This window comes from Bradyrhizobium liaoningense (assembly GCF_018130825.1).
In the GTDB taxonomy this organism is placed as follows: domain Bacteria; phylum Pseudomonadota; class Alphaproteobacteria; order Rhizobiales; family Xanthobacteraceae; genus Bradyrhizobium; species Bradyrhizobium liaoningense_B.
In genome coordinates, this window is the sequence record NZ_JAFCJS010000005.1 from 451,930 (window position 1) to 561,998 (window position 110,069).

Genomic DNA, 110,069 nt, shown 5'->3' on the forward strand with positions numbered 1-110,069 from the left:
CGTGGTCCAGTAGGCGCCCTTGTGCAGCACGGCCTGGGTGAAGACGGTGAGGGCCGGAAGCTCGCCGGCGTGGAGCGTGCTGGCCCGGGTCTGCCGCAGCAGCGCGCGGTCGTAGCCGAGCAGGGCGCAGGCGGCGGGATTGGCGTCGACGATCTGGTCGCTGAAGGGATCGACCAGCAGCGTCGCCTCGACCGAGGATTCGAACGCCGCGATGCGCGGGTCGATGGCGGGAGCCACATCATCGTGGACGGGCATTGGCGTCGTTGCCATTGCGAAATCTCGTAATTGAACTACGAAATCTCGTTTATCACGAGTTTTCGTAGTGGCCAAGCGTGACCGAAAGTGCTGCGTCATCAAGGCACTGGCCGCTCCTGAGGGGGTGGCACACTCCTTGCGTAATTCCTCCTCGCAATGACGCGCAGGAGGGCCGATGTCCACGTTCGACAATCCGTTTGATCCCGATCGCAACCTTCGAGCCGGCTGTGCCTGCGGCCAGCATCGTTCCGCGGCAGAGCACGAGCAGGCGGCGGCTTCAGCGCTCCGCTGCGATCCCGTCGAGAGCGAGGAGAAGCGCTACGAGGGCGTCGTCGCCTCCGCGGTGATGCGCGCGATGTTTCCGCAGGACGTTGCGCGGCGCGCGTTCCTGGAATCGGTCGGTGCGTCCACGGCGCTGGCGGCGCTCTCGCAGTTCTTCCCGCTCAAGACCGCGACCGAGGTTTTTGCGCAGACCGGCGCGCCCGAGAAGAAGGACCTCAAGGTCGGCTTCATCCCGATCACCTGCGCGACGCCGATCATCATGGCGGCGCCGATGGGCTTCTATGCCAAGCACGGCCTCAACGTCGAAGTGGTCAAGACCGCCGGCTGGGCCGTGATCCGCGACAAGACCATCAACAAGGAATACGACGCCGCGCACATGCTGGCGCCGATGCCGATCGCGATCTCGCTGGGCTTAGGCGCCAATGCCATTCCCTTCGCGGTGCCCGCGATCGAGAACATCAACGGGCAGGGCATCGTGCTCGCGACCAAGCACAAGGACAAGCGCGATCCGAAGGACTGGAAGGGCCTGAAATTCGCGATCCCCTTCGACTATTCCATGCACAACTATTTGCTGCGCTATTATCTCGCCGAGCACGGCCTCGACCCCGACACCGACGTGCAACTGCGCTCGGTGCCGCCGCCGGAGATGGTCGCGAATTTGCGCGCCGACAACATCGACGGCTTCCTCGCGCCCGACAACATCTGCCAGCGCGCGATCTATGACGGCGTCGGCTTCATGCATCTGCTCTCCAAGGAGATCTGGGACGGCCATCCCTGCTGCAGCTTCGCCGCCAGCCGCGAGTTCATCACCACGGCGCCGAACAGCTTTGCCGCGCTGACCCGCGCCATCGTCGATGCCACCGCCTATGCCTCGAAGGCGGAGAACCGCAAGCAGATCGCCGAAGCCATCGCGCCGGCCAACTACATCAACGCGCCGGTGACGGTGCTGGAGCAGGTGCTCACCGGCACCTATGCCGACGGCCTCGGCGGGGTGAAGACCGATGCCAAGCGCGTCGATTTCGATCCGTTCCCCTGGCAGTCCTTTGCGGTGTGGATGCTGACGCAGATGAAGCGCTGGGGCCAGATCAAGGGCGACGTCGACTACAAGGCGGTGGCCGAGCAGGTGTATCTGGCGACCGACACGAAGAAGCTGATGACCGAGATGGGCCTGTCGCCGCCGGCGAGCAGCTACAAGTCGTTTGCGGTGATGGGCAAGAATTTCGATCCGGCGAAGCCCGAGGATTATGTCGCGAGCTTCAAGATCAGGAAGGCGTCGTGATGGGCGGCGCTCTTTCCCTGTCGTCCCGGCGAAGGCCGGGACCCATACGGCGTGATCGATCGATCGCGAAAGGTAGCAGTACCGAACGAGTCTTAGCCAAGCTCCTCCCTGTGGTTATGGGTCCCGGCCTTCGCCGGGACGACGGGTAGAGAGGTCTCGCGCGATGAACTCGTCCCTCCGTCTCCGCGCCGGCCTCGTCTCGATCGCTCTGCTCGCCGCGTTCCTCGGCATCTGGCATCTCGCCACGCGCTCGACGGCACCTGTCGCCACGATGAGCCCGGAATACGCCAAGCTGATGGGCCTCACGGCAACGCAGGGCAAATCCGCCATGCCCGGGCCGCTCGATGTCGGTGCTAAGCTGTGGGAGCATCTGAAGCGGCCGTTCTATGACAACGGGCCGAACGACAAGGGCCTCGGCATCCAGCTCGCGTATTCCATTGCGCGTGTCGGGACCGGCTATCTGCTGGCGGTGCTCGTCGCCATTCCGCTCGGGTTCCTGATCGGCATGTCGCCGCTGCTGAGCAAGGCGCTCGATCCGTTCATCCAGGTCTTGAAGCCGATTTCGCCGCTGGCCTGGATGCCGCTGGCGCTCTACACCATCAAGGATTCCTCGGTCTCGGCGATCTTCGTGATCTTCATCTGCTCGATCTGGCCGATGCTGCTCAACACCGTGTTTGGCGTGGCCAGTGTGCGCAAGGAGTGGATCAACGTCGCGCGCACGCTCGAGGTCGGCACCATCAGGCGCGCCTTCACCGTGATACTCCCCGCCGCGGCGCCGACGATTTTGACCGGCATGCGCATCTCGATCGGCATTGCCTGGCTGGTGATCGTCGCCGCCGAGATGCTCGTCGGCGGCACCGGCATCGGCTACTTCGTCTGGAACGAGTGGAACAACCTCTCGATCACCAACGTGATCATCGCGATCCTGCTGATCGGGATCGTCGGCATGCTGCTCGACCAGATCCTCGCGCGCTTCACGCGCATGGTCACCTTTCCGGAGTAGGCGCTGTGACCGACAAGTTCATCTCCATCGAAGGCATCGCCAAGCGCTATCCCGGCGCCGGCGGCGCGACGACGACCGTGTTCGAGAACCTCTGGCTCTCGATGGCGCGCGGCGAGTTTTGTTGCGTGATCGGCCATTCCGGCTGCGGCAAGACCACGGTGCTGAACATCCTCGCCGGCCTCGATGCACCGAGCGAAGGCGCCGTCATCGTCGACGGGCAGGCGATCTCGGGCACCAGCCTCGACCGCGCCGTGATCTTCCAGAGCCACGCGCTCTTGCCCTGGCGCACCGTGCTCGGCAACGTCGCCTATGCCGTGAGCTCGAAATGGCGCAGTTGGGACCGCGCCAAGGTGAAGGCGCACGCGCAGACATTCATCGATCTCGTCGGGCTCACCGGCTCCGAGCACAAGCGACCGTCGGAACTGTCCGGCGGCATGAAGCAGCGTGTCGGCATCGCGCGGGCGCTGTCGATCACGCCGAAGATGATGCTGATGGACGAGCCGTTCTCGGCGCTGGACGCGCTGACGCGCGGCACGCTCCAGGACGAGGTGCGGCGCATTTGCCTGGAGACCGGGCAGACCGCGTTCATGATCACCCACGACGTCGACGAGGCGATCTACCTCGCCGACAAGATTTTCCTGATGACCAACGGTCCCGGCGCCGTGCTGGCCGAGGTCATCGAGAATCCGTTGCCGAGAGATCGCGGCCGCACCGACCTGCACCGCCATCCGCTCTACTACGCGCTGCGCAATCACATCATCGATTTCCTTGTGACGCGCAGCAAGACCTTCACGGCCGAAAAGCCCGATCACGATCCGCGCAACGTGTCCGTCATACATATCGGCAAGCCCGGCCTCTCGATCGCATCAAATGGCGAAGAGCCACGACAGACCTGGATGCCGGGGACCAGTCCCGGATTGAGTGCTTAACAAGGAGACGCCAACATGAAACGCGAAGACCTCACCGAAAAACTGCTCGACATCAAGCGCGAGAAGGGCTGGAGCTGGAAACACATCTGCGAAAAGATCGGCGGCTATTCCGAGGTGCTGATCGTCGGCGCGATCATGGGCCAGATGAAGCTGACGAAGCCGCAGGCGGCGAACGCCGGCGAGCTGTTCGGCCTCTCGAAGGCCGAGACCGCCATGCTCAACGAGGTGCCGATGCGCGGCACCGGCACGCCGATGCCGCCGACCGATCCCCTGATCTACCGCTTCTACGAGATGGTGATGGTGAACGGTCCGGCCTGGAAGGCGCTGATCGAGGAAGAATTCGGCGACGGCATCATGTCGGCGATCGATTTCGACATGGGGATCGAGCGCGTCGCCAACCCGAAGGGCGATCGCGTCAAGATCACCATGAGCGGAAAATTCCTGCCGTACAAATATTACGGCGCCAGCGGCAACGTGCCGGAATACGGCTTTAGGGAGGGCTGACCGACGCGAAGGCGTCGCGCAGTTCCTTGATCGGTGCCATCTCGCGAACAAAGGTGAAGGAGCCGTTCTCCTTCATCTCGCGCGCGCTCTTCAGGAACGCAGCCAGCGCATAGCGCGACATGGCGCCGCCGACGCTGATGCGCTTGACGCCGGCCGCCGACAATTGCGCGAGCGTCAGCGTCGGATCGGCAAAACCCATCACGAGGTTGAACGGCTTTCCGACCGAGCCGACGACCGTCTTGATCGTGGCAAGGTCGTAAACTCCAGGTGCGTAGAGGACATCCGCGCCCGCCGCTTCGAACGCCTGAAGCCGCCGGATGGTGTCGTCGAGATCGTTGCGGCCGTGCAGGAGGTTTTCCGCGCGCGCCGTCAGCGTGAACGGAATCGACAGCGAGCGCGCCGTCTCGACGGCCGCCTGCACGCGCTCGACCGCGAGCGAGAAGTCGTAGATCGGCTGCTCGCGGTCTCCGGTGAAGTCCTCGATCGAGCCGCCGACCGCACCGGCCTCGGCGGTGCGCCGGATCGCTTCCGCCGCGCGCCTCGGATCGTGCGCGCCGCAGTTTTCCAGATCGACGCTGACCGGAAGATCGGTGGCCTGCGCGATCGCGCGGCAATTCTCGAGGATTGCATCGAGACTAACGGTCGAGCTTCCGTGCATGTTGGCAAGGCCGAGGCTCGTGGTAGCAAGCGCCTCGAAGCCGGCGGCGGCGAGCAGTCTTGCGGTGCCGGCATCCCAGGGGTTGGGAAGGATGAACGCGCCGGGCCGCTCGTGCAGGGCGCGAAACGCTTTCGCTTTGTCCAGTTGGCTCGTCATGGTTCGTCTCCGCTTGACCTTGTCTGCGGGGCAAGCATTAGGAGTATTCTCACCATCCGCCAAATTTGTTATTTCTCTAAGTACCATCAGTTTTTTGCATGAGGTGTCCACCATGGACAGCGATGCCCTCAACACCTTCCTGACCGTTCATCGCAGGGGCGGGGTCTCGAATGCCGCGAAATTCCTGCATCGCTCGCAGCCGGCGATTTCGCGCCGTATTGCGCTGCTGGAGCAGGAGCTCGGCGTGCCCCTGTTCGAGAGGATCGCGGGCCGCACGCGGCTCAGCGATGCCGGACGCGTGCTGATCCCCTATGCCGAGCGCGCCGTCGCGGCGGCGCAGGACGCCGAACAGGCGATACGCGCGCTGACCAAGCAGAATTCGGGGCCGGTTTCGCTGGCCGTGACCGGCACGCTCGCCGACGGCCGGCTGTCGGGCATCATGAAGCGATTTGCCGCGGAAAATCCCGCCGTCGCGCTCGCCTTGCGCACCGCGACCAGCGCGGAGGTCAGCGATCTCATCCGGCGCGGCGAGGCTACGATCGGCCTGCGTTACAACCCCGATCGCGCCGCCGATCTCGCCTGCGAGCTGGTGCTGAGCGAGGCGTTGCAGGTGGTCTGCGCATCCGATCATCCGCTTGCCGGCAAGCGCGTGAAGCGGCTTGCCGAGCTTCGTGGGGAACGCTGGATCGCGTTCCCGGAAACGCGCGGCCGCCGCGAGATCGCAGCGGCTCACGTGTTCGCGCTGTTCCTGACGCAAGGTCTCGGGGACGTGGAGTGGACGGCGGTGGACAGCCTCACCGCGCAGAAGCGGCTCGTGGAGGCGGGCTTTGGCCTTGCGCTATTGGCGCAGAGCCACGTAGCGGAGGAGCTGCTCGCGGGAGCGATCTCGACGATCACCGTCGGCGATCTCGCCGCGGAACAGCATATCGTGCTGGTGACTCGTCGCGGCGGCTTCCTGAGCGCTGCCGCTCAGCGCCTGCTGGAAACCATCCGCCGCGATTACGCCAGGCGCGACGTCCCGACCAGCCGGGGCGGCCGAAAAAGATCGCCGGCGCGCAAGGTCATTGCGCGCCCGCGTCGAACCTGAACGTATTATTTCCCTGTCTTTACCTCGGCGGCCGCGACCGCAAGCAGTTCGCTCATCTTGGCGCGAATCGCCTGTTCGGTAACGGCGACGTTCTTGGCGGCGAAATCGGCCATGACCTTGCGCAGGACGTCAGCATCGCCGGCCTCCTCGAAGTCGGCCGCGACGACCTCCTTGGCGTAGGCGGTGGCGGCGTCGCCCGATATGCCGAGCTTTTCGGCCGCCCACAGCCCGAGCAGCCGGTTGCGGCGGGCCTCCGCCTTGAATTTCTGCTCCTCGTCGAGGGCAAATTTCTTCTCGAAGCCTTCCTGGCGCTTGTTGATTTCGCTCATGCGTCTTCCAATTCCCTGCTGACTGGACCCGGCGACCCTCGTTGCGGGGGCCCCGGCGCATGCCTAGATAAGGAGCACGAATCGGCAAAACAACGAGCCGTTAAGCCGCAGGCAAGACGGTATAAGTTGGTGCCGGACGGCCGGATCGATTGTGCTCGGACAGCCAATCGGATAGGTTGCCTAAAGGCTTGGTTCCCGTTCTGTTTCCTTGGTGTTTCCTTGGGTTATGGATGGGTTCCGGGCTGTTCACGGCAGCTCCGCTGTGGGTCGTAATCCTAGTCAACCGGAGCACACCAAATTCATGGATTTCAACAAAACACGGTACATCCCCATGAGCCGTCGGCGTCGCATTTATGAAGGCAAGGCAAAGGTTCTCTACGAAGGTCCGGAGCCCGGTACCCTGATCCAGCACTTCAAGGACGACGCCACCGCGTTCAATGCGAAAAAGCATCAGGTGATCGAGGGCAAGGGTGTCCTCAACAACCGGATCTCGGAGTACCTGTTTCAGCACCTCAACGACATCGGGGTGCCGACCCATTTCATCCGCCGCCTCAACATGCGCGAGCAGTTGATTCGCGAGGTCGAGATCGTGCCGCTGGAGGTGGTGGTGCGGAACGTTGCCGCCGGCTCGCTGTCGCAGCGCCTCGGCATCGAGGAGGGCACGCAGCTGCCGCGCTCGATCATCGAATTCTATTACAAGAACGACCAGCTCAACGACCCCATGGTGTCGGAAGAGCACATCACGGCCTTCGGCTGGGCCACGCCCCAGGAGATCGACGACATCATGGCGCTCGCCATCCGCGTCAACGATTTCCTCACCGGCCTCTTCCTCGGCATCGGCATCCGCCTCGTCGATTTCAAGATGGAGTGCGGCCGCCTGTTCGAGAACGAGATGATGCGGATCATCGTCGCCGACGAGATCTCGCCGGATAGCTGCCGTCTGTGGGACATCAAGTCGAACGAGAAGCTCGACAAGGACCGCTTCCGCCGCGACCTCGGTGGCCTGCTCGAGGCCTATACGGAAGTCGCAAAGCGTCTCGGCATCCTCATGGAGAACGAGCGTCCGCAGGGCACGGGCCCGGTGCTGGTGAAGAGCTGAAGAGGATTTTGACGTGAAGGCACGTGTTACCGTTACCCTGAAGACGGGTATCCTCGATCCGCAGGGCAAGGCCATCGAAGGCGCGCTGAAGTCGCTCGGCGTCGACGGCGTCGCCAGCGTCCGCCAGGGCAAGGTGTTCGACATCGAGCTCGCCGGCGCCGACAAGGCCAAGGCGGAAGCCGCGCTGAAGGAAGCCGCCGACAAGCTGCTGGCGAACACCGTGATCGAGAATTATCGCGTGGAACTGCTCGGGTGATACGAACGGTTGCTTTGGTCGCCGGTTTGGCGACTTTGCTGCCGGTCTTCAGCGTTCAGTTCGCAGCCGCCCAGACCCCCGGCACGACCAGCGTCACGATTCGAAATCCCGATCCGGCCAAATGGGCCGGACGCAGCAATCTCTTCGGCAAGAGCACCGGCGAATTTGTTTGTCGTCCGCTGGCTTGCTCCGACTCCGCCAAGGTCACTGCAACCATTTCGAGCAGTCCGACCCGCAGTCCTGACCCGCAGGCGCTGGCAAAACTGGCGAGCCAGATTCCTGCATCGGTCGAGCGAGCCAATCAGGATGCCGCTGCCGCAGGCAGGAAGCTCGAGCGGGTCTCCAGCGGGACGACGACGCTGCGAGGCTACCCGGCAATCGTGCAGGAGTTGCGCGTGGTCGGCGAGAAAGGCCCGGCCTATCTCAGCAAGGCGACCATGTTCGTCAAATCGGCGTTGGTCAGCATATCCTCGTTTTCGCCCTCGCAAGACCTTGCGCGACGCAACCGCGATCTGTTCATCAAGGCGATGGACGTGACGGACACTCCGATCCCGCGTTAGCTGCAGCATCGGAGTGTTGACGACCCCCTTTATCGAAAACCACAGGTTGTCTACACTCGGGGCGAGGGCGCGTTTCGGGTGGGGTGATGGGGGCTATTTCAGACGTTTTCCGGTATGCGGCCATTGCCGCAGCCGCGTTGTCGCTCATGGGCTGTGTTACGACGGCCGTCGGCCCGGAGCATCCGGGAACCAGGGTTACCTTCAAATCGCCGGATCCGGAAAAATGGACCGGTACGCGGGTGTATGGCGAAAGACGCTCGATCTTCCGCTGCAGGCCGCTTGCGTGTCCGGAAAATTCGATCGTCACCATCCGCACCGCAGCAAGTCCGACCCGTAGCCCCGATCCCGTGGCCCTGCAGAAATTTGCCGAGGCCGATGCGCAGCGTCAGATGGCGCAGACCGAGCAGGCATCAACCGAAGCGGTCGGACGCCTGAGAGACCTGACGCTGACGTCCTCGCGCGTCGCGAAGATGAAGGAATTCCCGGCCGTTCATTGGGAGTATCGGGCGACCGGCCCTAACGACAAGCCGATCTACATCGTCCGCGACATGGTATTCGCAGGCAACACCATGATCGACGTCATTTCCACATCGCTCGGCGTTGAGATCGCTCGCCGCAACAGCAGCGATTTCGTCGGAGTGATGGAGATCGAGGATTTCGCGCCTCCGGCGCGGCAATGAAATGAGCGTCGGCATGCGGTTCTACGTCCGCTCGTTGTTGCTGCTCGCAGCGCTGCTGCTCGCGGGCGGCGCGGCTTTCGCCGAGGCCCCGCAATCCCAGCCGGAGCGAGGTCCGCCATTCTCTGTCGGTGGATTCCGCTACGAGCTGAGGCCCAACGACGTCCACATGTTCCTTTGCGAACAGCCTGCCTGCGGTGCGCAGTCCAGGGTGAGCTATCGGTTCTATCCTCCCGGCAACGCGATGACCCTGGAGCAATTCCGCGACGAGCAGGCTCAAATCGTCAAGATGCTGGAGCAGCGCACGCCGGGCCAGAAGATCTCGATTCTCGGAATTGATGGCGACAGTGGCACCAAGGTGCCGCGCCTGTTCAAGGCGCGGCGGCTGATGGTGAAACCTGATGGGACGAAGGAATATCAGGTCAGCGGCTATCTGTTTGGCGATCGAGGCGCGGCCAGCCTGATCAGTTCGGCGGCCACCGAGAAGGCCAGCTCCGACAATTATGCGCAATTTGCCATCGGGGTGATGCTGGTGCTGGCGCCAGCCAAGCGCTGAATGCCGTGCCAAGCGCTCATAGCCATCCGACGCGGCGGAAGCGCCAATAGAGCGCGCCGCAGGCCGCCAGCATCACGCCGAGCAGCATGTAGTAGCCGTACTCCCACTCCAGCTCCGGCATGTGCTTGAAGTTCATGCCGTAGATGCCGGCGAGCGCGGTCGGGATGGCGATGATCGCGAGCCACGAGGCGAGTTTCTTTGAGACCGCCGTCTCCTGCGCCTGACCGACCAGCAGACTCGCCTCGAAGGCGAAGGCCAGCACCTCGCGCATGGAATCGATGCGCTCCTGGATGTTTCTGACGTGGTCGGTGACGTCGCGGAACAGCGGCTGCATCGTCGCGCGCACCATCGACAGCTCGTCGTGCTCGAGCCGGCGGCAGACCTCCACCAGCGGTCCGATCGCGTTGCGGAGCCGTAACAGGTCACGGCGCAGCATGTAGAGCCGCTCGATCTGCGCCCTGGTGATCGCGTGGGCGAGCACGTCGTCCTCGATGCCCTCGACCTCTTCGTGAATGCTCTCCAGCACGGGCGAGTAATTATCGACGATGAAATCGAGAATGGCGTAGAGGATGTAGTCCTCGCCGCGGGCGAGCGCCCGCGGGCAGCTTTCGCAGCGTTCGCGCACCGGGGTGTAGGACGTCGAGGCGCCGTGGCGCACCGAGACCAGATAGCCGTCGCCGACGAAGATGTGGGTCTCGCCGAAGGCGATCCGGCCCTCGACCAGTTGCGCGGTGCGCGCCACGATGAACAGGGCCTCGCCATATTGCTCGATCTTGGGCCGCTGATGGGCGTGGTTGGCGTCCTCGATCGCGAGCTCGTGCAGGTCGAACTGCTTCTGCACCGCGCCGAGCAGCGCCATGTCGGGCTCGTGCAGGCCGATCCAGACCACGTGGCCGGGCTTGGCCCGCCAGCTCGAAGCCTCGCTGATGGCGATATTGGCGACGCGCCTGCCGTCGACATAGGCGCCGGCGGCGACGACGCCCTCGGTGGACACCGGCTCGGAGGGGGATACAGGCCGCGACGGGACGTTCATGGCTTCAATCCCGGGCAAAATCGTCAGCAAAAGTGCCGTGGCTATGGCCTGTGTACAAGGCCGCCCGGCGAGGCTAGCACTGGTAAAATCCCCGTCAAATGGCTATGTCTCCTGACGAATTGGCCCTTTGGCCAGCCCGATTCCCAGCACCGTCGGAACCTCTGCCATGAAAGCCGCCATCCTCGTCTTTCCCGGAATCAACCGTGAGCGCGACATGGCGCGCGCATTGAGGCTGATCTCCGGCAGCGAGCCGGCGATGGTCTGGCACGCCGAGACCTCGCTGCCGTCAGGCACCGATCTCGTGGTCGTGCCCGGCGGTTTCTCCTATGGCGATTACCTGCGCTGCGGCGCAATCGCCGCGCGTGCGCCGGTGATGGATGCGGTGCGCGACTACGCGGCCAAGGGCGGCCTCGTGCTCGGCGTCTGCAACGGCTTTCAGATCCTCTGCGAATCCGGCCTCCTGCCGGGCGTGTTGATGCGCAATGCGCGGCTGAAATTCATCTGCCGCGACGTGCATCTGCGCGTCGAGCGCTCCGATACCCCGTTCACCCGCGGTTACAATGCCGGCCAGGTGATCCGCGTGCCGGTCGCCCATGGCGAGGGCAATTACGAGGCGGACGAAGAAACCATCAAGCGGCTCGAAGGCGAGGGGCGGGTGCTCTACCGCTACTGCTCCGCCGACGGCGTGGTCGACGAGGCCGCCAACATCAACGGCGCGGCACAGTCGATCGCCGGCATCGTCAACGACAAGGGCAACGTGCTCGGCATGATGCCGCATCCGGAAAACCACGTCGAAGACATCATGGGCTGCACCGACGGCCGCGGCCTGTTCGCCGGCCTCGCCCAGCATCTGGACAGGGCCGCGTGATTCCGTTCGTGATGAAGCGCGCTCTCGCCGCGGTTGCGGCGCTGGCATTCGCAACATTTTCGCTCGCAACTTGCGCATTCGCACAGGACTATCCCAAGCGTCCGATCACCATGATCGTGCCGTTCGCGGCCGGCGGCACCTCGGACGTGATCGCGCGCACCGTCGCCGAGCAGATGGGCATCGCGCTCGGCCAGACCATCGTGATCGAGAACGTTGCGGGCGCCGGCGGCTCGACCGCGCTGGCGCGCGCCTCCCGCGCCGAGCCCGATGGCTACACCATCGCGATCGGCAATGCCGGCACCAATGCGGCGACCTACACGATCTATCCAAAGCTGCCGTTTACGCCGGAGTCCTTCGTGCCGATCGCCATGGTGGCGAAGACGTTCGGCATCATCGCGCTGCGCAAGGACTTTCCGGCCAAGGATCTGAAAGAGTTCATCGCCTACGCCAAGGCCAATCCGGGCAAGATCAATCTCGGCCATGCCGGCGTCGGCTCGTCGAACTATCTGATCTGCAAGAGCTTCGTCACCGCCGCCGGGATCGATGCGACGCTGGTCGGCTATCGCGGCGCCGCCCCTGCGCTCACCGATGCGGTCGGCAGCCAGATCGACGGCGTCTGCGATGCCGCGGCTTCGGTCTCGCAGTCGATCAACGAGAAGCTGGTGAAGGGGCTCGTGGTCGGCTCGACCGTGCGGCTTGCGACGCTGCCGGAGCTGCCGACATCGGCTGAAGCCGGCCTGCCGGAGTTCGAGGCGCAGGGCTGGAACGGCCTGTTCGCACCGAAGGGCACGCCGCCGGCCGTGATTGCCAAGCTGAACGCAGCGGCGCGCACCGCGGTCGAGACCGACGCGGTGAAGAAGCGTTTTGCCGACCTCTCGACCGTCGCCCCTGATGACAACGAGCATACGCCGGAGCTGCTGCAGCAGCTGGTGACGCGCGACGTCGAGAAGTACCGGAAGATGCTGGCGGACGACGCCAAGCAGTAACCGCTTTTGGCTGCGATCCCGTGAACCTGTCCTGGGTTCGAGACGACTGACTCCTCGTCGCCCTCTCGGCGCGCGCGTCCTGTGCTGCGGATTTCTGCGAAGACTGGCAACTCCAGGTTGTTCAACCGCGCCGGTTGCGATATCAGGAAGCGTGCGCTGTCGTTGTGCCCGTGGATGTCACATGCCCGTTGCCCTGGTCGTTCTGCTGCTCGATCTCACGCTGATCTACCACGCCTCGCGGACCGGGCGGCTGCGGCGCTGGGCCTTCATCATCCTGCTGGTGCCGATGATGGGCGCGCTCGCCTATATCGCGGTCGAGCTCATTCCCGAATGGTTTTCCAGCCCCACTGCCCGGCAGGCGCGCCAACGGGTCGCCAACCGCCTCGATCCGGAGAAGCGCTATCGCGAGCTGTCGGACCGGCTGGCTGACGCCGACACCATCGCCAACCGCGCGGCGCTGGCGGAAGAGTGCGCAAGTATCGGCCGGTTCGGCGAAGCGGAAGCGCACTATGATCACATCCTGAAGCTGCCGATGGGCCACGATCCCGCCTATGCGTTTCGCAAGGCGCAGGCCGAGTTTGCCGCCAAGCGTCCGGCCGACGCGCTGGCGACGCTGGACGATCTCCAGAAGCAATGGCCCGACTTCGATTCCGCCGATGCGCATCTGCTCTATGCCCGCGCGCTCGCCGAGGTCGGCCGGCTCGACGAGGCCCTGGAGGAATATCACGCTCTCGCCGGCTATTTCCCCGGCGCCGAAGCGCGGGTGCGCTACGGCATGCTGCTGCAGATGGTCGGCCGTACCGCGGAAGCGCGCATGGTCTTCAACGAGCTCCTGATCCAGATGCGCCGCGCGCCAAAATATCTGCGCAAGGCGCAGGCCGAATGGCTGTCGATCGCGGAGAAGCAGCTTTCGACCTGAAGGGGCCAGGCGGAATGGCTTCAGCCTGGGAAGCTCACAGAAACACCAGCGATATCCAGGGCACGAAGGTGATCAGCAGCAGGCCCAGGAACAGCCAGGCGAGATAGATCCAGATCCTGCGCATGCCGGCATCCGGCGACACGCCGCCGATGCTGCAGGCGGCGTAATAGCAGAGGCCGAAGGGCGGGGCGAACAGGCCGAGCCCCATGGCGAGGATCACCACCATCGCATAGTGCACCTCGTTGATGCCGAACGTTGCGGCCACCGGGAACAGCAGCGGGCCGAACAGCACGATGGCCGGGATGCCCTCCAGCACGCTGCCGAGCACGATGAAGGCGACCACCGAGATCAGCAGGAAGCCGTAAGACCCGCCGGGCACGCCGGCCATGCGCGCTGCCAGATCATGCGAGAAGCCGGATTGCGCCAGCGCCCAGGCCATCGCGCTCGCAGCCCCCACGATGAACAGGATCGAGCCGGACAGCGAGGCGGTCTGCACCAGCATCGGCAGCACGTTCTTCCAGGCGAGGCTGCCGCGATAGATGATCAGGCCGAGCACGAGGCAATAGGCGATGCCGATGGTCGAGACTTCGGTCGCGGTCGCAAAGCCCTCGACCACCGCGCTGCGGATCAGGAACGGCAAGGCCAGGGCCGGAAGCGCGGCCCAGAACGTCCTTGCCACCACCGACATCGGCGCACGCGCGACCTTGAGCGCTGCGTTCTCCTCGGTGCCCGCCCGGTAGCGCGCGACGAAGGCAAGCACGATGGCCAGCACGATCCCCGGCAGGATGCCGGCGGTGAACAGCGCCGCGATCGACACGCCGGTGACGGAGGCGATCGCGATCAGCACGATCGACGGTGGAATGGTCTCGCTCATCGCGCCTGAGGCCGCGAGCAGCGACACCAGCTCGCCATCCTTCATGCCGCGCTTGCGCATCTCGGGAAACAGCACCGGCGCGATCGCTGCCATGTCGGCGGTCTTGGAGCCGGAGATGCCCGAGACCAGCAGCATCGCGCCCAGCATCACATAGGACAGCCCGCCCCTGATATGGCCGAGCATGGAGGCGAGGAACGCGACCATGACGCGCGCCATGCCGGTTTGCTCGACCAGCTGTCCGAGCAGCACGAACAGCGGCACCGCGAGCAGGATCAGCGAGCTCATGCCCTCGTCGATCCGCCCGACCACGACCAGCAGCGGCGTGCGGGTCGTGGTCAGCAGGAAGGCGACGGTCGCCAGACAAAATGAAAATGCGATCGGCACGCCCGCCATCACGGCGCAGCCGAGCAGGCCGACGAAAAAGATCAGCAGGTTCCAGTTGCCGAGCGATTTCAGCGGGGGACCTGCGAGATAGAGCACGCCGGCAACCGCCGCAAACAGCACAGCCACGGCAAGCAGGTCCTTCGCCGACCGCTTGACGAGGGTGAGGCAGATACTGGCGAGCGCGATCATGCAGCCGACCGGGATAGCCGCGGCGCGAACCATGCCGGACCAGCCGAGTGCGGGCGTCTCCACGAAGGCCTGGTCCTCCACATAATCCAGCGCCGGATGCAGGATGATCGCGAGGAACAGCGCGACCCCGCCGGCCGCGAGCGTCGAGGCCAAGGCCTCGGCCCGCGGCGACAGATACGACGTGAAGAAGGTCAGGCGCATATGCGCCGAGCGCTGCACGGCGATCGCGCTGCCGAGCATCGCCAGCCACAGGAACAGGATCGAGGCGAGCTCGTCCGACCAGATGATCGGCCGGTGGAACACGCCGCGTGCAATGATGCCGGCGAACAGGATGATCACCTCGGCGACCACGGCGATTGCTGCCGGAACCTCCACCAGCCAGCGCAGCGCCTTCTCCAGCCAGCGTCCGCGCAACGCCTGCGTTTCGCCGAGCGTCACCGCGTCAGGCATGCCGACGACCGCGCTCATGCGAGTGCTCCGGCCGCGGCCTCCAGAATCTTCCAATTGTCCTCGCCGAACTTGCCGCGCCATTCCTTGTAGAAGCCGGCGGCCGACAGCTCCTTGCGGAAGGCTTCCTTGTCCGAGGCCTCGAAGGTGATGCCCTTGGCGGTCAGCTGGTCCTTCAGCGTCAGATTGAGCTTTGCGGTATCGGCGCGCTGCTCAATGGCGGCCTGGTCGAATTCTTTGCGGACCAGCGCCTGCAAATCGTCGGGCAGCGCCTTCACCGAGCGACGGTTGCCGAGAATGAAGAACGGGTCCCAGATATGGTTGGTCTCGGAGATGTATTTCTGCACCTCGTAGATCTTGCCGGCCTCGATGGTGACGAGGCCGTTCTCCTGGCCGTCGACGAGATGGGTCTGCAGCGCCGTGTACAATTCGTTGAAGTTGATCGAGGTCGGGTTGGCGCCGAGCGACTTGAACAGCGAGGTGAAGATCGGCGACACCGGCACGCGGATGCGGTAGCCGGCGAGATCGGCCGGCGTCTTGATCGGTCTTGTGAATGACGAGATCTGCCGGAACGTGTTGTCGGCGGGCTTGGCCATCACCAGCGCGCCGGTCTTCTCGATCTGCGTCGCGATCAGCTTGCCAAGGTCGCCGTCCATCGCATTCCAGACCTGGCTGTAGTCGGAGAAGGCGAAGCCGACATTGGCGATGCCGGCGACCGGGGCCACCGTCGACAGCACGGAGCCGGCGATGTTGAGGAAATCGACGCCGCCGCTGCGGATCTGGGTCAACAGATCGGTGTCCGAGCCGAGCTGCGAGGCGGGAAAGAACTTGATCTCCAGCCGGCCGCCGCTCGCTTCCTTGATCCGCTTCACGGCCTGATCCAGGCGGGTGTTGATCGGCTGCGTCAGCGACTGGCCGGTGGCGAGCTTGTATTCGAACTCCGCCGCCTGGGCCGGCCGCGCGCGGATCGCGACCAGTGGAACGGCGGCCGCCGCCACCATGAAGTTGCGGCGTGAAATCCTGTGGTTCTTGCCCGACATCGCTCGTCCTCCCCTGATGATCCCGTGCCGCGCCTTTTTCGGCGCACGTGCTCGTTGCCGCGCGCAGGCTTTGCTGCGCCGGTGTCGTCAAAATCGCTTGTCTGGTGAAAGGGCGTAAGCCTTGCGTTCCTTCCCCCGGGCGGACCGGCGCTTTGCGCCGTCTGTTTCCTCGTCGGCACCCGTCTGTCGCGGATGGCCTTGAGCCTGAAGCCTAGATCGCTGGTCATGCACGACAATTGAATTATATTCGCCGTCACTTTAGCTGGCCTAAAAGGTTTCCCGATGCAGATACCGTTCCGCGCCATCATCGTCTTCCACGCGGTGGCGCGCGCAGGCAGCATTTCCCGTGCGGCGGACGAATTGCGGGTGACGCCGTCGGCCGTCAGCCAGCAGATCCAGGCGCTGGAGCTGCATCTCGGCACGTCGCTGACCTCGCGGGTCGGGCGCAACATCACGCTGACCGAGGCCGGCGAGCGTTATTTCGAGATGATCAGCCGCGAGATCGAGCACGTCACCGATGTGACGCGGCATGTCCGCGGTATCCGCTCGGCCACCACATTGACGGTGCGCGCGGCACCGAGCGTATCGAGCAAATGGCTGCTGCCGCGGCTTGCGAGCTTCGTCGATGCCAATCCGGACATCGAATTGCGGCTCGACGGCACCAATGAGCCGACCGATTTCCGCAAAGAGAATGTCGATCTGGAGATCCGCCACGGCGAAGGCGGCTGGCCCGGCCTGTTCGTCGAGAGCCTCGGCAGGGAGCGATTCTTTCCGTTGTGCGCGCCCTCGTCCTTTGCGGCGGGCAGCCTCGCGGCCCAGGATCTGCTCGGGCACCGGCTGATCCATTCGGTGAAATCGCAGATGCAATGGCCGCGCTGGTTCACCGAGGCCGGCATAGAGCCCGCGGAGCGCTGGAAGCGCGTGCTGTTCGACCGCAGCCACATGGCGATCGACGCCGCCGTCGACGGCCTCGGCATCGGGCTGGAAAGCGAGCTGCTGGCCTGGCGCGAACTCCGCGACGGCCGCCTGGTTTGCCCCGTGAAGAACCCGCCGGAGGTCGCGCTGACCACGCAGTGGATCGTCTGCCCGCACGGCCATCTGCGCCACCGCAAGACCCGCACCTTCCTCGACTGGCTGCGCGGGGAACGCGACGCCTGGAGCGCGCAGCAGGCTGTGTCGATTGTTTAGCGCGCCTACATCGTCGCGGCAGATAATCTGAATTGCCCTCGGATTCGCCGCTGCCTAACGTTTCCGTACAAGGCGAGCGCGGCCGGACGTCACGGCTGCAACAACGCCGTCACCCGAGGAAACATTTCAAGGAAATCCAGATGAATCTCCATCGCATGCTGCTGGAGCGCAAGGCGGCCGGCAAGCCTGTCACCATTGGCCTGATCGGAGCCGGTAAATTCGGCCTGATGTTCCTGTCGCAAGTGCGCCAGACCGACGGCATGCATCTGGTCGGCGTTGCCGACCTGAATACCGCCCGCGCCCGCGCGCAGCTCAAGCTCGGTTGCTGGCCGGAAGAGCAATACGCGGCAACCTCCATCGACGACGCGCTCAAGCATGGCCGCACCGTCGTAACCGACAATGCCGACGCGCTGATCACCCATCCCGCCATCGAGGTCATCATCGAGGCGACCGGCGATCCCGGCGCCGGCATCCGCTTCGCGATGAAGGCGATCGAGAACGGCAAGCACATCGTGATGGTCAATGTCGAAGCGGATGCGGTTGCGGGTCCGATCCTGGCGCGCAAGGCGAAGCAGGCCGGGGTCGTTTATTCGCTCGCCTGGGGCGACCAGCCGGCGCTTATTGCCGATCACGTCGACTGGGCGCGCGCGGCCGGCTTCAAGGTCGTCGCCGCCGGCAAGGGCACCCGCTACCACCCGACCTATCACCAGTCGACGCCGGATACGGTCTGGGACATCCTCGACAAATACATGAAGATCAAGGATCGCAACTCGATCAATCCGAAGATGTTCAACTCCTTCGTTGACGGCACCAAATCGGGCATCGAGATGACGGCGGTGTGCAATGCGACCGGCCTGCATGCCCAGAGCGAGGGCCTGTCGTTTCCGCCGGCGACGCGGTTCGAGCACGCCGAGATCTGCAAGCCGAAATCCGACGGCGGCATGCTGGAGAAGTCGGGCGTCACCGAGGTCACGTCCTCGGTCTATCGTGACGGCACCGACGTCCCGCAGAGCCTCGTGATGGGGACCTATGTCGTGTTCGAGACCGACAGCGCCTATTCAGAGGAATGCTTCCGCGAATACAGCATGCTGCCGGACAAGACCGGCAAATACGCCTCGCTGTACCGGCCAATCCATATGATCGGGCTCGAGCTCGGTATTTCCGTCGCCTCCGCGGCGCTGCGCAGGGAGCCGACCGGCGCGCCGATCGTGTTCAACTCCGACGTGGTCGCGACCGCCAAGCGCAAATTGAAGGCCGGGGAGATGCTCGACGGCGAGGGCGGCTTCTGCGTCTGGGGCAAGCAGACCCCTGCCGACGCCTCACTGAAGCAGGGCTACCTGCCGCTCGGCCTCGCCCATCAAGTCAAGCTCAAGACCGATATCGAGCCAGGTCAGCGCCTGAGATGGGAGGACGTGGAGTACGATCCCAACAATCTCGCCGTGCGGGTGCGCCGCGAGATGGAGGCGGCCTTCCGGCAACCCAACATCGCTGCTTGATTGGCGCGATTGGCTCCTGAGAAAGCAGAGGCAACGGGCCCCGTCATGGACAATGGCGGGGCCCGGACTGCGTCCTGCTGGCTGACGACGCCAAGCTCCAGCGTTTCACACTAGCGCAGCTTGAACCTCTCCGCCGGCACCGTCATCGCCGCGACCCCCGCCATGACCAGCAGCAGGCCCAGCGCTAGGTTGGACGGCACGCTCTCGCCGAGCAGCAGCACCGACAGTCCGACGCCGATCGGGATGCGCAGATAGCCTTGCGCGTTCGTGGTCAGCGTGCCGAGCCGGCCGAGGCAGACGTAGAACAGCATCAGGCCCAATGCGCTGGAGACGATGCCCATGACGACGGTGGCGACGATCGCCGTCGGCGTCGGATGCAAGGTCCAGGGCTGGTCGATGAGCAGCGAGGGCGGCAGCAGCACGAGGCCGCCGAACAACAGCGAGCCGGCCGCCACCACCATCGGGTCGTACTCGGAGAGCCGCAAGCCGAAGATGGTCGCGCAGGCGAAGGAGATGGTGGCGAGCAGGATCGCGATCTCCGCCACGATCTCGCTCCCGAAGCCACGCAGCGCATCGAGGCCGACGATGGCGACGGTGCCGGCGAGTCCCAAAATCGCGCCGGCGAGCTTCAGCAGCGTCGCCGGCTCGTGCCGCGTGATCAGCGAGGTGATCAGGAAGGCGAAGATCGGCGTGGTCGAGGCCAGCACCACCGTGTTCGAGGCCGGCACATATTGCTGCGACCAGGTGATGATCAGGAACGGGAAGGTCGAGTTGATCAACTGCTGGGTCGCGAACAGCTTCCAGGCTTTTGCGTCGGTGGGAATTTTGGTGCCGCGCATCCACAGGATCGCGAACAGGAAGGCAGCGGCGATCAGCGAGCGCGCCGAGATGAAGGTGACGGGCGGGATCGTGTCCAGCGCGAGTTTTGCAAGCGGGTAGGTCGAGCTCCAGCAGCAGGCCAGCGCGAACAGCAGCGCGTAGTCGCGCCAGTTGCGGGCGCCGGTGGCGGCCATGGACGGCAACGGCATTGATGCGGAAGCCGCTGCGCGACCCCTCGGCGACGTGCTCTGCGGCACCTTGTTTCTGCTCCCCGGCGCGAACGCGCTCAGCCCAAGTCTGGGCGAGGGGGCGGCAAAAGGGAAGGCGCCGAGCTATGCGTTTGGCTGAGGGACCGACTTCCACTTCGCCCGCTTGATCGTCCCGGAGAAGGTGAACAGAAGGCGCTCGCCGGCGGTCATCTGCCCGCGCAGGAAGATCAGCGACTTGCCGGCGCGGGTGACCTCGCCGGTGCACTCGATCAGCTCGCCCTCATGTCCCGCATCGAGGAATTCGCAGGCGAAATTGACCGTCACGCCTTTGCCGTTCAGCGCGTGGCGGCCGATCGCGAACAGGCTGTAATCGGCAAAGGCCATGAAGCAGCCGCCATGGACGTTCCCGGAGCCGTTCAGGTGCTTCTTTTCGACCCGGAAGGCGCAACGGACGCTGCCGTCCGCCTCCAGGCGGTGCCAGAAGGGGCCGATATGGTTCTCAAAGCTGTCGCGAATCCAGGTCTGCCAGCCCGCAAATTCCCCCTCGGTCGCGACATGCAGCTCGGGGCGGGGCGAAGCGGCCATTTTGGTCAATTCGTGCAAGGAAATGGGCCTTCAATTACGAGTGTTTTGCCCTTAAATCCGATCCGTCCGCGCCGTGCAATTCCCGTTCCCGCCGACCCCGCCTGCAAAACGTGGGACAGCGGGAAAATGGGCCATAAAGGGCTTTTCCAAGGCCCCCGATATTCCTAAGAACGGCCAAACGCCGCCGAAAGCCCCGAATCCATGAAGAATGAACCCAAGATTACCCCCGAACTGGTTGCCGCCCACGGGCTCAAGCCCGACGAATACGAGCGCATCCTGAAGCTGATCGGGCGGGAGCCGACCTTCACCGAGCTCGGCATCTTCTCGGCGATGTGGAACGAGCATTGCTCGTACAAGTCCTCGCGCATCCATCTGCGCGGTCTGCCGACCAAGGCCCCCTGGGTGATCCAGGGGCCCGGCGAGAATGCCGGCGTGATCGACATCGGCGACGGCCAGGCCGTGGTCTTCAAGATGGAGAGCCACAACCACCCGAGCTACATCGAGCCCTACCAGGGCGCGACCACCGGCGTCGGCGGCATCTTGCGCGACGTCTTCACCATGGGCGCACGCCCGATCGCCTGCCTCAATGCGCTGAGCTTCGGTGCGCCCGAGCATGCCAAGACGCGGCATCTCGTCTCCGGCGTCGTCGCCGGCGTCGGCGGCTACGGCAATTCCTTCGGCGTGCCGACGGTCGGCGGCCAGGTGCGCTTCCACACCCGCTATGACGGCAACATCCTCGTCAACGCGATGGCCGTCGGCCTCGCCGATGCCGACAAGATCTTCTATGCGGCCGCCTCCGGCGTGAACATGCCGATCGTCTATTTGGGCTCCAAGACCGGCCGCGACGGCATCCACGGTGCCTCGATGGCCTCGGCCGAGTTCGACGACAAGTCCGAGGAGAAGCGCCCGACCGTGCAGGTCGGCGATCCCTTCGCCGAGAAGCTGCTGCTGGAAGCCTGCCTCGAGATCATGGAGAAGGGCTGCGTCATCGCGATCCAGGACATGGGCGCGGCGGGCCTGACCTGCTCGGCTGTCGAGATGGGCGCCAAGGGCGATCTCGGCGTCGACCTCGATCTCGACGCGGTGCCGACCCGCGAGACCGGCATGAGCGCCTACGAGATGATGCTCTCGGAGAGCCAGGAGCGCATGCTCATGGTGCTCAAGCCCGAGAAGGAAAAGGAAGCGGAGGAGATCTTCACGAAGTGGGGGCTCGATTTCGCGATTGTCGGCTACACCACGCCGAGCAAGCGCTTCGTGGTGAAGCACGGCGGCGACGTCATGGCTGACCTGCCGATCAAGGAGCTCGGCGACGAGGCGCCGGTCTATGACCGCCCGCATGTCCCGTCCGCGGCGCTGCCCGTCGTGCACGCGCGCGACGTGGTCGCGCCGATGGGCCTCGGCGCTGCGCTGGAGAAGCTGATCGGCACGCCCGACATGTGCAGCAAGCGCTGGGTGTGGGAGCAGTACGACCACGTCATCCTCGGCAACACCATGCAGCGCCCCGGCGGCGATGCCGCCGTGGTGCGCGTGCAGGACGGGCCGAAGGGCCTCGCGCTGACCGTCGACGTCACGCCGCGCTATTGCGAGGCCGATCCTTATCAAGGCGGCATGCAGGCGGTGGCGGAAGCCTGGCGCAACATCACCGCGGTCGGCGGCAAGCCGCTCGCGATCACCGACAATCTCAATTTCGGCAACCCCGAGCGTCCCGAGATCATGGGCCAGTTCGTCGGCTGCCTGAAGGGCATCTCGGAAGCCTGCCGCGCGCTCGACTTCCCGGTCGTCTCGGGCAACGTCTCGCTCTACAACGAGACCAACGGCCGCGCGATCCTCCCCACACCGTCAATCGGCGGCGTCGGCCTGCTCGACGATTTCACCAAGTCGGCGTCACTGGCCTTCAAGGCGGAGGGCGAGGCGATCCTCTTGATCGGCGAGACCCATGGCTGGCTCGGCCAGTCCGTCTATCTGCGCGACATCTGTGGTCGCGAGGAGGGCGCACCGCCGCCGGTTGATCTCGCTGCCGAGAAGCGCAACGGCGACTGCGTGCGCGGCATGATCCATGCGGGCACCGCGACCGCCGTGCATGACCTCTCCGACGGGGGCCTGCTGATCGCGCTCGCCGAAATGGCGATGGCCGGCGGCATCGGTGCAAAGCTGCTGGCGGCGCCGACGTCGCTTGTCTCGCAGGCTTATTGGTTCGGTGAGGACCAGGCGCGCTATCTCGTCACCGTGCCGGAAACCGAAGCCGGCCGCGTGCTCGCCAAGATGCGCGGCTGCGAGGTGCCCTGCGTGCGCATCGGCACCACCGGCGGCGATGCCATTGCGATCGCCGGCGAGGCGCCTGTTACGATCGACACGCTGCGCAAGTCGTTCGAGCGCTGGCTGCCGGAGTATATGGGCGGCAAGGCGGCGTAAGGCGCCGCCGCGAACTCAGTGCCGTAGCCCGGATGAGCGAAGCGTCATCCGGGACCACTGTTGCTTGAAGCACGACCCCGGATATCGCTTCGCTCATCCGGGCTACGGACCTCGCCGTGACGAGAGGCCGTGCCTCACAACACGCGTGTCGCGCCCGGGATCTGCCGCAGCGCTCGCGTCAGCGCCCAGCTCGCCGCGACTGTCAGTACAAACCCGATCGTGGCCTTGACGATCGCCGGCAGGTCATAGTCGAACAGCCAGTATTGCAGCCACAGTGCGATCGGATAGTGCACCAGGAACATGCCGTACGCGTCGCTCTGCATTGGATCGAGCAGCTTGGCTGAACCTGATTGCTTGAACCGCTGGAAAAAGGCCAGGATCAGAAACATGATGGCGACGCTGAAGACAGCGAAGCAGATGGCATAGAGCCCCTCATACCAGTTCGGCAACGGCGAGGGATTTCCCAGTATTTCGCGCTTGATGAAGATCAGCACCCACAACAGGCAATACGGGACGATCGCCAGGACCATCCAGTCCCAGCTGACCTTCGCCATCCGGCCGTCTGCCGCGAGCAATCCGCGATCCATATTCGCAAGGCCGATGCCGGCGCCGAAAAAGAAGTAGCTCGCATAGAGCATCACGCGCCCATGCTGCACCGAGAACGGCCCGAACTCGAACCAGTTGCTTGGTCCATAACGCATCAGCCCGGGAACATAGAACGCTGCCGTGACGGCGAGCATGACCGCGAAGAACGCCTCGGGCCGGCGGCGGCCGTACAGCGAGAGGCGATTGATCGGATCGAGCAGATTGGGCGATAGCCGGTGCAGGAGGCAGGCAATCAGGTCGAAGGCGAACAAGACCCAGAGAAACCAGATCGGCCCGCTCGGCCACGGGCCCTTCGTGATCATATTCCAATAGTATTCCGAAAAGCCGATCTCGGGATGGTGTCGCAGTGAGATGGCGTAATAGGCGAGCGGAATGATCGTGAAGGCGCAGATCACGAATGGCAGCGCGAGCCGAAGCAGACGATCCTGCAAATAGTTCAGCGGTCCCTTCCGGGCGATACCAGACCAGGCGAACAGTCCCGACAGGAAAAAGAACATCGCCATGAAGAAACTGTCGGTGGCGAGCACGATCATGTCGAAGCCGAAGAAGTACTTCGGATCGGTATGACCGAAATAAGTATAGGGGATCACCGCGTGATGCAGCAGCACTACCAGGGTGAGGAAGGTGCGGGCGCGATCAATCGCCAAATTGCGCGCCTTGCTCTTCGGCGCGGCATGCACCTCTGCGCCGATCGTCGCTGACTGTGACATCGTCATCATGGCCGCCCCGGTCGCTCCTGTCCGGCCAGACTGTGCCGCCGGGAACTCGATTCAGCAAGGGAAGTTTGGCCACGCCACCCGTGGGCACCGTCAGGAACCAGTTCCGCGGAACGAGGTTAGCATCTGCGAAAGTCGAGGACCGCAACGGGCGGCACCAATTTCGGAGCTGGTGATGACGATCCTGAAATGGGCACTGATCTTCTTGCTGGTCTCGATCGTCGCCGGCGTGTTCGGCTTCACCGGCATCTCGGCCGCCTCAGCCGATATCGCCCGCTTCCTGTTCTACGTCTTCGTCGTGATCTTCCTGGCGCTGCTGATATTGGGGCTGACCATCTTCAGGGCGTAGCGGGGAAGCCGCTCGACCGGGCCGGCTCGTAAGGCGCAGGTCCTCAATTACGAGCGAACGCCCTTACGCGAGCAAGCAACTCCGCCAGAAACTCATCGGGACGGTTGAACGGGAGAAAATGATCGCCGCCGCGAATCCAGACAAATTCCTTATGCGGGGCGATGATCTGACTGAAATATTGCTCGGCAGGACCGCCGGGCGTCACGCCATCCGCATCGCCCTCGATGAAGAACATGGGGATTGAGAATTCGAGCCCCATTGAGGCCGTGTCGTGCTGGACCATCGGACCATCCGGTCCGGTCAGATATTTGGTGGAGAAGGCGACGCCCTTGCGCCAATTGTACCAATCGAGCAGCGAGAAATCCGGCATGAATCGGGGCGGGATCTGGCCGGCAAGCTGGATGCGATCGACGGGAAGGGCCAGCGCGCGGCTCCACTTTTCGGCGATCAGGCGGTTCTCCTCGCTCATGATCGGCCGCGCAGCGATCGGTGCCAACTCCGCCAGCGCCTCGTTGTTGCCGGTCGACGCCGCCAGCGCTTGCAGGCGCGCAATCTTGAGCTCGAAAGCCTTCTCGAAGGTCGTCCTGCCAACGACCTGGCCTGTGCCGACATAGGCCCAGAACAGATCGGGGCGTTGCTTCGCCATGTGAATGCCCAGGAATGAGCCCCAGGAGTGCCCGACCAGGACAATCCTGTCCTTGTGCAAATGCGCGCGCAGATATTCGGCCAGCTCGACGCCGTCCTGCGTCATTCGCTCCAAGGTCATAGTTGGAGCGAGCGTATCTTCCCCAGCCGCACCATAAGTGCGGCCGGTACCGCGCTGGTCCCATTGCACAACAGTGAAATGCTTTTCCCAGGAGCGCCAGCCCGACGAGACGGGCAAGGTAGTGCCTCCGGGCCCGCCATGGACGAACAGAAGAACCGGGTTATCCCGATCCTCGCCGCGGATTTCAATCCATTGCCTGATGCCGCCGATATCGACGAACCGTCCCTCCTGCACCCCGTTGGGAGAGCGGATGGCGAGAGTTTCCGCAGCAAGATGCTGGCGATAGGCGCGAAACCCGAGCCCGGCAGCGGTCACCGCAATGGCGACGCCGGCTGCCCCGAGCAACGAGATTGCAATCAGTCTTCCGGCCTTGCGCGGCATTGATAGCAGCATCGACTGAGAGGGAGTGATCCATGATCTCCCCCGGCGTCAGAGCGCCCTGGACCTAGCCCACTTCCTCGATCTTCACCTTGTCCGGATAAAAGGCGAGATGGCCGGTAATCTCGGTCATGGCGGGGAAGGGCGTCTCGTAGGTCCAGATCGCATTGTCGAGCGTCTTGCCGTCGGCCTTGACGCTGTAATAGCTCGCATCCCCCTTGTAGGGGCAATGGGTGACGCGGTCGGTGCGCTCCAGGAGGGCCATGTTGGCGTCCTCCCGCGGCACATATTGCACCGCCGGATATTTGGCCTCCTTTAGGGTCAGCGCCTTGCTGGTCTCGGCGATCACGATGTCGCCCGCCGTGATACGGACGCGCCGCGGGTTCGGGGTGATGGTGATGGGGTGGTCCGGCCCTGGAAGCTTCATGATTTCACGCCCTTTCGATCAATCTGCCGCGCGCGGCACTTTGTCGTGCCTTTGTCCCGATGCGATCAGGGATATAGTGCCGGAAAGCGTGACGTAGAAGGCCGTTCACGCTAAGTTTGGCCCGCCGGCCCCGGGGACCCCGGCGAGCGATTCGATGACGAGGCTGCCATTGCAGCCGAGATAAGGAGCTAGACCCGAATGCCCATGGACGCCCACGATATCGAGGCGATGATCAAGGCAGCGATCCCCGATGCCGAGGTGACCATCCGCGACCTCGCCGGCGACGGCGATCACTATGCCGCGACCGTGATCTCGGAATCCTTCCGCGGCAAGTCCCGCGTCCAGCAGCACCAGATCGTCTATCAGTCCCTGCGCGGCCAGATGGGCGGCGTCCTGCATGCGCTGGCGCTGCAAACCGGGGTGCCGGGCACCTGAGCTGACCAGCGCGACGGGAGACGATGATGGCTGCTGAGCATTCGCGCGGCGCGATGTTTCGCGTCATCACGCCGAACCAGCCCAGTCGCGTCACCAATGCCGAGCTGTTCTTCGACCTCGTCTTCGTCTTCGCCGTCACGCAGGTGTCGCACACGCTGCTGCACCATTTCACCCCGCTCGGCGCGGTGCACGTCACGGTGCTGTTTCTCGCGGTGTGGTGGGTGTGGGTCTACACCGCCTGGGTCACCAACTGGCTCAATCCGGATCTGACGCCGGTCCGCATCCTGATCTTCCTGATGATGCTTGGCGGCCTCGTGCTGTCGACGACCATCCCGACCGCCTTCGAGGGGCGCGGCCTGTGGTTCGCGATCGCCTATGCGACCATGCAAGTCGGGCGCACCGCGTTTTGGCTGTTCGCGACCCCGCGCCATCGCACGGCGGTGCGGCACAACGCGATCCGCATCCTGACGTGGCTCTCGATCTCGGCGGTGTTGTGGATCGCGGGCGGTCTTTCCGAGGGAGAGACCCGGCTATGGCTGTGGATCGCGGCGGTCACCTGGGAGTATGTCTCGCCCGCGGTCCGGTTCTGGGTCCCGAAGCTGGGATTCTCGTCGGTCGAGGCCTGGGCGGTCGAAGGCAACCACATGGCCGAGCGTTGCGCCGGCTTCATCATCATCGCGCTCGGCGAGGCCATCGTCGTCAATGGCGCGACCTTTGCGGAGCTGGAGTGGACCGCCGACAACATCCTCGCCTTCGTCTCGGCGCTGGTCGGCAGCATCGCGATGTGGTGGGTCTATTTCCACAAGGGCGCCGAGGCCGGCTCCGAGCGGATCTCGAAATCCACCGAATCCGGCCGGCTGGCGCGGCTCGCCTACACCTATCTGCACATGCCGATCGTCGCCGGCATCATCCTCACCGCGGTCTCGGACGAGCTGGTGCTGAAGCATCCGACCGGCCATTCCGATTTCAGGACGATCGTGAGCACGATCGGCGGCCCCCTGGTGTTCCTGGTCGGCACCATCCTGTTCAAGCATTCGATCCGCGGCTTCCTCCAGCTCTCGCACGGCATCGGCATCATCCTGCTGCTGGTGCTGTGGTGGTTTGCAGCCGATCTGTCGCCGCTCTGGCTCTCGGTCGCGACCAGCGTGGTCTTGATCGTGGTGGCGGTGTGGGAGTCGGTGTCGCTGGGATCGAAGGCGGAGGAGGCCGGGGAGCATTGAGCTCCCGGCGCTCTTACTCCGCGACCTCCAGTGCGTGCACCGAGAACATCTTTGCCGCGTCCGTCCAGCTCTCGCGCACGCGCCAGCCGGCGCCCTGCGCCAGCGCAGCAAAACGCTCGAGGCTGTATTTGTAGCTGTTCTCGGTATGAATGCTCTCGCCCGGCTTGAACGAGAAGCTGGTGCCGAGCAGGCGCACGGTCTGGCTCTTCCTGCTGATCAGGTGCATCTCGATGCGGTGCCGCACGCGATTGTAGATCGCGCGATGGGTGAAGGCGGACAGGTCGAAATTGCCGCCCAGCTCGCGGTTGATGCGCACCAGGACATTGAGGTTGAAGCGCGCGGTGACGCCGGCTGCATCGTTGTAGGCATCGTGCAGCACGCGCTCGTCCTTTTCGAGGTCGGCGCCGATGATCATCTGCGCGCCTCGGCCGAGAATTGCGCGCGCGCTCTTCAGGAAGGCCTGCGCTTCATGCGGCTCGAAATTGCCGATGGTCGAGCCCGGGAAGAAGCCGACCTTGGGCATCGATGCCACCGCCTTCGGCAGCTCGAACGGCGTGGTGAAGTCGGCGGCGACCGGATAGATGCCGAGCGAGGGGAAATCCCGCTTCAGGCCGTTTGCCTGCGCGTTGAGGAAATCGCCGGAGATATCGACGGGGACATAGGCCGCGAACTTGCAGTGGCTCAGCAGCAGGCGGACCTTCGTGGTCGCACCGGCGCCGAACTCGACCAGCGCCGCATGCTCCGGGATGATCTTCGCGATCTCGCGGCCACGCTCCCTCAGGATCGAGAGCTCGGTGCGGGTCGGATAATATTCCGGCAGCTTGGTGATCGCCTCGAACAGCTCCGAGCCGGTCGCGTCATAGAAATATTTCGGCGACAGCTTCTTCGGCTGCTGCGAGAGGTCCTCGATGGCCTCGCGGGCGAAAGCGGTGGTCTGCTCGTCGGGGAGATGGGCTTCGGCCAAAGCGCTGGCGTGCACATTCATGATACTCTCCTGAACGCGCTGTCCGGCGCGCATCTGTCGTCGGATTAAAGACTAGACGTATTCGGCGAGCCGCAGTCCCGTGAACTGCCAGCGGTGGTGCGGATAGAAGAAGTTGCGATAAGTGATACGGCTGTGGTCCTCCGGAGTTGCAAGCGAGGAGCCGCGCAGCACGAGCTGGTTGACCATGAACTTCCCGTTGTACTCGCCGAGCGCGCCTTCGACGGCGCGATAGCCGGGGTAAGGCGAGTAGGAGCTGCGGGTCCACTGCCAGACGATGCCGAAGGCGTCGTTGAGCTGCCTGGTGCGGGCTGCGATCTCCCATTCCATCTCGGTTGGGAGATGCTTGCCGGCCCAGCGCGCGAACGCATCCGCCTCGTAATAGCTGACATGGCAGACCGGCGCGTCGGGATCGACCGGCTTGAGGCCCGCGAGCGTCATCACCTGCCATGCGCCATCGACCTCGCGCCAATATCCCGGGGCCTGCCAGTCTTCCTTGCTGGCCGCGGCAAAGCCGTCCATCAGCCAAAGCGTTGCCGTCCGGTAGCCGCCGTCGCGCATGAAGGCGAGCCATTCGGCATTGGTGACGAGATTGCGCGCGACCTTGACAGGGCCGACGAGGGCGCGATGGGCAGGCTTCTCGTTGTCGAAATGGAAGCCGTCATCGAAATGGCCGACGGTGTGGATGCCTTCGTTGAGCGTCAGCCAGTCGTCGCCGGTACGCGTCGCCGCCGGGAAGCGCCAGTCCGGATCGTAGGCCGGATAGACCGGATTCTGCGCGAAGGCGTGCAGGATGTCGGTGTACATCAATTCCTGATGCTGCTGCTCGTGGTTGAGTCCGACCTCGACCAGCGGCGCCAGGGCCGCAAGCGTGTCATTGCTTGCTTCGCGGAAGAATTTGACGACGGCAGCATCGACATATCTGCGGTAAGCGCCGACCTCGTCTGCGCTCGGACGGGTGATGTCGCCGCGATGGTTGCGGGCATGCCGCGGGCCGGCGCTGACGTAATAGGAATTGAACAGGAATGCGAAATCGGGGTGAAAGGGCCGGAAGCCGGGGGCGTGCTCGCCGAGCAAAAATTGCTCCCAGAACCAGGTGGTATGGGCCCTGTGCCATTTCGCAGGGCTCGCATCGGGCATGGACTGGATTTGCTGGTCCTCGGGCGACAGCGGCGCGGCCCGGTGCTCGGTCTCGTTGCGAACCGCGAGAAACGCCTCTTCCAGCCGTTGGGCCAGGCTGCCCTCCTCGGAGGACGGTGACGAAAGCGCGGGGGCGGCCGTGGCGGAGGCTGGTTTCGTCACGTTTTTCTCCAGACAGGACAAGAGAACGTTGTTGGCGTTGCCCGGTTCCAAAACCAAGGTTCGTCCTAGATAGGGGCTCCGTTACGGTATGAAAGTCCTCCCCGGGGATGATATTCGTGTCATCATGCAATGGGCCGGCGCTGCCGGGGCCGGCCGCCCAAGGCCAGGAGAAGCCCGGGACAGCGACCGTACGCCGCCATTTTACTTTGGATGCACAACGGTTTGGGCTACATATATAGGCAGGTATCGGGTTAAATCGGCTGAGCCGGCCCGAAGCAATTGGTGAGGGCTCTGCCCCAGAAGGACACGGATATGAGCATCGCGGAATTCATCGACAATGAAGTGAAGTCGAACGACGTGGTTCTGTTCATGAAGGGTACGCCGCAATTTCCGCAGTGCGGTTTCTCCGGCCAGGTCGTCCAGATTCTCGACCATATCGGTGTCGGCTATAAGGGCCTCAACGTCCTCGAATCCGCCGAGCTGCGCAACGGCATCAAGGAATATTCGAACTGGCCGACGATCCCGCAGCTCTATGTGAAGGGCGAGTTCATCGGCGGCTGCGACATCGTCCGCGAGATGTTCCAGGCCGGCGAATTGCAGCAGCTCTTCTCCGAGAAGGGCGTCGTCGTCGCGGCCTAAGGCCGTGACCGTACTGTCGCGCCGGATTGGCGGCGCGGAGCTCGACGTCGTCGTTGCCGACATCACGACACTGAGCGTTGACGCCATCGTCAACGCAGCGAACACGTCGCTCCTTGGCGGGGGCGGCGTGGATGGCGCGATCCATCGTGCGGCCGGGCCCGAGCTTGTCGCCGAATGCCGGATGCTCCACGGCTGCAAAACGGGCGACGCCAAGATCACCAAAGGCTACCGGCTCAAGGCCACCCATGTGATCCACACCGTCGGGCCGGTCTGGAACGGCGGGACCCTCGGCGAGGACGACCTGCTGGCCTCCTGCTATCGCCGCGCGATGGAGCTGTGCGGGAAGCACGAGCTGACCTCGGTGGTATTCCCCGCGATTTCGACCGGCATTTTCCGCTTTCCCGCCGACCGGGCCGCCGATATCGCGGTGCGCACGACCATCGAAGGGCTCGCCGCCGCGCCATCCGTGGCCCGCGTGGTGTTCTGCTGCTTCGCCGAGCCGAGCGCCAAACTCCATGCCGAGGCGCTGGCGCGATACGGCAGCTCTTGTGCCTGATGACGCGGTCGGTACACTCCGCCGGACCATGTTCCGGGGAGGGGATATGATTTTTCATTTTGGACGGCGCCCATTTGTCTATGGCGCATTGTTGTCGCTCGGCGTGATGTCGCTGGCGCGCGCGGAGGGCACCTACGAGATTCCGGCCGGCGCGCATTTCAACCAGGACAAGCTCGCCAAAGTCAGCGACTTCTTCAAGAACGAGGTCGCGACCGGCAAGATCGCCGGCGCAACCGTGCTGATCCAGCAGCGCGGCAAGCCGGTCTACCACGAAGCCTTCGGCGTGCAGGACGTGGTCAGCAAGGCCCCAATCACGGACAAGACCATCTTCCGCCTGTTCTCGATGACCAAGGCGATCACTTCGGTGGTTGCGATGCAGTTGATCGAGGACGGCAAGATCAAGCTGGATGATCCCGTCTCGAAATACATTCCGTCGTTCGCCAATGTGAAGGTCGGCGTCGAGAAGAAGGCCGAGGACGGCACCAAGTCGCTCGAGCTGGTGCCGCCGAACCGGCCGATGACGGTGCACGATTTGATGACGCACACCTCCGGTGTCACCTATGGCTTCTATGGCGACAGCCTGGTGCGCAAGGCCTATCGCGACGCCAACATCTATGCCGGCGATTTCGACCTCGCCGAGTTCGCCGAGCGCATCGCGAAACTCCCGCTGCACAACCAGCCGGGCGCGCTCTGGCAGTACGGCCATTCCACCGACATCCTGGCGCGCGTGATGGAGATCGCGGCGGGCAAGCCGCTGATCGACATCATGCAGGAGAAGCTGCTCACTCCGCTCGGCATGGTCGATACCGGCTTCTTCGTCACCGACCCCGAGAAGCAGAAGCTCTTGGCGCAGCCGGTGCCGAATGACGCCGATTTCCGCGTCGGCCGCATCAACGATCCGACGGTCGTCAAGAAGATCATGTTCGCCAGCGGCGGCATGGTGACGACCATGGCGGACTACAAGCGCTTCGCCCAGATGCTGCTCAATGGCGGCAGTCTCGACGGCAAGACCATCCTCAAGCCGGAGACGTTCAAGCTGATGGCGACCGATCAGATCGGTCCGAAATCGGGCGTTGATCGCGACTATTTCTACTTCCCCGGCGACGGTTTCGGCTTCGGCCTCGGGCTGGCGGTCCGCACCGATCCCGGCAACGCCAAGCCGCCGCCGCCCGGCGATCTCGGCGAACTGAAGTGGGACGGCGCTTCCGGCTGCTATTTCGTGATCGACCCCAAGCAGGACATGTTCTTCGTCCTTCTGGAGCAGACCCCGACCGAGCGCCAGCGCGTGCAGCGGACGTTGAAGCTGCTGGTTTATGAAGCCATGGAGAATTGACATGTTCGGGCGCCGTGCGCTGTTCGCGGCGCTCGTTCTGCTGTTGAGTGCGGCCGGTGCGCAAGCGGGCTCGGAGACGCGCGCCGCGCGCAGCTTCTCGCCTGAAGGCCTCGCAAAGGTCTCCGACTACATCCAGAAGGAGATCGTCGCCGGAACGTTTCCGGGCGCGATCCTGCTGCTGCAGCAGCACGGCAAGCCGGTCTATTACGAGAATTTCGGCGTCCGCGACGCGGCGACCGAGCTCTCGATGAGCGCAGACACCATCTTCCGCCTCTACTCGATGTCGAAGCCGATCACGACGGTCATGGCGATGATGCTGGTCGAGGAGGGCAAGCTCTCGCTCGACGATCCCGTCTCGAAATACATCCCGGCCTTTGGCGAGATGAAGGTCGGCGTCGAGACAAAGGCCGAGGATGGCAAGGTTTCGCTGACCTTCGAGCCGGTCGATCGTCCGGTCACGGTCAAGGATCTGATGCGCCACACCGCCGGGCTTCCTTACGGCTATTACGGCGGGGGCCTGGTGAACAAGCTCTATGCCGATGCCGGTCTGTTCGACAACAAGGCTTCGACCAATGCCGAGCTCGTCGCGAAGATCGCCACGCTGCCGCTCGCCGAGCAGCCCGGCACGATCTGGGACTATGGCCTCTCCACCGATGTTCTCGGCCGCATCATCGAGGTGATCTCGGGGAAATCGCTGTTTCAGTTCGAGAAGGAGCGGCTGCTCGATCCGCTCGGGATGACTGATACCGCTTATTATGTCGCCGATCCCGCCAAGTGGCCGCGCATCGCCGAGCCGATGCCTGGGGATCGCGCGATCAGCCCGATGACGCAGGTTCGCGATCCCCGCAAACCGCTGAAATGGGAGTCGGGCGGTGGCGGCCTCGTCGGGACGATTGGCGACTACGCGCGCTTTTCGCAGATGCTGCTGAATGGCGGCACGTTTGAAGGCCGGCGCTATCTCAAGTCAGAGACGATTGCGTCGATGGCCAGGGACCATATCGGGCCGGAAACGAAGATCGCACGCGACCAGAACTATTATCCGGGCCGCAGCTCCGGCTTCGGCCTCGGCTTCGCCGTGCGAACCTCGGTGCCGGAGGGCACGTCCTGGCCGCTCGGCGAGTATCGCTGGGATGGCGTCGGCGGCACCTTCTTCTTCATCGATCCCGAGGACGATTTGTTCGGGATCTTCATGGTGCAGACGCCGTCGCAGCGCGGCCGGATTCAATTGGCGCTGAAGACGCTGATCTACCAAGCGATGGGGCGGTGAGCCTTTCGCCGCTTTCGTAGCCCGGATGAGCCAACGGGTCGGCGCGAAGCGCCGCCCCGATGACAGGCTCCGCGACATCCGGGATCTTGCGAGAGAGGTCCCGGGTGTCGCTGCGCTCACCCGGGCTACGAGCCTTACGCCCCGCGCACGATCTCGCGCACGTATCCGATCGTCTCCTCGACCTGGGCCGCATTCACGTCGAGATGGGTGCAAGCACGGATGCGGCCGTCCATCATCGCCAGCGTCACGCCGCGCCGGCGGAGCGCTGCGACCATCTTGTCGCCGGGAATGCCGGCGCCGTCGGGCTTGAAGAACACCAGATTGGTCTCCGGCTCCTGCACCTCGATGCCCGCGATCTGCGACAGGCCGCGGGCGAGCGCGCGCGCATTGGCGTGGTCGTCGGCGAGCCGCTCGACGTGATGGTCGAGCGCATAGATGCAGGCGGCGGCGCAGATGCCGGCCTGCCGCATCGAGCCGCCGAGCCGCTGCTTCCACTGCCACACTGCGTCGATGAAGGCGCGCGAGCCCGCGAGCACGCCACCGATCGGCGCGCCCAGGCCCTTGGAGAAGTCGATCCAGGCCGAATCCCAGCCCGCGGTCATGTCGCGCGGAGAGATGCCGCTGGCGACGGTGGCGTTGAGGAGGCGGGCGCCGTCCATGTGGGTGACGAGGCCGTGCTGCTTGGCGATCGCGACGATCTCGTCGAGGGCTACCTTCTTCCAGATCGTGCCGCCGCCGATATTGGCGGTCTGCTCGACACTGACGACGGTCTGCGGCGGCTGGTACCGCGTGCGCGGATGCAGCGCTTTCCGGAACGTCTCCGGCGTGAACTGGCCGTCAGGCCCCTTGAGCTGCGTAACCTGGAAGCCGCCGATCGCGGCATGCGCGCCGCCTTCGCGGGCGATGATATGCGCGGTCTCATGTGCCAGGATCTCGTCGCCGGGGCGGCAATGCACCAACGTCGCGGTGACGTTGCACATCGTGCCCGAGGGCATATAGACCGCGGCCTCCTTGCCGAGCAGATCGGCAACGCGCTCGCACAGCGCGTTCACGGTCGGATCGTCGCCGACCTGCTCGTCGCCGACCTCGGCCCGCGCCATCGCCTCGCGCATCCCGGCCGTCGGCCTGGTCTGCGTGTCCGACAACAGATTGATGCGCACCGGCGGCGCTTTGGGATCAACGGGAGGAGGGGTGTAGAGCATGAGACGGCTCCTAAAAGCATTGCGGCCACTGAAGTGTGGCTCTTAAGCAAAAAGGCCCCGGCGAACCGGGGCCTTTCGATATTCAGATCTTAGCGCGAATAGAATTCGACGACCAGATGCGGCTCCATCTGCACCGGGAACGGCACGTCAGAGAGGCCGGGGATGCGCGTGTACTTCGCGGTCATCTTGCCGTGGTCGACTTCGAGATAGTCGGGGACCTCGCGCTCGGGAAGCTGGCTGGCTTCGAGCACGTGGGCGAGCTGCTTGGAGGCTTCCTTGACCTCGATCACGTCGCCGACCTTGAGCTGGTAGCTCGAGATGTTGACCTTGCGGCCGTTCACCTTGATGTGGCCGTGGTTGATGAACTGGCGGGCGGCGAAGATCGTGGAGACGAACTTGGCGCGGTACACGACCGCGTCGAGACGACGCTCGAGGAGGCCGATCAGGTTCTCGCCGGTGTCACCCTTGAGGCGGCTCGCCTCGACATAGATGCCGTGGAACTGGCGCTCGCTGATGTTGGCGTAGTAGCCCTTCAGCTTCTGCTTGGCGCGCAGCTGCACGCCGAAGTCGGAGAGCTTGCCCTTGCGGCGCTGGCCGTGCTGGCCGGGGCCGTACTCGCGGCGGTTCACGGGGCTCTTCGGGCGGCCCCAGATGTTCTGGCCCATACGGCGATCGATCTTGTACTTCGCCTCACTGCGCTTAGTCATCGCGTCCTCTTCGGTTGCATGGTTTGAGGAAACGCGCCCTCCTGTGTGACGGGCAAGGCCCGGCACCGACAGGTCCGATCCCCAAAGCTAGAGGGAGAGGACCACGGGTCGCGAAACGCTTCGCGGGCCGAAATCGGCCCGCGAGCAGGCGGCTTTTAGGTGAATGTGGGCCGTTCTGTCAATGCGAATGGGCGTAAAATCAGGTCCCAACCGCCCGAATGGGCTTTGGCCCGGCTGCCCCCAATTCGGCAGCGATTTCAGTGTTCAGGACCTGTTCCAGCCGGGTCAGGACCCGGGCGATGGGGGCCGCGTCCGTGACCCGATGGTCCCAGCGAATCACGACATGGATGGACTGGTCGCCCTCGACCACACCGTAGCTGACAATGAACGGGCCCGGCGTGATGGGATGGAGCTCACCGCCGCCATAGGCGGCCACCGAGCTCACCGCGAAGCTGCCGAACCAGTTGCCGCGCTGGCGGCCGAAATTGAGCCCGACCGCCCAGCAGAGCCGCCGCAACGGCAGCGGCAGGCGGGTGGCCCGCATGACCTTGCGGAACATGGGAACCTCCTCGACCGGAGCCGTCTTGGCGCGCCGGATTTCGGCATCGACCGCAGCCAATGTCATGGTCTCGGGAGCCGCGATCCGCTGCGGCATTACGCATTCCTCGCCGCCCTCCACCCGGGCGATCGCCACCGACGCCACGCTCTTGGGCAGCTCATAGAGCGTCGGCCAGGGCCATTTGGCGTAGACCGTGCGCAGGACCGGCTCATCCTTGGCGACGATGGCAAAGGCTTTGACGAACATCGCAGCCCAGCCGGCCGGCGCCATCGCGCCTGCGCGGGCCTCCAGCAGGGGGCGAACATCGAGTGAACGGGAGAGCGAGACGAACGGCACGTCCATCGAGGCGCGCATGAGGTCGCAAATCAGGCGCCGCGGCAGCGAAATGGTCTTGGGTGTCCCGCGCATCGCTCTTTCGGTTCCCGCGGATTAAAATATGTGCAGCGAGCGGGGTTCCCGCTCGTCGCTTGCTCTAGCACGAACCAACCCGCTTGGGGCCGGTCGGTTCGCCGCATCAGGGCGCCGGCGAGGCCAGCGGCTTGGTCTTGTCGACGACGTAAACTCCAAGCACTTTCATAGCCTTATCGCCATGGGCCTTGGCGTCGTGCACGACGCCTGCCGGGATCTGGTAGGAATCACCGGCTTTCAGGGTCTTTTCCGGCTGCCCGTCGATCAGGAGATTGAGCTCGCCTTCCAGCACGTAGCCCGTTTCGACCCCGGGATGGGTATGGCGTCCGGCCGAACCGCCCGCGGGGACTTCCGCGATCGCCGTGACGGTCGCGTAGCCGTCGGGGAATTCGACCTTCTGGAGCGGGGTGCGCTTGATGCCGGGCTGCTGGGCGAAGGCCGTAAAGGCAAGGCCTGCGAAGGACAGAGCGAGCAAAGTCTTCTTGAGCATGGTTGTTTTTCCTCCCTGGAGCCGCCGACCCTAACAGCGCGGCAGTTCCCGGCAAGGTAGTCGTCGGCTTGTTCAGCGCCTGATCCCGTCGAAAGCCGCCATGATGCCGCGCTGGAACAGCGACCAGTCGAAGCCGAGCGCGATCGCGCGGTAGCCGCGGTCGATCAGGGCGTTGGCCTGCTCGGCGGTGCGCGCCACGCCGCCGATCGGCACGCCGCTTTTGAGGATGCCGGCTTCGGCGCGCGCAACCAGCTCCAACAGCTCCGGATCGTCCATCTGGCCGCGCTTGTTGATGGACGTCGCGAGATCGCCGGGACCGATGACGGCGACGTCGATGCCGGGCGTGGCCATGATCTCGTCGATGCGGTTGACGGCCTCGACATGCTCGATGGTGACCATGCAGATCATCTCGTCGTCGGCGCCAGCCATGTAGTCCGGCATCGACTGGCCCCAGCGGAACGGGGCGTGAAAGGGACCCCAGAGCCGATCGCCGCGCGGCGGATAGCGCACGCTGCGCACCGCCTTCTCGGCCTCGTCGCGATTGCTGATCATCGGAAAATTGATGCCGAAGGCGCCGATATCCATCGGCGCCTTCGCAAGCCACGGCTCGTTCGCGGCGATCCGCACCAGGGGCGTGCACGGCGTGCCCGTCGTCGCGGCGATCATCGCATGTGCTTCGGTGAGGCCGATCGGTCCGTGCTCGAGATCGACGATGATCCAGTCGAGCGAGCGCGCCATGATCTGCACCAGCTGCACGCTCGGGATAGTCGCGATCGCACCGAATGCGGGGCGGCCCTCGCTCCACAATTGGCGGAGGCGATTGAGCGGCTTTGCGGGGACCGACATGTGATGACCTGCGCAGAGATGACGATGGCGGAGCCTAGCAGCGCGCCGTCAATGCGGAAAGTCAGGCCACCGCGCGACCGCCGAAGAACGGCGTCAGCATGGCGCCGAGGCCATGCACGCGGTTCGACGTAAAGATCATCTCGGCGCCGGACTGCGTGAGGCCGCCTGTGCGCGCACCGAGCAGGTCCGCGACGCGGCGGGCGATCGCGGGCGCGGGGTCGATCCAGTCGACCGGCCAGGGTGCAAGCTTCTTCAAGCGGTCGAGCAGCAGGGGATAATGCGTGCAGGCCAGCACCACCGTGTCGGTGCGCGCGCCCGCCTCCTCGCCGACGAAACAGGGGACAAGCTCGGCGCGGATGGCCTCGTCGCTGACGGAAGCGCCACTCAGCTCGGCTTCGGCCAGCGAGGCAAGCTCGGGCGAGCCGACCAGCGTCACCTCGCATCCTTGCGCGAAATCGCGGATCAGCGCCTTGGTGTATTCGCGCTTCACCGTGCCCTTGGTGCCGAGCACCGAGACGCGGCGGGACTTCGACTGCGCGCAGGCCGGCTTGATCGCCGGCACCGTGCCGACGAAGGGCAGGGAATAAGCGGCGCGCAGGTGCGACAGGACCAGGGTGGAGGCCGTGTTGCAGGCAATGACGACGAGGTCGGGATCATGGGTGCCGATCAGTTCACCCATCAGCGGCACGACGCGGGCGATGATCTCGTCCTCGCTGTGGTGGCCGTAGGGGAAGAAGGCGTCGTCGGCGACGTAAACATAGTGCGCGTCCGGGCGCGCGGCCACGACCTCGCGGAGCACCGTGAGCCCGCCAAGGCCGGAATCGAATACCAGGATCGTCGGGAAATTGGTCACGTCGTCACCTTAAGGGCCCATGGTTACCATTCGGTTTTTGGGGCGGTTTTGCGGCGGGGCCGCGTGGCCACCAATTTGGAACGATTCAATTTCGTGATTCCCGCATTGTCCCGCTATCAGGCAGCGATATTGCACTGCGGGTGGGGACATGCCCGCAAAAATCCGGAGACCCGACATGATCAGAAACACCAGTCACGGCTGGGGCAGCATTTCCCGCTGGCTGCACTGGATTTTGGCCTTGGCCATCATCGGCATGATCGGCTTCGGCTGGTGGATGAACCACATTCCGGCGCGCCCCGACCGCTTCTTTTACCGCTCGATCCATGCCGACATCGGCTATGCGATCCTGCTGCTCACGCTGCTGCGCCTGGTCTGGCGCGTTGCCAATCCGACGCCGGCTTTGCCGCCCGACAGCCAGCCCTGGCAGAGGCTTGCCGCCCGCATCAGCCATGGTGCGCTCTACCTCGCCGTCATCGTCGTGATCCTGCTGGGCTGGGCCCATTCCGGCGCGCACACGCCGGATTATTCGGATTTCTTCGGTCTGTTTCACGTGCCGCAATTCACCTCTCCCGACCGCGAAGCCGCGCGCGCCTATGAGGATCGCCACATCCTCTTTGCCTATGTGCTGCTCGCCCTGATCGCGGTTCATGTGGTGGCCGCCGTCTGGCACCACTTCATCCGCCGCGACCGCGTGGTGACGCGGATGGTGACGGACGAGGCTGGGTAGGGTGACGGTCTCGTGTCCCGGACGCGCTGCAACGCCACTTAGCGTTGCTGCGCAGAGCCGGGACCCAGGTTGCGGGGGTTGCTCTCGGCCGCATGGGCCCCGGCTCTGCAGCGCACCGTCGAAGTGACGCTGCGCTGCGTCCGGGGCACGAGAGGAAAGTGTGGGGGCACACTCTCCACGTCGTCATTGCGAGCGCAGCGAAGCAATCCAGTATCTTTCCGCGGTGGCGGTCTGGATTGCTTCGCTGCGCTCGCAATGACGGAGTATGATGCAACGTCACGACCGACACGACGCCTTCGCCCGCGTCGTCTGCGCAGGAGGCGCCATGCTCACCGTCCACCATCTCGGCAAGTCGCAGTCCGAGCGCATCGTCTGGCTGTGCGAAGAGCTCGATATTCCCCATGAGCTGAAGCGGTACACGCGCGATCCCGTCACCATGCTGGCGCCGCCCGACTACAAGGCGCTGCACCCGATCGGGGCGGCGCCCGTCATCACCGATGGCGATCTCGTGCTCGCCGAATCCGGTGCCATCGTCGACTACATCATGGCGAAGTACGGCAGCGGCCGTCTCGTGCTTCGTCCTGACGATCCCGATTTCGCGCAGTTCCTGTACTGGTTTCACTTCGCCAACGGCACACTGCAGGCCGGCATGGGCCGGCTGATGATCCTGAACCGGCTCAAGCTTGCCGAGGACAATCCGATGCTGGTCGCGACCAAAGGGCGTGTCGACCGCGCCTTCGATCTGGTCGATGCGCGCGTTCGCGATGCCGAATATCTGGCGGGCAAGACCTTCACCACCGCCGACATCATGATGGGCTTCTCGCTCACCACGATGCGCTACTTCCAGCCCTATGATCTCCAGCGCTGTCCGAACGTGGTCAAATATCTCGGCCGCATCGGTGCGCGTCCCGCCTACCGGCGGGCGATGGAGAAGGGCGATCCCGGCATGGCGCTGCTGCTGAGCTGAGCGGGGATCACGCGATCCTGTTGGTGGTCGGCGCCCGCGCCGCGTTGAGTTGCTTCTGCAGGCGATCGATGTTCTGCAGGAGGCGCTGGCTGGTCAGCACCAGGAAATAATAGCCGAATTGCGGATCCTGGAAGTAGATCTCGAGCAGCCGGTCATAGGTGATCGTCAGCACCTGTCCGTCCTCGATGCATTCGATCGTTCCGGTGCGCCGGTTGTCCGGCGTGAGGAAGCCGAGCTCGCCCATCAGCGCGCCCGGCAGGATCTCGACGTTGATCTCCTTGACCAGGAACTTGCCGGTTACCGTGAGGAGCATCTCCTTGGCCGGATCGCCCAGCTTGAACAGCGTGTCGCCGCGGCGATATTTGCGCTCGGTCATGAACGGCTTGAGCCACTCGATCGACATGTCGCCTTCGGCCGCATGGCGGGCCTTCTTGACCAGCTTGAGCATCTGCCGCAGGCGAAGAGCGTTGATCGGAAGCAGCAGGAGATAGAGCAGGAACGTCGCCACGTTGGCCGAGAGCGCGCCGAACATAGCGAAGAACGCACAGCCGACCATGTTGGCGACGCGCAGCGGCACCATGGTCCGCATCAGGAGCGTGGCGACGAAGAAGCCGGCGCCGACCGCGGCGAACAGGTTCGCCAGCGTGATGTTGTGGACGAAGATCTCCAGCATCCGGTTGAAGATCGCGTCCCAGGTGACGTTATTGGGATCGAGGCCCATCTGGACCAGGATCTTTGCGATCCTGAGATTGTCCGTTGCCGCATCGAGAATGCGGTCGAGGATCGACGAAATGTCTGCGCTGCCGGACGGCATGGTACTAACCCCGCGTAAGGCCTTCAGTCCTTGGGTACTCGTATAGCGGAAATCGAATGACGACCGCTTGAAATGAAGCCTTCGGCCGTCATGCCGCAAGAGGCAAATTTTAGCCTGATCGGGCGTTTCGGCAATTGCCCGTTGGTTATGCGTATGGCCGCGGCGTCCCCGTGATTCGTGATCAGGGGACGGCTTTGCCGGCAGCTCCGAGGCCCCGGACGAGGAGGGACATGCGGGTGGTGTTCCGCCTCAGGGCTTGGCGGCGGGCTGCACGACCTGTTGGTCGACGAGGGTCAGGTGTCCCGGCAGCGCGCCGGCGCGCAACATCATGGCAACGCTATTGGCCTCTTCCAGGGTGAAATTCCCGGAGATCTGGCCCGAGCCGCCGGTGATGGGCTCGCGGATCACCGGGGCGGAGAGCACCTTGCCGTCGAGCACGATGGCAAAGGGCTTTCCGATATTCTCTTCCGTGATGTGGGCGAAGCGCCGCGTGCCGCGGCCATTGAAGCGGAACGAGGCGATCGGCTCGTTCGTGCCGCTCGCCAATCCCGGGCCGGCATAGCTGATGTCGTCGCCCTCGATCGCGCTGTCCTTTGCAACGAGATAGGCGCGCTTCTCCTTGAAGCCGAACAGGACTTCGGAGCCCGCTGGAGGCGTGCCGAGTTCGGCCTGTTCCGCCGGCATCGAGATGTCGATCATGCGGAAGCTGACCTTGACCTTCGTGGCAAAGATCGCGCTGACGCGCTCGGGCTCCATCATCCCCGGGACGAAGATGCGGATGCGGTCGGTGCCATCAGGCTGGGCGCTGGCGAGCTTGATGCCGGCATCCTTGAGGCGCTGCTCGATCATGGCGATGGAATCCTCGACGAGGTCGTGCAGCCCTGCGGCGGATGCGGCGTCAGTCGGCTTGAGCCTGACCAGCCCGTCGCCGCCGTCGGTCACGGTGAGCGCATGTGATGGCAATCCTTCAGCGGCCGATGCGAGCTTGCGCGCGAGTTGTTCGCGGCCCTTGGCGTCGGCAATCTTCACCTCGACCGCACCGTCGCGGATCGCAAGACCCGAGAAAGCGATCTTGCCCTCGCGCAGGGTCTTGTAGACGTCGTCACGCAAATCCGTGAGGGCGCTCTCGCGCAAGCCGTCGGTATCGACCTTGTAGACGATCCGCGAGCCGCCGAGTTTCTCCATCTTGTCGCCGATGAAGGCCGCGATCTTGGCGCGCATCTTCTCGAGCTGGCTGTCCGCGGCGAGCGCGGCGCGGGGCAGGGGGACCGCCGAGGCCATCGCAAGCGCGAGGATGAGCGGTGCAATGCAATTCCGCAGGGGCGTGGTCATGATCACCTTAAGTCTTGCGGCAGGACGCTGGCAGGCGAATCTGATGCCAGTTCTTGGTCCCCGGATCGGGTGCGGAGGTTCAAATTCCGTTCGACCCGGCCCGTGTCGCCGCAGCCGCCAGGCAATGGACGAACGCCAAATCATCCCTCATTGTGTTCCCGCTCGGCCGGCCATCGGCCGGGTCCCGCCAAACCAAAATGTCAAAAGACAGGGGGCGGGGACATCTGAGGGAGGACGAAATTCCATGGCGGGCATCCATGCGCTCGATCGGCTGATCGGCAATGACTATCCGGACCTTTTGACCGACGATGAGGTCCGTGCCTTCGAGCGGGTCCCTTACGCGGACCGCGTCGCGGCCGAGAGCACTTATGACGCCATCAAGCTCGGGGCTGCACGCAACCCCGACGGCGCGGCGATCCAGTTCCTGCAAAATGCCGATCCGTCCGACACGCCGGTCGTGGTCACTTATCGCGACTTCATTGCGCGCGTGACGCAGGCCGCCAACATGTTTCACGCGCTCGGCGCGGAGAAGGGCGACGTCATCAGTTTCATGCTGCCGCTGGTGCCCGATGCCTTCGTGACGCTGTTCGCTGCGGAAGCCGCCGGTATCGCCAATCCTGTCAATCCGCTGCTGGAGCCGCACCAGATCGCGGAGATCCTGGAAGCTGCGAATACGAAGATCCTGGTGGCGCTCGGGCCGATGCCCGGCACCGATATCTGGCAGAAGGTCGAGCAGATCCGCCCGCAGTTGAAGCACCTCAAGGCGGTTGTGCAGGTGTTCGGCGGCGGCGATCCGGATAAGGGCGTCTTTGCGTTCAACGACCTGATCAAGCAGCAGCCGGCGGACCGGCTTATCAGCGGGCGCAAGATTTCGGGTGCCGATATCGCCGCCTATTTCCACACCGGCGGCACCACCGGCACGCCAAAGCTGGTGCGGCACACCCATGCCAACCAGGTCTATCAGGCCTGGGCGCTCAGCCTGCTGCTGAAGTCGAAGCCGGGCTCCAATTTGCTGTTCGGCATGCCGCTGTTTCATGTCGGGGGATCGCTGACGCAAGTGCTGCTGACCCTGTCGTGCGGCGGCTCGCTGGTCGTGCTGTCGCCGAGCGGCTGGCGCAATCCGAACTCGGTGAAGAACATCTGGGGACTGGTCGAGCGCTTCAAACCCGAGGCGTTGTCGAGCGTGCCGACGGTGTTGGCTGCGACGCTTGCCGTGCCGCCCGGCAATGCCGACATCTCCAGCCTGAAATATGCCGCCGGCGGCGGTTCGGCGATTCCCGTCGCCGTGGGCTCTGCGATCCAGGACAAGCTGAAGCTGCCGGTGGTCGAGGTCTACGGCATGACCGAGACCTCGAGCGTGCACACGCTGGCCTATCCGGGGCGGCCGATCCGGCTCGGTTCGGTCGGCCTTCCCATGCCTTACGCGCGCGTGCGCATCGTGCAACTCGACGCCGACGGCCGCCTGATCCGCGACTGCAAGCCGGATGAGATCGGCGTCGTCATCATGGCCGGGCCCGGCGTGTTCGGCGGCTATCTCAACGACGAGCACAACAGGGGCGCCTTCGTCGACGAGGTCTGGGTCAATTCCGGCGATCTCGGCCGCCTCGACGCCGACGGCTATCTCTGGATCACCGGCCGTGCCAAGGATCTCGTGATCCGCGGCGGCCACAACATCGATCCGGCGCCGATCGAGGAGATCATGTTCCGCCATCCCGCGGTCGGCTTCGCCGCGGTGGTCGGCCAGCCCGACGCTTACGCGGGTGAGCTGCCCGTGGGCTACGTGCAACTGAAGCCGGGCGCCAGCGTTGAGCCGGGCGAATTGGAGACGTGGGTGCGCGAGCGCACGCCGGAGCGCGCCGCCGTACCGGTGCAGGTCATCCCGATCGATCCAATGCCGGTGACGGGTGTCGGCAAGGTGTTCAAGCCGCAGCTGCGCTGGGACGCCGCGCAGCGCGTGTTCACCAAGGTGCTGGCACCGCTCGCCGAGCGTGGCATCGACTGCAGGGTGAAGGTCGGTGCGCATGGCAGCCACGGCTCGATCGCCACCGTGACGCTCACCGGCCTGCCGCCGGATCAGCGTGAGGTTGTCGCCGGCGAGGTGCATACGCTGCTGGCGCCGTTCGTGATGCGGCACGAGGTGGTGCAGGTCTAAAGCGCGACGAGATTTGGATGAATCGTCATCGCGCTTTAGGTTGTTGTCTGAGCATGATCTTTTCGGAAAACCGCTGCGCACTTTTCCGGATCATGCTTTAGGTGAGAGCGCGAGAGGCTTGCATGCCTCGCTGCAAGCGAGCATCATCCCTCCAAAAAAATGGGGGGAAATCGATGCCTCAAGTCTCTCGCCGCCGCCACCTTCAACAATTGTCGGGTGTGTTCGGAGCCGCCGCGCTGTCGGCGTGGTCGAGGTCGGCCTCGGCTTCGGAGGCGGACATTCCGCCGGAGGGCATCGGCAAGGGCATCCAGCACATCTCCTACAGCGACATCGGCGGCCGCCCCGACAGCGTGCAGGTGATGTTCAACCGGCAGCACGTCTATGTCGGACACATGTTCAGCGATGGCGTGACGATCCTGGACGCCTCCGATCCGCGCGCACTGAAGCCGGTCAATTTCTTCACCGCGGGGCAGAACACCCGCACCCACCATTTGCAGGCGGCGGAGGACCTGCTGCTGGTGGCGAACGGCGCCAACATCGTCGCGATGCAGTCCTACGACAACATGCGCGGCTATTTCGAGAACACGCTGGTCGACAGCATCACCAAGACCAAGAAATTCCGCTCCGGCCTGTCGATCCACGACATCTCGAAACCGGGCGAGATGCGCGAGATCGCGTTCCTCGAAATGCCCGGATTCGGCATCAATCGGCTGTGGTGGCCGGGCGGCCGCTACGCCTACGTGTCGGCGCATTTCGACGGCTTCACCGACCACATCCTGTGCGTGGTCGATCTCAAGACCATCACCAAGCCGGAGATCGTCTCAAAGTGGTGGCTGCCGGGCATGAACCGCGCGGCCGGCGAGCCGGCGACGCCCAAGGGCAAGCGCTTTGCGCTCCATCACATGATCACGGCGGGCGATCGCGGCTATGCGGCCTGGCGCGATGGCGGCTTCACCATCCACGACATCAGCGATCCCGCAAATCCAAAGCTGCTGTCCCACATCAACTGGTCGCCGCCCTTCGCCGGCGGCACGCATACGCCGCTGCCATTGCCGAAGCGACAGCTCGCGATCGTCGCGGACGAAGCCAACGCGGAGAAATGCGCCAAGGGCTTGTTCCACACCTTCGTGCTCGACGTGCGTGCGCCTGAGAACCCGGTGCCGATCGCAACGCTGCCGACCCCGCGCGAGCGTGATTTCTGCACGAACGGCACCTTCGGCCCGCATAATCTGCACGAGAACCGGCCGGGCTCGTTCCAGAGCGAGGAGACGATCTTCGCGACCTACAACAATGCCGGCGTGAGAGTGTTCGACGTCAGGGATGCCTTCGCACCGAAGGAGATCGCCTACTGGGTGCCGCCGGTGCCGAAAAAGCTGGTCGATCCCCGTCCGAATATCGGGCTCGCAGCCAAGACCTGCGACGCCTATGTCCGGCCCGACGGGCTGATGTTCGTCTCCGACTGGAACGCCGGCATGCACGTGCTGCAATATCAGGGGTGAGCGACGCACAAGGCTGAGTTGGCGACTTGTCCGCCGACCACCTCTTCCGATTGGGTGACGCTTCGCCGCTACCCGCGGATCGCCGCATTGGCCTGCGCGGCTGCACCAGTCATGGCATCCTTTGCCGGTTTCTGGCCGTTGACCACTTCATTGACGCCGATCATGAACGCATCCAGGATCGGCCTCGATTGCGGATGGAAGAGTATAGCCTTGGCGCGGTCGACATCGGCATTTTGCAAATTGGTCAGCGCGGCCTCGGCGGCTTGCGAGCCGAATGCCTTCTTGAAGCCCTCGCTGGACCACGCCGACACGCGTGTCGTCGCCAGCCCTGCTGCGGCAGTCTGCAGCGATGTCGGCTTGCTTGTCGCCCAGAGCAGGAACAGGAAAGCTGCCCGCTTGTTTCGTGATTTTGAATTGATGCAGGCCTGCCAGTGCGACATGAAGGGCACGGGGGCGCGACCAGGGACATGCGGAAAGACCGCAAACTCGGCCTGCTTCGCGACGCGACTCCTGGCCGGATTGGAGATGTCGGTCGCGAAATTGCTGCTGTCGATCGCGACTGCAGTGCGTCCCTGCAGGAAGTCGTCCAGCACGTGGTACCATTCATAGCTGCCGACGCCGCCAGGCCCGGCCTGGCTGAGCAGGCGTCCGTACATCTCGACGGCCGCGATGGCTTCGGGGCTTGCGAAAACGGCCTTGTTGTCCTTGACCATGGCGCCGCCGTAAGAGAACACGAAGCCCATCGCCGGCGGGGAGGAATTGCCGCCGGCCTGGGCCCGCATCGCGATCCCCGACATCTCGCCGGACTTGAGCGCCTTGGCGGTCACGAGCAGCTCTTCGAACGTCTGCGGAACCGGTAGGTTCTTGGCTGCCAGCGCGTCCCCGTTGATGAACATGGTCATCGCTTCGGAGGTGATCGGTATGGCGTACCGTTCGCCGTCGGACCACAGCGGGAAGGCCCGAGCCGTCTTGAGCAGGTCGCTCTCGTCATACCAGCCGAGATCGGTCAGCGACCTGTTGGAATAATAGCCGTTCAGCGGCTCGAGCCATCCTCCCGAGATGCCCTGACCATAGGTCGTGAACATGAAGACGTCGGGCGTCGTGCTGCCGCGGGCGAGCCTGATCGGCAAGGCGCCGAGATATGTGGTTTCGAGCTGGAAATCGATGGTGACGTTGATGCCGGTGAGCCGGGTGAACTCCGGCAGCAGCGGCGTGATCGCATTCGACCAGGGATGGATCGCGCCCGAAAGAGAGATCGTCTGTCCCGCAAACTGCTTCCAATCGATGTTCGCGCTGGCGTATGTCGCAGCGCGATCCTCGGCGAAGCTCCAGCGTGGCAGCGCGGCCAGCGCCGGCAAGACTGCGCCCGCCGCCCCCAGTCCGCTGACGAAGCTGCGACGGCTGGTCGGACTTCGACCGCTCTGTGCATGCGTCATGTTGGCTCTCCCTGCGACGGCAATCATTCGCAACACGAGCCATACCGGTGATGTGCGGCCCTCGCGCGACGACTGACGGCCAAACCGGTCTAACCTTCCGGGCGAGAATGTCGGGTTCTCGCCCTAACCATGCTATTATTCTATCATGCTCTGGCGTCGACACCAGAAGACGCGCTGTCACACGAGCATCGAAGATCCAAGGCCGATGTCAGTCCCTGCTCTGGTCCCGTCTTTGCGATGGCTGGCTCGTCCGCTGGTCGTGGCGGTCGTGGCGCTTCTGACGCTTTTCGCTGCGACCGGGTTTCTCGGCCTGCAATATCGGCAGGAGCGGCAGGCGGCCCATGACCTGCTTGGGCATAGCCGCCAGGTGCTCGAAACGCTCGATCGGTTGCGTGCGATCACCGCCGAGTTGGAGACCGAGCGGCGCGGGTATCTAATGACCCTCGACCCCACCTATCTCAAAGCCTACGGCGTCTCCGACGAAGGTGTGCGGCGCGAGGCGCAGGCGCTGCTGGTGCTGGTCGCGGACGATCCGTTGCAGAGTCTGCGCGCGCAACATCTGGCGCTGACCGTTTCGGCAAAGCTGCGCGAGATCGACGAGATGGTGAAGTCCGCCGGCACGTCCGGGCAGGCGGCGCTGGCGATGATCCGCAGCATGGATGAGATCCGCTCGCAAATCGATCAGATGGTGGATCACGAGCGCTTTCGGCTCGCCGACCGGGAGACCCATGCCGAAGCATTCGAGCAGCGCTGGACCTGGCTGATTGCCGGCGCCGTTGTCCTCATCGTCGCGCTGGCGGGAGCGGCGCTGGCGCTCGCGCGGCTCGAAGCGAAACGGCGGAGACAGGCGACCGAGGAGAACATTCAACTGCAGAGCGATCTTGCGGCGCGAGATATCAAGATCCGGCGCCTGTTCGACGCCAACATCATCGGTATCATCATCTGGGAAGTCGAGGGGCGCATTCTCGAGGCCAATGACGCGTTCCTGCGCATCGTCGGATACGACCGGGACGATCTCGCCTCAGGGCGCCTGCATCGATACGACCTCACGCCGCCGGAATGGCGCGACCGCGACGTGAAGACCGTGGCGGAGTTGAAGCGGATCGGGACGGCCCAGCCGTTCGAGAAGGAATATGTGCGGAAGGATGGAAGCCGTGTCTCCGTGCTGATTGGCGGGACGATGTTTGCATCAGGTGGAGATCAAGGGGTCGGCTTTGTCCTCGATCTGACGCCTCTCAAGCGGGCAGAGGCCGAAGCTCGCGAGCATGAGCGGCTCTACCGCGAAGCCCTCATGGAGCTCGCGCACGCAAATCGCGTCACCACGATGGGGCAGCTCACGGCTTCGATCGCCCACGAGGTCAACCAGCCGATCGCCGCGATCGTGGCGAACGCCGAGGCCGGGTTGAATTGGCTGGAGGCTCAACCGCCAAATCTGGAGCGGGTTCGACAGACATTCGACTGGATCACCAGCGACGGCATGCGAGCCGGCGACATCATCGGCCGGATCCGGGCGCTGATAAGGAAGGCGGCGCCGCAAAAGGAGGATATGGAGATCAACCAGGCGGTGCTCGATGTCATCGCGCTGACCCGCAGCGAAGCGTTCAAGAACGGCGTCTCGGTACGAACGCAACTTGCCGACGGCCTGCCGACCATTCCGGCAGATCGGGTTCAACTTCAGCAAGTGCTGCTCAACCTGATCGTCAACGCGATCGAGGCGATGGCCGCGGTTGGCGAGCACGAACGCGAGCTGCTGATCAGCACCGATCGGGACGTCTCGAACGGTGTGCACGTCACCTTGCGGGATTCCGGTCCGGGACTGGACCCGAAGAATGTCGACTGCCTGTTCGAGGCCTTCTACACCACCAAGCCGACAGGCATGGGGATGGGCCTCGCCATCTGCCACTCGATCATCGAGGCGCATGGCGGACGGATGTGGGCCGGCGCAAACGAGCCTCGGGGCGCCGTCTTTCAGTTCACCCTGCCTCTCGCCTCAGACGAGGCCACATCGCGCCTGTTGGAGGCGGACGAGCCAACGGGCCTGCGCTCTGTGGCCCGCTGACGGGGGCTGCGCAGCACGCGCCTTTCGTCATCCGGGCCGTCGTGCAACCGCAGGAGGTGCGGCGGCATCAGGGCTCGGCCTGGCCGGACTGGACAGCGGCGCTTCGCCGCACGATCAATAAGTTGTCCGGACAGTTTGTGTGATCATGATCACATAGGGAGGAATTGGCATTCTGCCATGCTCCGAATAGTCTCATGGAATTGCATCCGGGGGGACGCAAGTGATTCCGCTTCGGCTATTTGCTTTGGTGATATTTGCGATGAGTCTTACCTGCGGTCCGGCGCATGCCGACCGGCGGGTGGCGCTTGTCATCGGCAATTCCGCCTACAAGAGCGCGCCCAAGCTCGGCAATCCCGTGAACGATGCCACGCTGGTCGGCGGCATGTTCAAGAAAGCCGGCTTTGATTCCGTCGATGTCAGGCTGGATCTCAGCGCCAGCGAGATGCGGCGCATGTTGCGTGAGTTTGCCGGCAGGACGCGCGATGCGGAGATGGCGGTGATCTATTACGCCGGTCACGGCATCGAGCTCGACGGCAACAACTATCTCATTCCGATCGACGCCTCGCTGGAGACGGACGGCGACGTGCTCGACGAGACCATTCCGGTCGAGCGTGCGCTGTTCGCGGTCGAGCCGGCCAAGCAGCTGCGCCTGATCATCCTGGACGCCTGCCGCGACAACCCGTTCGCGAAGACGATGAAGCGCACGCTGGCTTCGCGCGCGATCGGACGCGGCCTTGCCAAGGTCGAACCGACCAGCCCCAACACCATGATTGCGTTCGCAGCCAAGGCGGGATCGACCGCATCGGACGGCGATGCCAGAAACAGTCCGTTCGCCGCCGCGCTGGTCGAGCACCTGCCGAAGCCCGGCCTCGATCTGCGCAAGGCCTTCGGCTTCGTGCGCGACGACGTGCTCAAGGCGACCGGCTACAAGCAGGAGCCCTATGTCTACGGCTCGCTCGGCGGCGACGATGTGCCCCTCGTCGTGAAACCAGCGGCAACCGGTCCCCAGGCAAATCCGCAGGAGGCCATTCGCAGGGATTATGAGCTCGCGCTCCAGCTTGCGACGCGCGACGGCTGGGAAGCGTTTCTGGCGCAATATCCCGACGGCTTCTATGCCAATCTCGCCAAGGGCCAGCTGAACAAGATCGGTGCCGAAGAGACGCGTGCTACGGCCGAACAGAAGGCTCGGGCGGCCGAGCAGGAAAAGGCAAGGCTCATTGCCGAGCGCGCCCAGAAGGCCGAGCAGGAGAAGGCCGCCGCGGCAGCCAAGGCCGCCGAAGAGGCGCGGATCGCGGCGGAGAAGAAGAAGGAGATCGAGCAGGCGAAGGCTGAGGCCGCCGAACGCGAGCGCAAGGCGGCAGAAGCGGCGGCTGCAAAGGCGCTGGCCGAGAAGCAGGCGGCGGAGAAGGCCAAGGCCGAGCTCGCCGCAAAGCAGGCGGCGGAAAGGGCCGAGCAGGCTGCAAAGCCGGCGGCCGACCGGCAGTTGCCCGAAGTCGAGCAAAAGGTCGCGGCGCTCTCGCCCGGACCGACATCACCATTGTCCGCGGCTGACCTCGCGAAATCCGTGCAGAGCGAGTTGCGCCGCGTCGGCTGCCTCACGTCGGCTGCAGAAGGCGAGTGGACGTCGGCCGCGCAGCGTTCGCTGACGCTCTTCAACAAATATGCCGGCACCCAGTTCGACGTGAAGCTTGCCAGCGTCGACGCGCTCGATGCGGTCAAGGCGAAGCCGGGACGGGTCTGCCCGCTGGTCTGCAATTTCGGCTTCAAGGCCGACGGCGATCAATGCGTGAAGATCACCTGCCGTGCCGGCTACCGCGTCGGTGACGACAACGAGTGCGAGAAGATCCAGGAGAAGAAGCCGGTCGCCACGCGCGAGGATTCGAGAAAGCGGGACGCAGACCGGAAAGCGACCGAAGCTGCGCCGTCCAAGCCGGAAGCGAGCGGGCAGATCTTTTGTAACTCGGCGGGATGCCGCCCAGTGCAGAAAGGCTGCAGGCTCGTGTCCGGGGCTACGCCCGGAAGGTATAACGCCGCCATAGGAAGCGGCAATTACGAGGTCTGCAACTGAATCGTGTCGTCGATCAAAGCCGCGGATGAATGGCGTGACCATAGCTCGATATTTCTACGCATTGATGTTTGCAGCTCTCGTGACTTGCGCGCCGGCGCAGGCCGAGAAGCGTGTCGCGCTCGTGATCGGCAATTCCGCCTACAAGAGCGTGCCGAAGCTTGGCAATCCGGCGAACGATGCCGGCTTGATCGGCGGCATGTTGAAGAAGGCCGGTTTTGACACGGTCGATGTCCGACAGGACCTGAGCGCCCCCGAAATGCGCAAGGCACTGCGCGAATTCGGCACCAGGACGCGGGATGCCGATGTCGCGGTCATCTACTACGCTGGCCACGGCATGGAAGTTGATGGCACCAACTATCTCATCCCGACAGACGCCGCTCTGGAGACCGACGCCGACGTCTACGACGAGGCGTTGCCGATCGATCGCGTGCTGGTGAGCATCGAGCCCGCCAAGCAGCTGCGCCTCGTTATCCTCGATGCGTGTCGTGACAATCCCTTTGCCAAGACGATGAAGCGCACCGTGGCTTCGCGCGCGATCGGTCGCGGCCTTGCGAAGGTCGAGCCGACCAGCCCGAACACCATGATCGCGTTCGCGGCCAAGGCGGGCTCGACCGCGTCCGATGGCGATTCCCGCAACAGCCCGTTCGCAGTGGCGTTGAGCGACCATCTGCCGAAACCCGGGCTCGACCTGCGCAAGGCCTTCGGGTTCGTCCGCGACGATGTGCTGAGGAGCACCGCGAACAAGCAGGAACCCTTCGTCTATGGTTCGCTGGGTGGCGATGACGTCCCGCTGGTTCCTGCCAGGCCGGCCGCGACGGGTCCGCAGGCAAATCCGCAGTCGGAACTCAGGCGAGACTACGAGCTCGCGCTCCAGCTTGCGACGCGCGACGGCTGGGAAGCGTTTCTGGCGCAGTATCCCGACGGCTTCTATGCCAACCTCGCCAAGGGGCAGCTGAACAAGATCGCTGCCGAAGAGACGCGCTCGGCGGCCGAACAAAAAGCCAAGGCGGCCGAGCAGGAAAAGGCGAGGCTGATTGCCGAGCGCGCCCAGAAGGCCGAGCAGGAGAAGGCGGCCGCTGCCGCAAAGGCGGCCGAAGAGGCGCGCATCGCGGCGGAGAAACAGAAGCAGATCGAGCAGGCGAAGGCTGAAGCGGCCGAACGCGAGCGCAAGGTGGCAGAAGCGGCGGCTGCGAAGGCGCTGGCCGAGAAGCAGGCGGCGGAGAAGGCCAAGGCCGAGCTTGCCGCAAAGCAGGCGGCGGAGAGGGCCGAGCAGGCTGCAAAGCCGGCGGCCGACCGGCAGTTGCCCGAAGTCGAAAACCAGAAAGTCGCCGCACTCTCGCCTGCGCCCACATCGACGTTGTCCGCAACTGATTTGACAAAATCCGTTCAGAGCGAATTGCGCCGCGTCGGCTGCCTCACGTCGGCTGCGGAGGGCGAGTGGACGTCGGCGGCGCAGCGCTCGCTGGCGCTCTTCAACAAATATGCCGGTACCCAGTTCGATGTGAAGTTCGCGAGCTACGACGCACTCAACGGGCTGAAAGCGAAGCCCGGACGGGTCTGCCCGCTCGTGTGCAATTTCGGCTTTAGGGCCGACGGCGATCAATGCACGAAGATCACGTGCCGCGCCGGGTATCAGGTCAGCGAAGACAACGAATGCGAAAAGATTCCAGAGAGGAAGCCGTCTCCTGCCGCTCGTAGCGAGCCCCGAAAAAGAGACCAGGATCGCAGAGAGGCCGAATCCGCAGCGCCGAAGTCGCAAGCGTCAGGACAGATGGTCTGTGGCGGCGCGGGATGCCGGCCCGTCGCAAAGGGGTGCCGTCTCGGAACGACGAAGCTCAATAACGGGGTCACGGCCACCACCGAGATATGCAATTAGCATCGTAGCCCGGATGAGCGCAGCGACATCCGGGGCCGCACTGCAATTTGTCGAGAGTTGTCCCGGGTGTCGCTTCGCTCACCCGGGCTCCAGATTTGCGAATGCTGCGTCAGCTACGCCGGCATCCGCGTCTCGATCATGCGCACCCAGAACGAGGCGCCGTGGCCGAGGATGTTGTCGTTGAAGACATAGGCCGGGTGGTGGCACTCGTTGCCGTCGCCCATGCCCACCAGCACCATCGCGCCGGGACGCGCTTCCAACATGAAGGAGAAGTCCTCGGCGCCCATCATCGGGATGAACTTGTCGTTGACGCGCTCGGTGCCGACGATGTCGCGGGCGACGTCGGCGGCAAGACCGGCCTCGCGCGCATGGTTCATCGTCACCGGATACATCCGCGTGTACTTCGTCTCGGCCGAGCCGCCATAGGCGCGGGCGACGCTCTCGGCGACCTCGCCGATGCGGCGCTCGACGAGATCGCGCACCTCGGGATCGAGCGTGCGCACGGTGCCGGCGAGCTCGGCGACTTCAGGGATGATGTTGAAGGCGGTGCCGGAGTGGAATTGGGTGATCGAGATGACCGCGGACTTCAGCGGATCGACGTTGCGCGCAACGATCGATTGCAGCGCATTGACGATCTGCGAGCCGATCAGCACGCTGTCGACCGATTTGTGCGGACCCGCGCCGGCGTGGCCGCCCTTGCCGTGGACCGTGATCTGGATGTTGTCGGAGGAGGCCAGCATCGCGCCGGGCGTGGTGGCGAAATGGCCTTCGGGCAGGCCCGGCATGTTGTGCATGCCGTAGACCTCCTGGATGTTCCAGCGCGTCATCAGGCCGTCCTCGACCATGGCCTTGCCGCCGCCGCCGCCTTCCTCGGCGGGCTGGAAGATCATGATCGCGGTGCCGTCGAAATTGCGCGTCTCGGCGAGATATTTGGCGGCGCCGAGCAGCATGGCGGTGTGGCCGTCATGGCCGCAGGCGTGCATCTTGCCAGGCACTTTTGATGCGTAGGGCACGCCCGAGGTTTCCATGATCGGCAGCGCGTCCATGTCGGCGCGGAGGCCAATGGTCTTGCCGGAGGCCGACTTGCGGCCGCGGATCACGCCGACGACGCCGGTGCGGCCGATGCCCGTCACCACCTCGTCGCAACCGAACTCCTTGAGCTTGTCGGCGACGATGCCGGCGGTGCGTTGGACTTCGTAGAGCAGCTCCGGGTTCTCGTGGAAGTCATGGCGCCAGGCGGCCATTTCGTCGGAGAGGGCGGCGATGCGGTTGACGATGGGCATGGGGGGATCCGTTTTTTGTGGGCTTTGTCGTCATTCCGGGGCGATGCGGAGCATCGAACCCGGGATCTCGAGATTGTAGCGCGAGATTCCGGGTTCACGCTTCGCGTGTCCCGGAATGACGGGAAGTTCAGCTCTCCCCGAACACGCGCCTGAAGATCGTATCGACGTGCTTGAGGTGGTAGCCGAGGTCGAACTGCTCCTCGATCTCGGCGTCGGTGAGATACTTCTTCACCTCCGCGTCCTTCTTCAGGAGCTGGAGGAAGTCGCCTTCGCCGCGCCAGACCGGCATGGCGTTGCGCTGCACCAGCTTGTAGGCGTCCTCGCGGCTCGCGCCCTTTTGCGTCAACGCCAGCAGCACGCGCTGCGAATGCACGAGGCCGCCGAGGCGGTCGAGGTTCTTCTGCATGTTGGCGGGATAGACCAGCAGCTTGTCGATCAGGCCGGCGAGGCGCGCCAGCGCGAAGTCGAGCGTGACGGTCGCGTCCGGGCCCATCATGCGCTCGGCCGAGGAGTGCGAGATGTCACGCTCGTGCCAGAGCACGACGTTCTCCAGCGCCGGCGTCACATAAGCGCGCACCATGCGGGAGAGGCCGGTGAGGTTCTCCGACAGAACCGGGTTGCGCTTGTGCGGCATCGCGGAGGAACCCTTCTGCCCTTCGGAGAAGAACTCTTCGGCCTCCAGCACCTCGGTGCGCTGCATGTGGCGGATCTCCACCGCGATGCGCTCGATCGAGGAGGCGATCACGCCGAGCGTCGAGAAATACATGGCGTGGCGGTCGCGCGGGATCACCTGGGTCGAGATCGGCTCCGGCACGAGGCCCATCGCCTTGGCGACGTGCTCTTCGACGCGCGGATCGATCTGCGCGAAGGTGCCGACGGCGCCGGAGATGGCGCAGGTCGCGACTTCCTTGCGCGCCGCGATCAGGCGCTCCTTGGCGCGCGAAAACTCCGCATAGGCGTAGGCGAGCTTGAGGCCGAAGGTGACGGGCTCGGCATGGATGCCGTGGCTGCGGCCGATGGTCGGCGTCATCTTGTGCTCGAAGGCGCGCTTCTTCAGCGCAGCCAGCACCTTGTCGAGGTCGGCGAGCAACAGGTCGGCGGCGCGGGTGAGCTGGACGTTGAGGCAGGTGTCGAGCACGTCGGAGGAGGTCATGCCCTGGTGCACGAAGCGCGCCTCGGGGCCGACGATCTCGGCGAGGTGGGTGAGAAAGGCGATGACGTCGTGCTTGGTCTCGCGCTCGATCTCGTCGATGCGGGCGACGTCGAAGGTGGCGTCCTTGGCCTTGGCCCAGACTGTTTTGGCGGCCTCCTTGGGGATGGTCCCGAGCTCGGCCAGGGCGTCCGCCGCATGCGCCTCGATCTCGAACCAGATCTTGAACCGGGTCTGGGGCTCCCAGATCGAGGCCATTTCGGGACGGGTATAGCGGGGGATCATCTGACGGCTCCAGGAAGGTGGGCGGGCGACCACAAGGGGCGGCGCCGGCCAAAATGCTTTTTACGCCGTGATTTAACAGAGCGGGCAGGGCGAAACAAACGCTCTGGGCCCCGGGAGAGGGGGATCGCCGAGCTATCCACCGGACCGGCCAGCAGGGGCTGGCGGCGCCGGGCCGCAAATATTAACTGTCAATCACGGATCATTGACTAACAGATATTGAAATCTGTCAGCGAGACGTGTATATCCGTTCTCGGACGCTCCGATTGGGCGTCCCGTGGTCATCCTTCCGGGGAGCCCGAGGTCCGAAATACCAGCGGATCGAGGGACGTAATGAAGGGATGGGGACCGCGGACGAATGGAGACTTAAGACAATGACGACCGAAATCATCAACTTCACCGGCACGATTGGGCATTGGCTCAATTTGCTGGTGGCGCGCCAGATCGCGGCGCAGGCTGCAAAACTGCCTCATTAAGGCGAGAGCTTTCCGAACGACCGGCAAGGGGCGCTTCGGAATCAGCGCCGTCGCCGGGTGAACCCTGAACGGGAACAAGGTGCTGGCATGAATGAAGCCGTTATCCTGACGCCGGAGCGGATCCTCGAAGTCACCGAGGACGTCCTTCGGCGCTACGGACTTGCCAAGGCCACCGTGGTTGACGTTGCCCGTGCGCTCGATGTGAGCCACGGCAGCGTCTATCGCCATTTCCCGAGCAAGGCCTCGCTGCGCGAGGCCGTTGCCAAACGCTGGCTCGACCGCATCGACGCGCCGCTCTTGGCGATCACCAGGGAGCAGGGCCCGGCGCCCGACAGGCTCGACCGCTGGCTGCGCACGCTGTTTGCAGCCAAACGTTCGCGCGTGCTCGACGATCCCGAGATGTTCGAAACCTATCTGACGCTGGCGCGCGAGGCTTGTGCGGCCGTCAAGTGCCACAAGGACACCATGATCGACCAGATCGCGGCGATCCTGACCGATGGCGTCAGCCAGGGCGTGTTCGCCGTGGACGACGTCAAGGCGACTGCGCGCGCGATCTTCGATGCGACCTGCCGCTTCCATCATCCGGCCCATGCCGACGAGTGGAAGGATGCCGATCTGCCGGCGCGTGTCGATGCGACGCTCGCGCTGGTGCTGCGCGGCTTGAAGGCGGCCTAGACGCCTGACTTACCCTCTTGCCTTGTGAAGAAGCGCGCTCTCCCCAAGGGAGGGCGAGGCGGTCGCGTGTCTGCGCGGGTGCAATCCGCCGTTGGCCGACGGGACGACCGGCGGACTCTCCGGATATGTGTTGACCGCGATTTCGACGACATCCTTTGACCGCTTTCGAAGGCGGTAGAATGTCAGCTCCTGCTCGAGCATGGGGCAGCGGAAGTGGACGACGGCCGTATCGGGCAGGCGGCAAAGTTCGTCGATGAGCTCGCCTACGGTAATGATCGGGGGATGGTCGATTGCCTTGTGATGAGCCTTACTCATGGCGATTCCTCCTCCACTCCACTCCTAACCGGGGCTGGATGGCCTCTGTTCCATCCCCTCAGTAGATTCACGAGCGCTACCTCGCTCGAGGAATCCGGCAGTCCCGCTGCTAGATCTTCGTCAGCCCGCACGTCGCGGCGAGCCGCACCAGCTGCGCGTCCGTACGCGCGCCGGTCTTGGTCTTGATCAGATAGTGATAGTTCTGCACCGTCTTCACACTGAGATTGAGATGTGTCGCGATCTCTTCGGTGGTAGCTCCGCCGGCGAACTGGCGCAGGATCTCGATCTCGCGCTCGCCGAGCTGGTCCAGCACCGAACCGGTCGGCGACAGGCTGTCTTCGGCGAGGATGTGCGCGATGTCGTCGCTCATGGCGCGCTCGCCGCGGGCGACGCTGCGGATTGCGTTCACGACCGCGGACGGCTCGCTGCTCTTGGTGACGAAGCCGGAGGCGCCGGCGCCGAAGGCCGCTTTCACCAGCACGGCCTCGTTGTGCATGGTGAAGACGAGAATGCGCGCCCGCGGGCTGCGGGCGCGGATGTTGCGGATGGCCTCCAGCCCGCTCGCGCCGGGCATCGAGATATCCAATACGACGACGTCGGGATCGTGCGCCTTGAAGGCGCTGTAGGCATCCGCGGCGTTGTCGGCCTCCGCCACGACGTGGAGATCGCCCTGGCTTTCCAGCACGCGCCGGTAGCCTTGGCGGACGATCGGGTGGTCGTCGACCAGCAGCACGGAGATGCCTGTTGCCGCGACATCGCTCATGTCGGCCTCACGCGGCGAGCGGGATGGTGGCGGCGACGCTGAGGCCTCGGGTTGCAGGCAGGATCGACAGCGATCCTCCGGCCGCCGCGACGCGCTCGCGGATGCCGGTGAGGCCGAAGCCGGCCGACTGCGCGACCCGCTCCGCATCGCCGCCGCCGTCGTCCTCGACACGGATCAAGAGCGCATCGTCCTCCCCCGCGCGGCGCTCGACCCGCAACGAGATCTCGCGCGCCGCGCTGTGACGTAGCGCATTGGTCAGGCATTCCTGCGCGACTCGATAGGCGGTGGTGGCGGCGGGGCCGCTGATGTCGGTGAGGTCGCCCCTGAGGTCGAGCTGGATCGTCGGCCGCGCCGTGCTGTGCGAGCGCCAGCTGTCGACCAGATTGACGAGGCTTGCCTCGAGCCCGAGCTCCTCCGGCAGCGGATTGCGCAGCCGCTTCAAGGCATCGCGCAGCGAGGCCATCAGATGATGCGTGGCCTGCGAGATCATGCGCGCGTCCTGCGCGATACCGCTGTCCTTGCTTTCCTTGGCGCTCGCTGTTTCGATCGTGTTGGCGAAGGCGAGGATGGCGGAGAGGTTCTGCCCGAACTCGTCGTGCAGCTCGCGGGCGAGCGCGCGGCGCTCGTCGTCGCGGATCTCGATCAGCCGCCGCGTCAGCGCCGCGCGCTGTTCCGTCGCTTCCTCCAGCCGGCCGCCGAGCTCGCCGACGGCGCCCCCGATCATCGCCAGCTCCATCGAGCGGAACCGCGGCAGTTTCGTGCGATACTGTCCGCGCGCCATGCGCTGGAGCGCGGTGACGATCGCGCGCGCCGGCGCCAGTGCGTGCGCGATGGCGAGCGAGGCGAGCAGGGCGATCGCCGCCGCCATCAGCAGCGCGACGTCGATGACGTTGAGGATGTATTCCCAGGCGAGCGAGATCGCGGCGGTCGCATCCGGCGTCGCGACCACCGTACCGGCGGCAGCGGCGCGGGGACTGACCGGCCGCACCACCTCGGCATGGCTGCCGAGGAAGGTCGGCACGATGGATGCGAACCAGCGCGGCGGGGTCTTGCCCAGACCCTCGCTCTGGCCGCAGAGCGGCTTCTCGAATGCGGTCGCCGGCTGGAACTCGACGCAGACGCCGGGCGAGATCAGCTTCATCGTCTCCAGCGTGCGCCACTCCGGAACCGGCAGCAGGTGCTCGCGCGCTCTGCTGCTGCGCAGCAACAATTCATGCCAGTACAGCCCCTGAAGCGCCTGCGCGACCCGCTGCGCCGAGGCCGCGGTCGCCCGGTCAATGCTGCGATAGGCGTCGAACGTGGCCCATACGGCCGCGGCTCCGAGGCACAGCGCCACGATGAGCAGAAGGCGGGCAACAAGCTGAAGCACGAGGCGCATGCGATCACCCCCGACGTTTGGTAGGATCAGCCTAACAACGCCGCCGCGCCTTGCCAATGCGGGGTGTGGCAGGATTGCAGCTCGGGCAAATTTCCCAAGCCGGATTGGGCATGGGTCTTTGGACCGGGCGCGGCGGCTTTGATCTAATCGGGCAGGAATCCTTATAGGCCCCATCGTTGCGGGCGAGGAGCGGTGCAGCATGAGTTCGATGACGATTGGACCGATCATGGGCCAGGCTGCCGATCCATCCGAGCGCAGCGCGCTGCTGTTCTGGATGATCTTCACCGGGCTGTCGATCTTCGCCGTCGTGCTGCTGTGGCGCTTCGGCCTGATCCACCTGATGCTGACCTCGGACCGCACCTACATTTCCAGCGTCATCGCGGTGCTCTACATCATCACTTGCGGCCATTGTTTCCTGCGCACGCGGGCGATCGCGCGGGAGGGGGCGGCGGCGCGGCGTTGCCGGGCGGCGCTCGCGGCGCCTGACGGCGGCAAGGTGCTCGATGCGCGCGGGACGTCGCTGCCGCGCGGGCTGGTGCGCGATCACATCGAGAGCCTGGTGACGAAGGCGGCGGCACAGGATTACCGCCCCGTCGACCAGACGCTGCTGCTGCGAACGCTGGCCGACCGACTGCGCGGCTCCAACGGGTTCGGCGCCTTCGTCTCGGACACGCTGATGAAGCTCGGCCTGCTCGGCACCATCATCGGCTTCATCATCATGCTGGCGCCGATCGCGGGGCTGGATGCCGCCGACAAAGTCGCGATGCGATCCTCGATGGGATTGATGAGCGACGGCATGGCGGTCGCGATGTACACGACGCTGGCCGGTCTCGTCGGCTCGATCCTGGTCCGCATCCAGTACTACATGCTGGATGCCGCGACCCAGCGGGTGTTTTCGGATGCAGTGGTGCTGACCGAGACCTATGTGACGCCGGTGCTGGAGCGCCAAGGCGCTGGAATTAAAGGCGCCGGAACGCCGTCATGATGGATGATTTCGGCCTCTATCCGCGCGAGGAGCCGTTCGATCCCCTGGGCGTGATGCTGTTCAAGGCGCTCCAGGTGATCGCCTTCCTGTTCTTCCTCGCGCTGCTCGCGGTGTCCCCGGATGCCAAGGACGGCAAGATCGACTCCAAGGCCGAGTTCATGATCACGCTGGACTGGCCGGACAACCACCCCGACGATCTCGACCTGTTCGTGCAGGATCCCGCCGGCAACATCGCCTGGTATCGCCACCGCGAGGCCGGCTTCCTCACGCTCGACCGTGACGACCGCGGCGGGGCCAACGACTTCATCATCGTCGCCGGCAAGAAGATCGCTTCCCCCATCCGTGAGGAGATTGTCACGGTGCGCGGCATTCTCGCCGGCGAATACACGGTGAATGTCTCGCATTTCGTCGCCACGACCGGCGAGCCTGTGACGGCCAATGTGAAGGTGCAGAAGCTCAATCCGACCGCGCAGGTGATCTTCGACAACAAGTTCACGCTCGACCACACCGGCGACGAGAAGACCGCGGTGCGCTTCCGCATCGATGCGGAAGGCAAGGTCGTCAATGTCGATCAGCGGCCGAAATCGCTGCTGGAGACCTTCCGCAGCAGCTGGCGCAACGGCGCCGATGTCGATCCGAAGACCGGTGTGAGCAAGAACGCCGTGAGGGTGCGCCGTGAGTAACCAGCAGACGGTTATCCTCACACTGTCGGTCGCCTATGCCGTCATCGGCGCGCTGCTGCTGGTGGTGCTGGTCTACGCGCGGCTGCACTGGTCGCTGAAGGCGGCCGCGGTGGTCGTGACCAGCGCCTTCTATGTCGTCAGCTTCACGGAGATGCGCGGTCTGCTCGGCTGGGCCAGCAGCGACCGGCTGCCTGCTACCTTCAAGCTGCTGAAGGCCCGCATCGTCGAGCCGCATTCGCTGGAAGGCGATCCCGGCTCGATCTATCTCTGGGTCGAGGCGCTGGACGAGGACAATCGGCCGAGCGGAATCCCGCGCGCCTTTCGTGTGCCCTACAATGACCGGCTGGCCGACAAGACCCATGCGGCGGAGAACGAGATCGCGCTGGGACATCCGCAAGGGGGACGCGCGGCCGATTTCGGCGGCGGCGACGGCAGTCTGATCGACATGGTCCGGGAATATGTGACGCCGAAGACGATCCTGGAGACGAGCGGCGGCGACTCCTCGACCGGCGAATTCAATGCCCCGCCCGCTGGTGCCCAAGGCGCGGTGTTCACCCCAATTCCGCCGCCCCGGATGCCGCCGAAGGACGAGCAATAGGCCTTTCACCATCACCGCAGCGTTGCACTGGTAAACGGCGCAGCGCTGGCGCATCCTCTTGACCTCCCTCAATTTGGCCTTATCGGCCTCCAATAAGAATTTGAGGGTGGAGGGTGCGTGCTTCTCGCTGTCTTCTCGGATATCCACGGTAACCGGCAGGCGTTCGAGGCCTGCCTGAAGGTTGCCCGTGCCAAGGGGGCGGAGCGGTTCATCCTGCTCGGCGACTTCGTCGGCTATGGCGCCGATCCGGAATGGGTCGTGGATACCGCGATGGAGCTGGTGGCGCAGGGGGCCGTCGCCGTGCGCGGCAATCACGACCAGGCGGTCAATTCCTCGGCCGAGACCATGAACGCCGAGGCGCAGATCGCGATCGAATGGACTCGCGGCCGGCTCGACGCCGCGCAGCGGCGATTCCTGGCCGAACTGCCGATGGTGGTGGAGGATAGCGACCGCCTGTTCGTGCATTCGGAGGCCTCCAGCCCGCAGCGCTGGCATTACGTCCGCTCGACGGCGGACGCGGCCAAGAGCCTGATATCGACACCCGCCCATGTCACCTTCTGCGGCCACATCCATCGTCCGGCGCTTTATTCGATGTCGGTGACGGCGAAGATGACGAGCCTCGTGCCCAAGACCGACGTCCCGGTGCCGCTGCTGCGCGGACGGCAATGGCTTGCGGTGCTCGGCTCGGTTGGCCAGCCCCGCGACGGCGATCCCTCCGCGGCCTTCGTACTGTTCGACACGGTGTCGTGCCTGATCACCTATTGCCGGGCGCCCTATGACATCGAGACGGCCGCGAGCCGGATCCGCGCGAACGGCCTGCCGCACTGGCTCGCCGACCGCCTGTCGCAGGGGCGCTAGAGGCCGATGCCGAAACCCCTGGTCAGATCAGGCGCGGTGATCGACGGCTACACCATCGGCGAATGCGTTCATGCCGGCGGTATGGCGACGCTGTGGACGGTCACCCATCCCGGCATCGACGTGCCGCTGCTGATGAAGATCCCGCGGGTGTCGGAGGGCGAGGACCCCGCCGCGATCGTCTCCTTCGAGATGGAGATGATGATCCTGCCGCGGCTTGCGGGGCCGCACGTGCCCACGTGCTTCGGCACCGGCGATTTCGCGCACCAGGCCTATGCCGTGATCGAGCGCATCTCCGGGACCACGCTCTACAAGCGGCTGCCCGACCTGCCGCTGCCGTATGACGAGGCACGGCAGTTCGTCGCCAAGGTCGCGACCGCGCTCGCGGACCTGCACCGGCAGAGCGTGATCCATCACGACATCAAGCCGAGCAGCATCATGTTCCGCGAGAGCGGCGAGGCGGTGTTGATCGATTATGGCCTGTCGCACCATGACCATCTGCCCGATCTCTTGCAGGAGGAGTTCCGCCTGCCTTACGGCACCGCGCCCTACATGGCGCCGGAACGGCTGCTGGGCGTGCGCGACGATCCGCGCAGCGATCTGTTTTCGCTCGGCGTGCTGCTCTACTTCTTCACCACCGGCGAGCGTCCGTTCGGCGAGGGCGAGACGCTGCGCGCGATGCGGCGGAGACTCTGGCGCGATCCGTATCCGCCGCGCGCGCTTCGCGCCGACTATCCGCCCTGGCTGCAGGAGGTGGTGCTGCGCTGCCTCGAGATCGAGCCGGTGTGGCGCTATCCGACCGCGTCCCAGCTTGCCTTCGATCTCGCTCATCCCGACCAGGTCAAGCTCACGACCCGCTCGGAGCGGCTGAAGCGCGATCCGCTCAGCGTCGCCTGGCGCCGCCGCTTCAACCAGGGCGTCATGGCCCCGCGCGCGAAATCGGATGTCGCAGTTCAGATCGCGTCGAGCCCGATCGTTGCGGTCGCGCTCGATACCGCCGAAGGCGCGCCGGAGCTGAACGAGGCGCTGCGCATCACCACCGAGCGCATTCTGGCGACGTTACCTTCGGCGCGGCTTGCCTGCGTCAATGTGCTCAAGCTCAACCGCATCGCCATCGACAAGACGCTGGACGAGCAGGGCTCCAACAAGCACATCGACCGCCTGGTGGCGCTCCGGCATTGGGCCACCCCGCTGAAGCTCGACGAGAGCCGGCTGTCGGTTCATGTGCTGGAGGCGGTCGATCCCGCCACGGCGCTGCTGGAATTCGCCGAGATGAACTCGGTCGACCATCTCATCATCGGGGCGCGGCAAAATTCGTTCAGGCGTACTTGGCTCGGCAGCGTCTCGGCCAAGGTGGCTGCGGAGGCGACCTGCACCGTCACCGTGGTGCGGCCGCCGCGGATGGCTGCGGCGAAGCCAGACGCCGGCGTGGTGTGGGGCTAGGAAAGATCACGCCGCGTGGGCGGTGTGGCCGGAGCGCTTGCGGCGGATCGGCCAGGAGAATTGCGGCCCCGGCTCGCCGTGATCCGCGCTGCCGCCAAAGTACTGGATGATCTCGCGGCAGGGCTCGCAATTGAAGAGGTTAGGCGACGCGGATGCCTTGGTCATTTCCTTCAGGCAGTTCGGGCAGTGCGGTTTCATGGGGTCGTTCCGAAAAGGAGATCGTCAGTGGTGGCGCTGAGACGGATGGTCCAGGTCCGAATCGAGCCGGGCATCGTCGTCCGGCGCGCCGTCAGTGCGTTCGAACCGACCGAAGAAATAATCGAGGTTCGGATGCGGACGCCGCGGAATCCGACACCTGCGTTTCGGCTGGCGCTTCACGAGGGCGATCTGCATGGGCGTCAGGCCCGATAGCGGTCGCGGCGGATGTTGCGGGCCGAACGTGCCGGGGCCTCGACCGGTCCGGCCGAGGGGCCGAACACGACAAACGCACTGAAACCGATCCACAACGCCACGCCAGTCCAAACCAGGGTCGTCGTCATGATGTGCTCCCGTCAAAAGCCGGCGGGAATCACTTGCAGTGATTTGCGCGAATCAGTGAAGCCCGGATGAGTACGGGTCGAAGTTGCAATTTTAGGCATTGCGCGCCGCGGCGACGCTCGTATGGGCCGCAGCCTTTTGTGGGTGCGACCGCCGTAGCCCGCCTGCGCGCGCAGCCTCGAGAATGTCACGCAGGCGCGGAGCGTCGCGAACACAGCGAAACCCATAACGGCCGGTGTAGTCGGTATCGGGCGAACGGGTCGATCGCCCTGATGCGAAGTTGAGGTGGCCGGCACTGCGGCCGATGTCGAGGACTTCGAAGACGGCGTCCATGGCCCCGAACGGCGTCTGGCTGACCGTCCGTCGGCCCCAGGCCGTGCGCAGGATCAGCGCGCGGCGATCGGTGATCAGATAGAGCGTCTGAAGGTCTTGCAGCAGCATCACCAGCGGGGCCGCAACCATGGCAATCCCGAGCATCACGAGAGGTCGGGCCGCCTGGTCGATCCAATCGGCCCTGATGGCGACGATGGTCAGCAGCAACCAGGGGAAGCCGATCCACCAGAGGAATCGCCACATCATCATGCGGGCGACGCCGTCGGGCTGGCCCTGCCAGATCACCTGCTCGCCGTCCTGCAGGGTCTCGGCGCGCAGGCGCCACAGGCCTGCGGAAAACGGAGTGGCGCGGATTTCGTCCATTCCCGTTGGTCGCGGCGGCCGCACGGCCGGTTCGGACCGCGAATGGCCGTCAGATCGCCTCGCCGCGTGCGCCGAGCGCCGCGTTGCGGATCGCGGCGATGTTGGTCTTGTAGGCGTCCTGCGTGCCGCCCTTGAACACGGAGGTGCCGGCGACGAAGGCGTTGGCGCCGGCGGCTGCCAGTGGGCCCGCGACGTCGGGGCCGACGCCGCCGTCGACCTCGATGTCGATCGGACGGCCTGCCGTCATCGCGCGGATGTCGCGGATCTTGCCGATCGCGGAAGGGATGAAGGCCTGGCCGCCGAAGCCGGGATTGACCGACATCACCAGCACGAGGTCGACGAGGTCGAGGACGTATTCGAGCGCGCTGATCGGCGTGCCCGGGTTGAGCGAGACGCCGGCCTTCTTGCCGAGCGCGCGGATCGCCTGGAGCGAGCGGTGCAGGTGGGGACCGGCCTCCGCATGCACCGTGATGTGGTCGCAGCCGGCCTTCGCGAAGGCCTCGAGATAGGGATCGCAGGGCGAGATCATCAGATGCGCGTCGAAGATCTTCCTGGTGTGCGGGCGCATCGCCTTGATGACGTCGGGGCCGTACGAGATGTTGGGAACGAAATGCCCGTCCATCACGTCGAGATGGATCCAGTCGGCGCCGGCGGCGTCCACCGCGCGCACCTCCTCGCCGAGCCTGGAGAAATCCGAGGCCAGGATCGAGGGCGCGATGGCCAGGGGGCGGGGGGCGAAGGCTTGGGTCATGGCGCTGTTTCCCGTGGCGGCCGGACGAGGAATGGGCCTCGCCTAACATGGGCCTCCGTGGCGGGCAATGCAGGAGGGGCGCGCTTCCTGTGGGCGGAAATTTCTGCCGTCGGCGGCATGAATTGCCGGTGTTCCCGCGACCTGCGCAGCGCGGCAAATGCGGATTTCATTGAGCTTTTCGCGCTGGCACGACGCTTGCTGACTTCACCTGCAGAACATTGGCCGCGGCATGCCGCGCATCGGTTGGAGTTGTGCAATGTTGTTCGCCCTTGGCGCCGTCTCGAGTGCGCTCGACGCGATCCAGTCGCTGACGAACTCGAAATCGTCGTCATCGACGCAGAAGACGGGATCCGCGCAGAGCGCGCCGACCAATCCGTTCGCGATCGACAGCGGCAGCAGCACGACCAGTGGGGCGACCTCGTCGGTCAATTCAGGCAATTGCGCGCAGATTTCGCCGGAGACCATGAGTGCCCTGATCGCCGCGCAGAGCCAGTCGAGCGACGGCGCGAGCAGCGCGTCCAGTTCGACTTCGTCGAGCTCGACCTCCTCGACACCGACGAGCCGGGACGCGGCGCTGAAGGACCTGTTCTCGCAGATCGATGCCGACGGCGACGGCAACATCACCCAGTCCGAGTTCGAGAATGCGCTCGGGGCCGGCGGCACTAATCTGGCGCAGGCCGATGACGTGTTCTCCAAGCTGGATTCGAATTCCGACGGCAGCGTCAGCCTGGATGAGATGTCGAAGGCGCTGACGAGCGGTCACCGCGGTCACCATGCCCATGGAGCGAGCGGCGCGGGCGATGCCTCCGGCAGCGGCTCGGATTCCTCGTCGTCGTCGAGCGGCGGATCGACCTCGACCACGACGACCAATGCCGACGGCTCGACCACCACCACCGTCACCTATGCCGACGGCTTCAAGATGTCGACCACGGTGCCGGGCGCCTCCAGCTCCTCCGCCAATTCGGCCTACGATCTGTTCGCGCAGTTGATGCAGCGGCAAGGCGGACAGGGCCAAGGCGCCTCAGCGACTGCCGGCTCGTCCATGTCGATGAGCGTGTGAGCTAAGAGCGCTCTCTCGGCAAATTACGCTGTCATGCCCCGCGAGAGCGGGGCATCCAGTACGCCGCGGCGTCTCGGTTAAATCACTCCTGTCTCTGGAATACTGGATCGCCCGGTCTCCGCCGGGCGATGACACCTGATGTGTGACGGGCGCTTAACTACCCGCCGAACCGATCCCTCCACGCCGGCTGCGCGCCGGGGAAGGGCAATGCCGTCGCGCTGTAGACGCCGCGGGCGATCGCGCGCGCGACCACATTGGCTGCGATCGTGCCGAGCTCGGTGAGGCCGGCCAGCGGCTCGATCGGCTTCTCGCCGGTTGCCGCCGCAAACAGCACGTCGCCGTCGGTCGGTGCATGCACCGGATAGATCGCACGGGCAAAGCCGGTGTGCGCGATCATCGCCAGCCGCTTGGCCTGGGGTTTGGTCAGCACCGCGTCGGTGACGACGGCGCCGATGGTGGTGTTTTCGCGCGCGGTTGCCGCGGGACCGCCCTTGATGCGCATGCGTAGCATGTCTTCGGTGAACTTCTCGGGCAGGCCGCGTCCGCCGAACTCGCCGCCCAGTTCGAACGGCGCCGCCCAGAACCACGGCCCGTCGCCGACGGTGACACTGCCGACCGCGTTGACGGCGACGATCGCCGCGACCTTCACGCCGTCAGGCGTCACCGCCGAGGCCGAGCCGAGCCCGCCCTTGAACGTTGCCGTGGTGGCCCCGAAGCCCGCGCCGACGCTGCCGAGCGCGAAGTCCGTGCCGGCCGCGACGGCCGCGGCGTAGCCGAGGTCGCGATAGGGCGAGAAGCGTCCCCAGGCCTTGTCACCGCCATTGAGGAGGTCGAACAGGATCGCGCCCGGCACGATCGGGATCAGCGCTTCGCGAACCCGGTGGCCGCGGCCCTGCTCGGCGAGCCAGGCCTGCACGCCGCCGCCGGTATCGAGGCCAAAGGCGGAACCGCCCGACAGCGCGATCGCGTCGACGCGCTCGACGGTGTTGGCGAGATCGAGCAGTGCGTCCTCGCGCGTTCCGGGGCCGCCGCCGCGCACGTCGATCGCCGCGACCGCGGGCTGGTCGAAGATGATCGCGGTCGCGCCGGTGGCGATTTTGGCATCCACGGCATGGCCGACGCGGACGCCGGCGATATCGGTGAGAAGGTTTTTCAAGGTCGGCACTCCGTGCGCTGCGGACATTAGCGATAGCGCACCGCTACCTTCGGCTCAACTCGCCAGCGCGGTCCTGAGCATCTTGGCAAGCTCGGACTTGCGGTAGGGCTTGGCCAGCAGCAGCACGCCGGAATCGAGCCTGCCGTGATGGACGATGGCATTCTCGGTGTAGCCCGAGGTGAACAGCGTCTTCAGGTCGGGGCGGCGGCGGGCGGCCTCGTCGGCGAGCTGGCGGCCGTTCATGGCGCCCGGCATGATGATGTCGGTGAAGAGCAGGTCGATGTTCTTGTCGGCATCGATGATGGTGAGGGCTTCGGCCGCGTTGGCGGCCTCCAGCGCCGCATAGCCGAGGCTCTTGACCTGGGTCACCACATATTGCCGCACCAGTGCGTCGTCCTCGACGATCAGGATCTTCTCGTCGCCGCCGGCGATGGGGGCGTTCTGGAGCGCCTCGAACTCGGTCTCCTGCACGCCGGTCGAGCGCGGCAGGTAGATCTTCACGCTCGTGCCGTGGCCTTCCTCGCTGTAGATCTTGATGTGTCCGCCGGACTGCTTGACGAAGCCGAACACCATGCTGAGCCCGAGGCCGGTGCCCTTGCCGACCTCCTTGGTCGTGAAGAACGGGTCGAACACCCGATCGATCAGATCGGCCGGAATGCCGCTACCGGTGTCGCTGACCGCGATCATCACGTAATTGCCGGCGGTGACGTCGGGGTTCATGCTGGCATAGCCGTCGTCGAGGAAGACGTTGCGTGTCTCCAGCACCAGGGTGCCGCCGTCGGGCATGGCATCGCGCGCGTTCAGCGCCAGATTGAGGATCGCGGTGGAGAGCTGGCCGGGATCGACCAGCGTCGGCCAGGCATCCTCGGTGAGCTGCGGCATGATGGTGATCTGCTCGCCCAGCGTCGGATGCAGGAGCTTGGCGGCCTCGAGCGCCAGCGCATTGACGTCGATCTCGCGCGGCTGGAGCGGCTGCTTGCGGGCGAAGGCAAGCAGATGCTTGGTCAGTTGCGCGCCGCGCTCGGCGGCATCGTCGATCAGCTTGGTGATGGCGGCAAGCTCCGGCCGGTCGGCGACGGCATCCGCCAGGATGCCGATCGTGCCGGTGATGACGGTCAGCACGTTGTTGAAGTCGTGGGCGACGCCGCCGGTGAGCTGGCCGATGGAGTCCATCTTCTGGACCTGCCTGAGTTGAGCCTCGGCAGCCTGTTTCTCGGTGAGGTCACGGCCGATGAAGAAATGGCGTTTCACGGGCGCGGACCAGGTGCCCATCCAGTTCAGCGTGACCTCGTGACCGTCGTGATGGTAGTAGCGCGCCTCGAAGCTGCGCTTGACCGCCCCGCGCCGCGCCGCGCGCATCTCACCGCGCGTCTTCTCGAGGTCGTCGGGGTGGATGAACTCGATTGCACTGTGCCCGACCATGTCCTCCGGGCTGAAGCCGAGGATGGTCTTCACGCTGGGGCTGACCTGGATGAAATTGCCAAAACCATCGGTGACCAGGATCAGGTCCTGCGAGGTCTCGAAGATGCGCTGGCGCTCCTCGATCTCCCGATTGAGAGCCATCTCGGCTCGCTTCCGCTCCGTCACGTCGCGGGCCACCTTGGAGGCGCCGATGATCTTGCCGTCGGTTGATCGCAGCGGCACCTGGCTCAGCACCACGTCGATCGGTTGACCGTTCTTGTGCAGCCGCACCGCCTCCTGCTGGTCGATGACCTCGCCATTGCGCGTGCGCGCCAGGTTCTCGGCGATGTCTTCAAGCTGGTCGTCCGGCATGATGATGTCGATGGAGCGGCCGACCGCCTCGCTGGCGGAGTAGCCGAAGACGCGCTCGGCCGCGTGGTTCCAGGTCGTGATCGTGCCGTCGAGCGACTTGGTGATGATGGCGTCGTTGGAGGATTCGACGACCGCGGTGAAAAGCCGCTCGCGCTCGGCGTGATAGTCGCGCTCGGCGTCCGATCGGCGTTTCAATGCGCCGACCATGCCCGCGGTCTGGGCCTGGAGGCGGACGTTCTCGACCAGGAGCACCGCGAGCACGAAGGTCGCCGAGCAGAGGCCATAGAGGCGGCCGGCGTAGAAGCCGAGATCGAAGCGCGCGACGTTCACGATCGCCGAGAGCGCGATGTCGAACAGCCAGGCGCACATCACGACCATGAGCCAGATGTCGATCACCGAATGCGGCTTGCGAAACCACAGCGAGACGAGCGCGGCAAAGCTCAGCGACCACACGAAGGACACGACGCCGATCATGGTCGGCGTGTAGCGGCCGTCGCGCAGCAGGACCGGGAGCAACTCGTGCTGGGCCGTGACGATCCAGGCGAAGACGGCCATGGCGGCGATGACGCCGAACACGATGCCGCAGATCGCGCCGGTCGTCGTGCCGCGAATCCTGGCGCCGCCATCGGCCTCCTTCAACCAGGCATAGCCCAGCACGCAGATCGGAAAGCCGGCGTGCCAGATCATGTAGAGCCAGACCGTGGTCTGCCGGCCGGCGCCGAGAAGCCCGGTCGGCGTGAACAGGCCGGGGAAGGTGAGGGCATGGACCACGGCGGCGGCGGCGGTGAACAGATAGCCGGTCGCGAGCCACAGCAACGCGCGGGTCCGCAAAACCGAAAACTGCGACAGCAGCAGCACCGCGGTGACGGTGTCGCTGACGGCAAGGGCGGACTGATAACTCGCGACAAAGGCGGGAACGGGCAGGAGCGGGATACCTGCGAAGGGAACGGCCAGCGCGAACAGGATCGCGGACACGCCGACGATCGCCAATGCGGCGGTGCGGTCGGTCGAGGCGGCCGGCAGGGTCGAAAGGAATGTGCTTCGGTCGATCGTTGCGGGCACGTCCACCTCTCGCAGACCGGTCTTCGCCATCATCGTCGACGTCATTCGGGTTGCCGTGGGCCGGCTCTATGGTAGCGGGTTATAGGCTCGTATCCTGTACCGTTGCGGCGGCGACTCAACCGAAGGTTACAGTTTACTTAATTTTGGTGGGGACGCGGTATAGGGGACGGGTAAGATGCGCTTTACTGGACGGTGCCATAATGCCCTTCCGTCGTGGTGGGTTCCAGGTTTGAATCATTCGATTTGATCTCAATATCCGGGAGTTGTTCCCTATGCCCCGCGTTCTCATCATCGACGACCAGAAGGACGTCCGCGCGATGGTCGCGATCGTTCTCCGGGTCAATCGCTTCGAGGTCGTGGAGGCCGAAAGCGGTGCGGCCGGGCTGAAAGCCTTCGCGGAAAGCCCGTGTGACGCGGTAATCGTCGATATCTTCCTTGGTGACACCAGTGGCGTCGACGTCATCGCGAGCCTGCGCGAGCGTGCGCCGGGACTCCCCATCATTGCGGTGTCCGGGATGACGACGCTGGATTTCCTGGACCAAGCGCCTCACCTCGCCAATGTGGTCTGCCTGCAAAAGCCGTTTCGGCCGAACGACCTCCTGCAGGCACTGCGGAAGGCCCAGGCCGCGGCGGGCGGAGAGCTGCCCGCAGCCGTCTGACTTTGGCGCAAGAAGAAACGCCCCGGGCAAGCCGGGGCGTTGTGAGGGTTGGATGGCAGCCTGAGGCCCGGCAAGCGCGTTAGGTGCCGCTGCCCTTGATCTCGGTGTAGCCGCCCTTGGCGTCCCATTTGTAGACGACGTAATCGATCTGCTTGATGTCGCCCTTGGCGTCATACTCGATCGGGCCGATCACGGTGTCCCACTTGCCGGCCTTCATCGCTTCCATGACCTTCTTGGCGTCGGTGGTGCCCGCCTTCTTGGCCGCCTGCGACCACACCTGCATCGCCGCGTAGGTGTAGAGCGTATAGCCTTCGGGGTCGATGTTCTTGGCCTTGAAGGCGTCGACGATCTTCTTGGCCGTCGGCTTGTTGCGCGGATCGGGGCCGAAGGTGAACAGGGTGCCTTCGCCGGCGGGGCCGGTGATGGAGGCGTACTCCTTGTCGGCGAGCGCGTCGCCGGCCATCAGCACCGTCTTGAGGCCCTGGTCACGCATCTGGCGCAGGATCAGGCCGCTCTCCTGATGGTAGCCGCCGACATAGACGAGGTCGATGTTGTCGCGCTTCAGGCGCGAGACGATCGCGTTGAAGTCCTTGTCGCCCTTGTTATAGGACTCGTACATCTTCTCGGTGATGCCGGCCTTGTTGAGCGCCTTCTTGGTCTCGTCCGCAAGACCCTTGCCGTAGGTGGTCTTGTCGTTGAGGATCGCGATGTTCTTGCCCTTGAAGTTCTTGGCGATGTACTGCGCCGCGATCAGGCCCTGCTGATCGTCGCGGCCGCAGACGCGCGCCACGTTCCAGAGCTTGCGCTCGGTGAAGAGCGGGTTGGTCGAGGCCGGGGTGATCTGAAGGACGTTGCCGTCCGCATAGGCCTCGGAGGCGGGAATCGACGACGACGAGCAATAGTGCCCGGCGACGAAGGGGATCTTGGCGCCGGCGATCTTCTCGGCGATCGAGCGTGCCTGCTTCGGGTCGCAGGCATCGTCCTCGACCGAGAGCGCAAGCTTCTTGCCGTTGACGCCGCCGGCGGCGTTGATATCCGCCACCGCCATTTCGGCGCCGTTCTTCATCTGGCGGCCGAAGGCCGACTCGCCGCCGGTCATCGGGCCTGCGACTGCGATGGTGACATCCTGCGCGAATGCCGCGCTCGACAGCGCGATCGACGCGCCGAATGCCAGACCGATGAGCTTCAGTGATTTCATGAGATACCTCGCGGGTGGTCGCCTGTGGAAGTCGCCGGGCATGCCCGGTCCAAACCGGCGCCATTCTTGAATGAATTCGAGGAGAAGTCACCGGCAAAATACGGGCATTGGCGGAGATATCTCGCCACATTGCGCTGCAGATGGCCGCACTCAGCCGTGCCGGCCGCCTTCCAGATAGGCGGCGCGAATCTCAGGGCGCTGCAGCAACTCGGCGCCGGTCCCGGCCAGCGTGATCAGGCCGTTGACCATGACATAGCCACGGTGGGCGAGCTTGAGCGCATGGTTGGCGTTCTGCTCGACGATCAGGACGGTCAGGCCGTCCTGCCGGTTCAGGGTGCGGATCGCGTCGAAAATCTGGCGGGCGATCAGTGGCGCGAGCCCGAGCGAGGGCTCGTCGAGCAGGAGCAGGCGGGGACGGCTCATCAAGGCGCGGCCGATCGCCAGCATCTGCTGCTCGCCGCCGGACAGGGTTCCGCCGCGCTGGGCGTAGCGTTCCTTCAGCCGGGGAAACAGCGTGAAGACGCGCTGGAGCGTCGCCTCGCGCTCCGCATCGGTGCACCCGGTGGCATCGGCCCCCATCTGGAGGTTTTCCGCCACGCTCATGCGCGGGAAGATGCGGCGACCCTCCGGCGATTGCGCGATGCGCAAATGCGCGATCTCATGGGTCGGCACGTCGGTGATGTCGCGGCCTTCGTACAGGATCTGGCCGGCGCGGGCCCGCGGCTTGCCGAAGATCGTCATCATCAGCGTCGACTTGCCGGCGCCGTTGGCGCCGATCAGCGCTACGATCTCGCCGGCATTGATCTCGACGTCGACGCCCTTCAGCGCCTCGATCTTGCCGTAGGCGGCGCGCAGGGACCGGATCGCGAGCAGGGGAGTGGGGGCCGCCGTCACGTCCCGCCCTCCATCACGGCCGCCGCCTCTTCCTCGTCGGTGCCGAGATAGGCGGCGATCACCTTGGGATCGTCGCGGACCTCGCGCGGCGTGCCTTGCGCGATCTTCACCCCGTGGTCCATCACCACGATGTGGTCGGAGATCTCCATCACCACCGACATGTCGTGCTCGATCAGCAGGATCGAGGTGCCATCGTTGCGGATCGAGAGCAAAAGCTCGCTGAGAGCGGCGCTCTCGCGCGCATTGAGGCCGGCGGCGGGCTCGTCCAGGCACAAAAGCGCGGGCTCGGTGCACATCGCGCGCGCGATCTCGAGCCGGCGCTGGTCGCCATAGGCGAGGTTGCCCGCGGCGTCGTCGGCGCGGTCGAGCAGGTTGACACGCCTCAGCCAGTCGGTGGCGAGATCGATCGCGTGCTTCTCGGCGTCCCGGTACACGGGGGCGCCGACGAGGCCGAGCAGGGTGAAGCCGGAGGCGCGCATCAAGGCATTGTGCTGCGCCACCATCAGGTTTTCCAGCGCGGTCATGCCGGGAAACAGGCGGATGTTCTGGAAGGTGCGCGCGACCTTGGCCTGCTTGGCGATGCGGAAATCGTTCAGCCGTTCCAGCGCGATGACCCGGTCGTCGTCATGGGCGAGGCGGATGGTGCCGCCGGTCGGCTTGTAGAAGCCGGTGATACAGTTGAAGACAGTGGTCTTGCCGGCGCCGTTCGGCCCGATCAGCGCGGTGATCTTCTTCCGCTCGGCGGCGAAGGAGAGGTCTTGCACCGCGACGATGCCGCCGAAGCGCATGGTCAGCCGGTCGACGCCAAGAATCTTGTCGCCAATCTTGTCACTCATCTCGTCGCCGCTCATCCGTGCCCTTCCTTGACGAGGTCGGAGGAGATCGCCTGCGCCTTGGTCAGATACACGGTCGGGGCACGATGGCCGATCAGGCCGCGCGGCCGCCAGATCATGATCAGCACCATGGCCATGCCGAACACCAGCATGCGGTAGGTCTCGAGGCCGCGGAACAGCTCGAAGCCGCCGATCATGGCGAGCGCGGCGAGCGCGACGCCGAGCTGCGAGCCCATGCCGCCGAGCACGACGATGGCCAGCACCAGCGCCGATTCCTGGAAGGTGAAGGATTCCGGGCTGATAAAGCCCTGCCGGGTGGCGAAGAACGCGCCGGCGAAGCCGCCGAACATGGCGCCAGTCGCAAATGCCGTGAGCTTCGTCGTCGTGGTGTTGATGCCGAGCGCGCGGCAGGCGACCTCGTCCTCGCGCAAGGCCTCCCAGGCACGGCCGATCGGCAGGCGGCGCAGGCGGATCGTCACCCAGTTGGTGAGCAGCGCCAGCGCCAGGATCAGGTAGAACAGGAAGACGATGCGGTGGGTCGAGGAGTACTCGATGCCGAGTTTTGCTGCTAACCCGTCATCGCTGTTGTCGAGCGGAATGCCGAAGAAGGTGGGACGGGGAATGCCGGAGACGCCGTTGGGACCACCGGTCAAACTCTGCCAGTTGATGATGACGAGGCGGATGATCTCGCCGAAGGCCAGCGTCACGATGGCGAGGTAGTCGCCGCGCAGGCGCAGCACTGGGAAGCCGAGCAGCACGCCCCAGAACGCGGCGAGGATGCCGGCGAGCGGCAGGCAGACCCAGAACGACCAGCCGAAATTGGTGGCGAGCAGCGCGTAGGAATAGGCGCCCACCGCATAGAATGCGACATAGCCGAGATCGAGCAGGCCGGCGAGCCCGACCACCACGTTCAATCCCCAGCCCAGCATCACATAGGTGAGTACGAGGATCGCGAGATCGAGGATGTAGCGCTGGTTATAGAAAATGACAGGTACCAGCAGCGTGAAGATCAGAAGCGCCGGCGCGAGGTAGCGGCCGACGAACGACATTCCGCTTTGTATCGCCGGCGGCACCAGCTTCTCGGTGCCGGTCGGGCCGATCCATTGCCGCAATAGCTCGATCACGATCGAGCCGCCGAACACGATGCCGACGAGAGAGGCGAGCTCGCCGAAACGCGTCATATAGGTGAGCTGGCCGTCGGAGCCTGCCTCGGTACGGATGCCGACCATCAGCGAGAACAACACCAGCGCGACGAGGGCGTTGATGAAGGCGGTCTTGAGGAGAGCAAGGATGCCCGTTGCAGGTTTGGCGGTATTGAGCGAGGGAGCCGTCACGCGCGCGCCCGTCAGACTTTTTCGACTTCGGGACGGCCGAGCAGGCCGGTCGGCATGAAGATCAGCACGACGATCAGGATCGAGAACGCCGCGACGTCCTTGTATTCGACCGAGAAATAGGCCGACCAGAACGTCTCGATCAGGCCGATCGCAAGACCCCCGAGCATGGCACCCGGCAGCGAGCCGATGCCGCCGAGCACGGCCGCGGTGAACGCCTTGATGCCGGCGACGAAGCCCATGAAGAAGTCGACCAGGCCGTAATAGAGCAGGTACATCAGGCCGGCGACCGCGGCGAGCGCCGCGCCGATCACGAACGTCATGGAGATGGTGCGGTCGACATCGACGCCGAGCAGCGCCGCCATGGTCTGGTCCTGCTCGCAGGCGCGCATGTCGCGTCCGAGCCGGGTGCGCGACACCAGCCAGGTGAAGATCGCCAGCAGCACGATGGTGGTGACGACCACCATGATCTGGATGTTGGAGAGCTGGATGACGAAGCCGTCCGTGCTCTCATGCAAGGTGTAGCCGCCGGTGATGAAGGGCGGGATCGGCTTGACCCGGGCGCCTTGCGCCACCTGCGAATAATTGGTCAGCACGAAGGACATGCCGATCGCCGACAGCATCGGGGCGAGGCGGAAGGAATGGCGCAGCGGGCGGTAGGCGATGCGCTCGATGGTCCAGCCGTAGAGCGCGGTGATCGCCATCGACACCAGCAGCACCACGAGCAGGATCACGGGGATCGCAGTGAGGCCGAGCGAAACCAGGATCAGGAAGGTGATCAGGGCGATGAAGCCGCCGATCATGAAGACGTCGCCATGGGCGAAATTGATCATGCCGACGATGCCGTAGACCATCGTGTAGCCGATCGCGATCAGGCCGTAGATGGAGCCCAGGACGAGGCCGTTGATGAGCTGCTGGGCGAAATAATCCATGGACTGCCGTTACCCAAGACTGCCGTTACCAAACCTGACGCGGCTCAAAGGGAGCTCTTCGAGAAGAGTTCTTGGGCCCCGGCAGCCCTTGAGCGTTCTGCCGGTTTTGTAACAGGAGGGAACTGGCGGCCGCAACAGCTCACGCCTCGGCAGAAGGTCTTGTACAGAGGTCATTTCGGTTACGGATGTCATCCCGGCGGTTCCGAGGTGCGAGGAACCGGGTTCCGCAGGGCAACCAAAATGGAGGCCGGCCGTTATGACCCCTCTGACGTCCAACAAGGGAGTTTCCCCGAATGACGAAGCAGCAGAACCAGAATCCGGGCCAGCAGAGTCAGACCCCCGGCCAGCAGCGCCCAGGTCAGCCAGGGCAGCAGCAGGGCGGCGGTCAGAAACCCGGACAGCAGCAGCAGAACGACCCGATGCGCCAGGGCGATCGGCCCGGCCAGCAGGGTGGCCAGCGCAATCAGGACGAATAGTTTGGAAGCCCGGGAGTAGGAGGGCCCCGCCGAAAGGCGGGGCCTTTTTCTTTGCGTCTTCCTCCGTCATTCCGGGATGGTCCGAAGGACCAGACCCGGAATCTCGAGATTCTCAGGTGCGCAATTGCGCACCATAGTTCAATGCTGCGCATTGCCCCGGAATGACGAAGGCGCGGGGGCCAGTTAAGGTAAACGAAGGGTTTAAATTGCCGCCGCAGTCTGATGCGAGTTAGCTCCCCGCAAAGCCTTCCCCTCGGAGGCGGATGGCAGGCGAAGCGGGTAGCGGCATGTTCAGGAATTGGCGGATCGGCTCGGTCAACGGCGCGCTGCTGGCGGCCTATTTCATTCCGGCTTGGGCGCTGGTCACCTTCAACATCTTTGTTGCACCGGTGCACGGCCTCTACGAGCGGCCGAGCGTCGCGGTGGCGCTGTTCCTCAGCGATCATCTCCAGATGGCGGGGATGGATACGGTGCGCGCGGCCTGGCTGCTGGCGCTGGGACGGCTGACGGTCGTGGCGTTCTTTGCGATCTACCTCGCGCTGCTCTGCATTCCCCGGACCCGCAAGAACGGCGGCAGTGACGAGGCGCTCGCCATTGCGCTCGTGATCGGCAGCCTGATCTCGTTTGCGAGCATGGTCATGGCCTCGAAGGTCGGCGAGATGGCCGCCCTCCGCCTGCATGCCACCGAGCTTCTGCTGCTCTTGGGGGCTGCGATCGTGCTGGTGATCGAGCGGCCGGAGGCGGCGCCCAAGGCCGTCGAGGCTGCCGCGCCGCCAAGTCTCGAGCCGCTACGACTTGAGCAGGCCGAGCTCCTGCACAATCGCTGAGGCTTCCTTGACGGCGTGGTTCGCCGCCGGCACGCCGCAATAGATCGCCTGCTGGAGCAGGATTTCCTTGATGTCATCGGGCGTGAAGCCGCCCTCGGCGAGCGCCGCGCGCACGTGCAGGCGGAATTCGTCCCATTGCCCGAGCGCGACCATGGTGCCGATGACGAGCACCCGCCGCGTGCGCTCGTCGAAATGCGGCCGCGTCCAGATCTCGCCCCAGGCATAGCGCGTGATCAGGTCCTGGAAATCGGTGTTGAAGGCGTTGCGGTTCGTGATCGACTTGTCGACCCAGGCATTGCCCAGCACTTTTCGCCGGACGTTCATGCCGGCATCGCGGCGCTTCTGGTCGTCCATGGTGTTTCTCCAGATCAGTCATTCCGGGGCGATGCGAAGCATCGAACTATGGTGCGCAATTGCGCACCTGAGAATCTCGAGATTCCGGGTTCGCCTCTTCGAGGCGTCCCGGAATGACGGTGATAACAACTAGCGTTGCGTCAAAAATCCCACCACCGCATCCGTGAACGCGTGCGGCTGCTCGACGTTGGAAATGTGCGCGGCGTCGATGATGGTCATGCTGGCGCCTGGAATGCTGGAGCGGATCAGCTCGGCGGCCGAGATCGGGGTTGCCATGTCGTGACGGCCGGCGATCACCAATGTCGGGCTCTTGATCTTCGGCAGCAGTGCGCGCTGGTCGAGCGTCGACAGCGCCTCGCAGCAGGCCAGATAGCCTTCGACGGGGGAGGCGACCAGCATCGATTTCATCCGCGCGGTGATCTCGGGCTCGCGCTCACGGAAATCCTGGGTGAGCCATCCCGCGAGCACGGCATCGGCGACCGCTGCGATGCCGCCCTTCTTCACCGCGTCGATGCGCTCCAGCCATTTGGTCGGCTCGGCGTAATAGCAGGAGGTGTTGGCGAGGATGAGCTTGCCGAATCTTTCAGGCGCATTCGCGCCCAGCCATTGCCCGACCATGCCGCCCATCGACAGGCCGCACCAATGCACCTTCTCGATGTTGAGATCGTCGAGGATCGCGAGCACGTCGCGGCCGAACCGCTCCATCGTGTAGGGGCCGGGCGGAACGTTGGACTTGCCGTGGCCGCGGCGGTCGTAGCGGATGACGCGGAACACCTGCGTCAGCGCCTTCATCTGCGGCTCCCACATCTGCAGCGTGCAGCCGAGCGAGTTGGAGAGCATCAGGGTCGGCCCGCCGTCGCGGCCCTCGACGGAGACGTTGAGCAGGCAACCGTCGGCATCGATCATGGGCATGCGGGCGTCTCCGTTTTTATTCGCGATCGAGGCTGTCGAGCAGCCGGTCGATCAGAGCTTGCGACGCCCCTTGATAGGCCATCGGCTCGAACAATGCCGCAATTTTTTCCGGAGCGAGATGCGCGGTGACCTGCGAATCGGCTGACAGCACCTCGCGCAGATGCTTCTTCTCGGCGACCGCGCGCTTGCTCGCGGCCTCGATCAGGTGGTGCGCGTCGCTCTTGCCGATCTTGTCTGCCAACGCGAAGGTGACGGCCTCAGCCATGATCAGCCCGTGCGTCGCATCGAGATTGCTGCGCATCCGCGCGGCATCGACGTCGAGGCCCTCGGCGATGTCGACGATCGCCACGAGCGCGCCGGAGGCGACCAGCATCAATTGCGGCAGCGTCGGCCATTCCGCATGCCACGGGCCGGCGCTGCGCTCATGGTCCTGCACCTGCGCGGCCAAAATCGTGGCAGTGAGCTGCGGCGCCATGGTGGCTGCACCGAGCGCGCTTGCGGCGGCGACCGGGTTGCGCTTGTGCGGCATGGTCGAGGAGCCGCCGCGACCTTCGCCGGCGGGCTCGAAGGCTTCGCCGACATCGGTCTGCATCAGCAGCGAGACGTCGCGCGCGATCTTGCCGCAGCTGCCAGCGAGAATCGCAAAAGCCGATGCGGCTTCCGCGATGCGGTCGCGATGGGTGTGCCAGGGCGCTTCCGGCAGCGGCAGGTTCAGCTCCTGCGCCAATCTTTCTGCAACGACGAGCCCGTTGTCACCGAGGGCGGCGAGCGTGCCGGCGGCGCCGCCGAATTGCAGTGCCAGGCCCTCGCGACGGAGACGCCTGAGGCGACAGCGGGCGCGGGCGAGGCTTGACGCGTACTCCGCCGCCTTGAGCCCGAACGGCATCGGCAGCGCGTGCTGGAGCCAGGTCCGCGCCACCATGGCGGTGTTGCGATGGGCGCGGGCGAGCGCCGCAAAACCCTTGATGGCGCGGCTGAGGTCGGCATCGAGTGCATCGATGCCGGCGCGAAGGGTGAGCATGGTCGCGGTGTCGATGACGTCCTGGCTGGTCGCGCCCCAATGCACGTAGCGCGCGGCCTCCGCATCGGCTTTCGCGACATTGGCGGTCAGCGCCTTGACCAGGGGAATCGCGAGATTGCCGGATCGCGTTGCGGCGTCGGCGAGGGCCGAGATGTCGAAGGAGGAGGCCTTGCAGGCAGCTTCGATCGGGCCGACCGCGGCCTGTGGAATCACACCCGTGGCGGCCTCGGCCCGCGCCAGCGCTGCCTCGAAATCGAGCATGTTCTGCAGGGTCGACTGGTCGTCGCAGACGGCGCGCATGGCTGCGCTCGACAGCATCGGCGCGAGCAGGGGGGAGAGGGATGTGCTCATATCGTGCGGGACCTAACCATCATGGCGCGGCTCTGCCAATCCAAAACAGCTCGCGCAAGCTTTTTGCAGTTGCGAATATGCATTGCACGTGACCGGGGGCGCCCTTTCCTTTGCGGCCTTCGTGCGTTACTTGAGCAATATTATTCTGACGCGATCCCGGGAGGCACCCCATGGCCATGACGATGAACGGCGAAGTCCAGCTCGCAGCGCCGCGCGAGGCCGTGTGGGCCAAGCTCAACGATCCCGAGGTGCTGAAGGCCTGCATCCCCGGCTGCGAGGAGCTGGAGAAGACCGAGGACGGCGGCTTCCGTGCAACGGCAAAAATGAAGGTCGGCCCGGTGTCGGCGCGCTTCAAGGGCAAGGTGATGCTCTCGGATCTCGACCCGCCGAACGGCTACAAGATCTCAGGCGAAGGCGAGGGCGGGGTGGCCGGCTTCGCCAAGGGCGGGGCCGCGGTCAAGCTCGCGGAGAAGGACGGCGGCACGCTGCTCTCCTACGATGTCGAGGCGCAGATCGGCGGCAAGTTGGCGCAGCTCGGACAGCGCCTGATCAACGGCACCGCGAAGAAGCTGGCCGACGAGTTTTTCGCGAACTTCGCCAAAGCTGTACAGGGCTAGCGGTACAGGGCTGAAACCTATCGCCTTTCGGCATGGCGCCTTGCGTCCGGGGTGATGTTGCCCCAGGGGACAATGGCCCATATGATGGGTTGGAATAATTATAAGAACCGCTTCGACGGGACCCGTCGGGGCGCTGATAGAGAGTGCTTATGGCAAAAATCTCCCTCATCGTGAACGGCAATCCTGTCACGGCCAACGTCGATCCCCGCACGCTTCTGGTGCAGTTCCTGCGCGAGAATCTGCGCCTGACCGGCACCCATGTCGGCTGCGACACCTCGCAGTGCGGCGCCTGCGTCGTGCATCTCGACGGCAAGGCCGTGAAGTCCTGCACCACGCTTGCCGTGATGGCCGACGGTCACGAGGTCAAGACGATCGAGGGACTGGCCGCCGACGGCGCACCGCTGCATCCGATGCAGGAAGCCTTCCGCGAGCACCATGGCCTGCAGTGCGGCTTCTGCACGCCGGGCATGATCATGACCGCGATCGACATCGTGCACCGCAAGGGCAACGAGCTCGACGATCACACCATCCGCGAGGAGCTGGAAGGCAATCTCTGCCGCTGCACCGGCTACCAGAACATCGTCGCCTCGATCTCCGCCGGCGCCAAGGCGATGGCGAAATCCGATCTCGCGTAACGCGCATCCCGCGATCAGGACATTCAGATGTACGAATTCAAATATCATCGCCCGGGCACCGTGCGCCAGGCGGCCAACCTCCTGGTGAAGAACGAGGACGCCAAGGTGATCGCCGGCGGCCACACGCTGATTCCCGTCATGAAGCAGCGCCTCGCAAGCCCGCCGCATCTGGTCGACCTCTCCCACATCGAGGGGCTCAACACGATCGAGATGAAGGGCCGCTCGCTCGTGATCGGCGCGACCGCCAAGCACGCGGAGGTCGCGACCTCCGCGGTCGTCGGTGAGGCGATCCCGGCGCTGGCAAGCCTTGCCGGCGGGATCGGCGATCCCGCCGTGCGCCACAGGGGCACGATCGGCGGCTCGCTCGCCAACAACGATCCGACCGCGGACTATCCGGCCGCGGTGCTCGCGCTCGGCGCCACCATCGTCACCAACAAGCGCCGCCTCAAGGCCGAGGAGTATTTCCAGGGCCTGTTCACGACCGCGCTGGAAGCCGACGAGATCATCACCAAGGTGATGTTCCCGCTGCCGAAGAAGGCCGCTTACGTCAAATTCCGCAACCAGGCCTCGCGCTACGCGCTGGTCGGCGTGTTCGTGGCGCGCCGTCCGTCGGACGTGCGGGTCGCCGTCACCGGCGCCGGGTCCGAAGGCGTGTTCCGTGTCACCGCGTTCGAGGAGGCACTGAAGAAGCGCTTCGCGTCGAAGGCGATCGAAGGCATCGAGGTGCCGGCGGAAGGCCTCAACAGCGACATCCACGGCAGCGCCGAATACCGCGCCCATCTGATCGGGGTGCTGACGCGCCGCGCCCTCGATGCCGCCAACGCCAAGGAGTGAGGTGACCTCACTCCCCGGCACAAGACTTGCCCCGTGAGGGCGTAAACGAGACTGGCCTTTCATGACTTCAGCGGCCAATACTTCCGGTGCCAATACTTCAGCTGTATTGCCGGCATCGGTCGATGCGATGCTCGAACTCTTGACCTCGCGCGGCTATCTGGCCGAGCGGTCGCTGGCGACGGTGACCTATCTGTCGCTGCGGATGGGCCGGCCGCTGTTCCTGGAAGGGGAGGCCGGCGTCGGCAAGACCGAGATCGCGAAGGTGCTGTCGGCAGCGCTGGGGCGGAAGCTGATCCGCCTGCAGTGCTACGAGGGCCTCGACGTCTCCTCCGCGGTCTACGAGTGGAACAGCGCGGCGCAGATGATCGCGATCCGGATGGCGGAAGCCGCCGGCGACACCGATCGCGATCAACTCTCGAGCGACATCTTCGCCGACCGCTACATGATCAAGCGGCCGCTGCTGCAGGCGCTGGAGCCCGACGTTGCCGGGCCGCCGGTGCTCCTGATCGACGAGCTCGACCGCGCCGACGAGGCGTTCGAAGCCTACCTGCTCGAAATCCTCAGTGACTTCCAGGTGACCATCCCCGAATTCGGCACCGTGAAGGCGCCGCATCCGCCGATCGTCATCATCACCTCCAACCGCACCCGCGAGATCCACGACGCGCTGAAGCGGCGCTGCCTCTATCACTGGGTCGATTATCCCGCCGCCGAGCGTGAGCTCGCGATCGTCAAGACGCGCGTGCCCGGCATCTCCGCGAAGCTGTCGCAGCAGGTCGTGCGTTTCGTGCAGGCGCTGCGCAACCAGGACTTCTACAAGTCGCCTGGTGTCGCCGAGACCATCGACTGGGCCACCGCGCTGTCGGAGTTAGATGCCCGCTCGCTGACGCCGCAAGTGGTCGGCGACACGCTGGGCGCGCTGCTCAAGTACCAGGACGACATCACCCGCATGCAGGGCGATGCCTTGCAGAAGGTGCTGAAGGAAGCGACGAGCGAGAATTGACGCGCGTCAGTTGAGCTTGTCATTCCGGGGCGCGCGTCAGCGCGAACTCTGGTGCGCAATTGCGCACCTGAGAATCTCGCGCCACAATCTCTGGATTCCGGGTTCGTCGCTTCGCGACGCCCCGGAATGACGGAGCGAGGATAGACCATGGCCATCAACCACCTTGCCCCCGAGCAGACCGAGCAGTTCGCCGACAACATCGTCGGCTTCGCCCGCGCGCTGCGCTCCGCCGGCATGCCGGTTGGGCCGGGCGCCGTCATCGATGCCATGAGCGCGCTCCAGGTGATCGACATCGGCAACCGCTCCGACGTCTTCACCACGCTGGAGGCGATCTTCGTCAAGCGCCACGAGCATGCGCTGATCTTCAAGCAGGCTTTCAACCTGTTCTTCCGCGCCTCGGAGGAATGGAAGCACATGCTGGATTCGGTGCCGCTGCCGGAGCAGGCCAAGAAGAAGCCGCAGGCCGGCGCCCGCCGCGTCCAGGAGGCGATGTCGCAGCCGCGCATGACCGAGACGCCGCAGCATCAGGAGCAGGATCTGCGCCTGTCGGTGTCCGACAAGGAAATCCTTCAGAAGAAGGATTTCGCGCAGATGAGCGCGGCGGAGATCACGGAAGCTCTCCGCGCCATCGAGCGGATGCACCTGCCGCAGGCCGAGCTGCTGACGCGCCGGCACCGGCCCGATCCGCGGGGCCTGCGCCTCGACCTGCGCCGCACGCTGCGCGCATCCTTGCGCACCGGCGGCGACATCATCGACATCCATCGCCTCGGGCGGATCGAGAAGCCGGCGCCGATCGTCGCGCTGCTCGACATCTCGGGCTCGATGAGCGAGTACACCCGCCTGTTCCTGCATTTTCTGCATGCGATCACGGATGCGCGAAAGCGCGTCTCGGTATTCCTGTTTGGCACGCGCCTGACCAACGTCACCCGCGCGCTGCGCCAGCGCGATCCCGACGAGGCGCTGGCGAGCTGCTCGGCCTCGGTCGAGGACTGGGCCGGCGGCACCCGGATCTCGGCCTCGCTGCACAACTTCAACAAATTGTGGGCGCGGCGGGTGCTGAGCCAGGGCGCCATCGTGCTCCTGATCTCCGACGGGCTGGAGCGGGAGGCCGATTCCAGGCTCGCCTTCGAGATGGACCGGCTGCATCGCTCCTGCCGGCGGCTGATCTGGCTCAACCCGCTGCTGCGGTTCGGCGGCTTCGAGGCCAAGGCGCAGGGCATCAAAATGATGCTCCCGCACGTTGACGAATTCCGCCCGGTACATAATTTGAGTTCGATCCAGGAGCTGATCACGACGCTCTCCCAGCCGCTGCCGCCGCATCACCGCAGCCTGATCCGCTCCGCAGCTTGAGAGGCCAGCCATGCTCGATCGCGACGAGGACATCCTGAAGGCGGCGGAGGACTGGCAGAAGGCCGGCCGTGGCGTCGCGCTGGCGACGGTCGTCGAGACCTGGGGTTCGGCCCCGCGCCCGGCGGGCTCGAGCCTCGTCATCAATGACGAGGGGACGTTCCTGGGCTCCGTCTCCGGCGGCTGCGTCGAGGGCGCCGTGGTCACCGAGGCCATGGACGTGATCGAGAGCGGCAAGCCAAAAATGCTGGAGTTCGGCGTCGCCGACGAGACCGCCTGGAATGTCGGGCTGTCTTGCGGCGGCACCATCCGCGTCTTCGTCGAGAAGGTCGGCTAGCCGTGAAGCTCGCGATCCTGCACGAACTCAACGCCGAGCGCGCCGCGCGCCGGCCCGTGATCCTGGTGACCGACACCGAGACCGGCGAGCAGCGCCTGGTGAAGGCGGCGGACTTCGCCAAGGACTCGCTGCGGGCCGAGCTGGAAAAGCAGCTTCGCATGGGCAAGAGCGCCAATGTCGAGGCCGGCGGCAAGAAGCTGTTCCTCAACGTCTACGCACCGACGGCAAAGCTCGTCATCATCGGCGCGGTCCATATCAGCCAGGCCCTGGCACCGCTGGCGCGCTCGCTCGGCTATGACGTCACCGTCGTTGATCCCCGCACGGCGTTTGCGAGCCCCGAGCGCTTCCCCGACATTCCGCTTGTTGCCGAATGGCCCGACACCGCGCTGCCGCCGCTCAATGTCGACGCCTATACGGCGTTCGTCGCGGTGACGCACGATCCCAAGATCGACGATCCCGCGCTGCTGCACGCCTTCGAGCGCAACTGCTTCTATATCGGTGCGCTCGGCTCGCGGAAGACGCACGCCAAGCGCGGTGACCGGCTGCGGGCGCAGGGCGCCAAGGAAAGCGACATCGCGCGCATCCACGCGCCGATCGGCCTTGCAATCGGCGCGGTCTCGCCGTCCGAGATCGCGGTGTCGATCATGGCCGAGATCACGGCGGTGCTCCGCCTGCCTCCTAAAGAAAAAGAAGAAGCGGCATGAAGTTCGGCCCGGCGAGCCCCAAGGATGCGATCGGCGGGGTGACCGTCCACACCCTGCGCCAGGGACCGCTGGTGCTGAAGAAGGGCACGACGATCGGACCTGCCGAGGTCGAGGCGCTCGAGCGCGCCGGCATCAAGGATATCGTCGTGGTCCGCATGGAGGCGGGCGACGTCTCCGAGGACGTCGCGGCCGCCAGCATTGCACTTGCCGTCGGCGGCGAGGGCATCCATGTCGAGCGCGCCTTCACCGGCCGCGCCAATCTGTTCGCCGCACAGCCCGGCGTGCTGGTGATCGATCGCGCCGCGGTCGACCGCATCAACAACATCGGCGAGGCCATTACCTTTGCGACGCTCACCGCCTACAAGCCGGTGGTCGAGGGCGAGATGGTCGGCACCGTCAAGATCATCCCGTTCGGTGTCGAGGGGAGCTTGCGCGATGCCGCGGTGAAGGCCGCGGGCAAGGACGTCCTCAAGATCGCGCCTTACGTGATCAAACGCGTCGGCGTGGTCTCGACGCTGCTGCCGGGCCTGTCGTCCAAGGTGGTCGACAAGACCCTGCGCGTCACCGCCGAGCGCCTTGCGCCAGCCGGCGCAAGCATCATCGCCGAGCGGCGGGTCCAGCACGATGAGCGCGCACTGTCGACCGCGATCAAGGAATTGCTCGCGCTCGGCGCCGAGCTCGTCATCGTGTTCGGGGCGTCCGCGATCGCCGACCGCCGCGACGTGATCCCGGCGGCCGTCACCGGGATCGGCGGCGAGATCGAGCATTTCGGCATGCCGGTCGATCCCGGCAATCTCTTGCTGATCGCCCGGGCCGGCAATGTGCCGGTGCTGGGCGCACCGGGCTGCGCGCGCTCGCCGGTCGAGAACGGGTTCGACTGGGTCCTGATGCGGCTCCTCGCCGGCATCAAGGTGACGCGGTCCGAGCTGATGGGCATGGGCGTCGGTGGCCTCTTGATGGAGATCGTGACGCGTCCGCAGCCGCGCGCCCAGCCGGAGACCGAGGGCAACAGCCAGGTCGCAGCCATCGTGCTCGCGGCCGGCCGTTCCACGCGCATGGGCGGGCCGAACAAGCTGCTCGCCGAACTCGACGGCAAGAAGCTGGTGCGGATCGCGGCCGAGCAGGCGCTCGCCTCGAAAGCATCCGAGGTGATCGTCGTCACCGGCCATCAGACCGAGCTGGTCGAGCAGGCGCTGCAAGGCCTGAAGGTGAAGTTCGTCAGGAATCCGGATTTCGCCGGCGGCATTGCCAGCTCGGTCAAGGCCGGGATCGCGGCCGTACCGGAGACCTGCGACGGCGCCCTGGTTTGCCTCGGCGACATGCCGCTGATCGACGCCGGCCTGATCGACCGCCTGATCGACAGTTTTGCGCCGGACCGCGGCAATCTCATCGTCGTGCCCGTCAGCGAAGGCCGCCGCGGCAACCCCGTGCTGTGGTCGCGCCGCTTCTTCAAGGAGTTGATGACGCTCGACGGCGACGTCGGCGCGCGGCATCTGATCGCCAAGCACACCGAGGCCGTCGCCGAAGTGCCGGTCGACGGCGAGAGCGCCTTCCTCGACATCGACACGCCGCAGGCGCTGGAAGCGGCACGAGGGGGATGAAGGTGCCGCAAACGACGGTGCCGTAGGGTGGGCAAAGGCGCGTAGCGCCGTGCCCACCATCTCTTCGTTGCGATTGACAATTGGTGGGCAGGCTGCGCTTTGCCCACCCTACGGCACCTTCCAAACCCGCCGATTTCAACCACCCGTTCACCATCTGGAAACGACCGCCGCTTAGAGTTGCCGCCACCTGCCTTGGGGGTGAGGGGTTTTTCCATGGCTTCGAACGTCGTCGCGCGCCGTTGCGCGATGTTTTTCTTTGCGCTCTCGGTCTGTGTTGCCGGCGCCCGCCACATCACGCATGCGCATGCCGCCGGCGCCATTGCAGTCGGCAAATGCGGTGCCTATGGCCAGGCCTTTGACTACGGCGCCGAGCACGAAGCCCGCGCCGCTGCGCAGAAGCAGTGCAAGGGCGATTGCACCACCGTGACGATGAAGCGCGCCTGTGCCGCGATGTCGGTCGATATGACAAACCCCTGCGGCGCCTATGGCTATGCCGTCAAGCCGAAGATCTCCGCCTCGCTCAACGCCGCCACGCGCGAATGCTACAAATATGGCGGCAAGGAATGCGTGATCCGCGCCTGGGCCTGCGACGCCAAGGGCTGATTCTTGTATTGTCCGGGGCGCGCGGAAGCGCGAACCCGGAATCTCGAGATTCTCAGGTGCGCAATTGCGCACCTTAGTTCGATGCTGCGCCTCGCCCCGGAATGACAATCGAGGAAACACATGCAGTTCGACACCAAGATCGCCGTCGTGATCCGCACCGATCTTCAGGCATGGCAGAAGCTCAACGTTGCGGCCTTTCTCACCAGCGGCATTGCGGCTGCGTTTCCCGAATGCATCGGCGAGCCCTATGAGGACGCCTCGGGCACGGCATATCACGCGCTGATCGGTCAGCCGATCCTGATCTACGGCGCCGATGGCCCGGCCTTGTCGCGCGCACTCGACCGCGCGCTGACGCGCAACGTGAAGCCTGCCGTCTACACCGAGGACATGTTCAGGACCACGCATGATGCCGCCAACCGCGAGGCGGTGAGGGCGGTTGCGCGTGCCGATCTCAATCTCGTCGGCATCGCGATGCGCGCCGAGCGCAAGGTGATCGACAAGATCGTCGATGGCTTGAAGTTCCATAGCTGACGCGGCGTCCAGCTATCCGTCACGACACTGTCATCATGATATCCGTGGCGCATAAATTTGCGCCGTTTGACTCCAATCAAGGGCGCGCCGCGCGGTATCGCTAGTCTGCTCCAAACGTTGCAACGGAGCAGACCCATGCCGACCATGAAAGCCGCAGTCGTCAGACAATTCGGCAAGCCGCTGGTGATCGAGGACGTACCGGTGCCGCAGCCCGGACCCGGCGAGGTCCTGGTCAAGGTGAAGGCTTGTGGTGTCTGCCACACCGATCTGCACGCGGCGTCCGGCGACTGGCCGGTGAAGCCGGTTCCGCCCTTCATCCCCGGCCACGAAGCGGCCGGCGTCGTCGCGGCGCTCGGACCCGGTGTGAAGAATCTGAAGGTCGGCGATGCCGTCGGCGTCGCCTGGCTGCACGATGCCTGCATGTCGTGCGAATATTGCGAGACCGGCTGGGAGACTCTGTGCGAGCACCAGCACAACACCGGCTACAGCGTGAACGGCGGCTTCGCCGAATATGTCATCGCCTCCGCCGCCTTTGCCGCCAAGCTGCCGGCGACGATCGATTTCGCCGGCGTCGCGCCGATCCTCTGCGCGGGCGTCACCACCTACAAGGGCTTGAAGGAGACCGAAGCGAAGCCCGGCGAGTGGGTCGTGATCTCGGGCGTCGGCGGGCTTGGCCATGTCGCGGTGCAGTACGCCAGGGCGATGGGACTCAAAGTCGCCGCGGTCGACATCGCCGAGGACAAACTCGCGCTCGCCCGCGAGACCGGCGCCGATCTCGCGGTCAACGCGCTTGCAGCCGATGCGGTGGACAAGGTGCTGGCAGCGACCGGAGGAGGGGCGCATGGCGTGCTGGTGACGGCGGTCTCGACCGCAGCTTTTGCGCAGGCGCTGAAGATGGTCCGGCGGAAGGGCACCGTCAGCCTCGTCGGCCTGCCGCCGGGCGAATTCCCGACGCCGATCTTCGACGTCGTGCTCAAGCGCATCACCGTGCGCGGCTCCATCGTCGGCACCCGCCGCGACCTCGACGAAGCCATTGGCTTCGCCGCCGACGGCAAGGTCAAGGCCGAGGTGACCAAGGTGCCGCTCGCTGAGATCAACAACGTCTTCGACCGCATGAAGGCCGGCAAGATCGACGGCCGCATGGTGCTGGATTTTGGCTAGCGCCGGTAACTTACGCCGGCGGCATGCCTTCGAACTTCGGCAGGTCCGGATCGAGCTGATCCCAGCCATGCCCGCGCGCGGCGTAGGTCACCGCCTGCGGCTTGTAGCGGGTGGGCTCGTCGAGGCTCGCGGCGCGGATGGTGAAGACATCGGGCATGGCGGCAAAGGTCATGTAGACCGGCAGGCCGCACTGCGGACAAAAGCCGCGCGTCTTCACATTGCCGCTGTCGCCGACCATGTCCCAATGCTTCGCCTCGCCGCTCAGCGTGACGCCGGCGCGCGCGAAGGTCGCGTAAGAGCCGTGGCCGCTGCCGCTTTCCCGCTGGCAGTCCCGGCACTGGCAGTGATTGCTGAACAGCGGCTCACCGAGAATCGAATAGCGGATCGCGCCGCAGCCGCAGCCGCCGGTATAGGGCTTGTCCATCGCAGTATCTCCTTACTCGCCGCTGATCTCGTCGAGCTGACGCACGACCTTCTTCCAGCCGCCGCTCATCACCGTGTAGGCCGACTCGTTCCTGGGCAGGACGAAACCCGCATGAACCAGGCGGATCCGCGTGCCGGCTTCGACCGGGGTGAGGGACCAGGTCACCACGGTGTCGAGCGGCGCGCCGTAGCCGGTGTTGCGCGCATCGCCGCCCTTCCAGGCGTAGACGAGGCGCCTGAAAGCCACGACCTCGAGAACCCGGCAATGAATGACGCCGTCCCAGTTGCCGCCCGGTTTGGTCTGGAACGTGAAGGCGTTGCCTTCGACGGCTTCAAAGCCGGTCGGCTGCATCAGCCAGCGCGCGATCAGCTGCGCGCTGGTCAGCGCCTTCCAGATCGTCTCGGCCGTGTGAGGGAAGACCTCGTCGATGACGATGTCTTTTGTTTCGGCTTGCAACGCGGCTGCACTCACGGGTCGATCTCCTTCAAGAGGTCACGCAGGTTCTGGAAGCGCTCGCGCCAGAAGACGCCGTAATGATCCATCCAGGTCACCAGAGGTTCGAGTCCCTGCGGTGCGGCGCGGTAGTAGACGTTGCGGCCCTCGGCACGCTCGGCGACGAGGCCGGCCTGCTTCAGCGACTTCAGGTGCTGCGAGACGGCTCCTTGCGTGACACCGCTGCCGCGCGTCAGCTCGGCGACGCTGATCTCCTTGCTCTCGAACACACGCTCGAACACGGCACGCCGGGTCGGATCGGCGAGGGCGCGCATGACGGTGGTGACGGGGTTTGGGGCAGCTTCAATCATGTAGTTCAATTAGCACCGGCTAATTCATTAGTCAATGCTAATTCATTGGCTTGAATAGGACTGCTTCACTGTCTTGACTATGACTGACTAGTCAGTCATATATTACAAATGACCAAGAAGCCGACCCAAGCTGCCTTGCCGACCGCAACCCGCGCCAGCGCGAAGGGCCCTGCTGGCAGCGTGGAGGCGCCCGCCTCGAACCGCGCCACGCGCGCGGCGGAGCGGCGTGCGGCGATCGTGGAGGCGGCGATGGAGGAATTCATCGCGCGCGGCTTTGCCGCGACCAGGCTCGATGACATCGCCAAGCGTGCGGGCGTGGCGAAAGGCACGATCTACCTGCACTTCAAGGACAAGGAATCGATGTTCGAGGAGCTGGTGCGCATCGTCATCGTGCCTGTCGTGGCGCGGCTGACCACACTGCCGCCTCCGGCGGGCTCGGTGCGCGACCTGATCGAGGCCTTCGCCGGCAACTTCCTGAAGGAGGTGATCGGCACGAAGCGCGGCGATCTCGTGCGCCTGATCGTGGCGGAGGGGCCGCGTTTTCCCTCGGTCGCCGACTTCTACTACCGCGAGGTGGTCTCGCGCGGGATCGCCGCCATGCGCGCGCTGATCGAGCTCGGCATTGCCCGCGGCGAGATCCGCGAAAAGGATCTCGCGCGCTATCCGCAGATCCTGGTCGCGCCCGCGATGATCGCGGTGATCTGGCAGAGCCTGTTTGCGCGGCATGCGCCGCTCGATGCGCAGGACATGCTGCGCGTTCATCTTGATTTGATTTTTGGCGAACGGAGGACGACATGATGTCGTCGCGGGTATTTTCTGCATTTGCATTGGCGCTCGTGCTCGCAACCGGCCTTGCCGGATGCAAGGAGAAGCGCGATCCCGGTTTCCAGGGCTGGGTCGAGGCCGACATGATCTATGTCAGCCCCGATGAAGCGGGCCGGGTGACGAAGCTTGGCGTGCGCGAGGGCGACGAGGTCAAGGTCGGCGATCAGCTCTATTCCGTCGACGATGATCTCCAGCTCGCCGATCTCAACCAGAACAAGGCCACGCTGGCGAATGCGCAGCAGACCTATGATCGTGCGGCCTCGCTGAACAAGACCGGCTCCGGCACCCAGGCCAATCTCGACTCGGCCGTCTCCGCCCTGCGCGTGGCCGAGGCGCGAGTGGCGACCTCGGAGACGCGGATGGCGCGGCGCAAGGGCTTTGCCCCGGTGGCCGGCACCATCCAGCAGATCTATTTCCGCGAGGGCGAGATGGTGGCGGCGCAGCGGCCGGTGCTCTCGATCATGCCGCCCGGCAACATGAAGCTGCGCTTCTTCGTGCCGGAGACCGAGCTGCCGAAGCTTGCCATCGGCGACACGGTGCGGATCGCCTGCGACAATTGCGCGGCCGATCTCACCGCGAAGATCTACTTCATCGCGACCTCGGCAGAATACACCCCGCCTGTCATCTACAGCCTCGAGGAGCGCAACAAGCTCGTCTATCTCATCCAGGCGCGGCCCTCGCGTCCCGACGCTCTTCGCGTCGGGCAGCCGATCGACGTCTACCTCAATCCCAAGACACCCATGGCGGACAAGCGATGAACGGCGGCAACGGCATCGCGATCGACGTCAAGGGCCTGTCCAAGTCGTTCGGCGGCCGCGAGGTCGTGCACGATCTGTCGATGCAGGTGAAGCGCGGCTCGATCTACGGCTTCCTCGGGCCGAACGGTTCGGGCAAGACCACCACCATCCGTATCCTCTGCGGCCTGCTCACGCCCGACAGCGGCGAGGGCACCTGCCTCGGCTACGACATCCGGCGCGATGCCGAGAAGATCAAGCGCCAGGTCGGCTACATGACCCAGCGCTTCAGCCTGTACCAGGACCTGTCGGTGCGCGAGAATCTCGAATTCGTCGCACGGCTCTACGGCCTCACCGACGCCCGCGGCGCCGCACGCGACATGATCAAGCGGCTCGGGCTGTCGGGGCGCGAGGAGCAGCTTGCCGGTGAGCTCTCCGGCGGTTGGAAGCAGCGGCTGGCGCTCGGGGCCTGCACGCTGCCGAGCCCAAAGCTGCTGCTGCTGGACGAGCCGACGGCGGGCGTCGATCCCAAGGCGCGGCGCGATTTCTGGAACGAGATCCATGCGCTCGCGGCCGACGGCCTCACCGTGCTGGTCTCGACCCACTACATGGACGAAGCCGAGCGCTGTCACGAGATCGCGTATATCGCCTACGGCCATCTGCTGGCGCACGGCACGGTGGAGGAGGTGATCGCGAAGTCGGCGCTCACGACCTACACCGTCACGGGCGAGGACTTGAACGGGCTCACGGCCGCGCTCACCGGCAAGCCGGGCGTGGACATGGTGGCCCCGTTCGGGACCTCGCTGCACGTCTCCGGGCGCGACGTTGCCGCGTTAGAGGCCAGCATCGCGCCGTGGCGCGACAAGAGCGGCCTGCACTGGCATAAATCGTCGCCGTCGCTCGAGGACGTCTTCATCGAGCTGATGAGCCGCTCCAGGGACAATTTCCAATGAGCGCAGCCGATCAAACCGCCCCAACGCACGAGATCCGCGAACGCTTCGGCTTCTGGAAGCGCTCCTACGCGATGCTGATCAAGGAGTTCATCCAGCTGAGGCGCGACCGCGTCTCGTTTGCGATGATCGTGATGCTGCCGGTGATGCAGCTCCTGCTGTTCGGCTACGCCATCAACACCACGCCGCACCGTCTGCCGAGCGCGGTGCTGCTGCAGGAGGATTCCGACCTCGCCCGCTCGATCCTGAAGGCGTTGGAGAATACCGCCTATTTCCGTTTCCTCTACGAGGTGCACGACGTCGACGATTTCGACAATCTCTTGAAATCCGGCAAGGTGCTGTTCGGCGTCGAGATCCCGCGCGGCTTCGAGCGGGCGGTCCGGCGCGGCGACAAGCCGGCGCTGCTGGTCGCGGCCGACGCCACCGATCCGGTTGCGGCGAGCTCGGCGATCGGCTCGCTCGGCATGGTCGTGCAGACCGCACTCAAGCACGATCTCTATATCGGCGATCCCCCGGAGATGCCGTTCGAGATCCGCGCGCATGCCCGCTACAATCCGGCCGCGGCTTCGAGCCTCAACATCGTGCCGGGCCTCGTCGGCACCATCCTCACCATGACCATGCTGATCTTCACCGCGCTCTCGGTCACGCGCGAGGTCGAGCGCGGCACCATGGAGAGCCTGTTGTCGATGCCGATCAAGCCGGTCGAGGTGATGTTCGGCAAGATCATCCCTTACGTGCTGGTCGGCTTCGTGCAGGCCTTCCTGATCATCGGCATCGGCGTCGGCCTGTTCGGCGTGCCCGTGCTCGGCAATCTGTTCCTGCTGGCGCTGCTCTCGACGCTGTTCATCACCACCAATCTGTCGATCGGCTACACCATCTCGACATTGGTGCAGAACCAGCTCCAGGCCATGCAGATGTCGATGATGTTCTTCCTGCCGAGCATCCTGCTCTCCGGCTTCATGTTCCCGTTCGCGGGGATGCCGGCCTGGGCGCAATATGTCGGCGAGGCCTTGCCGCTGACGCATTACCTGCGCATCGTCCGTGCCATCATGCTGAAGGGCGCGACCATGCAGAACCTGCGCTTCGACGCGCTGGCGCTGGCGGCCCTGATGCTGATCGCCATGACCATCGCCGTGACGCGCTTCCGCCGCACGCTGGATTGAGGCAAACTGGCCCTTGAACGTCATTCTGGGACACGCGAAGCGTGGGCCCGGAATCTCGAGATTCCGGGTTCGATGCTGTCGCATCGCCCCGGAATGACCAGGGGGAATGATGGCCAGGTTTGCGAGCAGGAAGACGCGGCAGCATGCCGTTCTGTCGGAGGACGTCGAGCGCGAGCTGACGCGGGAGGTGTTGCGCACCGAGCTGTTGCGGGTGCGGGCGCTGATCATCACCGGCTGCGTCATGATCCTGTTCCTCACCTCGACCTTCCTGATCGACCCTGCTCTCGTCAACCGGGTCTGGCGCGGGACGGAAGGCCTCGTCCGCGAATACATCCTGTTGGGGGGCTTCATCCTGTTCGAGGCCTGGGTCCACAGCCAGATCAGGCGAAACCTCAAGCTCGATCGCGACCTGCCGGTGATCAGGCGCTATATCGGCGCCTTTATCGAAACGTCGCTGCCGACGATCATCCTGATCCTGCAGATCCGCAGCATGGGCGCTGGGCCCGCGCTTGGTTTCGTGCTGCCGCTGGTCTATTTCATTTTCGTCATTCTTTCGACGCTGCGGCTCGATTTCTGGCTGTCCACCTTCACGGGATTCGTGGCTGCGGCCCAACTCCTCGCCGTCGCGCTGTATTACAATTCGGTGAACGACGCAGGCGAGCCCCTGGCCTACTTCCACGCCGTGCGTAGCACTGTCATCCTGATCTGCGGCGTGCTTGCGGGCGCCGTCGGTGCGCAGCTCCGCCGCCAGTTTGCCGCGAGCATCGCAGCCGCCACCGCGCGCGACCGCGTGACGAACCTGTTCGGCCAGCATGTGTCCCCGCAAGTGGTGGAGCGGCTGATGGCGACAGGAACCAGCGCAAGCGGCGACGTCCGCCGCGTCGCGGTGATGTTCGTCGATTTCCGCGGCTTCACCGCCGGGGCGCAGACGCGCACCCCGCAGGAGGTGGTCGACCGGCTCGACGGCGCCTTCGCGGTGCTGGTCGACATCCTCGACCGCCAGGGCGGCATCGTGAACAAGTTTCTGGGCGACGGCTTTCTCGCGCTGTTCGGTGCGCCGCTAGAGGCATCCGACGCCGCGCACCGTGCGGTCGCCGCGGGTCGCGAGATGCTGAGCGCGATGGACCATATCAACGCGGAGACGAGCTGGCCGCTGCGGATCGGCATCGGCATCCATTTCGGCGAGGTCGTCGCCGGCAATATCGGCTCGCCCCGGCGCAAGGAGTACACGGTGATCGGCGACACCGTGAACTTCGCCTCGCGCCTGGAGGCGCTGAACAAGGAGTTCGGCTCGCAGCTCCTGATCTCCGAGTCCGTTCGCGAAGCGCTCGGCGAAGACGCCAGCGATGCCGTCCCGCTCGGCGAGGTCGAGGTGCGCGGCTACGAGCAGAAGGTAGCGGTGTTTCAGCTCGGTTAGCGCGCCTTCACATGTGAGTCGCGCGTCGTTGAAGCGCGGTCGCGCTGGGTTGAAACCGCGTGATGAAATTTCCCTGCTAGCTTTCGGGTCCTGCACTTTGGAAGCCGAAACGTCTCGGCTTTCACTTGTTACCCGGAGAAAGCCAATGACCCGATTGACCCTTGTTGCTGCCGTCCTGATCGCCGCCGCCGCCACCCAGGCTCAGGCCGCATCGGTGCGCCACGCTGCCCCGCCGCACGCCGCTGTGACTCAGGCGGCGACCGACTCCTGCGTCAGGGCTCCGGCAGAGGGTTCGTATGCCTCTGCGCCCTACACGCAGCCCCCCTGCCTGCCGAACACGGGCTACTCGTACGCCTACTAACGATCACGACCGACGATGTCGGGCTGGCGAAATGCGCTAGCCCGGCTTCGCGAATTGCTGCGGCCCGTTAGCTTCCAACACGTCAATGCGATTGCTCCGATTGCACTCAATTTTGGGGCATGACGGGCGATGTTTTCGGCTTGTAGAGTGCTGCGCGATGCGGCCGCTCGTGGCCGCGACTTGCATGGGGAAGTGCAGATGCAGCGCCGCTACATCACCGTCGACGTGTTCACCGACCGCGCCTTCGGCGGCAACCAGCTCGCCGTGGTGCTCGACGCCGGCGGGCTCACGACGCAGCAGATGCAGGCGATCGCCACCGAGTTCAACTATTCCGAGACCACCTTCGTGCTGCCGCCGCGCGACAAGGCCAATGACGCCGAGGTGCGCATCTTCACGCCGGTGAGAGAGATGCCGTTCGCCGGTCACCCCAATGTCGGCACCTCCTTCGTGCTGGCGAGTCTTGCGAAGGAGCCGAAGCCGCGCCTTCTGTTCGAGGAGAAGGCGGGTCTCGTGCCGGTCGACATTTTTCGCGAGCAGGGAAGGGTCATCAGCACCGAGCTGACCGCGCCGCAGCCGCTGTCGCGACTGGCGGAAGTTTCCGCCGCTGACGTTGCGGCCTGCATCTCCCTGACGGCTGATGACATAAGGACCGATCACCATGCGCCACAGGTCGTCGGCGTCGGGACGCCGTTCGTGGTGGCGGAGCTGCATTCGCGCGATGCGCTAAAGCGGGCGAGGCCCGATGCCGCCGCCTTCGGCAGGGTGCTTCCGCGCGACGGTGCCTTCTCGGTGTGGTTCTATACGCGCGACGTGGCCGCGGCGGAGGCGCCTTGCGATATCCAGGCGCGGATGTTCATGCGCGGCGCCGGTGGCTTCGCCGAGGACCCAGCCACCGGCAGCGCCACAGTTGCCGCCGCCGCGCTGTTCGCCGATCTCGATCCCGTGCGCGACGGCGAGCTGAAGCTCACGGTCGGCCAAGGCTTTGACATGGGGCGGCCGAGCCTGCTGCTGACGCGCGTGCGCAAGCAGGACGGCAAGATCGTCTCCGCCCATGTCGGCGGCAGCTGCGTGCGGATGATGGAGGGGACGTTCCGGCTCGCGGGGGAGGGGTAAGCCGTCATTCCGGGGCGCGCGTAGCGCGAGCCCGGAATCCATCTCGCCACGCGTACTGCCGCCTGATGGATTCCGGGCTCGCGCTACGCGCGCCCCGGAATGACGAGACCTACACCTGCCGCCCCGCCAGATTCTTCACCGTCACCCCATCGCGTTCCTCGATGATCTCCGCGATCATCTGGCGGTGGCAATGGGTGTGGTCGCGCTCGTAGCAGAGCAGGCACACCGGGCCGGCCTTCTTCACCAGCGCCGAGAGCTCGTCCATCTCTTCCTTCGCCTGCGGCGTCTTCAGGTGCTTTGAATAGATCTTCTCCAGCACGTCATATTGCCCGCTGCGGGCGGCGAGGCGCCCCTCCTTGGGCGTGCCGAGCGCGGCGAGATGGACATAGGCGATGCCGCGCTCGTCGAGGCCTGCGGACAGCTGCTTCTTGGAAAAACCGGGCCGCCGCGACGACGTCACTGCGCGCACGTCGACCACGAGCTTGACGCCGGCTTCTTCCAGCTCGTCGAGCACCGCCTTGGGCGGTGTCTGCTCATAGCCGATGGTGAAGAGCTTCTTCGCCTTTGCCATGAACCATCCTCAGCTCACCCGCGCGATCAGTTCCATGGCGCCATGCGGTGCGCGCACCTTGCCCTCGTGGATGACATAGGCGAACACGTCGCGCGGCTCCTTCTTCGGCTTTGCCTCGTCAACCTTCGGCAGGTCGTCCGGTTCACCGCCCGAAGCCCAATCCTTGAAGCGCTCGGCCCAGGCATCGAGCTGCTTCGGCGGATAGCAGGTCTTGATCTCGTCATTGCCCTTCTGCAGCCGCGCGTAGACGAAATCGCCGGCGACGTCGGCGATGGCGGGATACTTGCCATGCTCGGCGAACACCACCGGCGTCTCGAATTCGCGGATCAGCGCGACGAAGTCGGGCGTGCAGAAGCTGTCGTGGCGGACCTCGACCACATGGCGCAGCGCGCGCCCGTCGAGCTTGCGGGGGAGCAGCTCCAGAAACTTGCCGAAATCGGCGCCGTCGAACTTCTTGGTCGGCGCGAACTGCCACAGCACCGGACCGAGATGGTCGCCGAGTTCCAGCACGCCGGAATCATAGAACCGTTTGATGGAATCGCCGGCCTCGGCCAGCACGCGGCGGTTGGTGGCAAAGCGCGGTCCCTTGACCGAGAACACGAAGCCTTCGGGCACCTCGCTCGCCCATTTGCGAAAGCTCTCCGGCTTCTGCGAGCCGTAATAGGTGCCGTTGATCTCGATCGAGGTCAGCTTCGAGGCCGCATAGGACAGCTCCTTCGCCTGCGTCAGCTTCTCAGGATAGAAAACGCCGCGCCAGGGCTCGAAGGTCCAGCCGCCGATGCCGATGAAGATGTTGCCGGATTTTTTGGACACGGTTTTTGCTTTGGCCACGGAAGGATCTCGCATCGACGTGGAGGGGAGGCCGGCATCCTAATCAAACCAGTTGTGATTGGCCAGTTGCCGCGTCCCGTCTAAGCTCGCGAAGATCATCTGCGAAAAGGAGAACAAGATGCGGATGCTGATGCTGGGAGCGGCGCTCATCATGATGACATCTGCTGCCATGATGTCTGCTGTTAGGGCGGACGATGACGACGACAAGAACGCGCAGAAGCTCGCGATGCAGGGCCGCGACGATTACTGGCATTGCCTGGCGCGGGAATATTCGCGCGATTCCAATCAGGGCCTGTCGGAGCAGGATTTCGGCCGCTCGGTCGCGGGCGCCTGTCCGTCCGAGCGGCAATATTACCGGGTGGCCTTGCTGGACTATCTCACCACGCAATATCCGAACATCGATGCCGGCGCCCATCTCGCGACCGCGAACAGGGCGGTCGAGTCGGCGCAGAAGGACATCGTCACGGCCTTCGTCAAGCACAGGCCGCCGCAGAAATAGCTCCATTGATTGTCTGGTCCTTGGGGCCCTTCCGGCTGCGCGTTCATCCGTGGTATCACTCGCCGCATCTGGAACAGGGATGGGTTTCCATGTCGTCTGAGTCGGTGGGGGGCATTCTGGGCGCGATCGTTGCGGCGGTCGTGCTTGCGGTCGCCGTCGTCTTCGGGCCGATCGGCCAGTACGGCAAGCCGCCAAAGCCGGCCAAGGTCGAGCCGGGCCCTGCGGCGGCACCGGCAGCCCCTGCCGCGCCCGTGCCGCGAGGCCCGGTGATCAAGGAAGTCCCGAACTAATCCCGGAAAGGGGCTTTTGTCCCCTTGAAAAGCGGTTTTGCCGTCCCCATCTAGCTTCTAACGGCGACGTTGAGCAAAAAACTCCGGCGCTGGGACGACCTTGGAATAGCTTGGGCCTGCGCCGGATGTACGCGCGGTCCGCCGTTCCGGGGTCGTTGGCATTTTAGGGCCCCTTTTGGCCCGTCCCCCCTTAAAACCCCGGCTTGGCAGCGCAGGACGCGGCGGATATACGCTGCCGTCATGAATGAAGCGATCAGACCGGGCTCCGACCATCCGCCGCAGGCTCAAGAGGGGCCGGAACTGTCGGTCATCGTCCCGACCTTCAACGAGCGCGACAATGTCACGGTGCTGTACCGGCGCCTGGAGGCGACGCTCGTCAACGTCGCCTGGGAAGTCGTGTTCGTCGACGACAATTCGCCCGACGGCACCTGGGACGTCGTGCGCGCGCTGGCGCAGCGCGACAGCCGCGTGCGCTGCGTCCGCCGCATCGGCCGCCGCGGCCTGTCGGGCGCCTGCATCGAGGGCATCCTGGCCTCCAGCGCGCCCTATGTGGCCGTGATCGACGCCGACCTCCAGCACGACGAGACGCAACTGCCGAAGATGCTGCTGCTGCTCGCGAGCGACCAGGCCGAGCTCGTGGTCGGCAGCCGCTATATCGAGGGCTACAAGAGCGAAGGCTTCAACAAGCAGCGCGCCGGCGCCAGCGCGCTGGCGACCGAGGTCGCCAGGAAGATGCTGCGGGTCGAGATCGCCGATCCCATGAGCGGCTTCTTCATGATCCGCCGCGACCGTTTCGAGCAGCTCGCGCCAAAGCTGTCGGTGCACGGCTTCAAGATCCTGCTCGACGTCGTCGCAACCGCCCATGGCGGCTTGCGCGCCGTCGAGATTCCCTACACCTTCGGCGCCCGCCAGCACGGCGAGAGCAAGCTCGATTCCATGGTCGCGCTCGACTTCCTCGGCCTGGTGCTGGCCAAGCTGACCAACGACATCGTCTCGCTGCGCTTCATCCTGTTCGCGATGGTCGGTGGCATCGGCCTCGTGGTGCATCTCACCACGCTGTTCATCGCCCTCCAGCTGTTCAAGGCGCCGTTCGCGGAGGCGCAGGCTGCCGGCGCCATCGTCGCCATGACCAGCAATTTCATCCTCAACAACTTCCTCACCTATCGCGACCAGCGGCTGAAGGGCTTTGCGCTGCTGCGCGGCTTGATCGCCTTCTACATCGTGTGCAGCGTCGGCCTGCTCGCCAATGTCGGCGTCGCTTTCTCGGTCTACGACCAGGAGCCGATCTGGTGGCTGGCCGGCATGGCCGGCGCGCTGATGGGCGTGGTGTGGAACTACGCGATGTCCGGACTGTTCGTCTGGCGCAAGAAATAGCTCGCAATGGGCGGAGCTGACGCGCGGATCGTCCGCAACACCGCGCTGGTGATTCTCGCGCTGGTGGCCCTGCGGCTGGTCGCGGCCGCATTCACGCCGATCACCTTCGACGAAGCCTATTACTGGATGTGGTCGAAGAACCTGGCCGGTGGCTACTATGACCACCCGCCGATGGTCGCCTACGTCATCCGCGCCGGCACCATGATCGCCGGCGACACCGAGCTCGGCGTCCGCCTGGTCTCGATCCTGCTCGCGCTGCCGATGAGCTATGCGATCTACCGCTCGGCCGCGATCCTGTTCGGCGGCGCCCGTGTCGCTGCGACCAGCGCCATCCTGCTCAACGTGACGCTGCTGGCCTCGGTCGGCACGCTGATCGTGACGCCCGATGCGCCGCTGCTGGTCGCCTCCAGCTTCGTGCTGTTCTTCCTCGCCAAGGTGCTGGAGACCGGCCGCGGCATCTGGTGGCTCGCGGTCGGCGCCGCGGTCGGCGCGGCGCTGCTGTCGAAATACACCGCGATGTTCTTTGGCGCGGCCATCCTGATCTGGCTCGTTTCCGTGCCGAAGCTCAGGCGGTGGTTTCTCTCGCCCTGGCCCTATCTCGGCGGCCTCGTTGCGCTGGCGCTGTTCTCGCCGGTGATCCTCTGGAACGCCGATCATCAATGGGTCTCGTTCGCAAAGCAGCTCGGGCGCGCCAAGATCGAGGACTTCCGTCCGGTCTTCATCGCTGAGCTGATCCCGACCCAGATCGCGTTCGCGACCCCGCTGGTCTTCATCCTCGGCGCGATGGGCCTGCACGCGCTGACCTGGTATCGGGCCGGCGCGCAGGCCTCGCGCGTGCTGATCGAGACGATGTTCTGGACCATCGTCGCCTATTTCGTCTGGCATTCGCTGCATGCCCGCGTCGAGGCCAACTGGTTTGCGCCGGTCTATCCGCCCTTCGTGATCGCGGCCGCGGCCGCCGCCAACCTCGTGCAGTGGAAGCCGCGCGCGCGCCGCCTGGCGGACTTCTGCCTGCGCTGGGCCGCGCCCGTGGGCATCGTGATGTTCGCAGCGCTGATCGTGCAGGCCAACACCGGCTGGCTGTCGGGCTATCGCCGCGACGCGACCGTGCGCAGCGTCGGTGTCGGCTGGCGCGAGCTCGCCGCGCAAATCGAAGCCGAGCGCGCGCGCGTTGGTGCGACCTGCGTGCTTGCGCCGGACTACGGCACCACGGGCTGGCTCGCCTTCTACCTGCCGCGCGGCACCTGCGTGGTGCAGCAGAACCAGCGCATCCGCTGGGTCAACATGCCCGAGCCCGATCCCAAGCTGCTCGCCGGCAAGCTGCTCTATGTCGACGAGCTGCGCGCAGGCGGCCATCCTGCTGTCCACGACCTCTTTGCGCAGTTGACGCAAATCGCGCAATTGCAGCGCAAGCGCGGCCCGCTCGTGGTCGAGACCTACGGCATCGATCTCCTGGAAGGCGCCAAGGGCGACGTGCTCGACCGCTCGCCGCCGCCGGAAGCAAGGTAGACCCTCATCGTCGTCCCGGCGCAGGCCGGGACCCATACCGCGTGATCTATCGATTAGCGCAGGTGTCCGTACCGCGTGAAGATCTGTTCACGACCAGCCTTCGCCAAATCGCTCCCTGTGGTTATGGGTCCCGGCCCCTCGTGCGCAATTGCGCACGAGGCCGGGACGACAAGGGAGTGTTCAGTCGATCATCTCTGCCCCGGTCGCCGCCGCGCCCGGCTTGCTCTCGTCGCGCCAGAACCAGACCGCAACCGTGCCGGAGCGGCCGCGGACCTGCGTGCGCAGCGGGCCTCTCAACGAGCTGTCGGGGTCGCCGAGGAAGTCGGCCGCATCCAGCAGCGTATCGCTGAGCGCGAGCTGCGCGCCGTTCTGGGCCGCGACCTCCATCAGCCGGTTCGCGACATTGACGGTGTCGCCCGTCGCGGTGATGTGCTGGTGGCTGCCGCCAAGGCGCGAGGCGACGATCGGGCCGCAATGCGCGCCGATCTTGAAGCCGAGCTGATCCCCGATTGCGGGCGGCAGTGAAGCGATCCAGCGATCGACGCTGCGATGCAGCTCGATGGCGCATTTGAGCGCGCGCGCCGCATCGTCGGGCATCGCGCCGGGCAGGCCGAACAGGATCATGGCGCCATCGCCGAGGAAGCCGGTGACGATGCCGCCGCACGCTGTCGCCGCCGTGTCGATCCGCGCGTGAAACGCATTCAGGATATCCCGCAACGCATCGGGATCGGTCCGTTCGCTGAGCGCGGTGAAGCCCGAGAGATCGATGAAGACGACGGCCGCATTCTGCCGGACCGGCTTCGCCAGGAAATCGGGATCGCGCGCCAGCCATTCCTGCACCGCCGGCGCCTGGAACTGCGCCAGCGACCTGCTCTTGGCGGTGAGATATTGGGCCTTGCGGCTTCCCGCCCACAGCTGCACGCCGGCAAAGACCGCAACCGGCGGGACCGTCGCTGCGAGCGTGGTCGCGGCGTTCAGCCAGACGCCGTGCGTGAAGGCGAACAGGTTGAGCCCGGCCCAGGCGATCATCACCACGGCGGCGGCGACAAGCCCGAGCGCGCTGCGCCGCCAGGCGAGCAGGCCGACCAGCAGCACCGGCAACAGGATCGCGATGAGCGCATCGGCGATATGAACCTTGCGGTCGCGCATGATGCCGTCGCCGGCGACGAGATGGGTGATCGCGGTGGAGATCACTTCGACGCCGGGCATGAGGGAGTCGAACGGCGTCGGATAGAAGTCGCCGCCGCCGGCGACCGAGGCCCCGATCACCACGATCCGGTTCTCGATTGCCGCGCGATTGAGCGTGCCGTCGAAGATGCTCTGCGCGCTGACGGTGCGGATGGTGCGGCGTGGGCCGTAATAAGTGATCGGCAGCGCGAAGTCGCTGTCGGTCGGCACGGCGCGATCGCCCAGCATGAGATGGTCCGGCGCGATCGTCAGCGGCTTGTCGAGCGCGCGGGTCGCGACGCGCAAGGGGAATGAGAGCTCGACCTTGTCATGGGTCCGGAACAGCATCGGCACCGAAAGCGGCGAGCCGGATTGTCCCGTGGCGACGTTGACGACGCCGACCTCGGCATGGTCGGCAAATGCCGGCAGCGGCAGCAGGAAGCGCTCAGCTTGCGGCAGGACGGCGAGGGGCCCCTGGCTGCCGAGCGCCACGGTCTCGCTCGCGGACGGGAAGATCGCCGCGGCCGCGAGCACCATCGGACCGGTGGCGAGCGTACTGGCGAGCGTGGCATCTCCGATCGCGGCGCTGCGGTCGACCAGCAGCAGGTCGATGGCGACGACCTTGGGCTTGAACTGCACGATGGTGTCGACGACGCGGGCGAGATCGGCGCGCGGCAGCGGATAGCTGCCGCCGCGTTTCACCACGGTGTCGTCGATCGCGACGATGGTGACGAGATCGGGCGGTGCCTGCACGCCGCGGACCTGCGTCCGCCAATCCGTCAGCGTCGCCTCGAGGCGATCGAGAAAGCGAAGATGACCGTTGGCGTGAGCTGCATAGATGCCGGCACCCCACAGCGCGGTGAGGACGAGGGCCACCAGAATCTGAACGCGTCTCGTCATTACGTCATGCAATCTCTTTGTAGCCCGGGCCTTGCTGCGCGGGCCTCAATTCTCGGAGCCTTATTGACCCAGTCTTATTGGCCTAGTCTTGCCATCAGCGCGTCGACGCGCGGCTGGCCCCATGTCTTGACGGTCAATGGACCGGTCGCCTCGACATCGACGCCTTCGCCCGGTCCGAGCACGACGCCGCGTCCGCCGCTCCTGCGGGAGACGCCGACGCGGCCGTTGGCGACGAAGACCGCGGTCTTGGCCTCTGCGACATCGACGGCCCATTTGGTGCCGCGCACGGCGGCGATGGCCCGTGGCGTCAGCACCTTGAAGGGATTGCCGCCGGGCTTTTTGGGCACATCGACCAGCAGCGCTTTGCTGCTCAACTCCACGGAGTCAATATGTCCGTCGCGGTTGGCGTCCTTTAGTTCAAATCTGGCGCCATTCTCCGCGACAATCGTGATCCCGTTGTCGCAGCGCCAGAGTTGCGTTCCGGCCGCGGATGGCGAGGGCGTGCAACCCGCGTGGGCCGGCTGCGCGGCCGCGTATTCCATCAACAACAACGACCACGCCAGAGCAATGACTCCGGCGCGTGCGATCCCTTTCATGCCAGCCTCCGTTTGCGTGCTCGGCACAGTTCAAGGCGATGTTGATACGGTACCGTATCACACGCAGAGGCTGCTGAATAGTGCCGCTTCTCGCAGCTATTTTCTCGCTGCGGCATTTTCCAGTTCTGGCGCGATCAACTTTCAGTCAGGGCGCCGTGCCGCGTGAGCGCCAAGCCTCGCCCTCTCATCGCAAGCGGGGGAGAGGCGCGAATGGGAGATGGCGCGCACCAGCCTCGCGCAATCCTTCCCCGCTATCGTCCGGATATTGAGGACCACGAAAATGACTTGGTTGGTGCGTTTAGAGAGGCAGCCGTAAGACGTTCGCTGATCGCCCGATCCAGTCGAGAATTATGGTTAACAAACGCGACTAAGTCCGTAGTTCTGCGGGCTTTTTTCTCAGAATGAGACAGCGTTAACGAGCTGCCCCACATCTGCCCGAACTTAATCCGCATTTAACTAAAAGTCGCCTTAATGACGCTCCGACCCTCTGCGAGATGCTGTTCCCGGATCGTGACCAGCGGCGCTTCGAAGGGGGACTGAGTGACACCGTCCTGGACGCAAGGCGAATGAGTACGAGTATCGCTGCGCAGAGTAACGCGGCACGGAAGTCCAAAAATCCTGGCAAGAATTCTCTTCGGAAGCCTTCCCGGAAAATGACCACGACCAATTGGCTTGGCGCCGCGGCGATCGGCTGCGTCGTGATGGGCGCCGGCTGGACCATCTACAGCAACGTCTTCGGCGCGAGCGTCTACCCGACCGTCGGCAGCATTGGCTACGACGAGCCCGTGATCAAGCGTGCGCCCAGGGTGGCGCTGCGCGAGGCCAGCGAGGCCATCAACGAGGCCTTTGCCCTGCTGCCCGACCGGCTGCAGGTTGCAACCCCGATCTCGCGCGAGTTGTTCAACGAGCGCTTTGCCGCCGCCGCGACGCAGGGCGTGCCGTCGAATGCGGCGAGCGCCGTGCCCGCGCCCCAGGTTGCGGCAGCCAAAGAGGCCCCGAAGCAGAGCGTGATCGCGAAGGTCGCGGAAGCGCTGAAGCCGGCAGCCAAGAACACTGACAAGACTACCGACAAGACTGCGGACAAGGCCAAGCGTGTTGCGCCCGATGGCCAGATGCAGCTCGCCTCGGCGGACCCGGCCGAGATCGTGCCGGCGCCCGAGGCAAAGCCGAAGTCGTTCGCCGACCGTGCCAAGGCCGCGGTGATGTCGATCACCGGGCCGCGCCAGTCGATGGTGGACAAGCTCTGGGGCAAGCGTGAGCCCTCCGGCGGACTGCTCGCCTACGCCTCGGCCGATGCCAGCGTGACGGCGTCCATCGCGCCGAAGGAGATGAACCCGATGCTCGGCGGCGCGCCGCCCTATGAGCGCGACACCGCGGTCTACGACATCACCGCCAAGATGGTGTATCTGCCCGACGGCACCAGGCTCGAGGCGCATTCCGGCCTCGGCTCCAATCTCGACGATCCGCGCTCCTCGAAGATCCGCATGCGCGGCGTGACGCCGCCGCACATCTACACGCTGAAGCCGCGCGAGGCGCTGTTCCACGGCGTGCCAGCGCTGCGCCTGACCCCGATTGGCGGCGAGAGCGCGATCTACGGCCGCGACGGCCTGCTCGCGCACACCTTCATGCTCGGACCGAACGGCGACTCCAACGGCTGCGTGTCGTTCAAGGATTACTACGCGTTCCTCGACGCCTACCGCAACAAGGGCATCCGCAAGCTTGCGGTGCTGGCGCGGGTGGACTGATCTTCGCTGATACCGGTTGAACCAAAGGGCCGCTCGCAGCGGCCCTTTCTTTTTGCGCGACGTGTCAGCCCGGCCAGCACTGTCCGCCGCCGTCGATCCGCAGCACCTGGCCGGAGACGAACGCGCCCATGGGGCCGGCGAAGAATTCGACGACCCGGGCGACCTCGTCGACGGTCGCGATGCGGTCGAGCGTGCCGGTCTCGACCATCCTGCCAGGGTCCACCGCGCGCGTGCCGAGGAAACGCCCGGTGCGGGTATCGCCAGGCGCGATGCAATTGACGGCGATGTCGTAGGGGCGGAGCTGATCGGCCAGACATCGCGTGTAGTGGGTGACGCCGGCCTTCGACACCGCATAGATCGAGCCCTGGGTGCGCCCCTTGAAAGCGGCGACCGAGCCGAGCGTGACGATGCGCCCGCGCCGCCGCGGCATCATTCCGCGCGCGACGGCCTGGCAGGTCAGGATGGTCGAGAGCAGATTGCGCTCCAGTACCGCGCGTACGTCGGCCTCCTTGATGTTCACCGCGTCGTTCGGATCGGGCTTGCCTCCGGCGGCTGCGATGTCGCCGCCCGCATTGTGCACGAGGATGTCGATCGGGCCGAGCGCGCCTTCCGTCTCCGCAATCACGCGCGCGATGTCCTCGCCCTTGGTGAGGTCGCCCAGCACGCGCTGGCTGCGGACGCCGAATTGCCGGCCGATGTCTGCGGCCACCGCCGTGAGGGTGGTGCCCTCACCATATTCCGCCGGCCCGTTCTCGCGCATGCCATGGACGGCAACATCAGCGCCGAGCCCGGCAAGTTTCTCCGCGAAGGCGCGGCCGAGCCCGCGCCCTGCGCCGGTCACCAGCGCGACCTTGCCGGCCAATATCCTCGTCGTGTCGTGCGATGTCATGATCTTGTTCCCGTGCAATGCCAGTCGGTCGCAAGATCTAGCCCAGTCGCTATCGCCTGTGCCAGCGACCTGTCACGCCGGGCTCGCCTCCATCGTCTTGCGCAGGGCCAGCTCGGTCGCGATCGCCTCTCGCACCGCTGGCCGCGCCTGCATGCGTTCGAGATAGGCCAACAACGACGGCCACTGCCTAATATCGATTCCTGCGGGGCGGAGCAGCAGCAGGGCCCAGGTGAGATGGGCATCCGCGACGGTGAAGCTGTTGCCAACGAGGAATTCGCGGTCGGCAAGATGCGCCGACGGCACCGACAAGGTCTGCGGGATTCGCGCGCGCGGCTTGGCGAGCGAGCCGTCGTCCTGGTACCAGAAGGTCGGAAACAGGAACGCCTTGTGGATCTCGGCGCTGACGAAGCTCAGCCATTCCTGCAGGCGATAGCGATCGGGATCGCCGAACCGCGGCGCAAGGCCGGACTCGGGCTTCACGTCGGCGATGTATTGCAGCACCGCCGCGCATTCGGTCAGCCGTTCGCCGTTCTCCAGCACGAGGACCGGCACCGCTCCCTTCGGCGATACGCCGCGAAAGTCGCTGTCGTCGTCCACGACCTGCTTGGTCCTGAGATGCACCAGATGATAGCGCGCGTCGAGGCCTGCTTCCATCAGCGCGATGCGGCTCGCGAGCGAGCAGGCCATCGGCGAGAAATAAAGTTGCAGCATCGCGTTGCTCCATTATTTCAGTGCATCGCCGCGCGCGATGATGGCGAAGCGATCGGATAGCTCGGCGA

Annotated in this window: 115 protein-coding genes (2 of these 115 only partly in view); 63 read left to right on the top strand and 52 right to left on the bottom strand. The window is 65.1% G+C overall.

The annotated features are described in order from the left end of the window. Window positions 1–270, bottom strand: the 5' end (the start) of a protein-coding gene (locus tag JQ603_RS23940) for a sigma 54-interacting transcriptional regulator (protein ID WP_212343096.1). 1,656 nt of this gene lie to the left of the window's left edge; the window shows 270 of its 1,926 coding nt (coding positions 1–270); the start codon lies at window positions 268–270; the stop codon falls past the left edge of the window. Between the two features lie 160 nt (window positions 271–430). Between JQ603_RS23940 and JQ603_RS23945 the strand changes: the two genes are divergently transcribed. The 4 genes from JQ603_RS23945 to cynS all read left to right on the top strand — a co-directional run bounded on the left by JQ603_RS23945 (window position 431) and on the right by cynS (window position 4,252). Next, on the top strand, window positions 431–1,816 hold the full coding sequence (locus JQ603_RS23945; protein WP_212343097.1) for a CmpA/NrtA family ABC transporter substrate-binding protein: 1,386 nt from the start codon (window positions 431–433) through the stop codon (window positions 1,814–1,816). 163 nt (window positions 1,817–1,979) lie between these two features. Beyond that, window positions 1,980–2,819, top strand: coding sequence for a nitrate ABC transporter permease (gene ntrB, locus JQ603_RS23950; protein ID WP_212343098.1), 840 nt, complete (start codon window positions 1,980–1,982; stop codon window positions 2,817–2,819). Between the two features lie 5 nt (window positions 2,820–2,824). Then, window positions 2,825–3,748, top strand: a complete 924-nt coding sequence (locus JQ603_RS23955; protein ID WP_212343099.1) for an ABC transporter ATP-binding protein — start codon at window positions 2,825–2,827, stop codon at window positions 3,746–3,748. Between the two features lie 15 nt (window positions 3,749–3,763). Next, a complete protein-coding gene (cynS, locus tag JQ603_RS23960) occupies window positions 3,764–4,252 on the top strand; it encodes a cyanase (RefSeq protein WP_157333768.1) in 489 nt (162 codons plus the stop codon). Here cynS and JQ603_RS23965 read toward each other — a convergent pair. Beyond that, on the bottom strand, window positions 4,239–5,066 hold the full coding sequence (locus tag JQ603_RS23965; RefSeq protein WP_212343100.1) for an isocitrate lyase/PEP mutase family protein: 828 nt from the start codon (window positions 5,064–5,066) through the stop codon (window positions 4,239–4,241). The two genes, cynS and JQ603_RS23965, sit on opposite strands and share 14 nt — an antisense overlap. A 112-nt stretch (window positions 5,067–5,178) precedes the next feature. Here JQ603_RS23965 and JQ603_RS23970 point away from each other — a divergent pair, with 112 nt between their 5' ends. Next, the gene (locus tag JQ603_RS23970) at window positions 5,179–6,153 is read left to right on the top strand and encodes a LysR family transcriptional regulator (protein ID WP_212343101.1); all 975 of its coding nucleotides are present in this window, start codon (window positions 5,179–5,181) and stop codon (window positions 6,151–6,153) included. Between the two features lie 5 nt (window positions 6,154–6,158). Here JQ603_RS23970 and JQ603_RS23975 read toward each other — a convergent pair whose 3' ends face one another. Further along, the gene (locus JQ603_RS23975) at window positions 6,159–6,482 is read right to left on the bottom strand and encodes a DUF1476 domain-containing protein (protein ID WP_212343102.1); all 324 of its coding nucleotides are present in this window, start codon (window positions 6,480–6,482) and stop codon (window positions 6,159–6,161) included. Window positions 6,483–6,813: 331 nt separating this feature from the next. Between JQ603_RS23975 and purC the strand changes: the two genes are divergently transcribed. From purC to JQ603_RS24000, 5 genes are all read left to right on the top strand, one after another. Next, a complete protein-coding gene (purC, locus tag JQ603_RS23980) occupies window positions 6,814–7,581 on the top strand; it encodes a phosphoribosylaminoimidazolesuccinocarboxamide synthase (RefSeq protein ID WP_172782948.1) in 768 nt (255 codons plus the stop codon). A 13-nt stretch (window positions 7,582–7,594) separates the two neighbouring features. Further along, a complete protein-coding gene (gene purS / locus JQ603_RS23985) occupies window positions 7,595–7,837 on the top strand; it encodes a phosphoribosylformylglycinamidine synthase subunit PurS (RefSeq protein ID WP_025037302.1) in 243 nt (80 codons plus the stop codon). A 26-nt stretch (window positions 7,838–7,863) separates the two neighbouring features. Further along, a complete protein-coding gene (locus JQ603_RS23990; protein ID WP_212343103.1) occupies window positions 7,864–8,397 on the top strand; it encodes a hypothetical protein in 534 nt (177 codons plus the stop codon). 86 nt (window positions 8,398–8,483) lie between these two features. Further along, complete coding sequence (locus JQ603_RS23995) at window positions 8,484–9,077, top strand: hypothetical protein (RefSeq protein WP_212343104.1); 594 nt, start codon at window positions 8,484–8,486, stop codon at window positions 9,075–9,077. A gap of 13 nt (window positions 9,078–9,090) precedes the next feature. Continuing rightward, complete coding sequence (locus JQ603_RS24000; protein ID WP_245003800.1) at window positions 9,091–9,630, top strand: hypothetical protein; 540 nt, start codon at window positions 9,091–9,093, stop codon at window positions 9,628–9,630. A gap of 16 nt (window positions 9,631–9,646) precedes the next feature. On the opposite strand, the gene JQ603_RS24005 is transcribed toward JQ603_RS24000, so the two are convergent. Further along, window positions 9,647–10,663 (bottom strand): magnesium and cobalt transport protein CorA, encoded by a 1,017-nt coding sequence (locus JQ603_RS24005; RefSeq protein WP_212343105.1) that lies wholly within the window; start codon window positions 10,661–10,663, stop codon window positions 9,647–9,649. 166 nt (window positions 10,664–10,829) lie between these two features. Here JQ603_RS24005 and purQ point away from each other — a divergent pair, with 166 nt between their 5' ends. From purQ to JQ603_RS24020, 3 genes are all read left to right on the top strand, one after another. Beyond that, window positions 10,830–11,531, top strand: a complete 702-nt coding sequence (gene purQ, locus JQ603_RS24010) for a phosphoribosylformylglycinamidine synthase subunit PurQ (protein WP_212343106.1) — start codon at window positions 10,830–10,832, stop codon at window positions 11,529–11,531. Further along, window positions 11,528–12,517, top strand: coding sequence for a tripartite tricarboxylate transporter substrate binding protein BugD (locus tag JQ603_RS24015; protein WP_212343107.1), 990 nt, complete (start codon window positions 11,528–11,530; stop codon window positions 12,515–12,517). Before purQ ends, JQ603_RS24015 begins: the two co-directional genes overlap by 4 nt. Before the next feature lie 181 nt (window positions 12,518–12,698). Next, window positions 12,699–13,436 carry a tetratricopeptide repeat protein gene (locus JQ603_RS24020; protein ID WP_212343108.1) on the top strand — a complete coding sequence of 246 codons (738 nt, stop codon included), beginning with the start codon at window positions 12,699–12,701 and terminating at the stop codon, window positions 13,434–13,436. 34 nt (window positions 13,437–13,470) lie between these two features. Here the strand turns inward: JQ603_RS24020 and JQ603_RS24025 are convergent, their stop codons facing one another. Then, entirely contained in the window at window positions 13,471–15,351 is a 1,881-nt protein-coding gene (locus tag JQ603_RS24025) for a TRAP transporter large permease subunit (protein ID WP_433996653.1), read from the bottom strand. Next, a complete protein-coding gene (locus JQ603_RS24030) occupies window positions 15,348–16,370 on the bottom strand; it encodes a TRAP transporter substrate-binding protein (RefSeq protein WP_212343109.1) in 1,023 nt (340 codons plus the stop codon). Before JQ603_RS24030 ends, JQ603_RS24025 begins: the two co-directional genes overlap by 4 nt. 282 nt (window positions 16,371–16,652) lie before the next feature. Between JQ603_RS24030 and JQ603_RS24035 the strand changes: the two genes are divergently transcribed. Together JQ603_RS24035 and JQ603_RS24040 are read left to right on the top strand one after the other, a co-directional pair. After that, a complete protein-coding gene (locus tag JQ603_RS24035) occupies window positions 16,653–17,558 on the top strand; it encodes a LysR substrate-binding domain-containing protein (protein ID WP_212343110.1) in 906 nt (301 codons plus the stop codon). 140 nt (window positions 17,559–17,698) lie between these two features. Next, the gene (locus JQ603_RS24040; RefSeq protein ID WP_212343111.1) at window positions 17,699–19,054 is read left to right on the top strand and encodes an NAD(P)H-dependent oxidoreductase; all 1,356 of its coding nucleotides are present in this window, start codon (window positions 17,699–17,701) and stop codon (window positions 19,052–19,054) included. A 110-nt stretch (window positions 19,055–19,164) separates the two neighbouring features. Here the strand turns inward: JQ603_RS24040 and JQ603_RS24045 are convergent, their stop codons facing one another. Continuing rightward, entirely contained in the window at window positions 19,165–20,130 is a 966-nt protein-coding gene (locus JQ603_RS24045; protein ID WP_212343113.1) for a DMT family transporter, read from the bottom strand. Between JQ603_RS24045 and JQ603_RS24050 the strand changes: the two genes are divergently transcribed. Then, window positions 20,066–20,221, top strand: coding sequence for a hypothetical protein (locus tag JQ603_RS24050; protein WP_212343311.1), 156 nt, complete (start codon window positions 20,066–20,068; stop codon window positions 20,219–20,221). The two genes, JQ603_RS24045 and JQ603_RS24050, sit on opposite strands and share 65 nt — an antisense overlap. On the opposite strand, the gene JQ603_RS24055 is transcribed toward JQ603_RS24050, so the two are convergent. Next, window positions 20,206–20,685: a PaaI family thioesterase gene (locus JQ603_RS24055; protein ID WP_212343115.1), complete on the bottom strand. Its 480-nt coding sequence runs from the start codon at window positions 20,683–20,685 to the stop codon at window positions 20,206–20,208. The two genes, JQ603_RS24050 and JQ603_RS24055, sit on opposite strands and share 16 nt — an antisense overlap. A 183-nt stretch (window positions 20,686–20,868) precedes the next feature. Here JQ603_RS24055 and purL point away from each other — a divergent pair, with 183 nt between their 5' ends. Beyond that, window positions 20,869–23,079 carry a phosphoribosylformylglycinamidine synthase subunit PurL gene (purL, locus tag JQ603_RS24060; protein ID WP_212343120.1) on the top strand — a complete coding sequence of 737 codons (2,211 nt, stop codon included), beginning with the start codon at window positions 20,869–20,871 and terminating at the stop codon, window positions 23,077–23,079. Window positions 23,080–23,213: 134 nt separating this feature from the next. On the opposite strand, the gene JQ603_RS24065 is transcribed toward purL, so the two are convergent. Further along, window positions 23,214–24,404 carry an acyltransferase family protein gene (locus JQ603_RS24065; RefSeq protein ID WP_212343123.1) on the bottom strand — a complete coding sequence of 397 codons (1,191 nt, stop codon included), beginning with the start codon at window positions 24,402–24,404 and terminating at the stop codon, window positions 23,214–23,216. A 172-nt stretch (window positions 24,405–24,576) separates the two neighbouring features. Here JQ603_RS24065 and JQ603_RS24070 point away from each other — a divergent pair, with 172 nt between their 5' ends. Next, window positions 24,577–24,750 carry a DUF1328 domain-containing protein gene (locus JQ603_RS24070; RefSeq protein WP_183240340.1) on the top strand — a complete coding sequence of 58 codons (174 nt, stop codon included), beginning with the start codon at window positions 24,577–24,579 and terminating at the stop codon, window positions 24,748–24,750. Window positions 24,751–24,793: 43 nt separating this feature from the next. On the opposite strand, the gene JQ603_RS24075 is transcribed toward JQ603_RS24070, so the two are convergent. Together JQ603_RS24075 and JQ603_RS24080 are read right to left on the bottom strand one after the other, a co-directional pair. Continuing rightward, the gene (locus JQ603_RS24075; protein ID WP_245003802.1) at window positions 24,794–25,897 is read right to left on the bottom strand and encodes an alpha/beta fold hydrolase; all 1,104 of its coding nucleotides are present in this window, start codon (window positions 25,895–25,897) and stop codon (window positions 24,794–24,796) included. A 64-nt stretch (window positions 25,898–25,961) separates the two neighbouring features. After that, window positions 25,962–26,321 carry a DUF427 domain-containing protein gene (locus tag JQ603_RS24080; protein WP_212343125.1) on the bottom strand — a complete coding sequence of 120 codons (360 nt, stop codon included), beginning with the start codon at window positions 26,319–26,321 and terminating at the stop codon, window positions 25,962–25,964. A 198-nt stretch (window positions 26,322–26,519) separates the two neighbouring features. Between JQ603_RS24080 and JQ603_RS24085 the strand changes: the two genes are divergently transcribed. Then, complete coding sequence (locus JQ603_RS24085) at window positions 26,520–26,756, top strand: BolA family protein (RefSeq protein WP_011088461.1); 237 nt, start codon at window positions 26,520–26,522, stop codon at window positions 26,754–26,756. A gap of 26 nt (window positions 26,757–26,782) precedes the next feature. Continuing rightward, the gene (locus JQ603_RS24090; protein WP_212343127.1) at window positions 26,783–27,976 is read left to right on the top strand and encodes a low temperature requirement protein A; all 1,194 of its coding nucleotides are present in this window, start codon (window positions 26,783–26,785) and stop codon (window positions 27,974–27,976) included. A gap of 13 nt (window positions 27,977–27,989) precedes the next feature. Here JQ603_RS24090 and egtD read toward each other — a convergent pair whose 3' ends face one another. Together egtD and egtB are read right to left on the bottom strand one after the other, a co-directional pair. Next, window positions 27,990–28,961, bottom strand: a complete 972-nt coding sequence (gene egtD, locus JQ603_RS24095; RefSeq protein WP_212343129.1) for an L-histidine N(alpha)-methyltransferase — start codon at window positions 28,959–28,961, stop codon at window positions 27,990–27,992. A 51-nt stretch (window positions 28,962–29,012) separates the two neighbouring features. After that, the gene (gene egtB, locus JQ603_RS24100) at window positions 29,013–30,311 is read right to left on the bottom strand and encodes an ergothioneine biosynthesis protein EgtB (protein WP_212343304.1); all 1,299 of its coding nucleotides are present in this window, start codon (window positions 30,309–30,311) and stop codon (window positions 29,013–29,015) included. 261 nt (window positions 30,312–30,572) lie between these two features. Between egtB and grxD the strand changes: the two genes are divergently transcribed. The 4 genes from grxD to JQ603_RS24120 are packed head-to-tail and all read left to right on the top strand — an operon-like array spanning window position 30,573 to window position 34,055. Further along, a complete protein-coding gene (gene grxD, locus JQ603_RS24105) occupies window positions 30,573–30,899 on the top strand; it encodes a Grx4 family monothiol glutaredoxin (protein ID WP_018647423.1) in 327 nt (108 codons plus the stop codon). Between the two features lie 4 nt (window positions 30,900–30,903). Continuing rightward, on the top strand, window positions 30,904–31,455 hold the full coding sequence (locus JQ603_RS24110) for an O-acetyl-ADP-ribose deacetylase (protein ID WP_212343130.1): 552 nt from the start codon (window positions 30,904–30,906) through the stop codon (window positions 31,453–31,455). A 46-nt stretch (window positions 31,456–31,501) separates the two neighbouring features. After that, window positions 31,502–32,788: a serine hydrolase domain-containing protein gene (locus JQ603_RS24115; protein ID WP_212343132.1), complete on the top strand. Its 1,287-nt coding sequence runs from the start codon at window positions 31,502–31,504 to the stop codon at window positions 32,786–32,788. Between the two features lies 1 nt (window position 32,789). Continuing rightward, entirely contained in the window at window positions 32,790–34,055 is a 1,266-nt protein-coding gene (locus JQ603_RS24120; protein ID WP_212343134.1) for a serine hydrolase domain-containing protein, read from the top strand. Window positions 34,056–34,189: 134 nt separating this feature from the next. On the opposite strand, the gene JQ603_RS24125 is transcribed toward JQ603_RS24120, so the two are convergent. The 6 genes from JQ603_RS24125 to murI form a co-directional block, all read right to left on the bottom strand. Then, on the bottom strand, window positions 34,190–35,257 hold the full coding sequence (locus tag JQ603_RS24125) for a threonine aldolase family protein (protein WP_212343135.1): 1,068 nt from the start codon (window positions 35,255–35,257) through the stop codon (window positions 34,190–34,192). 89 nt (window positions 35,258–35,346) lie between these two features. Continuing rightward, window positions 35,347–35,964 carry a 30S ribosomal protein S4 gene (gene rpsD / locus JQ603_RS24130; RefSeq protein WP_212343136.1) on the bottom strand — a complete coding sequence of 206 codons (618 nt, stop codon included), beginning with the start codon at window positions 35,962–35,964 and terminating at the stop codon, window positions 35,347–35,349. A 199-nt stretch (window positions 35,965–36,163) separates the two neighbouring features. Next, complete coding sequence (locus tag JQ603_RS24135) at window positions 36,164–36,931, bottom strand: acyltransferase (RefSeq protein ID WP_212343137.1); 768 nt, start codon at window positions 36,929–36,931, stop codon at window positions 36,164–36,166. Window positions 36,932–37,037: 106 nt separating this feature from the next. Continuing rightward, window positions 37,038–37,421 (bottom strand): cupin domain-containing protein, encoded by a 384-nt coding sequence (locus tag JQ603_RS24140; RefSeq protein ID WP_212343138.1) that lies wholly within the window; start codon window positions 37,419–37,421, stop codon window positions 37,038–37,040. A 72-nt stretch (window positions 37,422–37,493) separates the two neighbouring features. After that, window positions 37,494–38,267 (bottom strand): HpcH/HpaI aldolase family protein, encoded by a 774-nt coding sequence (locus JQ603_RS24145; RefSeq protein WP_212343139.1) that lies wholly within the window; start codon window positions 38,265–38,267, stop codon window positions 37,494–37,496. A gap of 61 nt (window positions 38,268–38,328) precedes the next feature. Beyond that, the gene (murI, locus tag JQ603_RS24150; RefSeq protein WP_212343140.1) at window positions 38,329–39,120 is read right to left on the bottom strand and encodes a glutamate racemase; all 792 of its coding nucleotides are present in this window, start codon (window positions 39,118–39,120) and stop codon (window positions 38,329–38,331) included. Between the two features lie 175 nt (window positions 39,121–39,295). Here murI and JQ603_RS24155 point away from each other — a divergent pair, with 175 nt between their 5' ends. Beyond that, window positions 39,296–39,847, top strand: a complete 552-nt coding sequence (locus tag JQ603_RS24155) for a cytochrome b (protein ID WP_212343143.1) — start codon at window positions 39,296–39,298, stop codon at window positions 39,845–39,847. A gap of 325 nt (window positions 39,848–40,172) precedes the next feature. Next, window positions 40,173–40,814 (top strand): glutathione S-transferase family protein, encoded by a 642-nt coding sequence (locus JQ603_RS24160; RefSeq protein ID WP_212343144.1) that lies wholly within the window; start codon window positions 40,173–40,175, stop codon window positions 40,812–40,814. A gap of 7 nt (window positions 40,815–40,821) precedes the next feature. Here the strand turns inward: JQ603_RS24160 and JQ603_RS24165 are convergent, their stop codons facing one another. Together JQ603_RS24165 and JQ603_RS24170 are read right to left on the bottom strand one after the other, a co-directional pair. After that, window positions 40,822–41,628 (bottom strand): Crp/Fnr family transcriptional regulator, encoded by an 807-nt coding sequence (locus JQ603_RS24165; RefSeq protein ID WP_212343152.1) that lies wholly within the window; start codon window positions 41,626–41,628, stop codon window positions 40,822–40,824. 249 nt (window positions 41,629–41,877) lie between these two features. Then, window positions 41,878–42,960 (bottom strand): SecDF P1 head subdomain-containing protein, encoded by a 1,083-nt coding sequence (locus JQ603_RS24170; RefSeq protein WP_212343153.1) that lies wholly within the window; start codon window positions 42,958–42,960, stop codon window positions 41,878–41,880. A 244-nt stretch (window positions 42,961–43,204) separates the two neighbouring features. Here JQ603_RS24170 and JQ603_RS24175 point away from each other — a divergent pair, with 244 nt between their 5' ends. Then, complete coding sequence (locus JQ603_RS24175) at window positions 43,205–45,112, top strand: acyl-CoA synthetase (RefSeq protein WP_212343154.1); 1,908 nt, start codon at window positions 43,205–43,207, stop codon at window positions 45,110–45,112. Window positions 45,113–45,285: 173 nt separating this feature from the next. Further along, window positions 45,286–46,611, top strand: coding sequence for an LVIVD repeat-containing protein (locus JQ603_RS24180; RefSeq protein ID WP_212343155.1), 1,326 nt, complete (start codon window positions 45,286–45,288; stop codon window positions 46,609–46,611). 68 nt (window positions 46,612–46,679) lie between these two features. Here JQ603_RS24180 and JQ603_RS24185 read toward each other — a convergent pair whose 3' ends face one another. Next, window positions 46,680–48,047, bottom strand: a complete 1,368-nt coding sequence (locus JQ603_RS24185; RefSeq protein ID WP_212343156.1) for an ABC transporter substrate-binding protein — start codon at window positions 48,045–48,047, stop codon at window positions 46,680–46,682. Window positions 48,048–48,252: 205 nt separating this feature from the next. Here JQ603_RS24185 and JQ603_RS24190 point away from each other — a divergent pair, with 205 nt between their 5' ends. From JQ603_RS24190 to JQ603_RS24200, 3 genes are all read left to right on the top strand, one after another. After that, entirely contained in the window at window positions 48,253–50,106 is a 1,854-nt protein-coding gene (locus tag JQ603_RS24190; RefSeq protein ID WP_212343157.1) for an ATP-binding protein, read from the top strand. Window positions 50,107–50,365: 259 nt separating this feature from the next. Next, complete coding sequence (locus JQ603_RS24195; RefSeq protein WP_212343158.1) at window positions 50,366–52,174, top strand: caspase family protein; 1,809 nt, start codon at window positions 50,366–50,368, stop codon at window positions 52,172–52,174. Between the two features lie 64 nt (window positions 52,175–52,238). After that, window positions 52,239–54,050 carry a caspase family protein gene (locus JQ603_RS24200; RefSeq protein ID WP_212343305.1) on the top strand — a complete coding sequence of 604 codons (1,812 nt, stop codon included), beginning with the start codon at window positions 52,239–52,241 and terminating at the stop codon, window positions 54,048–54,050. Between the two features lie 113 nt (window positions 54,051–54,163). Here JQ603_RS24200 and JQ603_RS24205 read toward each other — a convergent pair whose 3' ends face one another. Both JQ603_RS24205 and purB read right to left on the bottom strand, forming a co-directional pair. Further along, the gene (locus tag JQ603_RS24205) at window positions 54,164–55,333 is read right to left on the bottom strand and encodes a M20 aminoacylase family protein (protein WP_212343160.1); all 1,170 of its coding nucleotides are present in this window, start codon (window positions 55,331–55,333) and stop codon (window positions 54,164–54,166) included. Window positions 55,334–55,460: 127 nt separating this feature from the next. Then, the gene (purB, locus tag JQ603_RS24210; RefSeq protein WP_212343162.1) at window positions 55,461–56,768 is read right to left on the bottom strand and encodes an adenylosuccinate lyase; all 1,308 of its coding nucleotides are present in this window, start codon (window positions 56,766–56,768) and stop codon (window positions 55,461–55,463) included. 560 nt (window positions 56,769–57,328) lie between these two features. Between purB and JQ603_RS24215 the strand changes: the two genes are divergently transcribed. Continuing rightward, window positions 57,329–57,916, top strand: a complete 588-nt coding sequence (locus tag JQ603_RS24215; RefSeq protein ID WP_212343164.1) for a TetR family transcriptional regulator — start codon at window positions 57,329–57,331, stop codon at window positions 57,914–57,916. A 9-nt stretch (window positions 57,917–57,925) separates the two neighbouring features. Here the strand turns inward: JQ603_RS24215 and JQ603_RS24220 are convergent, their stop codons facing one another. The 3 genes from JQ603_RS24220 to JQ603_RS24230 all read right to left on the bottom strand — a co-directional run bounded on the left by JQ603_RS24220 (window position 57,926) and on the right by JQ603_RS24230 (window position 60,372). After that, entirely contained in the window at window positions 57,926–58,231 is a 306-nt protein-coding gene (locus JQ603_RS24220; protein WP_212343166.1) for a hypothetical protein, read from the bottom strand. A gap of 109 nt (window positions 58,232–58,340) precedes the next feature. Further along, complete coding sequence (locus tag JQ603_RS24225; RefSeq protein WP_212343167.1) at window positions 58,341–58,994, bottom strand: response regulator; 654 nt, start codon at window positions 58,992–58,994, stop codon at window positions 58,341–58,343. Between the two features lie 7 nt (window positions 58,995–59,001). Then, entirely contained in the window at window positions 59,002–60,372 is a 1,371-nt protein-coding gene (locus tag JQ603_RS24230) for a sensor histidine kinase (protein ID WP_212343168.1), read from the bottom strand. Window positions 60,373–60,571: 199 nt separating this feature from the next. On the opposite strand from JQ603_RS24230, the gene JQ603_RS24235 reads away from it, so the two are divergent. The 5 genes from JQ603_RS24235 (at window position 60,572) to JQ603_RS24255 (ending at window position 64,936) form a co-directional block, all read left to right on the top strand. Further along, window positions 60,572–61,357, top strand: a complete 786-nt coding sequence (locus JQ603_RS24235; RefSeq protein WP_212343169.1) for a MotA/TolQ/ExbB proton channel family protein — start codon at window positions 60,572–60,574, stop codon at window positions 61,355–61,357. Then, complete coding sequence (locus tag JQ603_RS24240) at window positions 61,354–62,040, top strand: hypothetical protein (RefSeq protein WP_212343171.1); 687 nt, start codon at window positions 61,354–61,356, stop codon at window positions 62,038–62,040. Before JQ603_RS24235 ends, JQ603_RS24240 begins: the two co-directional genes overlap by 4 nt. Then, entirely contained in the window at window positions 62,033–62,638 is a 606-nt protein-coding gene (locus tag JQ603_RS24245; protein WP_212343172.1) for a hypothetical protein, read from the top strand. Before JQ603_RS24240 ends, JQ603_RS24245 begins: the two co-directional genes overlap by 8 nt. 117 nt (window positions 62,639–62,755) lie before the next feature. After that, on the top strand, window positions 62,756–63,496 hold the full coding sequence (locus JQ603_RS24250; RefSeq protein ID WP_212343174.1) for a metallophosphoesterase family protein: 741 nt from the start codon (window positions 62,756–62,758) through the stop codon (window positions 63,494–63,496). Between the two features lie 6 nt (window positions 63,497–63,502). Next, the gene (locus JQ603_RS24255) at window positions 63,503–64,936 is read left to right on the top strand and encodes a bifunctional serine/threonine-protein kinase/universal stress protein (protein ID WP_212343178.1); all 1,434 of its coding nucleotides are present in this window, start codon (window positions 63,503–63,505) and stop codon (window positions 64,934–64,936) included. Between the two features lie 6 nt (window positions 64,937–64,942). Here the strand turns inward: JQ603_RS24255 and JQ603_RS24260 are convergent, their stop codons facing one another. The 5 genes from JQ603_RS24260 to rpe all read right to left on the bottom strand — a co-directional run bounded on the left by JQ603_RS24260 (window position 64,943) and on the right by rpe (window position 66,920). Then, the gene (locus JQ603_RS24260; protein WP_212343180.1) at window positions 64,943–65,134 is read right to left on the bottom strand and encodes a hypothetical protein; all 192 of its coding nucleotides are present in this window, start codon (window positions 65,132–65,134) and stop codon (window positions 64,943–64,945) included. A 24-nt stretch (window positions 65,135–65,158) separates the two neighbouring features. Then, on the bottom strand, window positions 65,159–65,329 hold the full coding sequence (locus JQ603_RS24265) for a hypothetical protein (RefSeq protein ID WP_212343182.1): 171 nt from the start codon (window positions 65,327–65,329) through the stop codon (window positions 65,159–65,161). A gap of 5 nt (window positions 65,330–65,334) precedes the next feature. Then, a complete protein-coding gene (locus JQ603_RS24270; RefSeq protein WP_212343183.1) occupies window positions 65,335–65,475 on the bottom strand; it encodes a hypothetical protein in 141 nt (46 codons plus the stop codon). A gap of 91 nt (window positions 65,476–65,566) precedes the next feature. After that, window positions 65,567–66,169: a hypothetical protein gene (locus JQ603_RS24275; protein ID WP_212343184.1), complete on the bottom strand. Its 603-nt coding sequence runs from the start codon at window positions 66,167–66,169 to the stop codon at window positions 65,567–65,569. A gap of 49 nt (window positions 66,170–66,218) precedes the next feature. Beyond that, window positions 66,219–66,920 (bottom strand): ribulose-phosphate 3-epimerase, encoded by a 702-nt coding sequence (gene rpe / locus JQ603_RS24280; RefSeq protein WP_212343185.1) that lies wholly within the window; start codon window positions 66,918–66,920, stop codon window positions 66,219–66,221. 256 nt (window positions 66,921–67,176) lie between these two features. On the opposite strand from rpe, the gene JQ603_RS24285 reads away from it, so the two are divergent. Then, a complete protein-coding gene (locus tag JQ603_RS24285) occupies window positions 67,177–67,980 on the top strand; it encodes an EF-hand domain-containing protein (RefSeq protein ID WP_212343191.1) in 804 nt (267 codons plus the stop codon). Window positions 67,981–68,137: 157 nt separating this feature from the next. On the opposite strand, the gene JQ603_RS24290 is transcribed toward JQ603_RS24285, so the two are convergent. Together JQ603_RS24290 and JQ603_RS24295 are read right to left on the bottom strand one after the other, a co-directional pair. After that, window positions 68,138–69,136, bottom strand: coding sequence for a P1 family peptidase (locus tag JQ603_RS24290; protein WP_212343193.1), 999 nt, complete (start codon window positions 69,134–69,136; stop codon window positions 68,138–68,140). A gap of 54 nt (window positions 69,137–69,190) precedes the next feature. Next, window positions 69,191–72,016 carry a PAS domain S-box protein gene (locus tag JQ603_RS24295; protein ID WP_212343195.1) on the bottom strand — a complete coding sequence of 942 codons (2,826 nt, stop codon included), beginning with the start codon at window positions 72,014–72,016 and terminating at the stop codon, window positions 69,191–69,193. 227 nt (window positions 72,017–72,243) lie between these two features. On the opposite strand from JQ603_RS24295, the gene JQ603_RS24300 reads away from it, so the two are divergent. Then, window positions 72,244–72,630 carry a response regulator gene (locus JQ603_RS24300; RefSeq protein ID WP_212343197.1) on the top strand — a complete coding sequence of 129 codons (387 nt, stop codon included), beginning with the start codon at window positions 72,244–72,246 and terminating at the stop codon, window positions 72,628–72,630. A gap of 79 nt (window positions 72,631–72,709) precedes the next feature. On the opposite strand, the gene JQ603_RS24305 is transcribed toward JQ603_RS24300, so the two are convergent. From JQ603_RS24305 to JQ603_RS24325, 5 genes are all read right to left on the bottom strand, one after another. Then, a complete protein-coding gene (locus JQ603_RS24305; protein WP_212343199.1) occupies window positions 72,710–73,828 on the bottom strand; it encodes a branched-chain amino acid ABC transporter substrate-binding protein in 1,119 nt (372 codons plus the stop codon). A gap of 150 nt (window positions 73,829–73,978) precedes the next feature. Beyond that, a complete protein-coding gene (locus tag JQ603_RS24310; RefSeq protein ID WP_212343200.1) occupies window positions 73,979–74,722 on the bottom strand; it encodes an ABC transporter ATP-binding protein in 744 nt (247 codons plus the stop codon). Then, window positions 74,719–75,558, bottom strand: a complete 840-nt coding sequence (locus JQ603_RS24315) for an ABC transporter ATP-binding protein (RefSeq protein WP_245003803.1) — start codon at window positions 75,556–75,558, stop codon at window positions 74,719–74,721. Before JQ603_RS24315 ends, JQ603_RS24310 begins: the two co-directional genes overlap by 4 nt. Before the next feature lie 11 nt (window positions 75,559–75,569). Next, window positions 75,570–76,889, bottom strand: coding sequence for a high-affinity branched-chain amino acid ABC transporter permease LivM (gene livM, locus JQ603_RS24320; protein WP_212343206.1), 1,320 nt, complete (start codon window positions 76,887–76,889; stop codon window positions 75,570–75,572). A gap of 11 nt (window positions 76,890–76,900) precedes the next feature. Further along, complete coding sequence (locus tag JQ603_RS24325; protein WP_211403805.1) at window positions 76,901–77,818, bottom strand: ABC transporter permease subunit; 918 nt, start codon at window positions 77,816–77,818, stop codon at window positions 76,901–76,903. Between the two features lie 293 nt (window positions 77,819–78,111). Here JQ603_RS24325 and JQ603_RS24330 point away from each other — a divergent pair, with 293 nt between their 5' ends. Together JQ603_RS24330 and JQ603_RS24335 are read left to right on the top strand one after the other, a co-directional pair. After that, window positions 78,112–78,294, top strand: coding sequence for a hypothetical protein (locus tag JQ603_RS24330; protein ID WP_212343207.1), 183 nt, complete (start codon window positions 78,112–78,114; stop codon window positions 78,292–78,294). 287 nt (window positions 78,295–78,581) lie between these two features. Further along, window positions 78,582–79,121 carry a hypothetical protein gene (locus tag JQ603_RS24335; RefSeq protein WP_212343306.1) on the top strand — a complete coding sequence of 180 codons (540 nt, stop codon included), beginning with the start codon at window positions 78,582–78,584 and terminating at the stop codon, window positions 79,119–79,121. On the opposite strand, the gene JQ603_RS24340 is transcribed toward JQ603_RS24335, so the two are convergent. From JQ603_RS24340 to JQ603_RS24350, 3 genes are all read right to left on the bottom strand, one after another. Next, window positions 79,083–79,475 (bottom strand): carboxymuconolactone decarboxylase family protein, encoded by a 393-nt coding sequence (locus JQ603_RS24340; RefSeq protein ID WP_130369245.1) that lies wholly within the window; start codon window positions 79,473–79,475, stop codon window positions 79,083–79,085. The two genes, JQ603_RS24335 and JQ603_RS24340, sit on opposite strands and share 39 nt — an antisense overlap. 129 nt (window positions 79,476–79,604) lie before the next feature. Continuing rightward, window positions 79,605–80,387, bottom strand: a complete 783-nt coding sequence (gene pcaD, locus JQ603_RS24345) for a 3-oxoadipate enol-lactonase (protein WP_212343208.1) — start codon at window positions 80,385–80,387, stop codon at window positions 79,605–79,607. Window positions 80,388–80,403: 16 nt separating this feature from the next. After that, window positions 80,404–81,759, bottom strand: a complete 1,356-nt coding sequence (locus tag JQ603_RS24350) for a 3-carboxy-cis,cis-muconate cycloisomerase (protein ID WP_212343209.1) — start codon at window positions 81,757–81,759, stop codon at window positions 80,404–80,406. Between the two features lie 170 nt (window positions 81,760–81,929). On the opposite strand from JQ603_RS24350, the gene JQ603_RS24355 reads away from it, so the two are divergent. From JQ603_RS24355 to adhP, 11 genes are all read left to right on the top strand, one after another. Then, on the top strand, window positions 81,930–82,376 hold the full coding sequence (locus JQ603_RS24355) for an SRPBCC family protein (protein WP_212343210.1): 447 nt from the start codon (window positions 81,930–81,932) through the stop codon (window positions 82,374–82,376). Between the two features lie 149 nt (window positions 82,377–82,525). Next, complete coding sequence (locus tag JQ603_RS24360; protein ID WP_008137528.1) at window positions 82,526–83,011, top strand: (2Fe-2S)-binding protein; 486 nt, start codon at window positions 82,526–82,528, stop codon at window positions 83,009–83,011. A 27-nt stretch (window positions 83,012–83,038) separates the two neighbouring features. After that, window positions 83,039–83,845, top strand: coding sequence for an FAD binding domain-containing protein (locus JQ603_RS24365; RefSeq protein ID WP_212343211.1), 807 nt, complete (start codon window positions 83,039–83,041; stop codon window positions 83,843–83,845). 61 nt (window positions 83,846–83,906) lie between these two features. Next, entirely contained in the window at window positions 83,907–84,845 is a 939-nt protein-coding gene (locus tag JQ603_RS24370) for an AAA family ATPase (protein ID WP_212343212.1), read from the top strand. Between the two features lie 147 nt (window positions 84,846–84,992). Next, complete coding sequence (locus tag JQ603_RS24375) at window positions 84,993–86,195, top strand: vWA domain-containing protein (RefSeq protein ID WP_212343213.1); 1,203 nt, start codon at window positions 84,993–84,995, stop codon at window positions 86,193–86,195. Between the two features lie 10 nt (window positions 86,196–86,205). Further along, window positions 86,206–86,529 (top strand): XdhC family protein, encoded by a 324-nt coding sequence (locus JQ603_RS24380; RefSeq protein ID WP_008564652.1) that lies wholly within the window; start codon window positions 86,206–86,208, stop codon window positions 86,527–86,529. A gap of 2 nt (window positions 86,530–86,531) precedes the next feature. Continuing rightward, the gene (locus tag JQ603_RS24385) at window positions 86,532–87,233 is read left to right on the top strand and encodes an XdhC family protein (protein ID WP_212343214.1); all 702 of its coding nucleotides are present in this window, start codon (window positions 86,532–86,534) and stop codon (window positions 87,231–87,233) included. Beyond that, entirely contained in the window at window positions 87,230–88,834 is a 1,605-nt protein-coding gene (locus JQ603_RS24390) for an NTP transferase domain-containing protein (protein ID WP_212343215.1), read from the top strand. The genes JQ603_RS24385 and JQ603_RS24390 overlap by 4 nt, the downstream gene beginning before the upstream one ends. 213 nt (window positions 88,835–89,047) lie before the next feature. After that, complete coding sequence (locus tag JQ603_RS24395) at window positions 89,048–89,437, top strand: DUF4189 domain-containing protein (protein WP_212343216.1); 390 nt, start codon at window positions 89,048–89,050, stop codon at window positions 89,435–89,437. A gap of 120 nt (window positions 89,438–89,557) precedes the next feature. Then, complete coding sequence (locus JQ603_RS24400) at window positions 89,558–89,968, top strand: DUF2000 family protein (RefSeq protein WP_212343217.1); 411 nt, start codon at window positions 89,558–89,560, stop codon at window positions 89,966–89,968. A gap of 135 nt (window positions 89,969–90,103) precedes the next feature. Continuing rightward, window positions 90,104–91,129: an alcohol dehydrogenase AdhP gene (gene adhP, locus JQ603_RS24405; RefSeq protein WP_212343218.1), complete on the top strand. Its 1,026-nt coding sequence runs from the start codon at window positions 90,104–90,106 to the stop codon at window positions 91,127–91,129. A 10-nt stretch (window positions 91,130–91,139) separates the two neighbouring features. Here adhP and JQ603_RS24410 read toward each other — a convergent pair whose 3' ends face one another. From JQ603_RS24410 to JQ603_RS24420, 3 genes are read right to left on the bottom strand one after another with little or no spacing between them, the layout of a single operon-like run. Continuing rightward, entirely contained in the window at window positions 91,140–91,553 is a 414-nt protein-coding gene (locus tag JQ603_RS24410; protein WP_212343219.1) for a GFA family protein, read from the bottom strand. A gap of 12 nt (window positions 91,554–91,565) precedes the next feature. Then, the gene (locus tag JQ603_RS24415) at window positions 91,566–92,024 is read right to left on the bottom strand and encodes an SRPBCC family protein (protein ID WP_212343220.1); all 459 of its coding nucleotides are present in this window, start codon (window positions 92,022–92,024) and stop codon (window positions 91,566–91,568) included. Beyond that, window positions 92,021–92,356, bottom strand: coding sequence for an ArsR/SmtB family transcription factor (locus JQ603_RS24420; RefSeq protein WP_212343221.1), 336 nt, complete (start codon window positions 92,354–92,356; stop codon window positions 92,021–92,023). Before JQ603_RS24420 ends, JQ603_RS24415 begins: the two co-directional genes overlap by 4 nt. 108 nt (window positions 92,357–92,464) lie before the next feature. Here JQ603_RS24420 and JQ603_RS24425 point away from each other — a divergent pair, with 108 nt between their 5' ends. The 6 genes from JQ603_RS24425 (at window position 92,465) to JQ603_RS24450 (ending at window position 98,919) form a co-directional block, all read left to right on the top strand. Next, entirely contained in the window at window positions 92,465–93,154 is a 690-nt protein-coding gene (locus tag JQ603_RS24425) for a TetR/AcrR family transcriptional regulator (RefSeq protein WP_212343222.1), read from the top strand. Continuing rightward, a complete protein-coding gene (locus JQ603_RS24430; protein WP_212343223.1) occupies window positions 93,151–93,939 on the top strand; it encodes an HlyD family secretion protein in 789 nt (262 codons plus the stop codon). Before JQ603_RS24425 ends, JQ603_RS24430 begins: the two co-directional genes overlap by 4 nt. Beyond that, window positions 93,936–94,868, top strand: coding sequence for an ABC transporter ATP-binding protein (locus JQ603_RS24435; RefSeq protein ID WP_212343224.1), 933 nt, complete (start codon window positions 93,936–93,938; stop codon window positions 94,866–94,868). The genes JQ603_RS24430 and JQ603_RS24435 overlap by 4 nt, the downstream gene beginning before the upstream one ends. After that, on the top strand, window positions 94,865–96,028 hold the full coding sequence (locus tag JQ603_RS24440) for an ABC transporter permease (protein ID WP_212343225.1): 1,164 nt from the start codon (window positions 94,865–94,867) through the stop codon (window positions 96,026–96,028). The genes JQ603_RS24435 and JQ603_RS24440 overlap by 4 nt, the downstream gene beginning before the upstream one ends. 109 nt (window positions 96,029–96,137) lie before the next feature. Beyond that, the gene (locus tag JQ603_RS24445) at window positions 96,138–97,445 is read left to right on the top strand and encodes an adenylate/guanylate cyclase domain-containing protein (RefSeq protein ID WP_212343307.1); all 1,308 of its coding nucleotides are present in this window, start codon (window positions 96,138–96,140) and stop codon (window positions 97,443–97,445) included. Window positions 97,446–98,004: 559 nt separating this feature from the next. Beyond that, a complete protein-coding gene (locus JQ603_RS24450) occupies window positions 98,005–98,919 on the top strand; it encodes a PhzF family phenazine biosynthesis protein (protein WP_212343226.1) in 915 nt (304 codons plus the stop codon). Window positions 98,920–99,028: 109 nt separating this feature from the next. Here JQ603_RS24450 and JQ603_RS24455 read toward each other — a convergent pair whose 3' ends face one another. Both JQ603_RS24455 and JQ603_RS24460 read right to left on the bottom strand, forming a co-directional pair. Then, the gene (locus JQ603_RS24455; protein ID WP_211408933.1) at window positions 99,029–99,490 is read right to left on the bottom strand and encodes a DUF488 domain-containing protein; all 462 of its coding nucleotides are present in this window, start codon (window positions 99,488–99,490) and stop codon (window positions 99,029–99,031) included. Between the two features lie 9 nt (window positions 99,491–99,499). Then, window positions 99,500–100,336 (bottom strand): DUF72 domain-containing protein, encoded by an 837-nt coding sequence (locus JQ603_RS24460; protein ID WP_212343227.1) that lies wholly within the window; start codon window positions 100,334–100,336, stop codon window positions 99,500–99,502. A 103-nt stretch (window positions 100,337–100,439) separates the two neighbouring features. Between JQ603_RS24460 and JQ603_RS24465 the strand changes: the two genes are divergently transcribed. From JQ603_RS24465 to JQ603_RS24480, 4 genes are all read left to right on the top strand, one after another. Continuing rightward, window positions 100,440–100,820, top strand: coding sequence for a hypothetical protein (locus tag JQ603_RS24465; RefSeq protein WP_212343228.1), 381 nt, complete (start codon window positions 100,440–100,442; stop codon window positions 100,818–100,820). Between the two features lie 89 nt (window positions 100,821–100,909). Beyond that, window positions 100,910–101,110: a hypothetical protein gene (locus JQ603_RS24470; RefSeq protein ID WP_212343229.1), complete on the top strand. Its 201-nt coding sequence runs from the start codon at window positions 100,910–100,912 to the stop codon at window positions 101,108–101,110. A gap of 240 nt (window positions 101,111–101,350) precedes the next feature. After that, window positions 101,351–102,484 (top strand): glycosyltransferase family 2 protein, encoded by a 1,134-nt coding sequence (locus tag JQ603_RS24475; protein ID WP_212343230.1) that lies wholly within the window; start codon window positions 101,351–101,353, stop codon window positions 102,482–102,484. 6 nt (window positions 102,485–102,490) lie between these two features. Then, complete coding sequence (locus tag JQ603_RS24480) at window positions 102,491–103,993, top strand: glycosyltransferase family 39 protein (RefSeq protein WP_212343231.1); 1,503 nt, start codon at window positions 102,491–102,493, stop codon at window positions 103,991–103,993. A gap of 180 nt (window positions 103,994–104,173) precedes the next feature. Here JQ603_RS24480 and JQ603_RS24485 read toward each other — a convergent pair whose 3' ends face one another. After that, window positions 104,174–106,060, bottom strand: coding sequence for a CHASE2 domain-containing protein (locus JQ603_RS24485; RefSeq protein WP_212343232.1), 1,887 nt, complete (start codon window positions 106,058–106,060; stop codon window positions 104,174–104,176). A 74-nt stretch (window positions 106,061–106,134) separates the two neighbouring features. Beyond that, window positions 106,135–106,656, bottom strand: a complete 522-nt coding sequence (locus tag JQ603_RS24490; protein ID WP_212343233.1) for a FecR domain-containing protein — start codon at window positions 106,654–106,656, stop codon at window positions 106,135–106,137. A gap of 653 nt (window positions 106,657–107,309) precedes the next feature. Here JQ603_RS24490 and JQ603_RS24495 point away from each other — a divergent pair. Then, window positions 107,310–108,401, top strand: coding sequence for a DUF2778 domain-containing protein (locus JQ603_RS24495; RefSeq protein WP_212343234.1), 1,092 nt, complete (start codon window positions 107,310–107,312; stop codon window positions 108,399–108,401). Window positions 108,402–108,465: 64 nt separating this feature from the next. Here the strand turns inward: JQ603_RS24495 and JQ603_RS24500 are convergent, their stop codons facing one another. The 3 genes from JQ603_RS24500 to JQ603_RS24510 form a co-directional block, all read right to left on the bottom strand. Further along, window positions 108,466–109,290, bottom strand: coding sequence for an SDR family NAD(P)-dependent oxidoreductase (locus JQ603_RS24500; RefSeq protein WP_212343235.1), 825 nt, complete (start codon window positions 109,288–109,290; stop codon window positions 108,466–108,468). A 72-nt stretch (window positions 109,291–109,362) separates the two neighbouring features. Beyond that, on the bottom strand, window positions 109,363–110,001 hold the full coding sequence (locus tag JQ603_RS24505) for a glutathione binding-like protein (protein ID WP_212343236.1): 639 nt from the start codon (window positions 109,999–110,001) through the stop codon (window positions 109,363–109,365). A 12-nt stretch (window positions 110,002–110,013) separates the two neighbouring features. After that, window positions 110,014–110,069, bottom strand: the 3' portion of a protein-coding gene (locus JQ603_RS24510) for a cysteine hydrolase family protein (protein ID WP_212343237.1). It continues 538 nt past the right edge of the window; only the last 56 of its 594 coding nucleotides appear in the window; the start codon falls outside the window, past its right edge; its stop codon occupies window positions 110,014–110,016.

What these genes read in the sequence shown, in the direction of transcription:
- JQ603_RS23945 (WP_212343097.1), top strand. Translation starts at nt 431, where the DNA reads ATGTCCACGTTCGACAATCCGTTTGATCCCGATCGCAACCTTCGAGCC.
- ntrB (WP_212343098.1), top strand. Translation starts at nt 1,980, where the DNA reads ATGAACTCGTCCCTCCGTCTCCGCGCCGGCCTCGTCTCGATCGCTCTG.
- cynS (WP_157333768.1), top strand. Translation starts at nt 3,764, where the DNA reads ATGAAACGCGAAGACCTCACCGAAAAACTGCTCGACATCAAGCGCGAG.
- JQ603_RS23965 (WP_212343100.1), bottom strand. Translation starts at nt 5,066, where the DNA reads ATGACGAGCCAACTGGACAAAGCGAAAGCGTTTCGCGCCCTGCACGAG.
- JQ603_RS23970 (WP_212343101.1), top strand. Translation starts at nt 5,179, where the DNA reads ATGGACAGCGATGCCCTCAACACCTTCCTGACCGTTCATCGCAGGGGC.
- JQ603_RS23975 (WP_212343102.1), bottom strand. Translation starts at nt 6,482, where the DNA reads ATGAGCGAAATCAACAAGCGCCAGGAAGGCTTCGAGAAGAAATTTGCC.
- purC (WP_172782948.1), top strand. Translation starts at nt 6,814, where the DNA reads ATGAGCCGTCGGCGTCGCATTTATGAAGGCAAGGCAAAGGTTCTCTAC.
- JQ603_RS23995 (WP_212343104.1), top strand. Translation starts at nt 8,484, where the DNA reads ATGGGGGCTATTTCAGACGTTTTCCGGTATGCGGCCATTGCCGCAGCC.
- JQ603_RS24000 (WP_245003800.1), top strand. Translation starts at nt 9,091, where the DNA reads ATGCGGTTCTACGTCCGCTCGTTGTTGCTGCTCGCAGCGCTGCTGCTC.
- JQ603_RS24005 (WP_212343105.1), bottom strand. Translation starts at nt 10,663, where the DNA reads ATGAACGTCCCGTCGCGGCCTGTATCCCCCTCCGAGCCGGTGTCCACC.
- purQ (WP_212343106.1), top strand. Translation starts at nt 10,830, where the DNA reads ATGAAAGCCGCCATCCTCGTCTTTCCCGGAATCAACCGTGAGCGCGAC.
- JQ603_RS24020 (WP_212343108.1), top strand. Translation starts at nt 12,699, where the DNA reads ATGCCCGTTGCCCTGGTCGTTCTGCTGCTCGATCTCACGCTGATCTAC.
- JQ603_RS24025 (WP_433996653.1), bottom strand. Translation starts at nt 15,351, where the DNA reads ATGAGCGCGGTCGTCGGCATGCCTGACGCGGTGACGCTCGGCGAAACG.
- JQ603_RS24030 (WP_212343109.1), bottom strand. Translation starts at nt 16,370, where the DNA reads ATGTCGGGCAAGAACCACAGGATTTCACGCCGCAACTTCATGGTGGCG.
- JQ603_RS24035 (WP_212343110.1), top strand. Translation starts at nt 16,653, where the DNA reads ATGCAGATACCGTTCCGCGCCATCATCGTCTTCCACGCGGTGGCGCGC.
- JQ603_RS24040 (WP_212343111.1), top strand. Translation starts at nt 17,699, where the DNA reads ATGAATCTCCATCGCATGCTGCTGGAGCGCAAGGCGGCCGGCAAGCCT.
- JQ603_RS24050 (WP_212343311.1), top strand. Translation starts at nt 20,066, where the DNA reads ATGGACGGCAACGGCATTGATGCGGAAGCCGCTGCGCGACCCCTCGGC.
- purL (WP_212343120.1), top strand. Translation starts at nt 20,869, where the DNA reads ATGAAGAATGAACCCAAGATTACCCCCGAACTGGTTGCCGCCCACGGG.
- JQ603_RS24065 (WP_212343123.1), bottom strand. Translation starts at nt 24,404, where the DNA reads ATGATGACGATGTCACAGTCAGCGACGATCGGCGCAGAGGTGCATGCC.
- JQ603_RS24070 (WP_183240340.1), top strand. Translation starts at nt 24,577, where the DNA reads ATGACGATCCTGAAATGGGCACTGATCTTCTTGCTGGTCTCGATCGTC.
- JQ603_RS24075 (WP_245003802.1), bottom strand. Translation starts at nt 25,897, where the DNA reads ATGCCGCGCAAGGCCGGAAGACTGATTGCAATCTCGTTGCTCGGGGCA.
- JQ603_RS24080 (WP_212343125.1), bottom strand. Translation starts at nt 26,321, where the DNA reads ATGAAGCTTCCAGGGCCGGACCACCCCATCACCATCACCCCGAACCCG.
- JQ603_RS24085 (WP_011088461.1), top strand. Translation starts at nt 26,520, where the DNA reads ATGCCCATGGACGCCCACGATATCGAGGCGATGATCAAGGCAGCGATC.
- JQ603_RS24090 (WP_212343127.1), top strand. Translation starts at nt 26,783, where the DNA reads ATGGCTGCTGAGCATTCGCGCGGCGCGATGTTTCGCGTCATCACGCCG.
- egtD (WP_212343129.1), bottom strand. Translation starts at nt 28,961, where the DNA reads ATGAATGTGCACGCCAGCGCTTTGGCCGAAGCCCATCTCCCCGACGAG.
- grxD (WP_018647423.1), top strand. Translation starts at nt 30,573, where the DNA reads ATGAGCATCGCGGAATTCATCGACAATGAAGTGAAGTCGAACGACGTG.
- JQ603_RS24115 (WP_212343132.1), top strand. Translation starts at nt 31,502, where the DNA reads ATGATTTTTCATTTTGGACGGCGCCCATTTGTCTATGGCGCATTGTTG.
- JQ603_RS24120 (WP_212343134.1), top strand. Translation starts at nt 32,790, where the DNA reads ATGTTCGGGCGCCGTGCGCTGTTCGCGGCGCTCGTTCTGCTGTTGAGT.
- JQ603_RS24125 (WP_212343135.1), bottom strand. Translation starts at nt 35,257, where the DNA reads ATGCTCTACACCCCTCCTCCCGTTGATCCCAAAGCGCCGCCGGTGCGC.
- rpsD (WP_212343136.1), bottom strand. Translation starts at nt 35,964, where the DNA reads ATGACTAAGCGCAGTGAGGCGAAGTACAAGATCGATCGCCGTATGGGC.
- JQ603_RS24135 (WP_212343137.1), bottom strand. Translation starts at nt 36,931, where the DNA reads ATGCGCGGGACACCCAAGACCATTTCGCTGCCGCGGCGCCTGATTTGC.
- JQ603_RS24140 (WP_212343138.1), bottom strand. Translation starts at nt 37,421, where the DNA reads ATGCTCAAGAAGACTTTGCTCGCTCTGTCCTTCGCAGGCCTTGCCTTT.
- JQ603_RS24145 (WP_212343139.1), bottom strand. Translation starts at nt 38,267, where the DNA reads ATGTCGGTCCCCGCAAAGCCGCTCAATCGCCTCCGCCAATTGTGGAGC.
- JQ603_RS24155 (WP_212343143.1), top strand. Translation starts at nt 39,296, where the DNA reads ATGATCAGAAACACCAGTCACGGCTGGGGCAGCATTTCCCGCTGGCTG.
- JQ603_RS24160 (WP_212343144.1), top strand. Translation starts at nt 40,173, where the DNA reads ATGCTCACCGTCCACCATCTCGGCAAGTCGCAGTCCGAGCGCATCGTC.
- JQ603_RS24165 (WP_212343152.1), bottom strand. Translation starts at nt 41,628, where the DNA reads ATGCCGTCCGGCAGCGCAGACATTTCGTCGATCCTCGACCGCATTCTC.
- JQ603_RS24170 (WP_212343153.1), bottom strand. Translation starts at nt 42,960, where the DNA reads ATGACCACGCCCCTGCGGAATTGCATTGCACCGCTCATCCTCGCGCTT.
- JQ603_RS24175 (WP_212343154.1), top strand. Translation starts at nt 43,205, where the DNA reads ATGGCGGGCATCCATGCGCTCGATCGGCTGATCGGCAATGACTATCCG.
- JQ603_RS24180 (WP_212343155.1), top strand. Translation starts at nt 45,286, where the DNA reads ATGCCTCAAGTCTCTCGCCGCCGCCACCTTCAACAATTGTCGGGTGTG.
- JQ603_RS24185 (WP_212343156.1), bottom strand. Translation starts at nt 48,047, where the DNA reads ATGACGCATGCACAGAGCGGTCGAAGTCCGACCAGCCGTCGCAGCTTC.
- JQ603_RS24190 (WP_212343157.1), top strand. Translation starts at nt 48,253, where the DNA reads ATGTCAGTCCCTGCTCTGGTCCCGTCTTTGCGATGGCTGGCTCGTCCG.
- JQ603_RS24195 (WP_212343158.1), top strand. Translation starts at nt 50,366, where the DNA reads ATGAGTCTTACCTGCGGTCCGGCGCATGCCGACCGGCGGGTGGCGCTT.
- JQ603_RS24200 (WP_212343305.1), top strand. Translation starts at nt 52,239, where the DNA reads ATGTTTGCAGCTCTCGTGACTTGCGCGCCGGCGCAGGCCGAGAAGCGT.
- JQ603_RS24205 (WP_212343160.1), bottom strand. Translation starts at nt 55,333, where the DNA reads ATGCCCATCGTCAACCGCATCGCCGCCCTCTCCGACGAAATGGCCGCC.
- purB (WP_212343162.1), bottom strand. Translation starts at nt 56,768, where the DNA reads ATGATCCCCCGCTATACCCGTCCCGAAATGGCCTCGATCTGGGAGCCC.
- JQ603_RS24215 (WP_212343164.1), top strand. Translation starts at nt 57,329, where the DNA reads ATGAATGAAGCCGTTATCCTGACGCCGGAGCGGATCCTCGAAGTCACC.
- JQ603_RS24220 (WP_212343166.1), bottom strand. Translation starts at nt 58,231, where the DNA reads ATGAGTAAGGCTCATCACAAGGCAATCGACCATCCCCCGATCATTACC.
- JQ603_RS24225 (WP_212343167.1), bottom strand. Translation starts at nt 58,994, where the DNA reads ATGAGCGATGTCGCGGCAACAGGCATCTCCGTGCTGCTGGTCGACGAC.
- JQ603_RS24230 (WP_212343168.1), bottom strand. Translation starts at nt 60,372, where the DNA reads ATGCGCCTCGTGCTTCAGCTTGTTGCCCGCCTTCTGCTCATCGTGGCG.
- JQ603_RS24235 (WP_212343169.1), top strand. Translation starts at nt 60,572, where the DNA reads ATGAGTTCGATGACGATTGGACCGATCATGGGCCAGGCTGCCGATCCA.
- JQ603_RS24240 (WP_212343171.1), top strand. Translation starts at nt 61,354, where the DNA reads ATGATGGATGATTTCGGCCTCTATCCGCGCGAGGAGCCGTTCGATCCC.
- JQ603_RS24255 (WP_212343178.1), top strand. Translation starts at nt 63,503, where the DNA reads ATGCCGAAACCCCTGGTCAGATCAGGCGCGGTGATCGACGGCTACACC.
- JQ603_RS24260 (WP_212343180.1), bottom strand. Translation starts at nt 65,134, where the DNA reads ATGAAACCGCACTGCCCGAACTGCCTGAAGGAAATGACCAAGGCATCC.
- JQ603_RS24265 (WP_212343182.1), bottom strand. Translation starts at nt 65,329, where the DNA reads ATGCAGATCGCCCTCGTGAAGCGCCAGCCGAAACGCAGGTGTCGGATT.
- JQ603_RS24270 (WP_212343183.1), bottom strand. Translation starts at nt 65,475, where the DNA reads ATGACGACGACCCTGGTTTGGACTGGCGTGGCGTTGTGGATCGGTTTC.
- JQ603_RS24275 (WP_212343184.1), bottom strand. Translation starts at nt 66,169, where the DNA reads ATGGACGAAATCCGCGCCACTCCGTTTTCCGCAGGCCTGTGGCGCCTG.
- rpe (WP_212343185.1), bottom strand. Translation starts at nt 66,920, where the DNA reads ATGACCCAAGCCTTCGCCCCCCGCCCCCTGGCCATCGCGCCCTCGATC.
- JQ603_RS24285 (WP_212343191.1), top strand. Translation starts at nt 67,177, where the DNA reads ATGTTGTTCGCCCTTGGCGCCGTCTCGAGTGCGCTCGACGCGATCCAG.
- JQ603_RS24295 (WP_212343195.1), bottom strand. Translation starts at nt 72,016, where the DNA reads ATGACGTCGACGATGATGGCGAAGACCGGTCTGCGAGAGGTGGACGTG.
- JQ603_RS24300 (WP_212343197.1), top strand. Translation starts at nt 72,244, where the DNA reads ATGCCCCGCGTTCTCATCATCGACGACCAGAAGGACGTCCGCGCGATG.
- JQ603_RS24305 (WP_212343199.1), bottom strand. Translation starts at nt 73,828, where the DNA reads ATGAAATCACTGAAGCTCATCGGTCTGGCATTCGGCGCGTCGATCGCG.
- JQ603_RS24315 (WP_245003803.1), bottom strand. Translation starts at nt 75,558, where the DNA reads ATGAGTGACAAGATTGGCGACAAGATTCTTGGCGTCGACCGGCTGACC.
- JQ603_RS24325 (WP_211403805.1), bottom strand. Translation starts at nt 77,818, where the DNA reads ATGGATTATTTCGCCCAGCAGCTCATCAACGGCCTCGTCCTGGGCTCC.
- JQ603_RS24330 (WP_212343207.1), top strand. Translation starts at nt 78,112, where the DNA reads ATGACGAAGCAGCAGAACCAGAATCCGGGCCAGCAGAGTCAGACCCCC.
- JQ603_RS24335 (WP_212343306.1), top strand. Translation starts at nt 78,582, where the DNA reads ATGTTCAGGAATTGGCGGATCGGCTCGGTCAACGGCGCGCTGCTGGCG.
- JQ603_RS24340 (WP_130369245.1), bottom strand. Translation starts at nt 79,475, where the DNA reads ATGGACGACCAGAAGCGCCGCGATGCCGGCATGAACGTCCGGCGAAAA.
- pcaD (WP_212343208.1), bottom strand. Translation starts at nt 80,387, where the DNA reads ATGCCCATGATCGATGCCGACGGTTGCCTGCTCAACGTCTCCGTCGAG.
- JQ603_RS24350 (WP_212343209.1), bottom strand. Translation starts at nt 81,759, where the DNA reads ATGAGCACATCCCTCTCCCCCCTGCTCGCGCCGATGCTGTCGAGCGCA.
- JQ603_RS24355 (WP_212343210.1), top strand. Translation starts at nt 81,930, where the DNA reads ATGGCCATGACGATGAACGGCGAAGTCCAGCTCGCAGCGCCGCGCGAG.
- JQ603_RS24360 (WP_008137528.1), top strand. Translation starts at nt 82,526, where the DNA reads ATGGCAAAAATCTCCCTCATCGTGAACGGCAATCCTGTCACGGCCAAC.
- JQ603_RS24365 (WP_212343211.1), top strand. Translation starts at nt 83,039, where the DNA reads ATGTACGAATTCAAATATCATCGCCCGGGCACCGTGCGCCAGGCGGCC.
- JQ603_RS24370 (WP_212343212.1), top strand. Translation starts at nt 83,907, where the DNA reads ATGACTTCAGCGGCCAATACTTCCGGTGCCAATACTTCAGCTGTATTG.
- JQ603_RS24375 (WP_212343213.1), top strand. Translation starts at nt 84,993, where the DNA reads ATGGCCATCAACCACCTTGCCCCCGAGCAGACCGAGCAGTTCGCCGAC.
- JQ603_RS24380 (WP_008564652.1), top strand. Translation starts at nt 86,206, where the DNA reads ATGCTCGATCGCGACGAGGACATCCTGAAGGCGGCGGAGGACTGGCAG.
- JQ603_RS24390 (WP_212343215.1), top strand. Translation starts at nt 87,230, where the DNA reads ATGAAGTTCGGCCCGGCGAGCCCCAAGGATGCGATCGGCGGGGTGACC.
- JQ603_RS24395 (WP_212343216.1), top strand. Translation starts at nt 89,048, where the DNA reads ATGGCTTCGAACGTCGTCGCGCGCCGTTGCGCGATGTTTTTCTTTGCG.
- JQ603_RS24400 (WP_212343217.1), top strand. Translation starts at nt 89,558, where the DNA reads ATGCAGTTCGACACCAAGATCGCCGTCGTGATCCGCACCGATCTTCAG.
- adhP (WP_212343218.1), top strand. Translation starts at nt 90,104, where the DNA reads ATGCCGACCATGAAAGCCGCAGTCGTCAGACAATTCGGCAAGCCGCTG.
- JQ603_RS24410 (WP_212343219.1), bottom strand. Translation starts at nt 91,553, where the DNA reads ATGGACAAGCCCTATACCGGCGGCTGCGGCTGCGGCGCGATCCGCTAT.
- JQ603_RS24420 (WP_212343221.1), bottom strand. Translation starts at nt 92,356, where the DNA reads ATGATTGAAGCTGCCCCAAACCCCGTCACCACCGTCATGCGCGCCCTC.
- JQ603_RS24425 (WP_212343222.1), top strand. Translation starts at nt 92,465, where the DNA reads ATGACCAAGAAGCCGACCCAAGCTGCCTTGCCGACCGCAACCCGCGCC.
- JQ603_RS24430 (WP_212343223.1), top strand. Translation starts at nt 93,151, where the DNA reads ATGATGTCGTCGCGGGTATTTTCTGCATTTGCATTGGCGCTCGTGCTC.
- JQ603_RS24435 (WP_212343224.1), top strand. Translation starts at nt 93,936, where the DNA reads ATGAACGGCGGCAACGGCATCGCGATCGACGTCAAGGGCCTGTCCAAG.
- JQ603_RS24440 (WP_212343225.1), top strand. Translation starts at nt 94,865, where the DNA reads ATGAGCGCAGCCGATCAAACCGCCCCAACGCACGAGATCCGCGAACGC.
- JQ603_RS24445 (WP_212343307.1), top strand. Translation starts at nt 96,138, where the DNA reads ATGGCCAGGTTTGCGAGCAGGAAGACGCGGCAGCATGCCGTTCTGTCG.
- JQ603_RS24450 (WP_212343226.1), top strand. Translation starts at nt 98,005, where the DNA reads ATGCAGCGCCGCTACATCACCGTCGACGTGTTCACCGACCGCGCCTTC.
- JQ603_RS24455 (WP_211408933.1), bottom strand. Translation starts at nt 99,490, where the DNA reads ATGGCAAAGGCGAAGAAGCTCTTCACCATCGGCTATGAGCAGACACCG.
- JQ603_RS24460 (WP_212343227.1), bottom strand. Translation starts at nt 100,336, where the DNA reads ATGCGAGATCCTTCCGTGGCCAAAGCAAAAACCGTGTCCAAAAAATCC.
- JQ603_RS24465 (WP_212343228.1), top strand. Translation starts at nt 100,440, where the DNA reads ATGCGGATGCTGATGCTGGGAGCGGCGCTCATCATGATGACATCTGCT.
- JQ603_RS24470 (WP_212343229.1), top strand. Translation starts at nt 100,910, where the DNA reads ATGTCGTCTGAGTCGGTGGGGGGCATTCTGGGCGCGATCGTTGCGGCG.
- JQ603_RS24475 (WP_212343230.1), top strand. Translation starts at nt 101,351, where the DNA reads ATGAATGAAGCGATCAGACCGGGCTCCGACCATCCGCCGCAGGCTCAA.
- JQ603_RS24480 (WP_212343231.1), top strand. Translation starts at nt 102,491, where the DNA reads ATGGGCGGAGCTGACGCGCGGATCGTCCGCAACACCGCGCTGGTGATT.
- JQ603_RS24485 (WP_212343232.1), bottom strand. Translation starts at nt 106,060, where the DNA reads ATGACGAGACGCGTTCAGATTCTGGTGGCCCTCGTCCTCACCGCGCTG.
- JQ603_RS24490 (WP_212343233.1), bottom strand. Translation starts at nt 106,656, where the DNA reads ATGAAAGGGATCGCACGCGCCGGAGTCATTGCTCTGGCGTGGTCGTTG.
- JQ603_RS24495 (WP_212343234.1), top strand. Translation starts at nt 107,310, where the DNA reads ATGACCACGACCAATTGGCTTGGCGCCGCGGCGATCGGCTGCGTCGTG.
- JQ603_RS24500 (WP_212343235.1), bottom strand. Translation starts at nt 109,290, where the DNA reads ATGACATCGCACGACACGACGAGGATATTGGCCGGCAAGGTCGCGCTG.
- JQ603_RS24505 (WP_212343236.1), bottom strand. Translation starts at nt 110,001, where the DNA reads ATGCTGCAACTTTATTTCTCGCCGATGGCCTGCTCGCTCGCGAGCCGC.